Raw genomic sequence first — 115,101 nt, 5'->3', positions numbered from 1 at the left:
TGCCGACCAATCAAGAACTCGGGGCCCGCGGTGAGGACCTTGCTGCACGCCATCTCGAGCACATCGGCCTGGAGGTGATCGAGCGGAATTGGCGGCATCGTTCGGGGGAGCTCGACATCATTGCGCGCGAGGGCGAGACGATGGTGTTCGTCGAAGTCAAAACGCGTTCGGGAATCGGTTACGGAACGCCGGCGGAAGCGGTGACGTACACCAAGCAGACTCGGATCAGAGGATTGGCGTTGCAGTGGCTTTCGCTTCGCGGAGGGCCGTGGGTCCACATCCGATTCGACGTGATCGCCATCGTGATCGGTCGCGGTGACGACCCTGTTCTCACTCACGTCAGGGCGGCGTTCTGATGCCCCTGGGACGAGCCCATTCGGTGGCGGTCAACGGCGTCGACGGAGTGTTGGTGGAGATCGAAGCCGATATCGGTCAGGGTCTTCCGGGGACCCATCTGGTGGGACTGCCCGATACCGCGCTGAACGAATCGCGTGATCGGGTCAAGGCCGCGGTGAAGAACTCGGGTGGTACCTGGCCGGACAGTCGAGTGATTCTCGCGTTGTCTCCGGCGACGTTGCCCAAGGGTGGCTCGGTGTACGACCTCGCGCTGGCATTGTCGGTCCTCGACGCCGCCAAGGCCATTCCGCGGGGAAGCCTGTCGGAGACGGTGTTTCTGGGGGAGTTGGCTCTGGACGGCAGGTTGCGAGCGGTCCGCGGGGTACTGCCCGGAGTGCTCGCGGTGAAGGCGGCGGGGTGGCAGCGGGTGGTGGTGCCGAGTCGGTGTCTGCCCGAAGCGGGTCTGGTGGACGGTATCGAGGTGTTGGGTGCCGATTGCCTGGCAGATGTCGTTGCGTGGCTTCGTGGTGAGCAGGCGCTGGAATCGCCCACCCCCACCGACTGGCATCAGGAGAGTTACCCGGATCTCAGTGACGTTGCCGGTCAGGCAGATGCCCGATGGGCGTTGGAGGTCGCTGCGGCCGGTGCGCATCACATCATGTTGACCGGGCCACCGGGCATCGGGAAAACAATGCTCGCGCAACGTCTTCCGGGAATACTCCCGCCGCTCACCGAGTCCGAGGCGCTGGAGGTGACCGCGATCCATTCGGTGGCGGGGCTGCTGACGAGCGCGCGACCGCTGATCACGTCACCGCCGTTCATCGCGCCACACCATTCGACGTCGGTGAGCGCGTTGGTCGGCGGAGGTACCGGTATGGCCAAGCCCGGCGCAGTCAGTCGCGCGCATCGCGGAGTTCTGTTCCTCGACGAATGCGCCGAGATGAGCATCCGGGTACTCGAAGCGTTGCGAACCCCACTCGAAGACGGTGAAATTCGGATTGCGCGTCGCGACGGGGTGGCCCGGTACCCGGCGAGGTTCCAACTCGTCCTGGCGGCCAATCCGTGTCCGTGCGCACCGGCGCGGCAGGCCGACTGCGTGTGCGCGCCCACTGCTCGCCGCAAGTACTTGGGAAAACTGTCCGGACCGCTCCTCGACCGGGTCGATCTCCGAATTCAGATGATGGGAGTCGCGACCGGGGCGCTGGTCGACGACATCGGAGAAGGAACGGCCGATATTCGCGCCCGCGTGACGGGAGCGAGGGATGCTGGCGCTCATCGTTGGTCGGAGTTCGGGTGGAGGACCAATGCGGAAGTGCCCGGACCCGCACTGCGTCAACGGTTTCGGCTCGCTCGGTCGACGCTGGCACCGATCGAGCGGGCATTGCGCAATGGATCGCTGACCGCGCGCGGCGCGGATCGTGCGATTCGGGTGGCGTGGACTCTGAACGATCTCGCCGGCGGCACCGTGCCCGGTGCAGACGAGGTCGGTGCCGCACTGGATTTTCGAGACAGGGGAGTGGCATGACCTATGACGCACGTCGGCTGGCGTGGGCGTATCTGTCCCGGGTGGCACAGGGTCCGCATCGCACGGTGACGGACCACGCCGCTGCCCACGGCCCCGAGGTCACCGCCGCAGCCGTACGCGCCGGACACTTGGGTGAGCGACTGGCAGCACGGGCTCATGTCGACACTGCAGCAGCAGATCTGGACCACATGGCCGCTCTCGGTGGACGGCTGATCACCCCTGACGACGACGAGTGGCCTGCGTGGCGTTTTCTCGGCTTCGATGGGTCCGGCCTCACCGCGGGTGTCGACACGTCGCCGCCGATCGCACTGTGGGCGTTGGGAAACCGGTCTGTCGGAGCAGACACCGAACGATCGGTGTCGATAGTCGGAACCCGAGCGTCGAGTCCGTACGGCGACCACGTCACTGCCGAGATCTCCGCCGATCTGGCGCTGGACGGCTGGACCGTCGTGTCGGGTGCTGCCTTCGGTATCGATGCGGCAGCGCATCGCGCGGCACTCGGAGTCGAGGGGACGACGATGGCGGTGCTCGCCTGCGGCGTCGACCGGGCATACCCGGCGGGCCACTCCCGCCTGTTGCGTCAGATCGCCTCGAGCGGTGTCGTTCTCAGTGAATACGCGCCCGGAACCACTCCGGCCAAGCACCGGTTCCTGGCGCGCAACCGACTGGTGGCGGCTCTCGGTTCGGCGGTGGTGGTCGTCGAGGCGGGATGGCGAAGCGGGGCGCGCAACACCGCGGCGTGGGCGGCGAAACTGGGGCGCCCCGTTCTTGCGGTGCCGGGGCCGGTCACTTCTCCGACGTCGAAGGGATGCCATCGCATGATTCGTGAGGGTGAGGCCGTTCTGGTGTCGAGCTCGCACGATGTGGTGGCCGAGGCCGGGGCGCTCGGCTCGCCGGAGGAACCCCGTCCCGATCTGTTCCGGGAAATCGATGCGCTGTCCGAGACCGCACTGTTGATCTACGACGCGCTGCCGGCCACGGGAGCGTTGTCCACCCGTGAACTGTCGGAGAGTTCCGGAGTTCCGTTGTCGAAGGTCCGCGCCGCGCTACCGGTGATGGAGATGGACGGCTTCGTGAGCAACGACGAGACCGGGTGGGCCCGGGTGGTGCGCGGCTGAGGTGACGGCCCTACCGCAGCCCGGTGAAGGTAGGGTGTTAGGTAATGCTTAGTCGGTGCAGTGAGCATCGGCGTCGTTCGCTCGAAGAGGGGTCTGTAGTGCCGCGTAAGAAAACCACGTTGACCGTAGTGCGCACGGAAGCGCTGACCCCGCACATGCACCGGGTGTATCTGGGTGGTCCAGGCTTCGAGGAGTTCGACGCCATCGATAAGACCGATGCGTACGTCAAGCTGTTCTTCGGAACCGAGGACGATCCGATCATGCGGACCTACACCGTTCGATCCGTCGACACCGACGCGCGGGAAATCGCCATCGACTTCGTGGTGCACGGCGACGAGGGCGTCGCCGGACCGTGGGCCACACGCGCGAAGCCGGGCGACGAGATGTCGTTCTTCGGGCCGTCGGGGGCGTACGCGCCTCGCCCCGATGCCGATTGGCACCTGTTCGCAGGCGACGAATCGGCTATCCCGGCCATCTCGGCTGCGGTCGAGGCCCTCCCCGAAGACGCCATCGCCAAGGTGTTCATCGAGGTCGGCGACCGTCACGACGAGATCTATATGGAGACTCTCGCAGTCGTCGACGTCACCTGGGTGCACCGGGGCGCGTCGTCGAACGAGATCGGCGACGACCGGGCCGGAGACAACGCACCGCTGATCGAGGCCGTCAAGAACACCGAATGGCTACCCGGGCAGGCGCAGGTGTTCGTCCACGGTGAGGCGCAGGCCGTCATGCACAACCTCCGTCCGTACATCCGCAAGGAACGTGGGGTCGGGGCCGAGTGGGCGTCGATCTCGGGTTACTGGCGTCGGGGGCGGACCGAGGAAACTTTCCGAGCCTGGAAGCGTGAGCTGGCACAGGCGGAGGCGGGAGTCGACGCCTGATCGCGCACCGACGTCCACCCGACGGCGTGTCCGGTTGTCGCGCGAGACGTCAGCGCCCAAGCTGAGCCGATGACCGATTCGCTGCCGCCGCCCCTGGAGGTGCACGTCGAGGAGTTCGCCGAACACCTGCGCCTCGGCCGGGAACGGTCGGAGCACACCATCCGGGCCTACGTTGCCGACGCGCGTTCGTTATTGGCGCACCTGGCCGCGTCCTCACCGGGCGCAACGATCGCCGATCTGGATCTGCGTGTCGTGCGCTCGTGGTTGGCGGGGTACTCGGCGGCCGGCGCGGCCCGGACATCGATGGCCAGGCGCACCTCGTCGGTGCGAACGTTCGGGGCGTGGCTCGAACGGGTCGGGGCTGTGAAGGTCGGCCCCGCGCAGCGTCTCGCGTCCCCGTCGGGTCACCGCACCCTGCCCGGAGTGCTGCGTCACGATCAAGCGACGCGAGCGCTGGACGCTGCCGAGTCGGGTGCCGCCGAACTCGATCCCATAGCGCTGCGCGATCGACTCGTCGTCGAACTGTTGTATGCGACCGGGGTCCGCGTGGGGGAGCTGTGCGGTCTCGATGTCGACGACGTGGACACCGATCGACGAGTCGTTCGGGTGGTGGGCAAGGGCAACAAGGAACGGTCGGCACCGTACGGTCTGCCGGCCGCGCAGGCACTCGACGCCTGGCTCACCGACGGCAGGCCTGCCCTGGCCGTCGATCGATCCGGACCGGCCCTGTTGCTCGGGCGTCGGGGTGGACGACTCGACCAGCGACAGGCCAGGTCGGCGGTGCATGCTGTGCTGGAGACGGTCCCCGGCGGACCCAGCCTGGGACCGCACGGCCTCCGCCATACGGCAGCCACGCATCTGCTGGAAGGAGGTGCCGATCTCCGGGTGGTGCAAGAACTGCTCGGACATGCATCTCTTGCCACGACGCAGATCTACACTCACGTATCCGTCGAACGGTTGCGGGCGGTGCACGATCAGGCGCATCCCAGAGCATGAGCGTCGAGCTGGGCGGCGCATCGTTTGGTAGCGTCTGCCCAGGATCGACTACACCGAATACGGGGGACCGTGGACCGCGACCGACCGCAAGGTAAATCGGAGCCGTGGTCGACGCATGGCCACAGTGCGCCGGTGAACGGGGCACGACCCGGCAGTGCAGTCGACGGCAGTGCAGTCGCCGGCCGGGGTGACGATGCCGCCGGATCCGTACCGTCGGAACCGATGTCCACTCCACGCTCCACGCCCCGGCAGCCCCCGCCGTGGCAGACGCCCGATTCTGCGCAGCGTCCACCCGTGCCCCCGCGGTACAACCCGCCCGTGCCGCTTCGACCGGGCCCGCCGGCCGCCTATCCCGACGCACAGATGCCGCCCGTTCCGCCCGTCGGGGACGATCGGTCGCAGGCCCAGCCGGCCCAGCAGGCACCCTGGTCCCCGCAGCCGTGGGCAGGTGCCCCGAATCCGTATCGTCCGAGCAGTCAGGACCTGGGTGCCGAATCGCTGCTCAAACGACCCAAGCGCACCTCGTCGTCGGGGTGGCGTCGCGGTGTGCACCGGTTGACCGGTGGCGTCATCAACCCCGGCGAGTCGACGGCCGAGGAGCGCTACCGCAACCAGGTCGATCGCATACGCCAGCCGGTGCTGGGGGACTACCGCATCGCGTTCCTGTCGCTCAAGGGCGGGGTCGGCAAGACGACGACCACCCTGGGTCTGGGGTCGACGTTCGCGTCGCTGCGCGGAGATTGCGTCATCGCCGTCGACGCGAACCCGGATTTCGGGACACTCGGAGAGCGGGTACCGCGTCAGACCGCGTCGACTGTTCGCGACTTGTTGGCCGCAGCCCCGAACATTCGCCGGTATTCCGACATTCGCGCTCATACCTCGCAGGCACCGAGCCGACTGGAAGTGTTGGCCGGTGAGCGGGATCCCTCGGCGTCGGAGATGTTCGGCGAAGAGGACTATCGCGCGGTCATCGACATGCTGCAGGTCTATTACAACCTGATCCTCACCGACTGCGGAACCGGCATCATGCACTCGGCGATGAACGGGGTGCTGCAGCTGGCCAATGCGCTGGTTCTGGTCAGTTCGCCGGCCGTCGACGGGGCACGCAGTGCAGCTGCGACTCTGGACTGGCTGGAACTGCACGGATACGGCCATCTGGTCGAGCGCACGGTCGTGGTGATCAGTTCGGTCCGACCGGGTTCGTCCGCGGTCGACATGAACTTGTTGCAGCAACACTTCCTGGAGCGCTGCCGCGCGGTGCTGGTGGTTCCGTTCGACGAGCACCTCGCCGAGGGGGCCGTGGTCGATCTCGAGAAGCTGCGTCCCCAGACCAGGAGCGCTTTCGTCGAGCTTGCCGCCATGGTCGCGGACGACTTTCCTGCCGCGTCCGGTCGTCACTCCGGCCCTGCGCACTGACCGTCACCGAACCGGCTCCTGCACGGGTTTCAATCTGATCGGACGGGCACGCACCAGGGCCGTCGGATCGAGGTATTCGCGGCCCCGCTTGATGCCCCAGTGCAGGCATGTCGCCGTGCAGCCGTCGTGTCCCGACGTCAGCGAACCCAGGATGTCGCCGCGTCGTACTCGTGCTCCGGCCCGGACCGCCGCCGTCACGGGTTCGTACGTCGATCGAAGTCCGCCCGGATGGTCCACCGACACCACCGGCTTACCGGCCACGAGGCCTGCGAACACGACCGTGCCGTCGGCGACGGCCAGAACCGAGGTGCCGTCCGCCGCGGCGAGGTCGACCCCGCGATGGCCGGGGAGCCAATCGTGTTCCGGGCGGTCGAACGGTGTCACGACGCGAGGGTGCGGCCGTATCGGCCACGCGAACGAGTCCGATTCGGCTGCCGCGGCCGGCGTGGTCAGCACGATCGCGGCAAGAACGCAGGCGATGCACCCGGTACGAAGAGTGTTCACTCGTCGACGATGGCCTGTGAATGTGCTGGAAAACGAGGCCCGGCACGAATTGTGGACAACCGAAAGATTCGTCCACAGGCACCGGAATCTCTTGACAGTCGGGCCTGGTTATGACGGGGGCCGCCGCAGGTCTACACTCCTTGTTGCGGCCTGTGCGTGCACGGGTCGACTTCGCGCGTCCGCGTCATCGTATCGACTGCCTCGGCAGAGTTCACGATACGAGAACCGGTTGTCGGCGGTCCTGATCCCCCTGTGGTTCAGGTCCGACAACTTCGGCGGTCGCCAGGGCAGAGGTCACCGACACTCTGCGTCAACCGAACCATGAAAGAGAGTTATTCAGCCATGGCTGTAGTAACAATGAAGCAGCTGCTCGACAGCGGCACACACTTCGGACACCAGACCCGTCGCTGGAACCCGAAGATGAAGCGATTCATCTTCACCGACCGCAACGGCATCTACATCATCGACTTGCAGCAGACTCTGACCTTCATCGACAAGGCCTACGAGTTCGTCAAGGAGACGGTCGCCCACGGCGGCACCGTTCTGTTCGTCGGCACCAAGAAGCAGGCACAGGAGTCCATCGCCGCTGAGGCAACTCGCGTGGGCATGCCCTACGTGAACCAGCGCTGGCTCGGTGGCATGCTCACCAACTTCCAGACCGTGCACAAGCGCCTGGTCCGCCTCAAGGAGCTCGAGGCAATGGAGCAGACCGGTGGCTTCGAGGGACGCACCAAGAAGGAAATCCTCATGCTCACGCGTGAGATGACCAAGCTCGATCGCACCCTCGGCGGCATCCGCGACATGGCCAAGGTTCCGTCGGCCATCTGGATCGTCGACACCAACAAGGAGCACATCGCCGTCGGCGAAGCGCGCAAGCTGAAGATCCCGGTCATCGCGATCCTGGACACCAACTGCGATCCCGACGTGGTCGACTACCCGATCCCGGGTAACGACGACGCGATCCGTTCCGCTGCGCTGCTGACCAAGGTCGTCGCATCCGCAGTGGCCGAAGGTGTGCAGGCCCGTGCAGGCCAGAACACCGCAACCGACGCCAAGCCCGAGGTCGGCGCAGGCGAGCCGCTCGCAGAGTGGGAGCTCGAGCAGCTCGCACAGGCGTCCCCGGCCGCTGACGCTCCGGCAGCAGAGGTTCCCGCAGCCGATGCGCCGGCCGCCGCCGCCCCGGCAGCAGAAGAAGCACCGGCAGCAGAAGAAGCGCCGGCCGCTCAGGCTTGATCGAATTCGGTCCCGGTTCACCCTCAGGGGTGGGCCGGGGCCGCTTCGGTATGTCAGGGTTGTGATCGGTCCGGCTCCACAGCGAGCCCGTCGATCACGCTTCGAGAACAGCACTTTCGTCAACGCCCGTATTCAGACTTTTGAGGAGGCTCGCCCACGATGGCGAACTACACTGCCGCCGACGTCAAGCGGCTCCGCGAGCTCACCGGCTCCGGAATGATGGACTGCAAGAACGCACTCGCCGAGAACGACGGCGACTACGACAAGGCCGTCGAGTACCTGCGTATCAAGGGTGCCAAGGACGTCGGCAAGCGCGCCGAGCGCAACACCGCCGAAGGCCTCGTCGTCGCCGAGGGTGGAGTGCTCGTGGAGATCAACTCCGAGACCGACTTCGTGGCCAAGAACGACGAGTTCCAGACGTTCGCCGCGTCCGTCGCGGCGACGGCTGCAGCAGGCGAGCCTGCTGATGTCGACGCTCTCAAGGCACTCGACCTGAACGGCAAGACCGTCGAGACGGCTCTGAACGAGTTGTCGGCCAAGATCGGCGAGAAGCTCGAAATTCGCCGCGTCGTGTCCTACGACGGCAACACCGCGACCTACCTGCACAAGCGCAGCGCGGACCTGCCGCCTGCCGTCGGCGTGCTGGTCGAGTACACCGGTGACGGCGACGCCGCCGGCGATGCTGCGCGCGCTGCCGCGATGCAGATCGCAGCGCTCAAGGCCAAGTACGTCACCCGTGACGAGGTTCCCGAGGATCTGGTCGCCGCCGAGCGTCGGATCGCAGAAGAAACCGCGCGCGAAGAGGGCAAGCCGGAGCAGGCTCTGCCGAAGATCGTCGAAGGTCGCGTCAACGGATTCTTCAAGGACGTCGTTCTCACCGAGCAGAAGTCGGTTCAGGACGGCAACAAGACCGTCAAGGCCATCCTCGACGAGGCCGGCGTGACCATCACCCGTTTCTCCCGATTCGAGGTCGGCGCCAGCTAGTCTGCGCTGGATCCGATCGAGGCGATGCCGTTCATTCGATTTCATCGAGTGGACGGCATCGTTCGTGCGCGAGGCAGGTCGGAGCCGTGTCCACCGATCGGGTGCCGATAGGGCAGGATGATCGGTGAGTAAACCGTAGTGTTCGACGAGTACCGAGGAGAGCTATGACCGATCCGGCCCCTGACCGTCCCGGGTTCCGACGCGTGATGCTCAAACTGGGTGGGGAGATGTTCGGTGGTGGCCAGGTGGGGCTCGATCCGGATGTCGTGAACAACGTTGCCGAGCAGATCGCCGAGGTGGTGGCCACCGGAGTTCAGGTTGCCGTGGTGATCGGTGGCGGAAACTTCTTCCGCGGTGCCGAATTGCAGCAGCGGGGGATGGACCGATCTCGCTCGGACTACATGGGCATGCTCGGCACGGTCATGAATTGTCTTGCGTTGCAGGATTTTCTGGAAAAGCAGGGTGTTGCCACCAGAGTCCAGACCGCTATCACGATGGGCCAGGTGGCCGAGCCGTACCTCCCGCTGCGCGCGCGACGGCATCTCGAGAAGGGGCGTGTCGTCATCTTCGGCGCAGGTATGGGCATGCCGTACTTCTCGACGGACACCACGGCGGCGCAGCGGGCGCTCGAGATCGGTGCCGAGGTGCTGTTGATGGCCAAGGCCGTCGACGGTGTCTACTCGGCCGATCCACGGCTCGATCCCGACGCGACGATGTTCGACACGATCACCCACCGAGAAGCCCTCGAGCGAGGCCTCAAAGTTGCCGACGCGACTGCCTTCAGCCTCTGCATGGACAATCAGATGCCGATGTTGGTGTTCAATTTGCTGATTCAGGGAAACATTGCTCGCGCCGTGTCGGGCGAGAACATCGGCACGCTGGTCACGTCGTGAATGCCGCCGACGCGACCGCGAACGAACCGAGAACGAAGACGATGGAGGACAGATCGTGATTGACGAAGCTCTCTTCGACGCCGAAGAGAAGATGGAAAAGGCCGTATCGGTTGCCCGTGACGATCTGTCCTCGATCCGCACCGGGCGGGCCAACCCGGGAATGTTCTCGCGCATCGTCATCGAGTACTACGGTGCCCCGACGCCGATCACCCAGCTGGCCAGCATCAGCGTGCCGGAGGCGCGATTGGTGGTGATCAAGCCGTACGAGTCGAATCAGCTCGGGCCGATCGAAACCGCTATCCGCAATTCCGATCTCGGCGTCAACCCCACCAACGACGGCAACCTGATTCGTATCGGCGTGCCGCAGCTGACCGAGGAACGACGCCGTGAGTTCGTCAAGCAGGCCAAGGGCAAGGGCGAGGACGCCAAGGTGTCCATTCGCAACGTGCGCCGCAAGACGATGGAAGAGCTCAAGCGCATCCAGAAGGACGGCGAGGCGGGCGAGGACGACGTCGTACGTGCCGAGAACGAGCTCGACAAGACCACCGCGAAGTACACCGCCTCGGTCGACGAACTGGTCAAGCGCAAAGAGGGTGAATTGATGGAGGTCTGACCTCCTTCGATAGTTGCGCAACACGGTGGAACGACGATGAATATCGAGGAGTTGACGACAGTGGTGGGACCGGATCGGCAGGAGGGCAGCGGCACGCCCGCTGGCTCGTCCGGGGTCGCCGCCACGAAGTCCGCCGGCAAGGCGGGTCGAAATCTGCCTGCCGCGATCGGCGTCGGCGGCAGTTTGGGTATCGGGTTGATCCTCGTGCTCGTGTTCGTGCCGCTGGTATGGATCGGTGTCGTGGCCGTGGCGTTGGCCGTCGCGACGTACGAGGTGTCCAAGCGGCTCCGCGAGGGCGGTGTTCTCGTTCCGCGCATCCCGCTGATCCTCGGTGGTCAGGCCATGATCTGGCTGGGCTGGCCGTTCGGTGCCGTCGGAGTGCTCAGTGCGGCTGTGGGCACCGTCGTGGTCTGCATGGTGTGGCTGTTGCTGAGACAAGGCTTCGGTACTGCTCCCAAGAACTATCTCGAAGAACTCTCCGTCACCGTTCTGGTGGCGTGTTGGCTACCGCTGTTGGCCTCGTTCGCCGTTCTGATGGTCCTGCAGGACAACGGTGCCGGTCGCATCCTGGTCTTCGTCATCGGCGTCGTGTGCTCGGATGTCGGTGGTTACATCGCCGGTGTGCTGTTCGGCAAACACCCGATGGCGCCGGCCATCAGCCCGAAGAAGTCCTGGGAAGGGCTGGTCGGATCGCTCATCTTCTGCGTCATCGGTTGCCTGCTGACGGTGACCCTGATTCTCGAGGCCAACTCGATGATCGGTGTGCTGCTGGGAGTCGTGCTTGTCGTGACGGGAACTCTGGGCGACCTCATCGAATCGCAGGTCAAGCGCGACCTTCGAATCAAGGACATGGGCTCGTTGTTGCCCGGCCATGGCGGCATCATGGACAGACTCGACTCGTTGCTGCCCTCTGCATTCGTTGCGTGGCTCGTCTTCACCGTGTTGCTCTGACCGACTCCGCCGGACGATGAGCGGTGATCGCGGCGGGGTGATTCCCAGTCCCAACATCTGGCACTGGCCGCATCTGTACGAGGCGGAGAACAGGGCTCAAGACGTCGACGGCGCTGTGTTCGCGACCATTCGATCGACCGTCGATTGGACGGCCGAGAACGTCGTGGACGTGGGCTGCGGCAGCGGTTTCCATCTTCCGATGTTCGCTGCGGACGCCCGGTACGTCATCGGTGTGGAACCGCACGCCCCATTGGTGGCCGCAGCCCGCACGCGCGTCGAGTCACTTGCGAACGTCGACGTGCGTGCGGGTAGAGCGGACGCGCTGCCCGTCGACACAGGTTCGGTCGATCTCGTCCACGCGCGAACCGCGTATTTCTTCGGCCCCGGCTGCGGCCCGGGTATCAGCGAAGCGATGCGAGTTCTGCGGCCCGGAGGGGCGTTGGTGGTCGTGGACCTCGACGCGACGGCGTCTCCGTACGGGGACTGGATGCGTGCGGATCTCCCGCACTACGATCCGGCGGCCGTCGAGGCGTTCTTCGATGCCCAGGGATTCGAGATGCGACGCGTCGACACGAGGTGGGCGTTTCCCGACCGCCGGGTTTTGCGGGATGTGCTGGGAATCGAGTTCTCACCGCGGGTAGCGCGCGCTGCGGCACGGCAGGTCGACGGCCTCACCCTGAATGTGCGCTATCGCATCCACGTTCGATACAAGCCGACCGGCGTCGAGTCGATCTGAGCCTGGCTCGGCAGCGAGCGATCAGGACGCGGCAGAGATTCCGAAGATTCGAGCCAGTTCGTTGATCTTGAGAGCCTTTGCCAGACGCGGCAGATCGCTGCCGTCCTTGACGTGAGCACCGTCGGCACCGAGAGCGTCGATGACATCGTGAGCCCAGGACACGTCGGTCGGGGAGGGGGCCAGTTCGCGGTTGACGATGGCCACCTGATCGGTGTGCATACAGAGTTTGCCTGCCATGCCCATCGAGAGCGTCAGGGCTGCATCGCGTCCGAGGATGCTGTCGTTCGCGGTCAGTGTCGGACCGTCGATGGGTCCGGGCAGTCGTGCGACGCGCGAGGAGACGACCAGTCGCGAGCGCGGGTAGGCCATGGCGAGCGGGTCGTCGCTCATGCCCGTGTCGCGTCGGAAGTCGCCGCTGCCGAAGGCGAGACGGAATGTCGAGTCCGCGCGCGCGATTTCGGTGGCGGCCTCGAGTCCTGCTGCTGATTCGACCAGCGCGAGGATCGGGGTGCCGTCGGCGAGGCGGGCGGCTGTCGCCTCGACCTGACCGCCGCTCTCGGTCTTCGCGAGCATGACCCCCACCAGGCCGGGCAGCCCGGACAACGCGGCGAGATCGTCGGCCCAGTACGGGGTCGTCGCGTCGTTGACGCGCACCCAGGCCGAGTTGCCCTCGCTGAGCCAGCGCACGACGGTCTCGCGAGCGGCAGGCTTCTTCGCTGGAGCGACTGCGTCCTCGATGTCGAGGATGACGGCGTCGACACCGGACGCGACAGCAGCGTCGAAGGTATCGGGCTTGGTGGCCGGAACCAACAGCCACGATCGTGCGCGGTCGGGTGCAACGCCGGATGCCACCGGTGTCTCCATGAAAGTAGTCACGTCATGCTCCTCGAGTGAAGTCGGGCACCGCCAACCTTATCGATTCAGAGCATCGGTGCCAGCTTCTGTACATAGTGTTCACGAACCGTGACGCTGGTTCTTCTTCGCTGCGCGCCGGACCTGCAGGATTCGGGCGCCGCCGGCCATGGCCATCACCAGCGCACCCGCGATCGCGGCCAGCAGCATGCTGATTCCGAGGGGTAGGTCGAGCTGCCAGGCGAAGATCTGCACGGTGACCGAGTCGAGGTTCTGCACGATGAACACCAGGAGGATTACGAGGACGACGGCCCCGACCACCAATCCGGTCCAGAGAGCGGCCGTGCGAGTGTGGGCTACGTCTTTGGGCGTGTGCTGCGGTTCCGGAACGTACTCCGGGTCCGGTGCGGAATGGCCGTCCGAATCCGGGGTCGTGATCGGGGCGAGTTCGCCCGACGGGGCCACCGATTCGTCGAACCCCGGCTTGGTCGACGCCGATGTGTCGAACGGTGCCTCGTTGTTGTCGTCTGCTCTGGTGGCCATGTCGATGATCCTTTCGCACGCGTGGTCCGAATGCACGCGCAATCGGTCCCGGCGTCGATACCCGTCAGGGCACCGTCGAAAACCGTCGCGAATAGGACTGTGAGCAGAACGGGTGGACAATGGTGGGTATGGAGTTGAGCCAGCAGGAACGACGCGGGGGTCGAGCATGAGTAATTCCGCAGCCGCAACGGACAGCACGACCGAGCAGAAGAGACCGAATCTTCCGCTGGTCTTCACAGCTCCGCGTCGGGGAATGCCGTCGCGTCACCTCGCCGACCTGGACAAAGAGGGCCTGCGTGAGGCAGTGAAGGCACTCGGTCTACCGGCATTCCGGGCCGACCAACTTGCGCGGCACTACTACGCGCGGCTCGAGGCCGACACCACCAAGATGACCGATCTTCCGGCCGAGGCTCGGGAGAAGGTCGGTGCCGATCTCTTTCCCACCTTGCTGACGCCGATCAAGCACTTGGCGTGTGATGACGGTGACACTCGAAAGACGCTGTGGAAGGCCAACGACGGGACTCTGCTCGAGAGTGTTCTGATGCGGTATCCGGATCGCGCGACGCTGTGCATCTCGAGTCAGGCCGGTTGCGGAATGGCATGTCCGTTCTGCGCAACCGGTCAGGCCGGCCTGACGCGGAACCTGTCGACGGCCGAGATCGTCGATCAGGTCCGTTCGGCGGCCGCGGACATGCGCGACGGCGTCGTCCCCGGCGGTGAGGGTCGTCTGTCGAACGTCGTGTTCATGGGTATGGGTGAGCCGCTGGCCAACTACAAGCGCGTCGTCGCGGCAGTGCGCAAGATCGTCTCACCAGCCCCCGACGGGCTGGGACTGTCACAGCGTTCGGTCACCGTGTCGACGGTCGGCCTTGCTCCGGCCATTCGAAAGCTGGCCGACGAGGGTCTGTCGGTGACCTTGGCCGTGTCTCTGCACACGCCGGACGATGAGCTCCGAGACACGTTGGTCCCGGTCAACAATCGTTGGTCGGTGGCGGAGGTTCTCTCCGCAGCCCGGTACTACGCCGATCAGACCGGCCGACGCGTCTCGATCGAGTACGCGATGATCCGGGACGTCAACGATCAGCCGTGGCGAGCGGACATGCTGGGCAAGAAGCTCCACAAGGCGCTCGGATCCCGGGTACACGTCAACCTGATTCCCCTCAACCCGACTCCGGGTAGCGAGTGGGATGCCAGCCCGAAGCCGGTGGAGCGGGAATTCGTTCGCCGGGTCATCGCGCAGGGCGTCTCGTGCACCGTCCGCGATACCCGAGGGCAGGAGATCGCGGCGGCGTGCGGTCAGCTCGCCGCCGAGAACTGAACCGCTAGCGGGGCTTGCGGCGGACGATGACGTCGCGCACGACGAGTCCGACCAGCGCCACGGCGAAGCCGACCAACCACAGGTCCTCGACCTTGCCGGTGTGATTTCCGATGATCATGAACAGCAGGAACGCGGCAACGACGATGGCTGCGACGCGCATCGCCTTGTTCGACTCGCCGCTCCAACCCCATGCGGCGGACGGCACCTCGGGCACCTCGTTGCGGGTATCGACGACCGGGTCGTACGAAGCGGATTCCAGTTCGGTATTTGCCACCGGTCGATCCTCTCGGGTGATGCGTTCACGTGGGTCCCGGCACGAACGGTGCCAGACGCGTTGTCGGAACAATATTGGCATACGACCGCCCGTCGTAGTGATCAGGGTTGCATCGCTCACCCAGCGCGTGTGTGGGCTCGAATGAGAGACTGCGGCGGTGACCTCCGAGCGCCTTCCCCATCGTCCGAGTCGGTCCCCGCTGAGCTATCCCCGCGACATGGTCGGTTACGGCCGCACGCCGCCGCTCGCCCAGTGGCCGGATGAGGCGAACATCGCCGTCCAGTTCGTCCTCAATTACGAGGAGGGTGCCGAGAACAACGTGCTCGACGGCGACACGAAGTCCGAGACGTTTCTGTCGGAAATGATCGGCGCACAGGCGTTTCCGAATCGACACATGAGCATGGAATCGCTGTACGAGTACGGATCCAGAGCCGGAGTGTGGCGCGTGCTGCGCGCATTCGAGAAGCGTGGGTTACCGCTGACCGTGTTCGCGGTCGCCAAGGCAATGGAGCGGAACCCGGAAGTGGTTGCGGCACTGCTGGAGTTGGACCACGAGATCGCATGTCACGGCTTGCGGTGGTTGTCGTATCAGCAGATCGACGCGAACGTCGAGCGCGAGCACATGGCGGAGGCCGTGACCATCCTGCGCGAGCTGACGGGGTCTGCGCCACTGGGGTGGTACACCGGGCGCGACTCTCCGAACACCCGATCGCTCGTGGTGGAGCACGGCGGATTCGTATACGACTCCGACTCCTATGCAGACGATCTGCCGTACTGGGAGAAGGTGCCCCGAGACGGCGGGGTCGTCGATCACCTGGTGGTGCCGTACACCCTGGACACCAACGACATGCGTTTCGCATCGCCGGGAGGATTCTCGACGGGCGACGAGTTCTACGCGCATCTACGTGACGCCTTCGACGTTCTCTACGCCGAGGGCGCGAGTGGGAGTCCCAAGATGCTCTCGGTCGGACTTCACTGCCGGCTGGTGGGCAGGCCGGCCCGCATGGCTGCCCTGGAACGTTTCCTCGATCACGTGCAGTCGCACGACAAGGTCTGGGTCGCGAAGAGAATCGACATCGCCGAACACTGGCGAGCTGTGCACCCGCCCGAGGCCTGAGTCAGTCGGCCTGTCGGCACGCCGATGCCAGCGCGCTCAGATAGCGGTCGGTGAACGCTGCCTGGACACGCCTGCCCACCGGGCCGCCGAGCTTGGTGTACCAGCGACCGGGACGCGAGAACGCCGATATGTGGGCGGTGACGGCACCGTCGGCGGGGGAGTAGTCGACGTAGAAGAGTTCCTCGCCGGACTCGGGATGCCCGTCGAGTGTGCCGTAGGCGAAACCCTGACGGTTCGCCTCGTCGATGACATAGACCACACGACACGGAATGCGCACCGGTCCGAGTGTGAGAACGACCACCGAGTCGGGCACAGCGGTCTCGGCCTCGGAACGGACCTTCAGTCCTGCCCCTCGGTGCATGTCCCATCGCATCAACGCATCGGCCGCCGCCACGAAGTCGTCCAGCCCCGATCCCACGACCCTCGACATCGTGACGTGGTGGTATCCGGTGGGCAGTGGGCCGGCGGTGGCCCCCGCATCGTCGTAATTGAACGGTGCCGAGCGGTACTTCGAGAAGTCCATGCACCCCAGCGTGCCAGCCTGCGTCGGCACATAGGGGTTTCTCAGCCTCGGTAGGCAACAATGGACCGGTGCCAGACCATCGTGAGCGAACGACCAACTCGGATCGCCCCGAGCCGATACGTGTGCTGTTGCTGGGAAGTACCGGGTCGATCGGAACCCAAGCGCTCGACGTCATCGCCGCCAACCCGGACCGCTTCGTCGTGGTCGGGCTGGCTGCGGGCGGTGGAAACATCGAACTACTCCGTCGCCAGATCGCGGAGACCGGTGTCCGACGGGTAGCCGTCGCCCAGCCCGAGGCCGCCGCCGAGCTCGATTTCCCCGGAGTGCTGAGTGGTCCGCGAGCAGTGACCGAGCTGGTCGAGTCGACCCCGGCGGACGTCGTGCTCAATGCCCTCGTGGGTTCTCTCGGCCTCGAACCGACCCTGGCCGCGCTGAACAGTGGTGCGCGCCTGGCGTTGGCCAACAAGGAATCCCTGGTTGCCGGAGGCGAGCTGGTTCTCGCCGCCGCAGCGCCCGGTCAGATCGTGCCGGTCGACTCGGAGCACTCCGCGCTCGCCCAGTGCCTGCGCAGTGGTACGCGCGGCGAGGTGGATCGACTGGTTCTCACTGCATCGGGTGGTCCGTTTCGAGGGTGGAGCGAAAGCGAATTGAAGTCGGTCACGCCGGAGCAGGCCGCCGCGCATCCCACCTGGTCGATGGGGCCCATGAACACGTTGAACTCGGCGACACTGGTCAACAAAGGTCTGGAACTGATCGAGGCGCACCTGCTGTTCGGTGTGCCCTACGAGAAAATCGACGTCACCGTGCACCGGCAGTCCATCGTGCACTCGATGGTGACGTTCGTCGACGGTTCGACCATCGCTCAGGCCAGTCCACCGGACATGAAGTTGCCGATCGGGCTGGCCCTCGGCTGGCCCGATCGAGTGCCCGACGTCGCTCGTGCACTCGACTTCACGACCGCATTCTCCTGGGACTTCGAGCCACTCGACGACCGAGTGTTTCCGGCGGTGCAGCTGGCGCGTGAGGCCGGGATCATGGGTGGGTGCATGACTGCGGTGTACAACGCGTCCAACGAAATCGCAGCAGAAGCGTTCCTGGACGGCAGGATCGAATTTCCGCAGATCGTCGAGACGGTGCGCGCGGTACTGGGCGACGGCGGGCAGGACTGGTCGACGGCTCCCAGGGACGTCGACGACGTACTCGCGGCGGACTCCTGGGCCCGGGCCCACGCCCGTGAACTACTGAAACCGAAAGGCCTCTGACACATGGTGTTCGCTCTGGGTGTCGTGCTGTTCGCCGTCGGAATCGGGGTGTCGATCGCGCTGCACGAAGCGGGACACATGTGGACCGCGAAAGCGCTCGGCATGAAGGTTCGCCGCTACTACATCGGGTTCGGCCCGAAGATCTTCTCCTTCCGTCGCGGAGAGACCGAGTACGGACTCAAAGCCATTCCGGCAGGCGGGTTCTGCGACATCGCCGGTATGACCGCCATCGACGAGCTCGCGCCCGACGAGGTCGAGCGCGCAATGTACCGCCAGAAGACGTGGAAGCGCATCGTCGTCATGGTCGGCGGCATCGCCATGAACTTCGTGCTGGGAATCGTGCTGGTCTACGTGTTGGTGCTCGGCTGGGGCACGCCGGATCGGGTGACGCCGACAACGACGGTCCAGGGCATCGGTTGTGTCAGCACGTCCCAGACCGAGGACGGTGAACTTGCGCCGTGTTCGGGAGACGGTCCGGCTGCTGAAGCCGGACTGCGCACGGGCGACATCATCACTGCGGTGAACGGTCAGCCGACAGAGACCTGGTCCGACGTCGTTCTCGCCATTCGGGACTCGACCGGGTCGGCCGATCTGACAGTCGATCGCGACGGTGCTTCGCAGACTCTGAGCGTTCCGATCCTTCAGGTTCAGCGCTACGTCGTCGATCCTGAGACCAAAGCGAAGAACTCGACAACCGTGGGAGCGATCGGCGTCACCGGCGGTCCACCGCCGAACATTCGATACAACCCGATCGAAGCAGTGCCCGAGACCTTTGTTTTCACCGGGGACATCTTCGTGCAGACCGGGAAAGCGTTGGTGCAGTTGCCGAGCAAGGTGGAGGCACTGTGGGATTCGATCTTCGGCGGTGAACGAGGGCTCGACACGCCGATGAGTGTCGTCGGAGCCAGTGTCATCGGTGGCCAGGCCGTGGAAAACGACAACTGGCAGACGTTCGTCGGGCTGCTGGCGTCGCTCAACTTCTTCCTCGGTGTGTTCAACATCGTGCCGCTGTTGCCGCTCGATGGTGGCCATATCGCCGTGACCATCTACGAGCGCATCCGCAACATTTTCCGCAATCGTCGCGGCCTGCCCGACGGTGCGCCGGTGGACTACATGAAACTGATGCCCGTCACCTACGTGGTCATCATCGTTTTCATCGGGTTCTCCTTGTTGACGCTCACGGCGGACATCGTCAACCCGATTCAATTGTTCTAAGTAGACTCGACAGTCGTAGCTAGGAAAGAAGGCCACTGTGTCCGTGTCAGTCGGATTGGGAATGCCCGCACCGCCGGTGCCCGTACTCGCGCCACGTCGAAAGACCAGGCAGCTCCAGGTCGGGTCGGTGGGTGTCGGAAGCGAAAGCCCCATCTCGGTGCAATCGATGTGCACCACCAAGACCCACGACATCAACGCCACCCTGCAGCAGATTGCAGAGCTGACGGCGTCGGGTTGCGACATCGTTCGTGTTGCGTGCCCCACACAGGACGACGCCGACGCGCTGTCGATCATCGCCAAGAAGAGCCAGATTCCGGTGATCGCCGACATCCACTTCCAACCGAAGTACATCTTCGCGGCCATCGACGCCGGATGTGCAGCGGTGCGCGTCAACCCGGGCAACATCAAGGAGTTCGACGGCCGTGTCAAGGAGGTCGCCAAGGCGGCCGGTGACGCGAACATTCCGATCCGCATCGGTGTGAACGCCGGCTCTCTCGACCCGCGGCTGATGAAGAAGTACGGCAAGGCGACACCCGAGGCGCTCGTCGAATCCGCGCTGTGGGAAGCAGGCCTGTTCGAGGAGCACGGTTTCGGCAACATCAAGATCTCCGTCAAGCACAACGACCCCGTCATCATGGTCGCTGCGTACGAGCAGTTGGCGGCACAGTGCGACTACCCACTGCACCTCGGTGTCACCGAAGCGGGACCGGCTTTCCAGGGGACCATCAAGTCCGCTGTGGCCTTCGGGGCCCTGCTGTCCAAGGGCATCGGCGACACCATCCGAGTTTCCCTGTCGGCACCGCCGGCGGAGGAGATTAAGGTGGGAAACCAGATCCTGCAATCGTTCAATCTGCGCCCCCGCAAACTCGAGATCGTGTCCTGCCCCTCGTGTGGGCGCGCACAGGTCGACGTCTACACCCTCGCCGACGAGGTGACTGCGGGACTCGAAGGCATGGAGATCCCGCTACGCGTCGCGGTCATGGGCTGCGTCGTGAACGGGCCGGGCGAGGCCCGCGACGCCGACCTCGGTGTCGCGTCGGGCAACGGCAAGGGCCAGATCTTCGTCAAGGGCAAGGTCATCAAAACGGTCCCCGAAGCGCAGATCGTGGAGACGTTGATCGAGGAAGCGATGCGCATCGCCGAGGAGTTCGAGAAGGACGAGATCGCCAGCGGTGGCGCGCCGGTGGTCACCGTCAGCTGAGCGGGTACACCTGTTCGGCGTCCGGTTTGCCGCTCTGCCACCGGGGGAACACATTGTCTGGAATGATTCGCTTCAGAATCGGTGCGTACGCGGTAGGTGGGTCAGGAGGTCGGTAGGTGCTCAAGCTCCTCGGCGCGAAGCCTCTCGGTAATCGGGACGTCGCGCACGTGCTCCGGGTGCTCGACGCCGACCCCGTTGCAACCTGCATGGTTGCCGCGCGCGTGCAGGAATCGGGCCTCGATCCGAGGTCGTTCCACGGCGAGATGTGGAGCAGAGGCGGTCCGGACGAGTCGCTGTGCTTCTACGGTGCGAATCTGGTTCCGTTGCTCGGTTCCAGCGACGATCTTCGTTCCTTCGCGGACCGCGCGTGCCGTGGGCCGCGTCTGTGCTCGTCGTTGGTCGGCAGAGCGGAGTTGACGCTTCCGTTGTGGGAAATGCTCGAGACGGATTGGGGTCCGGCGCGAGAAGTGCGCGGTGAGCAACCGTTGTTGGCCACGTCGGTACCGTCGTCCATCTCGCCTGATCCTCTCGTTCGGCTCGTTCGACCCGACGAGCTGGACGTGTATCTGACCGCGGCCGTTGCCATGTTCATCGAAGAGGTCGGCGTCGACCCGCGACTGAACGACGGCGGTAGGGGATACCGGCGTCGGATCGCCAGTCTCATTGCAGCGCAACGTGCCTGGGCCAGATTCGAGGACGGCCGCGTGGTGTTCAAGGCCGAGATCGGCTCGCAGTCCGGGACGGTCGGGCAAATCCAGGGGGTATGGGTGCACCCGGACCGACGCGGGCACGGCCTGGGTGCATCCGGAACGGCGACCGTGGTGAACTCGGTCGTCCGCCAGGGGCGTACTGCGAGCCTGTACGTCAACAGCTTCAACTACGTCGCGCGCCGGGCCTACGCGAAAATCGGTCTGACGCAAGTGGCGACGTTCACCACGGTGCTGCTGGACTGAGAACGGTCGCTCGATCGGCCTGTCCCGAAACGCGATTCGTTGCCGTGGTCGACGCACCGGCCGTATTACGATGGGGCGCAATGAGATCACGTGATGCGACCTGGATGCGCGGACGGCTGGGCGTGGTGACCGTGATCGGTGCCGTCGTCGGTGCCTGCCTCACTGGGTGTACACCCAAGCCCGACGGTCCGGAGCCCGCAGCTCAGGCATTCCTCGCGGCCTTCGAGGCCAACGACATCCCCACGGCCGCCGCCGATACCGACAAGCCGGACGCCGCAGCCACTGCGCTGCGCGAGGCGTGGACCAATCTGCAAGCAGAGGCCCTCGACGCCGAGACGACGTCGGTTCGAGTCGACGGCGACACCGCCACGGTCGGCTACACCTACCGTTGGCAGCTGCCCAAGGATCGGGTGTGGACGTACGACGGCCAACTGAACATGGGTCGGAGTGCGGGAGAGTGGGTGGTGCGGTGGACCGCCTCGGACATCCACCCGAAGCTCGGTGACACGCAGACCATGGCCTTGCGCTCGACGGCTGCACCACGCGCTCGGGTCAACGAGCGCTCCGGCACCGACGTCCTGGTGCCCGGGGTCGTACATCGAATCAAGTTCGACGCGTCGGCCGCGAACAACGTCGTGGCCTCGGCGACGGCGTTGTCGACACTGCTGACACCGTTCGACGCGTCGATCACGGCCCAGTCGATCGTGGAGTCGGCGACTTCCGTCGACGGCGACTACCCGGTGGCGCTGCTGCGAGACAGCGACTTCGAACCCATCTCGGCGGCGCTGACCGAGATCCCCGGTGTCACGGCGTCCGACGAATCGGATCTCGTGTCCACCGACCCCACCTTCGCGCCGGACCTGGTGGGCCAGGTGAAGAAGGCCGTCATCGACGACGTCGACGGCAAGGCCGGCTGGAGCGTGGTGACCAGCAACCGCAACGGCGTCGACATCGACGTCCTCACCGACACCCCGCCCGAGCCGGCACCGTCCTTCTCGATCAGCCTCGATCGGAATATTCAGGTCGCGGCCCAACGAGCAGTGAACGCCAGGGCCGAGCAGGCCATGACGGTGGTCATTCAGCCGTCCACCGGGGCCATCCTCGCTGTGGCGCAGAATCCGGCCGCCGATCGGGACGGACCGGTCGCGTCGGCCGGTCTCTACCCACCGGGTTCGACGTTCAAGATCATCACCGCCGGGGCGGCGATCTCCAGCGGACTCGCGACCCCGGGGAGCACCGTTCCGTGCCCCGGTCGTATCGAGATCGGCGAACGAAGCGTCCCCAACTACAACGAGTTCGCTCTCGGTGACGTGACCATGAGCACCGCGTTCACCCGATCGTGCAACACCTCCTTCGCGAAGCTGGCGAGCGAGATGTCGCCCGACGCGTTGACCGTGGCCGCGTCCCAGTTCGGCGTCGGTCCGGACTACGACGTCGTGGGGTTGCCGACCGACTCCGGTTCGGTTCCGCCCGCGGACGAACTCGTCCAGCGCACCGAGGACGGATTCGGCCAGGGCAAGGTGGTCGTCTCGACCTTCGGGATGGCACTGGCCGCCGCGACGGTTGCCCACGGCTCCACACCGGTTCCCAATCTTCTGGTCGGACGGGAAACCGCCATCACCGGCGATCATCCACCGATAGAACCTGCCATGGTCGACGGGTTACGCGGCATGATGCGCTCGGTGGTCACCAGCGGCACCGCAGAACGGATCGCCGACCAGGGCGAGGTGTACGGCAAGACCGGAGAAGCAGAGGTCGAGGGCGGATCGCACTCGTGGTTCGTCGGTTACCGAGGCGACATCGCCTTCGCGACCTTGGTGGTACGCGGCGGCAGCTCGGACAATGCGGTCGCCGTCACCCGAGAGATGTTCGAGCAGCTTCCGCCGGGGTACTGAGCGCTGCGCCGGTGGGCCGGGTTCAGCCCGACAGCAGCCCGAGTCGACGACACGCAAGAACCGCTTCGTATCGAGTGTGCGAGTCGGTTTTTCGCATCACGCTGCGGAGATAGGACTTGACCGTCTCGGCACCGATCGACAGCCGTGCCGCGACTTCGACGTTGGTGCAACCGAGCGCGACCTGCGAGATGACGTCGATCTCGCGTGGCGTCAATGCCTGCGAGTCGCCGGAGTCGCTGTCCTGGTTCGCCGTCCGACCGAGCGTTGCTGCCAGTCGCGCGGTGACCGCGTCCAGTCTGTGTTTGACCGCCGCGTCTCCGATCGACCGAGAGAGCTCGGCGAGCTCGTCGTGCACACCGCGCAACTCGACCGTCCGCGAGAGGTGCCCGTCCGACGTGGCCCGCGCACTCTCCATGAGGCGCACCCTGCGGTCGACCTCGTCGCGGATGGCGATCTCCTGACCGAGGCGCCGGGCTGCGGCGGTCATGATGTCGCCGACTCGATCACCGAGGGGGCCGCGTTCTCGCACCGCCGCGTACATCACCATGCGGGCTGCTCCGGCGACGACAACCGGCACCGCCAGGATCGACTTGAGGCCCTCGCCGAGGACCGGCCGGTCGAAGTGGTGGGTGATCGACATCGACGCGCCGTAATCACTGACGGCCGCGGGCCGACGTTGGTCCATGACCCGGCCACCGAGACCGGACCTCGGCGGGATGGCGAGCCCGTCCAGCCCACGCGTGCGGGTGCCGTGAAATTCGCTCAGGTGCAGCGTTTCCGAGGACACTTCCCCGCCGAACACGACGGGCACGGCGGACGTCGCGGCGACCTGGCGTAGTTCGGCGCGAAGGGCATCGCCGTCCCGGGGGCGCAACAGACTGGAATGGACCACGACGCTTCCTTCCTCGGTTCGGGTACGTCGACGGCGAACGTGACCCAGATCATATCCCGTCGCGCGGTTGCGGATTCGGTGGCCTCGACCAGCAGCGCTGGTTCTTCTGGACACGGATGCGGCGACTACTCTGGACGGCATGTCTGTCACCGCCGAGAGCAAGCCCCGTCAGCCACTCGTGCCAGGCGTCGTCTCGCCCGTCCTCTCCGTGCCGAAGTCGATCGAGCGACCCGAATACGCGTGGAAGTCGACCGTGAACGAAGGCAGCGAGCCGTGGGTGCAGACCCCCGAGGTCATCGACAAGATGCGCGTGGCGTCGAAGATCGCGGCTCGCGCTCTGCAGGAAGCGGGCCGGGCCGTGGCACCGGGAGTGACCACCGATGAGCTCGACCGTATTGCACACGAGTACATGGTCGACCACGGTGCTTACCCGTCCACGTTGGGCTACAAGGGTTTTCCGAAATCGTGCTGCACCTCGCTGAACGAGGTCATCTGCCACGGCATCCCCGATTCGACGGTGATCGAGGACGGGGACATCGTCAACATCGACGTCACCGCGTACATCGACGGTGTGCACGGCGACACCAACGCGACGTTCCTGGCGGGTGACGTGTCCGAGGAGGCGCGCCTGCTCGTCGAGCGGACCCACGAAGCGACGATGCGTGCCATCAAGGCGGTCAAGCCGGGGCGCGCCCTGAACGTGGTCGGGCGAGTGATCGAGTCCTATGCGCACCGGTTCGGCTACGGCGTGGTGGAGGACTTCACCGGCCACGGCATCGGCACGACGTTCCACAACGGCCTCGTCGTGCTGCACTACGACCAGCCGTCCGTGGAGACCATCATCGAGCCGGGCATGACGTTCACCATCGAACCGATGATCAACCTGGGCACGATCAACGCCGAGATGTGGGACGACGGTTGGACGGTGGTCACGCACGACAAGAAGTGGACCGCACAGTTCGAGCACACGCTCGTGGTGACCGAGACGGGTTGCGAGATCCTGACACTGCCGTGAGCGGAGCCTGCGGAGTGAATAGAAATCTGATGCTGCCGTGAAAGGCGCTCTGTTGGTTGCCGGCACTACCTCCGATGCAGGCAAGAGTGTATTGGTCGCCGGCCTGTGCCGGATGCTGGCGCGGCGGGGTGTTCGGGTGGCCCCGTTCAAGGCGCAGAACATGTCGAACAACTCGGTCGTCACGTTGGACGGCGGCGAGATCGGCCGGGCTCAGGCGATGCAGGCGGCTGCCTGTGGCCTCGAGCCCAGCGTGCGGTTCAATCCGGTGTTGCTCAAGCCCGGCAGTGATCGGACGTCGCAGTTGGTGGTGCGCGGGCGTGCGGTGGCCCAGGTGAGTGCGAGCAACTACATCGAACATCGGCAGGCGCTCCGGCATGTGGTCGCCGACGAGTTGTTCTCGCTACGTGCCGAATTCGACGTGGTGATCTGCGAGGGTGCCGGTTCACCGGCCGAGATCAATCTACGCGCCACCGATCTGGCCAACATGGGATTGGCGAGGGCGGCGTCGCTGCCGGTGATCGTGGTGGGCGACATCGACCGCGGGGGAGTGCTGGCACACCTGTTCGGGACGGTGGCGGTGTTGTCACCCGAGGATCAGGCTCTCGTGGCAGGGTTCGTGATCAACAAGTTTCGTGGTGATCCGGCTCTGTTGGCACCGGGGCTCGACCAGTTGCGGGCGTTGACGGGACGGCCGACGTACGGAGTCGTTCCGTTCGCCGACGGGTTGTGGATGGACGCGGAGGATTCGCTCGGCACCGTTCCCGATGCGCCCGTGGGCAGGCCCCGTCCTCCGCTCGGCTCGCAGTGGCTGCGGGTGGCGGCGGTGCGATTGCCGAGGATCTCCAACACGACCGATGTCGAGGCGCTGGCGTGCGAGCCCGGAGTGTCGGTGCACTGGGTCACCGAGCCTTCTCGGCTCGAGGATGCGGATTTGGTGGTCGTCCCCGGCAGTAAGTCCACGGTGTCGGATCTGGAATGGTTGCGGCGCACCGGTGTTGCTCGTGCCCTTTCCGAGCGCGCCGCTGCGGGGAGGCCGGTTCTCGGCATCTGCGGCGGTTACCAGATGTTGGGCCGAACCATCTCTGATTCCGTGGAGTCAGGCGTCGGAACGGTCGAGGGACTGGGATTGCTCGATCTCGACATCGAATTCGCGGCCGAGAAGGTACTCGTGCAGGTGAGTGGTCGTTCCGTCACATTCGGCTCGGATCCCGTGCGGGGGTACGAAATTCACCATGGACGAGTGGTCCGGAACGACGACGATGCGCTGCTGACGACCGCGGGGGGCGTCGGCGAGGGCAGTGTGCGTGGCGGTGTCGTGGGAACTCACTGGCACGGACTCCTCGAATCCGATGATTTCCGTCGATCCTTTCTCGCCTGGGTGGCAGAGAAGGCGGGTCGCGCGGGATTCGAGGTTGCGTCCGACACGTCGGTTGCGGCCCTACGGGAACAGCAGTTGGATCTGCTGGCCGATCTGGTGGACAGCAACATCGATATCGACGCCGTTCTCGATCTGATAGAGAACGGCGTCGACGGCTCGACGAAAAAGATCGTTACGCAGATGCTTTGAGCAAGCCCATCCAACTGACGGTCGAGAAGATCCCGGTGATCACGAGCGGAACGACCACCAGCAGAAGCACGCGTGGGGTGTCGGTGAAGAAAGTCCCGACGTCGGGCCACCAGTTCTGCCACGTGATCACGATCGCGCCGCCTCCGAAGACGACGAGGCCGGCGAGTCCGAGCGTGAACAGACCGTTCGTGCGGAAGCGCCGGTAGACGACTCCGACGAACGCCCCGATGGACCCGATCAGCAGTAGCCCGATCACCAGAGTCAGCCACTGCAGGAGCGGGTTGTCGGTGGCGTAGCGGGCCAGACCGAACATGCGGATCTTCAGCCCGAAGCCGCCGGTCGCGGCTTCGACGACCGACAACAGGTAGACGATCGTGCCGAGGGCGACCGATTGTGCTACCCCCACCAGTGCTGTCGCAGTGAGGAATTCGCGACGTGTGATGCTCAGGCTCAGGGCGTACGGGAAGCACTGGGTGATAGCCGTGACGTAGAAGGCAATAGCGAACCCATAGACCGAGAACACGCCGCCGCTGAAGCTGAAATCCGAATCGCTTTCCGGAACGAACGAGAAGATGCCGTAGGTGATCACGAACACTGCGACGAGAATTCCCAGGGGCCACGCGAATGTGGTTGCCCAGGAGGTGTTGTGGACCCGAGCTACGTTCAATATGCGCTTCATGACAAGGCCTCCTCGGCGGTGGTCGACTCGTGGATAGAGCCGGAATGGGCAGTGGTTCGATCGATGATCAACTGCTGCAACGGAATCGGTTCGATGCTGAGACCGGACGCCACGCCGAGGGATTGCTGGTGATCGTTCAGTCGCCCGTCGATCGTCGCTCGGGCTGTCGAGCCGAGAGCAGTTCTGTGCAAGATTCGATGCTCTGCAGCGAACCGGTCGACAGCCTCGGTCGGACCGGTGATCTCGAATGCTCTCTCGCGCAGATCGTCCGACTCGGCGTCGAGCAGTATTCTTCCCTTGTCGATGAGAATCACGTGCTCGATCAGATTGCTGACCTCGTCTATGAGGTGTGTCGACAGAACGACCGTTCGGGGGTTCTCCGCGTAGTCGGCCAGCAGCCGGTCGTAGAACATGTGTCGTGAGACTGCGTCCAGCCCCAGGTAGGGCTCGTCGAAGAAGGTGAGTGGCGCTCGGGACGCGAGACCGATGACGATTCCGAGTGCCGACGTCATTCCGCGAGAGAGCTTCTTGATCTTGCGACCCAACGGGAGGTCGAAATCGCGCAGCAATTCGGCGGCGAAGTCGTTGTCCCAGTGCGGAAGAATGTGGGAGGCCTGCGCAATGGCGTTCTTGACCTTCAAATCGTCGGGATACTTCTGGCTTTCCTTGACGAAGCACACGTGACTCAGAGCGCGTGGGTTCTCCCACGGGCGTTCGCCGAATACCGAGATCTCACCATCACTTTCGCGCATCTGGGCGGTCATCATCTGCATGACGGTGGTCTTGCCTGCTCCGTTGCGGCCGAGGAAGCCGTAGATCTTGTTGCGTTCGATCTCGAAGCTCACGTCGTCGACGGCGGTGAACGAGCCGAACTTCTTGGTCAGGTGTGTGGCCGACGCAACGACGCGGCGGAGTTCGTCGGGCGTACCGATATCGTGGATGCTCATCGCGCTGCCTCCCAGTTGTCGAGCATGGTCTTGAGTTCGTCCACGGTCATTCCGAGCTTGCGTGCCTCGGTGACCAGCGGGTCGATGTACTGACGGGCGAACAGATCGCGTCGACGGAACCGGAGTGCGTCCCGTGCGCCTGTGGTGACGAACATTCCGATCCCTCGTTTCTTGTAGACGACGCCGTCGGCGACGAGCTTCGCGAGCCCTTTGCCCGCTGTGGCCGGATTGATGCGGTGGAACGCGGCGAGCTCGTTGGTGGAGGGAACCTGTTCTTCCTCGGCCAGGGAGCCGTCGATGATCGAGTTCTCGACGAGCTCGGCGATCTGCAGGAAGATCGGCCTGCCCTCGTCCATCAGAGCCACCGCCGCGGCGGCGGGGTTCGGTACCTCACTGGTTCATTACTCATGTAACTAACCATAGAACCGGTGCGTGGTTCTGGCAAGAGGCAGTACCGTCGTGCCCATGGAGTTCACGCATGTGAGTGCTGCGGGCGGGTCTGTGTCGGTACGAGTAGCGGGACCGGACAGTCGGCACGCCGTGCTCCTGTTGCCGGACATCGGCGATTCGGTCGATGTCTACGACTCGGTGAGCGAGCGCTTGCACAACTCGGATCTGAAAACCGTTGCGGTGGAAGACATCGACGGAGTGGGGGACGACGCTGTTCTCGCCCTACTGGACGAGCTGAAGCTGTCGTGGGTCCACCTCGTCGGGAGCGGGGCCGGTGCAGAAACGGCCTGGAGGCTCGCGGCCAAGACCTTCGGGAGGTTTGCCAGCCTCATCGCCGTGGATCGTTGCCATCCGGCAATCGCCGACGATCGGGGAGTCGTGCGCGACGCCGAATGCCCGGCAGTCGAGTTGCCGACGACGCTTGTCATCGGCAACTCCGCGATGCGTCCGGCCGCCGACAACAGCGGCCGCTTCGTCTACTCGGACTTCCGGGTCGTAGCGCTCGACGGTGTCGAACATGTCGCGGCCGACGCCCCGGCTGCGCTGGCCACGGAGATAGTGCTCCGCACCAGCCCCTGGTGACCGAAAACTACAGTTCGAGGCCCAGGAGCGCGTTCTCGACCACCTCGGGCAGTCCCGGATGAATCCAGTACTGACCGCGGGCCATGTCCTGGGCGGATAACCCGAAGCTCATCGCCTGGATGAGCGGCTGGATGAGCGTGGGGGCCTGAGCTCCGATGATGTGGGCCCCGAGTATCTTGCCGGTGCCCTTCTCGGCGATGATCTTGCACAGCCCCTCGCTGTCCTCCATCGCCCAGCCGAAGGCGACGTCGCCGTAGTTCTGAACCTTCACCGTGATGTCGAGCCCTGCGTCTCGGGCCTGTTCCTCGGTCATCCCCACCTCCGCGATCTGCGGGTCGGTGAACACGGCAGCGGGAACGAATCGGTGATCGTAGGTACGCAACGCCGACGTGTCGCCGTGCCAGGCGTCCTGCAACAGGTTGTACTGGACCACGCGCGCTTCCTGATTCGCCACATGCTTGAGCTGATACGGCGAGGAGACGTCGCCCAGTGCGAACACGCCCTCGGCGGTGGTGCGGCCGAACTCGTCGACCGTGATGCGGCCCTCGTCGTCCAGCTCGATCCCAGCAGCACCGAGATTCAGTCGGTCGCCGTTGGGCTGCCGGCCGACGGCCACGAGAAACGCGTCTCCGAGGACCTTGGTGCCGTCCGCAAGTTCGACGCCGTGCAGTCCGCCCTCGGAAATCCCGCGCGTGTCACCGGAATCGAGGTGAACGTCCCACTTGGCCCGGGCGAGCTCGGTGAATCGTTTCGCGATATCGGCATCCAACGCGCGCAGCAGTGAATCCTTACGGGCGACGATCGATACCTTCGATCCGAGTGCGGAGAACACGTGCGCGAATTCGGCTGCGATGTAACCGGATCCGAGGATCACGAGGTGTTCGGGCAGTGCCGGTAGGCGCATGACGTCGTTGTTGGTGTGGTAGGTGACACCGGAATCTTCGATCGATTGCGGCACGGTGGGACGTGAGCCGGCCGCGATGACGATCTGGTCCGCCGTGATGGTCGTACCGGTTCCGGTGTCGATGGTGCGCGGGGCGACGAAGCGTGCGTGACCCTCGAACAGCGTGACGTTGGGGCTGCCCTCGGCGCGGTATCGCTTGCCGCCCTCGGAGATGGGGTCGATACGTCCGAAGACCCGCTCGACGATGTCCGGCCAGCGGACCGTGTCGACGTGCGCATCGATGCCGTACTTGGAGGAATCTCGCACCGTACGAGCCACCTCGGCCGCGTACACGTACATCTTGGTGGGGATGCAGCCGACGTTGAGGCACGTACCGCCGAACGTCGCATTCTCCTCGATCAGGGCGACCTTCTTGTCGTCGAACCTCTGATCGACGATCGAGTTTCCCGAGCCCGAGCCGATGATGACGACGTCGAAATGTTCTGTCATGAAATGTGTCCGATCTCGGTGTGGTCCTTGCCCGACGCGTGGTCGGTCTTCTCTCCCCGGTGCAACCACTCGAGCCATTCGTCCATTTCCTCGAAGGCCCGTGAGCGAGGGCCCTCGGTGGACAGGAAGACGTCGTGGCGTGCGCCCTCGATGGGGACGATCGAGGTTCGATCACCCAGGCAGCCGGCCCAACGGGCGATTTGCCGGACATCGAGAACGGCATCGGCCGCGTCGACGGCCGAGCTGTAGCGGCGGGAGAAATGCGTCACCTTCGAGCGAAGGATCAACGACGGAATTCCGATATCGAGGCCGCGGTGCAGCTCGGCATGCCCGTGCCGGACCGCACGGATCCAGCCGAAGGTGATGGGGAAGCCGGCGAGGGGTTTCCAGTCCAGGTCGTAATCCCACTCGCCCTGCTCCGATGCCGCGAGGGAAAGGCCGTAGGTATCCAAGCCGCCCCCGGGAACCGGGGTCTTGGCCCGAAATCTGCCGATCACGTCGATCGCCGCGGTACCGACGCTACGTATCGCCGGCGGGCCCTGCAGGTCGAACCAGGGGCTGTTGAGGACGACGCCTGCCAGGCCCAACCCGGACGAGCCGCCCTCCTGACGGTTGAGACGGTTGAGCCACAGCGGCAACACGAGGCCACCGGTGGAGTGCGCCATCAGCAGCACCGGCGCGTCCGCGCGCTCGGCGCGGACCAGGCTCAGCGCCTCGTTCAGCTCGGCGTCGTACATCGCCAGATCGGTCACGAAGTGTGCGGTCTGGCCCTCACGGCGCGATCGTCCGCACTTGCGCAGGTCGAGCGCGTAGAACGCGTATCCCTTCTCGGCGAAATGCTCGGCGATGTGTCGCTGGAAGAAGTAGTCGGTGAATCCGTGGACGTAGATCACCGCGCGGTCGAAGTTGGCGACACCCGGCGGTTGATACCGCACCAGAGTGGCCTCGACCTGGCCCTCGCCGTCCGGATCGTCTCCGAGTGGGATGGTCGTCTGTTCGTAGCCGTCGCCGAGGACATCGGGAACCCAGGTAGTCACAGATCACAACTGTAGTGGGCGCCGCCGACAGCGTCCGAGGAGCACAATCGAGAGCAGGTTGACGTGGTGTCCGATGGGGTAGGCCCAGCTAGTAACCTGACCGCATCGGGTGAGTAACCCTCTACAGAAGAGTTCTCGGACCGATACCGCCACCGGCCGAGACCTTTACAGACAAGGAAGTCGATTCTCCAGTGTCCACAGATGAGCAGGGTAAGCGGATCAAGACCGACGTCGTTCTGGTCGGTGCCGGAATCATGAGCGCCACCCTCGGTGCGCTGCTCCGTCAGCTCGAGCCGAACTGGTCGATCGACGTCTACGAACGTCTCGACGCCGCAGCGGCCGAGAGCAGCGACGCGTGGAACAACGCGGGCACCGGGCATTCGGCGCTCTGCGAGCTCAATTACACGCCGCAGAACAAGGACGGCAGCGTCGATATCGCCAAGGCGCTCAACGTCAACGAGCAGTTCCAGGTCTCGCGGCAGTTCTGGGCCCACGGCATCGAGACCGGCGTCCTCTCCGACGCCAAGAACTTCATCAATCCGATCCCGCACGTGAGCTTCGTGCACGGCGAGGACAACGTGAAGTACCTGCGGGCGCGCTACGAGGCGCTCGTCGGCAACCCCTTGTTCGCCGGCATGGAGTACATCGATTCCAAGGACGAGTTCACCGCGCGACTGCCGCTGATGGCTCGTGGCCGTGACTTCTCCGATCCGGTTGCGCTCAACTGGAGTCAGGAAGGCACCGACGTCGACTTCGGTGCGCTCACCAAGCAGCTGCTGAACTACCTGTCCGCTGCGGGTGGCACCGTGCACTTCGGGCACGATGTGCGCAACATCACCAAGCAGTCCGACGGCACGTGGGACGTCAAGGTGGCGAACCAGCGCACCGGTGCCAAGAAGACCGTCAACGCCAAGTTCGTGTTCGTCGGGGCGGGCGGCGGCGCGCTGCACCTGCTGCAGAAGTCGGGCATCGCCGAGATCAAGGGCTTCGGCGGGTTCCCCGTCAGCGGCGAATGGCTGCGGTGCACCAACCCCGAGCTGATCGAGCAACACTCGGCCAAGGTGTACGGAAAGGCCTCGGTGGGAGCACCGCCGATGTCGGTTCCGCACCTCGACACGCGCGTCATCAACGGCCAGCAGGGATTGTTGTTCGGACCGTACGCGGGATGGTCACCGAAGTTCCTCAAGCAGGGCAAGATCACCGATCTGCCCGGCTCGGTCAAGCCGGGCAACCTGATGTCGATGCTCGGCGTCGGCGTGACCGAGCTCGGGCTCGTGAAGTACCTGGTGAGCGAGTTGGCTCAGTCGCAGGCCGATCGGGTCGAGACTCTGCGGGAGTTCGCGCCGACCGTCGTCGCCAAGGACTGGGAGCTGGTCACGGCCGGTCAGCGTGTGCAGGTGATCCGGAAGAAGGGACGCGGCGGCGTTCTCGAATTCGGTACCGCTGTGGTCAACGCTGCTGACGGCAGCATCGCGGGCCTGCTCGGTGCCTCTCCCGGCGCATCGACAGCCGTACCGGCCATGCTGGACGTGCTGCAGCGGTGCTTCGGAGACAAGTACGACGCGTGGCAGCCCAAGCTCAAGGAAATGGTCCCGTCCCTGGGGGTCAAACTGGCTCAGAACAGCTCGCTGTTCGACGAGGTCTGGGCCTGGACCTCGAAGACACTGGAGCTGGAAAGTTCGCGTGAGCTCGCACAGCCCACGGGTGTGTGATAGCAAAAGGTATGAATACGCAAGCAGCAGCTCTCAAACGATCGTGGGCACTAGACCTGTCCAACAGCACGTTGTACGACCTGTTGAAGCTGCGTGTCGAGGTGTTCGTGGTCGAGCAGGCCTGCGCCTATCCGGAGTTGGACGGACGTGACCTGCTGACCGAGACGCGGCACTTCTGGCTCGAACGAGACGGCGAAGTGGTGTGCACTCTGCGTCTGCTCGAGGAGCACGACGACGGCGAGAAGGCGTTCCGTATCGGCCGCTTGTGCACCCAGCGTTCGGCCAGGGGACAGGGACACACCACGCGAATTCTGCGGGCCGCCCTGGCCGAGGTCGGTTCGGCACCGTGCCGGATCAACGCGCAGAGCTACCTCGTCGACATGTACGCCAAGCACGGCTTCCTGCCCGACGGCGAGGAAGTGCTCGAGGACGGTATTCCGCATACTCCGATGCGTCGCGGTGGCGGCACCGCCTGGAGCGAGGCGTAACAGCCCGTTCGGATCCGAGGCTACGAATGCCACACACGTCCAGGCGTGTGTGGCATTCGTTCGTTCGGCGGTAGTGTTCCGTTCGAAGTCGAGTGCGGAGAAGTCCTGTGAGAATCAGGCGCGGTCCCGCCACTGTGATCAGGAGTGTTCTCCTGTCAGCCAGATCGCCGCCCGGCTTCGTGTAGTCCACCGAACGCTCGGCGCGGAACTCCGAGCACGAAGGGAATTGGTTGTGCAGCGAGAGAGCAGTGTCCCCGAACCGGGGTATCCGTTCAGTGCGATCGTCGGTCAGGATCAGCTGCGGTTGTCGTTGATCCTGTGCGCGGTGCACCCCGGTATCGGCGGTGTGCTGGTGCGCGGCGAGAAGGGGACCGCGAAATCGACGGTGGTTCGCGCGCTCGCAACTCTGCTGCCGGCCGTCGAGGACGAGGACGGTGCCCGCCCGGCCAAGCTGGTCGAGCTTCCGGTGGGAGCGACCGAGGACCGCGTGGTGGGGTCCATCGATCTCGAGAAGGTACTGCGCGACGGGGAACGAGCATTCCAACCCGGCCTGCTCGCAGCAGCACACCGCGGCGTGCTCTACGTCGACGAAGTGAACCTGTTGCACGACCATCTTGTGGACGTCCTGCTCGACGCGGCGGCGATGGGTCGCGTACATGTCGAACGAGACGGCGTATCGCATTCTCACCCAGCACAATTCGTCCTCGTGGGCACGATGAATCCCGAGGAGGGAGAGCTCCGGCCACAGTTGCTCGACCGATTCGGTCTGGCGGTCGAGGTCACCGCGTCGCGTGATGTGGACGTGCGCATGAACGTCGTGCGCAGGCGTATGAACTACGAGCGTGATCCCCACGCGTTCGCGGCCGCGTACGTCGACGAGGACGCCGCCGTTGCAGCGCAGATCGTGGCCGCACGCACGATCCTCGACGATGTGGTGTTGAGCGACAAGGAACTTCGGCGCATCGCCGCGCTGTGCGCATCGTTCGACGTCGACGGTATGCGCGCAGACCTGGTGGTCGCGCGTACGGCCTCGGCCCACGCTGCGTGGCGAGGTGCGAGCGAGGTGGCCGAGGAGGACGTGCGCGTCGCGGCCGAATTGGCGCTACCGCACAGGCGTCGACGCGACCCCTTCGACGAGCCGGGTATAGACGACAAGCAGCTCGACGACGCCATGCGCGACGCCGCCGAACAGGCCGAGCAGCAACCCGATCCCGAGCCGGAACCGGATCCCGACGGTGACGGCGGAGCACCGAAGCCCGACGCGGCGGAAAATTCCGACGCGCCGTCGAGTACGGAATCCGACGCGCCGCAGGAACCGGCCGACAGCCAGGACAAGGCCCCGACCGGTGCGGGCAGCGATCGGCAGGCGGGAACGCCGGGCGCGCAGTTCAAGGCGCGGCTCATCGAACTCCCGGGGGTCGGTGAAGGTGCTCCGGGTAGGCGCTCGCGGTCGAGGTCCTCGTACGGACGGTCGGTTCGTCCCACCGTCGAACCGGGCCGGGGTCTGCATCTGATCGGTACGTTGTTCGCGGCAGCCGAGCAGCAGGTGGTGCGTGGGCGCACGTCCGGGCGGCTGCGACTGGCACCCGAGGACCTGCGCGGAGCCGTCAAGGAGGGACGCGAGGGCAACCTCATCGTCTTCGTCGTCGACGCGTCGGGATCCATGGCTGCGCGAGATCGACTGTCGGCGGTGACGGGTGCGGTGCTCTCGCTGCTCCGTGACGCCTATCAACGGCGCGACAAGGTCGCGGTCATCACCGTGCGCGGCACCGAGGCCGAGACAGTACTGCCGCCGACGTCCTCGGTCGATGTCGCTGTGACGCGGTTGCGAAAGATGAAGACCGGGGGCAAGTCTCCGTTGGCGCAGGGATTCCTGACCGCGCGGGAGTTGGTGCTGCGCGAGAAGGTTCGAGACCCGCTGCGGCGCGCGTTGGTGGTCGCTCTGACGGATGGGCGTGCCACGGGCGGCACCGATCCCGTCGGTCGGGCGCGAATCGCCGCCGGCCGCATCGCTGCGGACAAGATCGCGTCGGTCGTCGTCGACTGCGAGTCGGGCATGGTGCGCCTGGGATTGGCCGCGGACTTCGCCGGCTGTCTCGGAGGCGGATACGTGGCGCTCGCGGACCTGTCGGCCGAGCAGGTCACCGCCGTCGTTCGCGCAGCGGCGTAGGGGGACACGCGATGCCACAGGGAGTACCTGCTCCGGGAACCGTTCCGGAGGACGGCCTCACGACGCGTCAGCGCCGCAATCTGCCGGTGCTCGCCGTCCACACCGGTCCCGGTAAAGGGAAATCGACCGCTGCGTTCGGAATGGCGTTGCGGGCCTGGAACCAGGGTTTCGACGTCGGCGTGTTCCAGTTCGTCAAGAGTGCGAAGTGGAAGGTGGGCGAGGAAGCGGCATTTCGTGCTCTGGGCGACGCGCACGAGAGCAGCGGAATCGGCGGCGCTGTCGAATGGCACAAGATGGGCGAGGGGTGGTCGTGGACTCGCAAGAAGGGCAGCGAGGTCGACCACGCCGACGCCGCGGCCGAAGGCTGGCGTGAGATCGCACGGCGCATCGAGCAGCAATCCCATCGCTTCTACGTGTTGGACGAATTCACCTATCCACTCAAGTGGGGCTGGGTCGACGTCGCGGAGGTGGTCGAGGTGCTGACACATCGGCCGGGCAACCAACATGTCGTCATCACCGGCCGCGACGCTCCGCCGGAGTTGATCGCGGCCGCCGACCTCGTCACCGAGATGACCAAGGTGAAGCACCCGATGGATGCGGGTCGAAAAGGGCAGCGGGGCATCGAATGGTGAACCGGTCGTGTCCGGCCGTGGTGATCGCGGCACCCGCGTCGGGCAGCGGAAAGACGACGGTCGCCACCGGACTGATGGGTGCCCTGCGCGGTGCCGGCCGTCGGGTCGCTCCGTTCAAGGTCGGCCCGGACTACATCGATCCCGGTTACCACTCGCTCGCCGCGGGCCTGCCCGGTCGAAATCTCGACGCGGTCATGGTCGGTGCCGACCGCATCGGCCCACTGTTTCTACACGGCAGCAGCGGCTGCGACATCGCAGTGGTCGAAGGCGTCATGGGCCTGTTCGACGGCAAGATCGACATGACCGGTCCGGGGGAGGCGTCCGCCGAAGGCTCGACCGCGCGAGTGGCGGCCATGCTCGGCGCGCCGGTGGTGCTCGTGGTGGACGCACGCGGGCACAGTCAATCCCTCGCCGCCGTGCTGCACGGATTTTCCACCTACGACTCGAGTGTGCGGATCGGCGGTGTGATCCTCAACCGCGTCGGCAGTGATCGGCACGAACAGGTGCTCCGTCAGGCCTGCGAACGAGTGGGTGTTCCGGTTCTGGGCTCCCTGCCGAGGATGAGTGAATTGGTCGTTCCGTCACGGCATCTGGGGCTTATCACCGCGGTGGAGCACGGCGGTGCCGCTACCGATGCGGTCGACGCGATGAGTGCATTGGTCGCACAGTTCGTGGACATCGAGGCGGTCGAGGCGCTGGCGCGTTCGTCGGTGCCCGTCCCGGCCTGGAACCCTGCGCTCGAGGTCAGACCGTCCGGTGGCGCACCGGTGATCGCTGTCGCCGGCGGCCCGGCGTTCACCTTCGGCTACACCGAGCACGTCGAACTGCTCCGGGCCGCCGGCGCAGATGTTGCGGTCTTCGATCCGCTGCGCGACGGATTACCCTCGGGCACAGCAGGAGTGGTACTTCCCGGCGGGTTCCCGGAAGAACATGCCGCCGCCCTCGCGGCGAACGAAGTGCTACTCGCCGATATCAGGACAGCGGCAGCCCGCGGATTGCCCATACATGCCGAATGCGCCGGGTTGCTCTATCTCGCACGGAGATTGGACGGCCACGCCATGGCCGGAGTAGTCGACGTCGACGCGGAATTCGGGAACACGCTCACCCTCGGGTACCGCGATGCCGTCGCCCTCGAATCGTCGACGCTGTTCGACGCGGGTAGTCGCGTCACCGGCCACGAATTCCACCGAACGAAACTGGTGGACGTCCGAGAGAGCGCACCGGCGGCGTGGGGTTGGCACAAGCACGGGGTCGACGGCAGAACCGCCGCACGCGAGGGTTTCGTGCAGGGTGGTGTCCACGCGTCGTATCTGCACACACACGCGGCGGGGAACCCCGAGTCCATCACGCGATTCGTTTCTGCCGCACACGATTACGCGTGCGTGTGAAGCATGGCGTCGTCATCGGAATCGGTGCCCGAGCCGGGGTCGGACCCGACGAGGTACTGCAGGCGATCACCGAGGTGATGCACGAGAACTGGTCGGTGGTGAGCATCGCATCGATCGACCGAAAAGCAGAACTGGTGGCAGCGATCGCGTCGAGAATGGGTGTTCGAGGAGCGACGTTCTCGGCGTCGGACCTGTCTGCAGTCGTCACCGAATCCGGGTCGGACCGGGTGCGAGACGCAGTCGGTACTGCCAGCGTCGCGGAAGCGTCGGCTCTGTTGGCCGGCTCGGCGCGGCGGCTGCTGGTTCCGAAGGCAGTCGGGGCCACCGTGGTCGTCGCGGTGGCCGCGACGGACGAAGAACCGGCGGATCTGCCGCACTGACTGGCGAAAGCGAGCCGACGAGGGCACTGTGGGTCGAATGAGTTCCGACAGTCTGGTTCTACTCGGCCCGATCGTTCGTTATGTCGGCACCGAGACCGCGACCCTGTGGTTCGAGATGGCGCACCCGTGCACCGTCACCGTCGTCACCGATGTCGGCGTCCGAGCATCGGAACGAACGTGGGGAGTGCGCGGTCACCACTTCGCGCTCGTTCCACTCGAGGGCCTGCCCGCCAACGCGCCGGTGAGCTACGAGGTGTTCGTCGACGAGCACAGGGTGTGGCCGGAGGACGGCAAGCGAGCCAGCATCCACACCGTGGACGCAGCGGGGCCGGTCACGCTTGCGTTCGGGTCTTGTCGGCGCGGCGACGATTACAGCGCGAAGTCTCTGAAGACGATCGGTGCCGATGCACTCGCCGGGCTCGGATCTGCCCTCATCGAGCAGGATCCGGGCCAGTGGCCCCAGGCCCTGTTGCTTCTGGGTGACCAGGTGTACGCCGACGACCCGTCGCCCGAGATAGTCGAACGACTGCAGGCGCGACGGGAGTCGGGAGAGGGACCGACCAGTGCCATCGGCACCGACGCGGAGAACGAGATCTGCGACTTCGAGGAGTACTCGTGGCTCTATCGGGAATCGTGGGGACTCGAGCCGGTGCGGACGCTGTTGGCGAGCATCCCGTCGTGCATGATTCTCGACGATCACGATCTGCGCGACGACTGGAATTCGTCGGCCTCCTGGCGTCGTGACATCGAGACCCGGCCGTGGTGGAACGACCGCGTGATCGGGGCGTACTCGTCGTACTGGGTGTATCAACATCTGGGCAATCTCTCGCCGAAAGAACTGGCGGGGGACGAGATGTACGCCGCCGTTCGCTCCGCCGAGACCGACGCGGATCGCGAGAAACTGTTGGCCGACTTCGCGTTACGTGTCGATCGAGCCCCCGAGACCGGCCGGTGGAGCTTCTATCGAGATTTCGGCGACACCCGTCTGATCATGATCGACTCACGCTGCTCACGAAATCTCGACCCCGAGAACCGCGAAATGGTCGACGAGAAGGAATGGGCGTGGGTCCGCGAGCGCGCACTCGAGACGACGCCCCGGCATCTGCTGTTCGGATCGTCACTGCCGTACCTGATGCTGCCGGCACTGCATCATCTCGAACAGTGGAACGAGGCTGTGGCACAGGGGAGTTGGGGGCCGAGGTCGGCCAAGGTGGCCGAAAAGATGCGAATCGGACTCGACCTCGAGCACTGGGCCGCATTCACCAACTCGTTCAACGACATGGCTGCCCTGACGCGTGAGCTCTCGCGCGGTGACGACAAGCCCGCGTCGATCATGTGGCTCTCGGGAGACGTGCACTGCTCGTACGTCGCCAACGCCGACTTCGGTGTCGGCGGGCGCGACGTGCCTGCGACGTATCAGCTGACGATGTCTCCGTTCCGCAATCCGCTGAATCTGCCGATCCGCGCGGTCAACAAACTGGCCGTCAAACGCCCGGCGGCGAGGATCCTGTCGAAGCTCGCGCGGGCCGCCCACGTGGGCCCGTCGGGTGTCGAGTGGCAAGCCGAGGCGGGCCCGTGGTTCGACAACGGGGTCATGCTGCTGACCCTGCACGGCGACTCGGCGCGACTGCAGGTCCACCATGCCCACGTCGACGACGCCGGGAAGCAGGTCCTGACACGAACGTCCAGCCTGGCGCTCGCCTAGAGCAGGCATCCCCGCCATGCTCGGGTGAAAACGATTGGCCATCGAGGGGCTGATGGGGTTGGCTGGTTCGTTGTGGCCCATCTCGAACTCAACGACATCGTGTACTTCCTGCCCGACGGACGGCAGCTGCTCAACGGCGTCGGCTTCCGGGTGGGCGACGGTGCCAAGACCGCACTGATCGGGCCCAACGGAACCGGTAAGACGACGTTGACGCGCATCGTGGCGGGCGACGAGGCTCCCGACGAGGGCGCGGTGTCGAGCTCCGGTTCGCTCGGGGTGATGCGGCAGTTCGTCGGGCAACTGCGAGACGACTCGACGGTGCGTGACCTGTTGCTGTCGGTCGCGTCCCCAGCCGTACGGTCCGCAGCTGCTGCGCTCGACGCCGCCGAGAACACGATGATCGAGGTCGACGACGAGAAGACCCAGATGAAGTACGCGCAGGCCCTGTCCGATTGGGGCGACGTGGGCGGCTACGACCTGGAACCGTTCTGGGACAAGGTGACCACGGCTGCGCTCGGTATGCCGTTCGATCGCGCGAAGTGGCGCGCGGCTTCGACGCTCAGTGGCGGTGAGCAGAAGCGGCTCGTGCTCGAGTCGTTGTTCGCCGGCACCGACGATCTGCTGCTGCTCGACGAGCCGGACAACTACCTCGACGTGCCCGGCAAACGTTGGCTCGAAGCGACCATTCGCGACTCCGACAAATCCGTCCTGTTCATCAGCCACGACCGGGAGCTCATCGCCAACGCTGCCAACCGGATCGTGACCCTGGAGCCGGGAGTGAGCGGGGCCACCGCGTGGGTGCACGGCGGTGGGTTCGCGACGTATCACGCAGCGCGGGAAGACCGGAACGCGCGACTCGACGAACTGCGCAGGCGGTGGGACGAGGAATTGGTCAAACTGCGCGCGCTGGTGTTGCGTCTGCGCGAGAAGGCGAAGTTCAACGACGGCGTCGCCGCCCGCTACCACGCATCGCAGACGCGACTGGCCAAATTCGAGGAGGCCGGACCGCCCGAGGCCGTGCCGCTCAAGCAGCACGTCACCGTCCGATTGCGCGGTGGTCGAACGGCCAAGCGCGCGCTCGTGTGCACGGCCCTGGAACTGACCGGCCTGATGAAACCGTTCGACACCGAGATCTGGTACGGCGATCGCGTGGCGGTATTGGGTTCCAACGGCTCGGGCAAATCGCACTTCCTGCGTCTGCTCGCCAACGGCGGCACCGATCCCGAGAAGGAGCACGAGCCGGTCCAGGAACTCGCACTCGCGCCCGTTCCGCACACCGGGACAGCGGTACTCGGGGCCCGGGTACGGCCCGGTCTGTTCGCGCAGACGCACACGCGTCCGGATCTTGCCGGCAACACGCTGCTCGAGATCCTTCACATGGGCAACGAGCACCGGGACGGCATGGGCCGTGAGGCTGCCGGCCGAGCGTTGGACCGATACGGTCTGGCCCGCGCGGCCGAACAGTCCTACGACAACCTGTCGGGCGGGCAGCAGGCACGTGTGCAAATTCTTCTGCTCGAGCTCTCCGGCGCCACGCTGCTGCTGCTCGACGAGCCGACCGACAACCTCGACCTGATGTCGGCCGATGCGCTCGAAGACGCCATCGCGGCATTCGAGGGCACCGTGATCGCGGTGACACACGACCGGTGGTTCGCCCGCAGTTTCGATCGATTCCTGGTGTTCGGTGCCACCGGGCAGGTTTACGAAGCAGCCGAGCCCGTATGGGACGAGAAGCGAGTCCAGCGCGCGCGGTAGCGTTTCCTCTCGTGAACGCGACTGACTCTCCCTATCTGGTCGGCCTGAATCTCGAAGGGCGGCGCGTCGTCGTGGTCGGTGGCGGCACCGTCGCACAGCGTCGACTACCGCTGTTGATCTCGTCCGGAGCAGTGGTCCACGTGGTCACCCGCGAGGCCACTCCGGCCGTGGAGGCAATGGCGACAGCAGGGCAGGTGACGCTCGAACTGCGCGATTACCGCCACGGCGATCTGGCCGACGCCTGGTACGCCATCGCCTGCACCGACGAGGCCGAGACCAATATCGCCATTGTCGCGGAAGCGACCGCGTCCAAGATTTTCTGTGTCCGTGCCGACATCGCCAAGGACGGCACAGCCGTCACTCCGGCGTCGGCCGAATGGGACGGCCTCACGCTGGGAGTGCTGGCAGGCGGCGAACATCGCAGATCGGCCGCCGTGCGCAATGCCGTCGTCGAAGCGCTGCAGTCCGGAGTCGTGGCCGACTCGGCGCACGCGCCGTTGACCGGTGTCGCGCTCGTGGGCGGCGGTCCGGGCGACCCGGATCTGATCACCGTCCGGGGCCGCAGACTGCTGGCATACGCGGACGTCGTGGTGGCCGATCGGCTGGCTCCACCCGAGTTGCTCGCCGAACTCGGACCACACGTCGAGGTCATCGACGCCTCGAAGATTCCGTACGGCCGGGCGATGGCGCAGGAAGCCATCAACCAGGCGCTGATCGACGGTGCCAAGGCCGGCAAGTTCGTGGTTCGGCTCAAGGGCGGTGACCCGTACGTCTTCGGTCGCGGTTACGAGGAACTCGAAGCGCTGGCCGCCGAGGGCATTCCGGTTACGGTGGTACCGGGCATCACCAGCGCGATCTCGGTTCCGTCCTCGGCCGGAATCCCGGTGACGCATCGCGCCGTCACCCACGAATTCGTCGTCGTGAGCGGTCACGTGGCCCCCGATCACCCCGATTCTCTGGTCGACTGGGACGCGTTGGCCAAGCTCAAGGGCACAATCGTGTTGCTGATGGCCGTCGAGCGCATCGGGCTGTTCGCCGATGTACTCGTGGCGGGCGGCCGCCCGTCGGACACCCCGGTCATCGTCGTTCAGGAGGGCACCATGCGCACCCAACGTGAAGTTCGGGCCACGCTGAGCACCGTCGCCGACGCGGTCCGCGAGGCCGAAATCAGGCCGCCGGCGATCGTCGTCATCGGCACTGTGGCCGGGTTCTCTGTACACGCCGGTAACGTGAACGCTCGTGCCTGAGTCATCGATGTCCAACACCTCCGCCACCGAGATCAAGTACCCGGTGACGACTCGAGCGTTCGGGATGGCAATCATCGTCCTGAGCGGGCTGCAACTGATGGTGGTTCTCGACGGCACCGTCGCCAACCTGGCCTTGGCTCCGCTACAGGCCGATCTGGGTCTGTCCGACGCCGGGCGCAACTGGGTGTTGACCTCCTACGCGCTGGCATTCGGTGGGCTGATGTTGCTCGGCGGCAGGCTCGGCGACGCCTTCGGGCGAAAGAAGATGTTCCTCGCCGGCGTCGTCCTGTTCACGATTGCCTCGTTGTTGTGCGGACTGGCAGTCAACGAAGCCACGCTCGTTGCGGCGAGGGCACTGCAAGGGGTCGGTGCCGCGGTGGCGTCGCCCACGGCCTTCGCGCTGGTGGCCACGACGTTCGCTCCGGGCCCGGTGCGTAATCAGGCCATCGCCATCTACGCCGCCATGACCGGTGTCGGGTCCATTGCCGGGCTCATCATCGGCGGCGCTCTGACCGAGGTGTCGTGGCGTTGGATCTTCCTGATCAACGTACCGATCGGCATCGTCATCGTCGTGCTCGCCGTCGTGTCGCTGCAGGAGACCGTCGGGGCGAAGCTCGCCCTGGACGTGCCGGGTGCGATCCTGGCGACCCTGGGCTGCACGGGTGTGGTCCTCGCGCTGAGCGAGGGTACCGAGCTGGGCTGGTCTAGCCCGATCGTCATCGTGTCGTTGATCGCCGGACTGCTGTTCCTCGGATTGTTCCTGTTGGTCGAGCGACGGGCCGAGAACCCGCTGCTGCCGTTCTCGTTGTTCGTCAGTCGCGATCGAGTGGCGACTTTCGTCGCAATCTTCTTCGCCGGCGGGGTCATGTTCTGTCTCGCTGCATATGTGGCGTTGTTCGTGCAGGACATTCTGGGCTACAGCCCGCTGCATGCCGGCCTGGCTTTCGTGCCGTTCGCCTTCGGTCTCGGTGCCGCGGCGTTCCTCGCGTCGCAACTGGTGACTCGGATCGCTCCGCGCTGGCTCATTCTCTGTGGTGCGGTCATCATGGTCGGCTGGCTGCTGGTGTCCGTGACGACGATGGACGCGGATTCGGCGTACTTCCCAGGGTTGTTCTTCCCGGTGATCGGGATCGGCTTCGGCGTCGGTCTGACGGTCGTTCCGCTGCCTCTGTGCGCCATCGCGGGCGTGAGCCCCACCGAAATCGGTCCGCTGACGGCAATCTCGCTGGTCGCCCAGACCCTCGGCGGTCCTCTGGCGCTGGCCGTCATCGGGGCACTGGTCACGTCGCGAACACTGTCCCTCGGCGGCATATCCGGGCCGGCGACTCTGATGAACGACAGTCAGCTCGACGCACTGAGCTCCGGGTACATGTTCGCGCTGTTCTGTTGCGCGGTCTGCGCCGTGATCGCCGGGATCGCCGCACTGTTCATCCGATTCACCCCGCAGCAGGTGGCCCAGGCGCAGGCCGCGCAGGAGGACGCCCAGAAGGGCTGACGAGCGGGGCCGATCAGACTCCCAGTACGGCCTTCGCGATGAGGAAGTAGACGATCAGGCCGGTCGCATCGCAGAAGGTCGAGATGAAGGGCGTCGAGAACACCGCGGGGTCGACGCCGATCTTCTTGGCGATCAGCGGCATCGCACCGCCGACCGTCGCGGCGAGCGTGCATATCGACAGCAGCGTCGTGCCGATGACCAGGCCCAGGTGCCAGTCGTAGACGAGTCCGGCGATGACGAACCCCAACGTCCCGAGCATCGCTCCCATCGTCGCGCCGACGCGGACCTCGCGAAACAGCACAGCGGCGATGTCGCGCGGGCGGACGTCACCCAGGGCGAGCGCGCGGGTCACCGTGGTCGCGGCCTGCGAACCGGTGTTTCCGCCAGTGCCGGTGAGCAGGGGAATGAACAGCGCGAGGGTCACCACCGCGGCCAGTGCGTGCTCGAAGATCTCGAGCACCTGCACGGTGAGGATGGCCGACAACGCCAACACGAGCAGCCAGACCACGCGCGAACGAACGATGGACAGGACCGGCGTCGACAGGTACGGCCGACGCAGCGGTTCCGCACCGCCCGCCCTGGCTGCGTCCTCGTCCTCGGCCTCCTCGAGAATGCGAGAGGACTGCTCGAGGGTGAGGATGCCGATCAGGCGCTGTTCGGAGTCGACCACCACCACCGCCGGACTGCGATGCTCGAAACACAGACGTGCCGCGACCTCCGCCGACGAGTCCGCCCGCACCACCGGGTGCGACGAATGGAGCTCTCCCACCGGCGTGGTCGAATCCGCCGTCGCGAGATCGGCGAGCGTCACCACACCGAGCAACGTACGACGGTCGTCGGTGATGGGCAGCAGGTACACCGATTCTGCGTCGGGACCGGTCCTTCGTACCGCGTCGAGAGCCTCGGCTGCCGTCGTGTCGTTGCGTAGGCGCACGTACTCCGGACTCATTCGACGGCCGACCGACCCGCGGTCGTAGCCCAGCATCGGTGCAGTGAGCGCCCGTTGTGCGGGCGATAGGCCGAGCATCATGCGATGCGCGATGTTGGAGGGCAGCTCGTCGAGCAGTTCCACTCGGTCGTCGGGGTCGAGGTTCTCGAACAGGGCGATGACGTCGTCGCTACGCAAACTTTCGAACAGCTCGCTGCGAATGGTCGCGTCGAAACGCTCGAACACGACCACGGCCTCGTCCTTGGGCAACAGTCGAAACAGAACCGCCCGCTGCGCCGAGTCGACCCGTTCGAGCATTCTGACCGCGTTCGTCGTGGACAGACCTGCCATCAGGGTCGACAACGCGGCCACGTCGCGCTCGGCCAGTAGTTCCGATGTCCTGGTCACGATGTCGTCGAGAGTCTCGGGCACCGGTCCATTTTGCCTTGCGAGCGGTCATCGACCGACAGCGGTCGCTACTCCGGAACCACGTCCCAGTGCTCGACGATGGCGTCGTCGAACCGGAAGATATCTCCCGCGACGAAGGGGTCGGATTCTGCTGCGCCCGGCGCTTTCGCGAACGTCCACACCAGATCGCCGTCGGCCAGCGAGACGACCGATTCCGAGGCAGGGAATTGCGCGCCGCCGGCGAAGAACTGTTGCAGTGCCGCGGTGCCGTTACCCGCAATCGGATTGTGTTGCAGGTAGGACGGGGCGAAGTCGGTCCCGAGCACGGACGCGTCGTGTTCGCGGAAGAGCGCGTCGTAGGTAGCCGTCACCGACATGCGTCGGCGCTCTTCCTCGTCCTCGGTCGGCTCGGTGGGCGCGGTCGGGTAGCGGTAGAGGTCACTGAACATGGTGTTGCCGCTCATCGACGTGGTCGGCACGGATTGCGTCATGGCCCAGTGCTCGGTGACCTTGCCGCCGTCGAAGGCGAAGAGGTCGATGTTCGCTTCACCGGTGGTCTCGGATGCCGGATCAGCGGTGGCCTGCCAGTGCACTGCCACCCATCTGCCATCGGCCGCGACATGCTTGACGACGGCTCGTGCACCGGGAATCCGTGTCCGGGTGGCCTCGAATCGGGCGACGATCGCGTCGGGCCCCACCGCTGGTCCAGGTCGATCGACGGCGTTCTCCGCCACGACCGACGCGGCGGAGGCGGGTTCTTCGGCCGTGAATGCAGATTCGAAGAGCGTCAGCGCTGCTTCTTCGTTGCGTGATTCGGTGACGCTGTCGGAGCGGTCGTCGGGCGACTGCGCGGCGACGGAGACGTCGTTCGGCTCCGGCGTGGAGGGCGACGTACCGCACGCCGTGATGGCGGACAGTGCGACCAGAACGGGCACGGTGAGTCGAGCAGCTGCGCGTGTTCGGTTCATGTCTGCTCAACTGACTTGAAGCTACAACAGTTCCCGAATCGGACGACGAACCTCGTGGACTGTTTCAGCGGGACAGATCGGCTCGGTCGGCCGCGGCTCGTCCCGAGTCCCATCCTTCGGCATCGAGGCGCGGGCCGCGCATCGGCTTGGCGGTGGGAAAGAGGCGGTCGAACTCCGCTTCCACGGCAACGGTCTGTGCCGCGAGAATCGGCAGCAGGTCGCCCGATTCCTGTCTCGCCTCGTCGAGGGCATGCGCGTCGGCATCGGTGAGACGATCTCCGATGCGGATGGCGTATGCGTAGAGGAACGCCTTGCCGAATGCGGCCGAGCCGGCCTTCTTTCGCTTCTTGGCTTCCGGGGAGTGGCCGAGAGCTCGGGTTGCCTGCACCAGCAGTGAGGTGAAGACGAGCTCGGCCTGTTCCACGTCCACCGGCGCGCCCACCAGCGTCGCAACGGCGTACTCCGCGTCCCAGATCGTCTTGACCCGGTTGGCAGTACCGGCGACGTGCAAGAGCTGGGCTTTGGCGGGTGCGTGCGGACCGTCGATGTGCACCCGTCGACCGCGAACGTCGAGATGACCCTCGGCCAACAGCAGCGTGTCGATCGAGTATCGCGTCATCAACTCCTGCGCCTTGGCGGTCAGCGTCTCGGCCTCCTCCGCGAAATCGGTGGCATCGGCCTTGGCCAGCAGACCGCGAATCTTGGCCAGCATCTTGCTGTTCGGTGAATCCGAGCCGGTGGTCGTCGGCACCGACGAGCGTGTGCGGGGCCATTGCGAGGGCTTGGCACCCAGTTGCGGCCAACGGGGGAGGGTTTGCCACTGGCCGAGCAGAGTGAGCACGTCGAGCCACTGATCGCTGGCGGCGATGTAGTCGGACTTGCCGGACGCCACGAGGTACGCCGTGAGGAAGTCGGGAGTGGCGTCGACTCGGGCTGCGACCGTCGGGAACTGTTCGCAGATCGCCGACATCTGATCGACCCAATCGTGCGGGGCGCGGGAGTCCGCTTCGATGAGATCGGCATGGTGCAGCAGTGCCGCGGCAGCGAGATTCGCCACGGCCACCGTGTGCTGACGCCGGACCACATGCATCAGATCCAGTGGTTGCCAACCGTTCTCGTACAGCGTGCCGATCATGTTGGTCAGTGCCAGCGTGCCGAGTTCGTTCGCTTGCATCGAGACCAGACGGTCGGCGATGTCGTCGGCGATGCGTTGACTCTTGTTCTTGCCGACCGACGCCTCGGCTCCCTGTCTGAGCAGTTCCGGAACGGCGCTCATTCGGTGAGCACGATCAGTTCGGTGTCCGACGCCACTTCGACTCGAAGACCCGCCTTCGACGCCACGCGCGCAACAGCTTTCACATCTTTGGGCTCGGCCGTGGTCAGGGTCAGCGCGCGGGCGAGCAATCCCTTGTGATGCTTGTTGAAGTGGCTCACCACCGATCGGCTGCCGTCGGGCTTCTCGGTGAGCACCGTTGCCGTGATCGCACCGGGGATGGGCCCGAGCTGTTGATAGGTGCCGGACCGGAGGTCGACGACGATGCCCTCGTCCTCGGCGAGGATCGCGTCGGACAGTTCCGGCTTCCAATGTGATCGCAGTGTGCCGAAGTCGGGAATCGCCGATCCGCCCGAGAGCCGGTAGGCCGGAATCGGGTCGGACGCGCGGACGGCCCCGAACAGTGCCGACCCGATCCACAACCTGGCATCGGCACGGGCACGTCCGGCACGGGTGAAGGTAGACGCCCCCAGAGCGTCGTAGAGCACTCCGGTGTACCGGCGCAGGGCCGGAGTGGTGGGCGAGGTGAACAAACGAGCGTTGCGTTCGATCTCGTCCACCTGGGTCGGACCGAGACCGAGAGCGGTGATGGACGCGTCCAGGTCATCGGAGAGCCGAACCAGGGCGTCGGCAAGCGTTCGTCGGAGTGGAAGCAGGGACGGCAACGACAACCGGTCCAGATCGAGAGGTGCCCCGGAACCGCCGTCGGACTTCGTCTCGGAGGGAGGCAGCAGAATCAGCACGGGGGTCAAGGCTACTCACTTCGCGGCCGCCTACCCGCAGGCGCTGCACCACCGACTAGTCTGACAACCCGTGATCACCCGTCTTTCGCAGCTGTTCCTTCGTACCCTTCGCGACGACCCGGCCGACGCCGAGGTCGACAGCCACAAGCTGTTGGTTCGCGCCGGCTACGTTCGTCGTATCGCGCCGGGCGTCTATTCGTGGCTGCCGCTGGGTCTCCGGGTGCTGCGACAGGTCGAACGCGTCGTCCGCGAGGAAATGAACGCCATCGGGGCGCAGGAAATTTCGCTGCCCGCCCTGCTGCCGCGTGAGCCGTACGAGACGACGAACCGGTGGACCGAATACGGGGACGCACTGTTCCGGTTGCAGGACCGCAAGGGCAACGACATGCTGCTCGGTCCGACCCACGAAGAGTTGTTCGCGCTGACGGTCAAGGCCGAATACAACTCCTACAAGGACCTGCCGGTCACGCTGTACCAAATTCAGACCAAGTATCGCGACGAGGAGCGTCCTCGCGCCGGCATTCTGCGCGGACGCGAGTTCGTCATGAAGGATTCCTACTCCTTCGACATGGACGAGGACGGACTGAAGAGGTCCTACGCCGCACACCGCGACGCCTACCAGCGCATCTTCGCCAGGCTCGGGGTCAGCTACGTCATCGTCGCCGCGACGTCCGGCGCGATGGGCGGAAGTGCGTCCGAGGAATTCCTGGCCGAGAGCGACATCGGCGAAGACACCTACGTTCGGTGCATCGAATCGGGATACGCGGCCAACGTCGAGGCCGTCACGACCCCGGCACCCGACCCCATCGCCATCGAGGGGCAGCCTGCCGCGGTCGACTACGAGACGGGCAACACTCCCACCATCGCGACGCTGGTCGAGTGGGCGAACGGCGCGGATCTGGGTCGAACCGTCACCGGTGCCGACACGCTCAAGAACATCCTGCTCAAGGTGCGGTCCGCCGGTGGCGAGTGGGAGCTGCTGGCCATCGGCCTGCCCGGTGACCGTGAGGTGGACGAGAAGCGCCTCGAAGCATCGCTCGAGCCTGCCGAATTCGCCTTGCTGACCGACGCGGACTTTGCTGCTCATCCGTTTCTGATCAAGGGCTACATCGGGCCACGTGCGCTGCAGGCCAACGGAGTTCGCTACCTCGTCGACCCCCGGGTGGTGGCCGGTACATCGTGGATCACCGGTGCCGATGTGCAGGGCAAGCACGTGGTAAACCTCGTGGCCGGCCGCGACTTCGTTCCCGACGGCACCATCGAGGCCGCCGAGGTGCGTGACGGGGACATGTCACCCGACGGACAGGGGCCGCTGGTCAGTGCTCGCGGAATCGAGATCGGGCACATCTTCCAGTTGGGTTACAAGTACACCGATGCATTCTCGGTCGACGTACTCGGCGAGACCGGCAAGCCCGTGCGACTCGTACAGGGTTCCTACGGCGTCGGTGTCTCCCGTCTGGTGGCCGTCATCGCCGAGCAGATGCACGACGACAAGGGCCTTCGGTGGCCGTCGGAGGTAGCACCTGCCGACGTACATCTGGTGATCGCGAACAAGGACGAGGCCGCGCGAGCCGGTGCGGAATCCATTGCGACGCAACTCGACTCGCAGGGCATCGAGGTGCTCTTCGACGACCGCAAGGCCTCGCCCGGTGTGAAGTTCAAAGACTCCGAACTGATCGGTGTTCCGCTCGTCGTCGTTCTCGGCCGCGGTTGGGCCGATGGCAAGGTCGAAATCCGGGACCGATTCTCGGGTGAGAGCCGTGAACTCGACATCGATTCCGCGGTCGACGAGATCGTCGCCGCGGTGCGCACCACCGCGTAACAGTCCGTCCCCGATCTCTCCACGCTCGATCTCCCCACGCGCCGGTCTACTCGCTGGTAGCTTCGGTTCACACGACTAGGAGAGGTCACACCGTGGCTCAGTTTGCGCTGTTCGATCCGACAACTTTCGATCCCGCCGAGCTGGACGAGGAATCCCGTCGTCAGCTCCGCGCACTGATCGATTGGTTCGAGGATCGCGGTAAGGCCAGGCTGCTCGCCGACGATCTCGAGGGAGTCTGGCCCGCCGACTTCCTCGAGTTCGTTGCAGCCCAGAAACTGTTCGCCACGTTCTCGACGCCGGGCGAGTATGCGAACGGGTTGCCCAACGCACGTTGGGACGCTGCCCGCAACGCTGCTCTGAGCGAAATTCTCGGGTTCTACGGCCTGGCCTACTGGTACACCTGGCAGGTCACCGTGCTCGGCCTCGGCCCGATCTGGATGAGCGACAACGACGACGCCAAGCGCAGGGCGGCGCGAGAACTCGACCGCGGCGGCGTCATGGCATTCGGATTGTCCGAGCGCGCGCACGGTGCCGACGTCTACTCCACCGACATGCTGTTGACGCCCTCCGTCGACGGAGCCGACACCGTCGAATTCACGGCATCGGGGGAGAAGTACTACATCGGTAACGGCAACGTGGCGGGCATGGTGTCGGTATTCGGTAGACGCACCGACATCGACGGGCCGGAGTCGTACGTCTTCTTCGTCGCCGACAGCTCGCATCCCGCCTATCGGTTGCGTGAGAGCGTCGTTCACGGCCAGATGTACGTCAGTACCTTCTCGCTCGAGAAGTATCCCGTTCGCCGCGAGGACATTCTGCATACCGGACCCGACGCGTTCTCGGCTGCACTGAACACCGTCAACGTCGGCAAGTTCAACCTCTGCACCGGCTCGATCGGCATTTGCGAGCACGCGTTCTACGAGGCGATCACACACGCCAACAATCGGATTCTGTACGGCAATCGTGTCACCCAATTCCCCCATGTGCGCAGTGCGTTCGTCGATGCCTACTCGCGGCTGACCGCCATGAAGCTGTTCAGCGCGCGTGCGCTGGACTACTTCCGCGCTGCGGGTCCCGGCGACCGCCGCTACCTGTTGTTCAACCCCATGACCAAGGCCAAGGTGACATCCGAGGGCGAGACGGTGGTTCGCTTGCTACACGACGTCATCGCCGCCAAGGGGTACGAGAAGGACACCTACTTCCGTGAAGCCGCGCAACTGATCGGAACACTGCCGAAACTCGAGGGAACGGTGCATGTCAACGTCGCCCTGATGCTCAAGTTCATGCCGGCATACATGTTCTCGCCCACCGATCAGGCGGAGGTGACCAGGTTCACCGACGCCGTCGACGACGGGTTCTTCTTCGCCCAGGGCCCCGCTCGCGGCGCGAGTTCGGTTCGGTTCCACGATTGGAACCCGGTGTATCGCAAGCATTCCGGTGTTCCCAACGTGGGTCGTTTCTACGAGCAGGCACAGGCGTTCGCGTCGTTCCTTGCCGAGTGCGCCCCCGACGAGTCCCAGCAACAGGACCTCGACTTCCTGCTCGTGGTGGGACATCTGTTCTCCCTCGTCGTCTACGGCCACCTGATCCTCGAACAGGCCGACGAGATCTCCACCGACATGCTGGACCAGATCTTCGACTTCCAGATCAGGGACTTCTCCGGCTACGCCGTCGCCCTGTACGGAAAGCCGTCGTCGACCGATGCGCAGCAGAAATGGGCGCTGGACGCCGTACGCAAGCCGGTGGTGGACGCAACAAGATTCGAGACGGTCTGGAACGACGTCGTCACGTACGACGGTCGGTACGAGATGCGTCCCTAGGCTTCACAGCTGTCCGGAATCGGCTGGGACGAGCTTGGTTCCGAACGCGCACATCGTCATCTCGTGCAGCCCATCGCTGTCCTCCGGATGCTCCGGTGCCTGCATCGACAACAAGACGTTGAGCAGCATTCCGTGCGCGATGAACTGCCGAGCCTGATCTTCCGAACACCCGGTTCCGCTGCGGATCTGGTTGTAGATCGCGCCCATTCCTTCTCGTGCCTGGCGGCCGATCTCGGGTACCGACCCTGCACCGAACCCGTGCATCATGACCATCAAAAGGTCGCGGTCGGCCACCAGTTCGGCGTAGGCACTGCCCAGGTCGGCCCAGGTCTCGTCGTCCGACGGGTCCAGAGGCCCCGAAGTCAGCACAGCGTCGAATGCCGTCATGATGCCGTCGATGGAGCGTTGGAAGACCAGGCGAAACAATTCGACTTTGGTTCCGAACATGCGGACCACGTACGGCTGCGAGACGCCCGCTTCCTTGGCCACCGCATCGGTGCTCGTCCCGGCAAAGCCCCCGCGTGCGAACGCTCGTGTCGCGGCGTCGAGGACGAGTTCTCGACGGTCGGCCGCGTCCATTCGGGTTGCTCGGGGCTTGGGCGTGGGAGTGTCGGACATGTTGACAGGTTATCAGTCGATAACTTACGGTCGCATCATAAGTAATCATTCGATGCTTACAAACTCGAGACGGGACGTTCGCCATGACCGCAACAGCCTCTCCGCCTGCAGTGCACCCCGCCGCTCGGTCGATTCCCGTGTGGCTGGGAATCGTCGCCGCATCCCTGCCCATGTTCATGGCGACCCTCGACAATCTGGTGATGACCAGCGCGTTGCCGGTGGTCCAGCAGGACCTGAATGCGTCGGTCGGACAGCTGCAGTGGTTCCTCAACGCCTACACACTGAGCTTCGCGACATTCATGCTCACCGCAGCGACCTTGGGTGATCGCTGGGGCAGGCGCGCGGTGTTCCTCGGCGGGATAGCGCTGTTCACCGCGGCCTCCGTGGCCAGCGCGCTCGCCACGAGTCCGGCAATGCTCATCGCCGCGCGGGCGATACAGGGCCTCGGTGCCGCGGCGATCATGCCGCTGTCACTGACTCTGCTCGCAGCTGTCGTTCCGATTGCCAAGCGCGCCATGGCAATCGGAATCTGGGGCGGTGTCTCGGGCCTCGGTGTCGCACTCGGGCCTGTCGTCGGTGGTGCGGTCGTCGACGGTATTTCCTGGCAGGCGATCTTCTGGATCAACGTCCCGGTGGCGCTCGTCGCGGTACCGCTGGCGTACATCGCCCTGACCGAGTCGACCGGACGCAGGCAACCTCTCGATCTACTGGGTGTGGTGCTCGCGGGCGGCGGGGTGTTCTTGCTCGTGTGGGCGGTGGTCCACGGCAACGACGACGGATGGGCATCGACCACCGTGCTCGCGAGCTTCGTCGGCTCTGCGGTGCTTCTCCTCGCGTTCGTCTCCCGAGCATGGCGAACCCCGTTCTCGGTACTGCCGTTGACGCTCTTCCGATCACGCAGTTTCACGCTGGCGAACATCATCGGAATCACGTTCTCGCTCGGCATGTTCGGGGCCGTGTTCCTGCTTGCTCAGTACCTGCAGATAGTGATGCACTACAGCCCGTTCGAGGCGGGCCTTCGCACATTGCCCTGGACCGCCGCGCCTATGGTGGTCGCACCCATTGCGGGTCTCGTGGCCGATCGAGTCGGCCTGCGCGGCTTGTTGGTGTCCGGACTGGCGTTGCAGTCGCTGTCACTGGTGTGGATGGCACTGATCCTCGGACCCGACACCGCCTACCTGTCGATGGTGCCCGCGCTGTTGATGGCCGGAGTCGGCATGGGGTTGACCTTCGCGCCCTCGGCGACCGCAGTGTTGCGAGACATGGACGACGACGATCACGCCACGGCGAGCAGTGCGAACTCCACTGTGCGGGAGGTGGGAATTGCGCTCGGAATCGCCGTCCTGACGGCGGTGTTCATCGGAAACGGAGGATCACTCACCCCCGCTGGATACACCGACGCGTTGGCACCCGCTCTACTCGTAGGCGCAGGGGCGGTGGCGATCGGATTGGTTGCGGCACTGTTCATGCCGGGTCGTTCCGCCGGTCCGGCGGACGACGTGGTCACGGCTGACCGGGAAAAGCCGTCGACGACGGTGTGACGCCGAGGATCTGCTGCCATGTGGCCAGTCTGATCGCGGCCTCGGTCAGTGCCTGGACGCCCATCTCGCGAGTGCCGCCGGATCGACTGCGCTCGACGGCCGAGCGCCACGCCACGCTCGTGTCGATCTCTGCCTGAACAGCGAGCTGCACAGCCGAGATCGCATCGGTCACCGGAAACGGAGACGCGTATGCCGGATCGGGCAGGGGCGCTGTGACGCTGGCCGCGCGGAGTGCGTCGATGGTCGAGTCTCGACGCGCTCGGTGTGCCGCGGTGCACGCGGCCACCATGTCTGCTCGGGTCGGGTTGGAGAACGCCGCGACGATCCCGTACGCGAAGACGGCTGCGTACTCGGCGACGAGTGCATCGACGAGCCCCTGTTGTTCGGGTCCGAGATCGCTCATGCGAGTACCACCTGAGCGAACACCGTGCACGAGGCACTGATCGACCCGAGAAGGCCGGCGCGATAACCGCTTTCGTCGCGGGCGGCGGTCGCCGCACTGCGTGCCGAGGCGGTCAGCGCATCGCGCACCGCGCCGAGATCGGGTGGCGGCGCGGACTGGGCCGCGCTCGTGGTCGTCGTGGCAGTCGCCGACGAGGTGTCGGTGGTCGCTCCGGTAGCCCGGGCGATCTCGGTCTCGAGTGCATCCGCATGTTCGGTCCGCTGGGCCGCGACCACGCCGAGAGCTCCTGCGTAATCGGGAGCGACCGTTGCCGCCGAAGACGCAGCCGCGGCGTCGGAGCGAGCGGAGCGCAACTGTGCCGTCAGAGAATCGAGTGCGGGACCGGAGATTTCCTCCGCGCCGCAAGCCGTGACGGTCGACGCCGTGGCCGCTGTGAGTACGGCGGCACCGGCGAGCCGGAACAACCCACGTCTGTTCAACGAGAGAGGGGCGGTCGGCGTGGGCACCCCGATATCGTGCCAGACCCTCGACCGTGTCGGACCCTCGAGGCGACACGCGCCGTGCCCGTGTGTCGCCTCGGCCGTGCGTGGTCGCGAGCACCACCTGCGGGGCGGTAGTCTGTTGGTTCACCAAACGCGGTCCGGCGCACCTGTGCCGCATTGCCGACAACTACACACGAGGAGTTCGCGACATGCCTGTTCCGTCCCAGGAAAGGGTTGTCGAACTGCTCGGCGACCTGGTTCGAGATCGGGGCTACGACCTCGAGGACGTGAACGTGGTCGCTGCCGGTAAGCACAGTGCCGTGCGCATCATGGTCGACCGTGAAGACGGCGTCGACCTCGACGCGCTGCCGGAGTTGAGCCGGGTGATCTCCGATGTGTTCGACGGCGTGACCGATTTCGGCGAAGCGCCGTACACCCTCGAGGTCACCACTCCCGGAATCGATCGCCCGTTGACACAACCACGGCATTGGCGTCGCGCGCGTGGTCGCAAGGTGCGGATCGAACTCGCCGACGGCAAGGTCGAGGGCCGCGTCGGACTTCTCGACGGTGACTCGGTTGCCCTCGTGATCAAGGACAAGGGAGTTCTCTCGACACGATCGATCGCGCTGGCCGATGTTGTGAAAGCTGTTGTGCAGGTAGAATTTTCGCGGCCGACCGCAGAAGAGATGGATCTTGCGGGCGGCGTGGTGGGCGGTAGGCCGTCACCCGCGAACACCGACGAAATCGTGAATGTGGAAGCACCGGAAGAAGGGTCGGACAAGTGAATATCGATATTGCAGCTCTGCGCGCCATCGAGGCGGACAAGGGCGTTCCGATCGAGATGGTGATCTCGACGATCCAGACCGCGCTGTTGACCGCCTACCGGCACACCGAGGGGCACCAGTCCAACGCGCGAATCGACGTCGATCGCAAGACCGGTTCCGTCCGGGTGATGGCCAAGGAGTTCGACGCCGAGGGCAATCTGATCTCCGAGTGGGACGACACGCCGGAAGGCTTCGGCCGGATCGCTGCCACCACCGCTCGTCAGGTGATTCTGCAGCGTTTGCGCGATGCGGAGCACGAGCGCTCCTTCGGGGAGTACTCGACCCACGAGGGTGAAATCGTCAACGGCGTCATTCAGCGCGATACGCGCGCCAACGCCAAGGGCACCGTCATCGTCCGGATCGGCAGCGAGGCGAACGGGGCCGACGGCCTGCTTCCGCCCGCCGAGCAGGTTCCGGGGGAGACGTACGAGCACGGTGAGCGCATCAAGTGCTACGTCGTCGGAGTCGCGCGGGGCAACCGCGGCCCGCAGATCACGCTCTCGCGCACACACCCCAATCTGGTGCGCAAGTTGTTCGCGCTCGAGGTGCCCGAGATCGCCGACGGTTCGGTCGACATCGTGGCGGTAGCGCGTGAATCGGGGCACCGCTCGAAGATCGCGGTCGCGTCGACGGTCTCGGGCCTGAACGCCAAGGGTGCATGTATCGGGCCGATGGGGCAGCGCGTGCGGAATGTGATGAGCGAACTGGCCGGCGAGAAGATCGACATCATCGACTTCGACGAGGACCCGGCGACGTTCGTCGGGAATGCACTGTCGCCGTCGAAGGTTGTGTCTGTGACAGTGGTGGACGCAGCCGCTCGCGCGGCGCGCGTGGTGGTCCCGGAGTACCAGTTGTCGCTGGCGATCGGCAAGGAAGGGCAGAACGCTCGACTTGCCGCTCGATTGACCGGTTGGCGTATCGACATCCGCAGTGACGCGGCGGCACCCGAGACGACCAGCGCCTAGGGCCGGAATGCGGAGATCGAGGCAATACAGCGGTAGAGTGGTCGATGGTTCGGTAACGACCTCTCCGCTCGGAGACGTGAACGCGAGAATCCGGTTGTGACAAGCCGGCCGATTCGTACATGTGTCGGGTGCAGGGAGCGAGTGCCGGCCGCCGATCTGTTGAGGATCGTGGTTCGAGAAGCTGGTTCGTACGAATTCGCTCTCGTCCCCGACATCCGGCATTCGATGTCCGGTCGTGGTGCTTGGTTGCACTACAACCGAGAATGCCTGCACAATGCGGAACGTCGCCGAGTCTTCGGCCGAGCGTTTCGGATATCGGGAAATGTGGAATCGTCCGCAGTATCGGACGTGCTCGACGAGCACGAACGGCTGCACGGCGAGAACACGACAAGAGCAACACCCGTCGACAAGAACAGGCAACAGCACTGATGAGCACACCGTGAAGCACCAACGATGAACGTCCATCGGAGATAACCCGAGGTCGTGCGGGCACCAAGCCTCGCTCGGCCTCTCAGTGAGGAGAGCAGTGGCAGGCAAGGCCCGCGTGCACGAGTTGGCAAAAGAACTCGGTGTCACCAGTAAGGAACTACTCGCACGGCTCAAAGAGCAAGGCGAGTTCGTCAAGTCCGCATCATCCACAGTCGAAGCCCCCGTGGCTCGTCGACTTCGTGAATCCTTCCCGTCCGCAAACGCGGACGCGCCGGCGTCCGGTGCAGCAGCACCCAACGGTCGCGCAGCAGCAGATCGTGCGTCGGATTCCGCCGCGAAGCCCGGCGCAGCAAAGCCGAGTGGACCTCGTCCCGGACCCAAGCCGGCATCCCGCCCGGCCGAGCCCGAGGCCCCCGCTGCACCGGCACCCGCAGCGCAAGCTCCGGCAGCGCAGTCGCCCGCAGCGGTTGCTCCCGCTGCCCCGTCGGCACCGGCCGCTGCGCCCACGCCGGCACCGGCTGCGCCCACCCCTCGTCCGGCAGCACCCGCTGCTCCGGTCGAGCAGGCACCTGCCGCGTCGGCCGAGGCAACCGCGTCGGCTCCGGCCGCCCCCAAGCCCGCTGGTCCTGGCCCCAAGCCCGGCCCGAAGGCTCCGCGCGTCGGAAACAATCCGTACTCGTCGGCTCCGGTCGAACGACCGGCCCCGCGACCCGCTCCCGGTGCCGGTGCTCCGCGCCCCGGCGGCGGACGACCGGCTCCCGGACAGGGCGGACCCCGCCCGGCCGCACCGGCAGGCGGCGCTCGTCCGGCTCCCGGACAGGGCGGCCCCCGTCCCGCACCGGGTCAGGCCGGACCTCGGCCCAGCCCGGGCTCCATGCCTCCTCGCCCCAATCCGGGTGCGATGCCGACTCGTTCGGCACGTCCCGGCCCCGCAGCAGGACGTCCCGGTCGCCCCGGCGGCGCACCGGGTGGACGTCCGGGCGGCGGCGGTGGCGGTGGTTACCGCGGCGGTGGCGCTCCCGGCGCTCCCGGTGGTGCACCGGCAGGTGGCGCTCCCGCAGGTGGCTTCCGTGGCCGTCCCGGCGGCGGTGGCCGTCCCGGTCAGCGTGGCGCAGCAGCAGGTGCGTTCGGTCGGCCCGGCGGAGCAGTCCGCCGCGGTCGCAAGTCGAAGCGGGCGAAACGCGCCGAGTACGAGAGCATGCAGGCTCCCGCAGTCGGCGGCGTCAGGCTGCCCCGCGGCAACGGCGAGACCATTCGTCTCGCCCGCGGAGCATCGCTGTCGGACTTCGCAGACAAGATCGACGCCAACCCCGCTGCACTCGTGCAGGCACTGTTCAACCTCGGTGAGATGGTCACCGCGACGCAGTCGGTCAACGACGAGACGCTGGAGCTTCTCGGCGGCGAGATGAACTACGTCGTGCAGGTCGTCAGTCCCGAGGACGAGGATCGCGAACTGCTCGATTCGTTCGACCTCACCTACGGCGAAGATGCCGGCGGCGAGGAAGACCTCGAGCAGCGTCCCCCGGTGGTCACCGTCATGGGCCACGTCGATCACGGTAAGACTCGACTGCTCGACTCGATTCGTAACACCACGGTGCGCGAAGGCGAGGCCGGCGGCATCACGCAGCACATCGGTGCGTACCAGGTGTTGACCGAGCTCGAAGGCAACGAGCGTCTCGTGACCTTCATCGACACCCCCGGTCACGAGGCCTTCACGGCCATGCGTGCTCGTGGTGCCAAGGCCACCGACCTTGCGATCCTCGTGGTCGCGGCCGACGACGGTGTCATGCCGCAGACGGTCGAAGCCATCAACCACGCCCAGGCGGCCGACGTGCCGATCGTGGTCGCGGTCAACAAGATCGACAAGGAAGGCGCGAACCCGGACAAGATCCGGCAGCAGCTGACCGAATACGGTCTGGTCGCCGAGGAATACGGCGGCGAGACGATGTTCGTCGACATCTCCGCCAAGCAGGGCACCAACATCGATGCCCTCCTCGAAGCGGTGCTGCTGACGGCCGATGCGTCACTCGATCTGCGTGCCAACCCGGACATGGATGCCCAGGGTGTCGCCATCGAGGCACACCTCGACCGCGGTCGCGGTCCGGTGGCCACCGTGCTCATCGCCCGCGGAACGCTGCGCGTCGGTGACTCGATCGTCGCCGGCGATGCCTACGGCCGCGTGCGTCGCATGGTCGACGAGCACGGCGAGGACGTCACCGAAGCGATGCCGTCCCGGCCCGTTCAGGTCATCGGCTTCACGTCGGTGCCCGGTGCAGGCGACAACCTTCTGGTCGTCGACGAGGACCGGATCGCCCGTCAGATCGCCGATCGCCGTAATGCCCGTAAGCGCAATGCTCTGGCGGCCAAGAGTCGCAAGCGCATCAGCCTCGACGATCTCGATGCAGCTCTGAAGGAGACTTCGCAGCTCAACCTGATCCTCAAGGGTGACAACTCGGGAACCGTCGAGGCGCTCGAAGAGGCCTTGCTCGGTATCCAGATCGACGACGAAGTCGAGTTGCGCGTCATCGACCGCGGTGTCGGTGGCGTCACGGAAACCAACGTCAACCTGGCGTCGGCATCCAACGCGATCATCATCGGCTTCAACGTGCGGGCCGAGGGCAAGGCAACCGAACTCGCCAACCGCGAGGGCGTCGACATTCGGTACTACTCGGTGATCTACCAGGCCATCGACGAGATCGAGAAGGCCCTCAAGGGCATGCTCAAGCCGATCTACGAAGAGGTCGCTCTGGGCCAGGCCGAGATCCGCGCGCTGTTCCGTTCCTCGAAGGTCGGAAACATCGCCGGTTGCCTCGTCACCTCCGGTACGATCCGTCGCAACGCCAAGGCGCGCCTGCTCCGTGACAATGCGGTCGTGGCCGAGACCGTGACGATCTCCTCGCTTCGCCGGGAGAAGGACGACGCAGTCGAGGTTCGTGAGGGATACGAGTGTGGTTTGACGGTGACGTACTCCGACATCAAGGTGGGCGATGTCATCGAGGCGTACGAGCTCCGTGAAAAGCCGCGCGACTAGAACAGGTCCGGAGCTGAACAGCTCCGTTCCCGGTCGCGTCGGCTCGGTGGTGAAGCCAGGGGAGTGACACTGCACTCCGGGGACGAGCCGGTGGTGGTACGACATATGTACCGCCACCGGCTTTGTCGTCGGAGCTGATCGAAGGGGCGTCGTCAGCGTGTATCTGGGTGCTTTGGAGTTGGACGTGTTGTTGGGGGACGTGCGTTCGCTCGCCGAGAAACGGTCGATGGTGGAACCGGTTCTCGGCGATCTGCAGAGGCTGGGAGTGTCTGCCGCCGAAACCGGTGAGCGAGAACGTATTCGGCGTTCGATGTTGGGCGTGGCAGCGGCGGGCACGAACGTCGACCTGTTGCACGACAAGCTCGACGAGTGCGAGCGGCACGTCGCCGAGCGTCAGGATCTGGAACTGTTGGCAGTACGCCGAAGAATTTTCGGCCCCGAGGATTAGATCGGGGAGTTCGTCGAACGTGTTCGGCGAATGTTGGAGCGTAATCGCCGAGACGTCGCACTGCAGTGACGTCCGGCCATGAAAGAGGAGTGTGATTGTCGTGGTGGATCAGGCCAGGGCTCGTAAGTTGTCCAAGCGAATCGCCGCTATCGTTGCGACGGCGATCGACCACGAGATCAAAGATCCACGGTTGGCGTTCGTGACCATCACCGACACGAAGGTGACGGCCGACCTGCACGACGCCACGGTGTACTACACCGTGATGGGCGAGGATCTCGATACCCCGCCCGATCTGCAGGGAGCTGCGGCGGGTCTGGAGAAGGCCAAGGGCGTTCTCCGCTCGAAGGTCGGAGCCGGTACCGGTGTGCGGTTCACTCCGACGCTGACGTTCGTGACGGATACCGTCCCCGACACCGCCCGGCACATGGAAGAGCTGCTCGAACGCGCTCGCGCAGCCGACGAGGAGCTGGCTCGCGCCCGGGCGAACGCGAAGCCTGCCGGAGACCCGGACCCGTACAAGGCTCCCCGCGAGGAGTCCCCCGCGGATCGCGACGATGCAGAAGCCGTCGAGCCAGCCGAAGCCGACTGAGATGTCCGATGGCTCTGGTTCGGAGTTCGAGCTGGACGAGGATCTGGCGCGTGCGATCGAGATGCTCGAGCGCGCTTCCTCGGTGACCGTGCTCTGCCATGTCCAGCCGGATGCCGACACGATCGGCAGCGGATTGGCAATCGGTTCGGTACTCGAACGTCGCGGCGCGCAGGTGCAGGTGGCGTTCGCCGCGCCCGCGTTTCTGCCGCAATCGATGGAAGAGCTACCGAACCGGCATCTGCTGGTGGAGCCGGAGAAGGTGGCCGAATCGGTCGATCTGGTGGTCACCGTGGACGCCGGAAGCCGAGGTCGACTCGGTTCGCTCGGCGAGCGACTCGACTCCGCATCGGAGTCCCTGGTCATCGACCATCACCGGAGTAATACGCGGTTCGGAACACTGAACGTCGTCCACGCGTCCGCCGAGTCCACCACGGCCGTGATCGTCCGCCTGCTGGATCGGTGGGGTGTCGACATCGATGCGGACCTGGCGCATCTGCTGTTCGCGGGTCTGGTCACCGATACCGGGTCGTTCCGGTGGGTGCGGCCGGGTTCGCATCTGCTCGCGGAGAGGTTGCTCGCGACCGGCATCGACGGTGCACGTATCGCCCGTCGCCTCCTCGATACGCACCCCTTCGACTGGCTGCCGATGCTCGGGGCGGTACTGGGTTCGGCCGAGTTGCTGCCCGACGCGGCGGGCGGACGGGGGCTCGTGTACGCCGTCATCCGGAGCGAGGATTCGGCCGGTCTGAGGTCGGAGGAGATCGAGAGTGTCATCGACATCGTGCGGACCACCTCCGAGGCGGAGGTGGCCGCGGTGTTGAAGCAGCAGGATTTCGGGTCGGTCTGGGTGGTGTCGCTCAGATCCAAGACGCAGGTGGACGTATCTGCAGTGGCGACCGGGCTCGGCGGCGGTGGGCATCACAACGCCGCGGGCTACACCGCGACCGGTGAGCTCCCCGACGTGATCGATGCGCTCCGTGAGGCCTTGTCGGCGTCGTGAGTTCCACCCCTGTCACGGCTCGCAGAATTCTCGGGCTGTCGCTTCCATCGCTCGGAGTTCTGGCCGCCGAACCCCTCTACCTCCTCTTCGACGCGGCGGTCGTCGGCCGGCTCGGCGCGTTGGCTCTGGCCGGCCTGGCGATCGGGGGGCTCGTCCTCGCTCAGGTCAGCACGCAGCTGACCTTCCTGTCCTACGGAACCACTGCGCGTGCGGCGCGCATGCACGGTGCCGGTCGTGAGCGCGACGCCGTCGGGGAAGGGGTGCAGGCGACGTGGCTGGCGGTGGCGATCGGTCTCGCGATCGTCCTCGTGGTCCAGTTGTTCGCCGCCCCCGTCGTGTCGCTACTGGCCGGTGGCGGTGACATTGCCGCGGAGGCACTGCTGTGGCTGCGCGTGGCGCTGGTGGGGGTGCCGTTCATTCTGATATCGCTGGCCGGGAACGGCTGGATGCGCGGCGTGCAGAACACGACGACACCATTGCGGTTCGTCGTGCTCGGTTTCGGCGTGTCGGCGGTGCTGTGTCCACTCCTCGTCCACGGCCTGCTCGGATTTCCCCGGCTCGAATTGGTGGGCTCGGCCGTTGCGAACGTCATCGGCCAAGGCGTCGCAGGCGCTCTGTTCGTCGGTGCCCTCGGGCGGTCGGGTGTGCCGTTGCGCCCGCGCTGGTCGGTCATGCGGGCGCAGCTGGTACTCGGCCGCGATCTGATCGTGCGCAGTCTCGCGTTCCAGGCGTGCTTCCTGTCTGCCGCAGCGGTCGCGTCGCGATTCGGTGCCGCGTCGGTGGCGGCAAATCAGGTGGTGCTGCATCTGTGGAACCTGGTGTCGTTGATGCTCGACTCGTTGGCGATCGCTGCGCAGACACTCGTGGGAGCGGCCCTGGGTGCGGGCAGGACCGAGGATGCGCGTGCGCTCGCACGCCGGTTGACGGCATGGTCGACGGTCTTCGCGGTGATCCTGGCCGCGGTGTTCGCCGCCGGGCAGCCGGTCGTCCCGGGATTGTTCACCACCGACGTCTCGGTGATCGATCAGATGCAGGCGATCTGGTGGATCTTCGTGGCGATCATTCCGGTGGCCGGTGTGGTGTTCGCGTTGGACGGGGTGCTGTTGGGCAGCGGCGATGCCGCGTTCTTGCGTAACGCCACGATGGCGTGTGCGGTCGTCGGGTTCCTGCCGTTCATCTGGTCGGCCCTGGTGTTCGACTGGGGTGTCGTGGGCATCTGGCTGGGTCTGGGTGTCTTCGTCTGCCTGCGCATGGTCGCGGTCGCCGGTCGAGTGCTGTCGGGTAAATGGCTCGTGACCGGTAGCGATCGGCAACTGCGAGACTGATCGCGTTCGCATGCATCACCGCCGTGACACCAGGGCCGGATGCAGCACCACCTCGCGGCTCTTGACGACGAAGAACACCCGTCGGCCGGGTTCGAGGCCCAGCTCCGATACCGCGGCGGCGGTGATGTCTGCCGCGATACCCGGTGTGCCGTCGGGGTGCGGACGAGCTCGGACGCGGATGCCCGAGCCCTGCACTTCCATCTCCTCGATGACTACTTCGAAGACGTTGCGCGGGCTGGCGTGCGGCGCGGTGAGGTGTACCGAAACCGCAGCGGGGGAGAAAACTGCGACCACCGGCGTCCCCGAACCGTGTTGCCCCGAGCCGTGCACGACGGTGTCCCACGGCGTGCGCAGCGCGGTGGTGTCGCCGACGGTGAGTGCGTGGCCCGAGATCAGATTGACCCCGGCCATGCGAGCACCGAACTCGCTTCGCGGGGCGGTGAGAACGTCGGCGACCGAACCGCGTTCGACGACGCGTCCACCGTCGACGACGGCAACGGTATCGGCGAGTGCGACGACGTCGAGCAGATCGTGGGTGACTATCAGTGCCGTACGACCGTTCTCTCGGAGTACGGTGCGCAGCAGTCTTCGGATGGCCGGGGCCGTGTCGACGTCGAGCGCGGCGAGCGGTTCGTCGAGCAGGAGGAGTCGGGGATCGGCGGCGAGTGCGCGGGCGATGGCAACCCGCTGAGCTTGGCCCCCGGACAGCTGTGCCGGGCGGCGCTCGGCCAGGTGAGAGGCTCCGACTGCGTCGAGCCACCGATCGGCCACTGCCCTGGCCGTCCTCCGGTCGGCGCCGGAACTACGTGGTGCGAATGCGACGTTCGTCCGTGCGGCCATGTGAGGAAACAGCAGTGTCTCCTGTGCCAGAGTCGCGATGCCGCGGGCGTGCACCGGAACGGCCGTCCCTGCGGTCGTGTCGGTCAGAACGTCCTCGCCCAGGCGGATGATGCCGTCGTCGGGTGGCACCAGGCCCGCGACGAGCTGCAGCAGTGTGGATTTACCTGCGCCGTTCGGTCCCAGGATCGCCGTTGTTTCACCCTCGGCGACATCCAGCTCGAGATCGACGCCCCGGTCCGCGACGGTGGCGCGCAGGTGTAGCGAACTCATGGTGTTCCCGTCGTTCGAGTACCGCGAGCGGCCAGGACCACCACTGCCGCGACGACGACGAGGACGAGCGACAGGGCTATCGCCGCGTCGGGGTCGGACTCGCGTTGCAGATAGATTTCGAGGGGCAGGGTTCTGGTCACTCCCTCGAGAGAACCGGCGAACGTCAGCGTCGCGCCGAACTCTCCCAGTGCGCGCGCGAACGCGAGAACGATTCCGGACGTCAACCCGGGCAGGATCAAGGGGAGGGTGACGCGGCGCAGGACCGTCGTAGGGGGAGCGCCCAAGGTTGCGGCCACCACGTCGTATCGGTCACCGGCAGTGCGCAGCGCGCCCTCGACGCTGACCACCAGGAAGGGCAACGACACGAAGGCCTGGGCGAGCACCACGGCCGTCGAGGTGAACGCGATCCGGATTCCGAAGGCATCGAGATGTTCGCCCAGTAGCCCCTGGCGACCGAACGTGTAGAGCAAGGCGATACCGCCGACCACCGGGGGGAGCACCAGTGGGAGGACGACGAGGGAACGCAGCGTCGACAGACCGCGAAACGAACTGCGGGCGAGGACCGTTGCCATCGGCACACCCAGGAGCACACACAACATCGTGCTCGCCGAGGCCGTCTTCAGACTCAACAGCAGTGCGGCTACTGCGGACTCGGACGTGATGAGCCCGAAGAAGTTCGTCCAGTCGATTCGGGTGAACATCGCGGCCAACGGCGCGACGACGAGAAGCGCTCCGGCAGCGGCAGGGACGAATATCCATCCGGGTACACCGACGGTCGGACCTGTGCCCGCGGCGTGCCCGGTCACGGTGCCGCGAAACCGGCCTGCGTCAGCACTTCACGGCCGACCGGTCCGGCGACGAAGTCGGTGAAGGCGCGGGCCGTGTCCACGTTGTCGGATCCGCTCAATGCTGCGATCGGATAGGTGTTGACCGCCCCGCTCGATTCCGGGAAAGGCACGGCGGTGACGGCGTCTGCGGCCCCCGTTGCATCGGTGACGTACACCAGTCCGGCGTCGGCCTGACCGGAGGTGACCTTGCCCAGAACGTCGGTGACGGACGACTCCTCGCTGACTGCCGGGATGTCGGTTCCGGTGGCGTTCTCGACGGCTGCCGTGGCCGCGCCGCACGGCACCTGAGGCGCGCAGATCACCGTCAGCACATCGGGTTTCGCCAGATCGGCGAACGACCGGACGGCCTTGGGGTTACCCGGGGCAGTGACGATGGTGAGGGTGTTGGAGGCGAAATCGACCGGGTCGCCGGCGACGAGGCCGGCATCGACGGTCGTGCTCATGTTCTTGGTATCGGCAGAGGCGAACACGTCGGCAGGTGCACCGTTGACCAGTTGCGCGGCCAGATCGGAGGAGCCCGCAAAGCTGAAATCGACGGTAGTGCCGGGATGTTCCTGCTCGAAGCGGGTGCCGAGGGCGGTGAACGTCGAGCGCAGTGATGCCGCCGCGAACACGGTCAGCGTGCTCGAACCCCCATCCTGCGGAGCGTCCTCGGCAGCGGGGTCGGCCGCGCACCCTGCAAGCATCAGGGCGACCGCGACCAGAGCACCGTGAACCGCTCGAATGTTCTTCACTGACATCGTCCTTCGGTTCTAGGGAGTTTCGACAATGACGGTCGTGGCCTTGACGACCGCGACGGTGATGGAGCCCGGTTCGAGCCCCAATTCCTGGACCGATCGGGTGCTCATCAGGGACACGATGGTGAACGGCCCACACTGCATGCGGACCTCGCTCATGACCGCGTCGGAGACCACGTCGGTGACCAGCCCCACGAGTCGGTTCCGGGCAGAGCTACCGCCCGACGCCACCTCGGGCGGGGGAGCGGCGTGCTCGCGGGCGTACTGCGCGAGAGCGCGCGCGTCGACGACCTTGCGACCCGTCTCGTCGTCGTGGGAGGGCAGGGTCCCGCTGTCCATCCACCGGCGGACGGTGTCGTCGCTGACTCCGAGCAGTGCGGCGGCGTCGCGTACCCGTATCGGCGGTGCCGTCATCGCACGATGCCGTTTCCTGCAAGTATCCGCAAAAGCGTCATGGATTGCACCATATACCCGAATCTGCGGTCGTTGCTGCGTGGACCCTCCTTTCGGAGCCGTCCGACGAACCGCAGCGGTTCACCCCGCGTGCACCGCTGCGGAATCTCCGGGGAGTATTGGAGGTTGGTACGTTCTCGGGCGGTTGTGGCGATTCGACGTCGGCGGCCGAGTGCATCGGAAGGGATCATCAGTGGCAGCCAAGTTATGGGCAGTGAGCGACATTCATGTCGGACATCGAGGCAATCGACCTGTCACCGAGGACATTCATCCCGAGTCACCCGAGGATTGGCTGATCGTCGCCGGAGACGTCTCGGAGAAGACCGACGACATCAAATGGGCGCTCGAGCTGCTGCGCAGCCGCTTCGCGAAAGTGATCTGGGTTCCGGGCAATCACGAGTTGTGGACGACGGTGAAGGACCCCGTTCAGATCCACGGAGCGGCTCGGTACGAGTACCTGGTCAATCTGTGCCGCGAGATCGACGTCGTCACTCCCGAGGATCCCTACCTGCTCTGGGAAGGCAAAGGTGGACCCGCGACGATAGTGCCGATGTTCCTGCTCTACGACTACACGTTCCTCCCGCAGGGTGCGCGGGACAAGGAGCACGGGCTGGCGATCGCGCGCGAGAAGAACGTCGTCGCCACCGACGAGTTCCTGCTGTCCTCTCAGCCGTATGCGACGCGCGATGCCTGGTGCCATGCCCGCATCGACGCCACCCGCGAGCGCCTCGACGCGCTGGACACCACGGTTCCCACCGTGCTCATCAACCACTTTCCGATGGTGCGTCAGCCGACCGAGGTGTTGTTCTACCCGGAGTTCGCCCTGTGGTGCGGGTCGACGCTGACGGCGGACTGGCACACCAGGTACAACGCGATCTGCTCGGTGTACGGTCACCTGCACATCCCGCGGACCACCTACTACGACGGCGTCCGCTTCGAGGAGGTCTCGGTGGGTTACCCGCGCGAATGGCAGCGCCGTGGACTGCCGAACAACGTTCTGCGCCAAATTCTTCCGGTTCCCGAGTATCCGCCGGGCACATTGAACAAATGGGGCGGGCACTTCACCGTGACGCCCGAGATGGAGGCAGAGGTCGAGAAGATGAGGGCAGGCCAGTGATCGAATCGATTCTCCCCAACGGGGTCGTCTCGGCCGAATTGTTCACCGATCCACCGGGTTTGATGCCGCACCCACTCGAAGCGCCGCTGGTCGCCAAGGCGGTGGACAAGCGCAAGCGTGAGTTCACCTCGGCTCGACACTGCGCGCGTGTGGCGATGCAGAAGCTCGGTGTGGAGCCCGCGCCGATCATGCGCGGCACCTCCGGCGCACCGCAGTGGCCGAAGGGAGTGGTGGGGTCGTTGACGCATTGCGACGGCTACCGCGGTGCCGTTCTGGGCTACGCCATGCAGGTTCGCTCGGTGGGAATCGATGCCGAGCCACACGGACCTCTTCCCGACGGTGTGCTCGACGCGGTCAGCCTCGAAGCCGAGCGCGAGTGGCTCTCGACCGCGGGCCGAGAAGACGTCCACTGGGATCGAGTGTTGTTCTGCGCCAAAGAAGCGACGTACAAGGCCTGGGAGCCGCTGACCGGTCGCTGGCTGGGGTTCGAGGACGCGCACATCACGTTCGAGCGCACCGGCACCGGTGACGACATCTCGGGAACGTTTCGATCCGAACTGCTGGTCCCGGGCGACACCGTATCCGGACCTCCGTTGACGGCTTTCGACGGTCGATGGATGGTGTCCGACGGTTTGGTGATGACGGCGATCTCGGTGATGTGACGACCGGCTCGTCGCGCCTGGCACAATGCACTCTCGTGAGTGCTCGCGGAAAGATCTCGTCCGGTCTCGTAGGTGCCGGTGTGTTGGTGGTCGACAAGGGGCCGGGCGTCACCAGCCACGATGTCGTCGCGTCGTGCCGAAAGTTGTTGCAGACCAGAAAGGTCGGTCATGCGGGGACGTTGGACCCCATGGCGACCGGGGTGCTGGTTCTGGGCGTCGAGCGGGCGACCAAGATGCTCGGATTGCTGACGCTGACGACCAAGTCGTACACCGCCACTGTGCGACTGGGGCGCAGTACGACGACCGATGACGCCGAGGGTGAGGTGCTCGCCGACGTCCCGGCCACGAATGTTTCGGATTCGGACATCGCGGCCGGGGTTGCCGCACTCACCGGTGACATCGAGCAGGTTCCGGCCAGTGTCAGTGCCATCAAGGTCGACGGTCAGCGGGCACACAAGCTCTCGCGCGCCGGTGAGGAGTTCACCCTCGCCGCTCGCAAGGTCACTGTCACTCGCTTCGACGTGACGGCTCGCCGCGACGTCGTCGATTCCGATGGCCGGTTCGTCGACCTCGATGTCGAGGTGGACTGCACGTCGGGGACGTACGTGCGCGCGCTCGCACGGGATCTCGGCGCAGCACTGGGCGTCGGCGGCCACCTGACGGTTCTGCGCAGAACCAGGGTCGGGCCGTTCACGCTCGACCACGCCGTGACACTCGAGGAATTGGCCGAGAATCCCGCTGTGGGCCTCGATATAGACGAGGCCGCGCGCACCGCATTTCCGCACCGACAGATCGATGCCGCCGAAGCGGAGTCGCTCAGCCAGGGACGCTGGCTCGATCCCGTCGGAATCGAGGGGGTCTACGCGGCTGTCGATCCCACCGGGCACACCATCGCGTTGCTGCAGGAAAAGGGCAAGCGGGCGAGCTCGGTGATGGTGGTGCGGCCGGCAACACTGCGCGGGTATTGATTTCCCGTTCGAGTCGGCCCTGCGACCGAGGGGACTGTACCGCTCAGGTGGCCGGAACCATCCAGATCGCTTCGGCGGCGCGGTGACCGAGATCGATGGACTCCGTGCTGCCGCGTCGGGCGAGTTCGATCGCCACCGTGCCGGCGTAGTCGCGTCGTTCGACCACGGTGATCGGTAGATCGAGCTCGATGCCGACCGAATCGAAGTACCGGAGCATTGCGGGGTCCGAATCGGAGATACGAGCCACTCGTCCCGACTGACCGTCGAGGTACTCGCTCAGTCTGGTTGCGGACGGCGTGTCGATGGATCCGTTGGCCGACGGAATCGGGTCCCCGTGTGGATCTCGTTCGGGGTGGCCGAGTTTGGCGTCTATACGATCCATCATCAGATCGGATACCGCATGTTCGAGGATCTCTGCCTCGTCGTGGACCTCGTCCCAGCCGTACCCGAGTTCGCGAACGAGGTAGGTCTCGATGAGGCGATGTCGACGGACCATGCCGATGGCCGCCAGTCGGCCCTTCTCGGTGAGTGAGATGGCACCGTACCGGGCGTGGTCCACCATGCCCTGATCGGCGAGTTTGCGAATCGCCTCGGACACCGTGGATGCGGACACGCCGATTCGTTCGGAGAGCATTTTGGTGCTGACGGAGTCTTCACTCCATTCGCTGGCCGTCCAGATGACCTTGAGGTAGTCCTGCGCAACTGCGGACAGCTGGACGCCCTCGTCGGCCGGAGCTGGATCGTCTTTTCGTTGCGCCACGTCGCCGAGCTTAGGCAATCCAATGGAAAAAGACATCTCACCCGGCCGGAGCTACCGTGACCTGTCCTCGGCGGCGCAGAGCGCGCGTGACGATACCCTGCGTCGGGCTGAACAGGTACGCCAGCACGAACACCAGGCCTTGGGCCAGCACCACGCTGCCACCCGAGGAGACGTCGAGATAGAAACTGGCGTAGATACCGACCAGGGCGCAGCCCACCGAGATGGCGGGGGCAATCATCAGCATGCGGCCGAAGCTGTGGGTGAGTAGGTATGCGGTTGCGCCGGGTGTGATCAGCATGGCGACGACCAGGATGACGCCGACGGCCTGTAGCGCCACGACGGTCGTCAGCGCGAGCAGCGTCAACATCGCGGCCGAGATCACGCTCGGATTGATGCCGACCGCGCGAGCCTGCGTGCGGTCGAACGCGAACAGAGTGAAATCGCGACGCTTGATCACCATCACGGCCAACGCCAGCCCGCCGAGCACGAACACCTGGATCATGTCCGACTGCGACACCCCGAGCAGGTTTCCGAACAAGATGTGGTTGAGGTCGATCTGGCTCGGAAACTTGGAGATCAGGACGACGCCGAGGGCGAACAACGTGGTGAACACGACGCCGATCGCGGCGTCCTCCTTGACGATGGTGGTGTTGCGAACCACCCCGATGGCACCGACCGCGATGAGTGCGAACAGCAGGGCGCCGATGGCGAACGGCGCACCCAGCAGGTAGGACAGGGCGACGCCGGGCAGTACCGCGTGCGATACGGCGTCTCCCATCAGTGACCAGCCGATGAGTACGAGCCAGCAGCTCAACACTGCGCAGACGATCGAGGCGGTGACGGTCACCAACAACGCACGCTGCATGAAGGTGTATTCGAGAGGATTGACGACGAAGTCGATCAGGTACACGGTTCAGCTCGCTTCCGAAGTAGGAGAGCTCGCGCCCAGTTCGTCGATCTTCGACGGGTCCATGCCGAAGGCCAGTGCCAGGTTCTCCGGGCGCAACACCTCGGCTGGACTGCCGTGCATCAGGACCCGCTGCTGCAGCAGGATTGCCTCGTCGCACAGTTCCGGAAGGGCGTGCAGATCGTGGGTGGACACCAGGACGGACGCACCCTGAGCGGCCAGTTCTCGGAGGAGTCGCGTGATCGTCGCCTCGGTCTTCTTGTCCACTCCTGCAAACGGCTCGTCGAGGAGCAGCAAGGACGCTTCCTGAGCGATGGCGCGGGCCACGAATGCCCGTTTGCGTTGTCCGCCGGAGAGTTGCCCGATCTGTCGATCGGCGAGCTCGGTGAGATCGACTCGTCTCAGGGCCGCGTCCACCGCAGCTCTGTCTGCCGCACGAGGGGTTCGGAGAAAGTTCTGTTTGCCGTAACGACCCATCATCACCACGTCCCGGACGCTGATGGGGAAGGTCCAATCGACCGATTCGGCCTGGGGCACGTAGCTGACCGTCCCGGCTTTGCGGGCCCGGGCGGGGTCGCCGCCGAAGACCGTGATCGAACCGGCATCGGTCTTGACGACGCCCATGATGGCCTTGAACAGCGTCGACTTACCCGATCCGTTCATTCCGACCAGGCCGCAGACGCGTCCGGGTGCGAGGGTCAGGCTCGCGCCGACCAGCGCCACGACGTCTCGGTACCGAACGTCGACGGCGTCGACGGTCAGCGCGGCACCGTCCCGGTTCGCACCCGAGATGTGCCGGGTCATCGCGTGCCCACCAACGCGTCGGCGATCAGCCGCGCGTCGTAACGCAGCAGATCGAGGTAGGTGGGCACGGGTCCGTCGGCGGCGCTGAGGGAGTCGACGTACAGCTTTCCGCCGAAGCGGGCACCCGTGTCGTCGGCGACCTGGAGCTGAGCCTTGTCCGAGACGGTCGACTCGCAGAAGACGGCAGGCACGTCGTTGTCACGTACGAAATCGATGGTGCGGACCACTTGTTTGGGTGTCCCTTCCTGTTCGGCATTGACCGGCCACAGATACGCCTCCTGCAGGTCGAAGTCGCGGGCCAGATAGCCGAACGCGCCCTCACACGTCACCAGAGCACGTTGCTGCGCCGGAAGTTGGGCCAGATCGGATTCCAGTTCGTCGCCGACCGACCGCAGCTCGGTGATGTACGCGGCGGCGTTGGCGCGGTATTCCTCGGCATGGACAGCGTCGAGCGCCACGAACGCGTCGGCGATGTTGGTGATGTAGGTCTCCGCCGCGACCGGCGACATCCAGGCGTGTGGATTGGCCTTGCCCGCATATGCGTCATCGCGGATGTAGACGGGTTCCACGTGTGCGCTGACGACCGCGTGCGGTGCGGGCACCCGCTCGACGAACTTCTCGAACCACGCCTCGAGTCCCAGACCGTTGTCCAGGATCAGATCGGCGCTTTCGGCAGTGCGTAGGTCGCCGGGTGTGGGCTCGTACCCGTGAATCTCGGCTCCGGCCTTGGTGATCGACTCCACACGGAGATGGTCGCCTGCAACGTTCGCGGCCATGTCGGCCAGCACCGTGAACGTCGTCAGCACCAACGGTCTGCCGTCGTCCATCGACGTCGGCTCGTCGTCGCCGACCGCGCGAGCGCATCCGCTCGACGTCGCTACCAGCAGTCCCGCCACGGCCCAGCTCGCAACGATTCGACCCACGCGAGATCCGCGGGATCGAAGAAATAAGTTAGGCACCCCGAAATATTTACCGTGGGGACACCCTTTTGTCCATACCTGCCGCACGCGACACGCCTGTCCGAGGATGACCGAGCGGCCGCCGGGCCGTAGGCTTCGCGGTGTGCAGAGATGGCGAGGTCTCGACGATGTACCTGCCGACTGGGGCCGATGTGTGCTCACGATCGGTGTGTTCGACGGCGTTCACCGCGGACATGCGCAGTTGATCGGTAGAGCAGTGGCCGCAGCTCGGGAACGCGGCGTACCCAGCGTGCTCATGACCTTCGATCCCCACCCGATGGAAGTGGTCCGTCCTGGTAGTCACCCCGCGCAGTTGACGACGTTGACCCGGCGTGCCGAACTGGCCGAGGAACTGGGCATCGACGTGTTCTGTGTCATGCCGTTCACGCCCGAACTGATGAAACTCACCCCCGAGCGATACGTGCACGAGATCCTCATCGAACGCCTGCACGTTGCAGAAGTGGTCGTCGGCGAGAACTTCACCTACGGGAAGAAGGCGCTCGGGACGGTCCCCATGCTGCGCAAGATCGGCGAACGGTCCGGCTTCGCGGTCGACGGAGTCAACCTGTTGGCCGAGCATGCCGTCACGTTCTCGTCCACCTACATCAGGTCGTGCGTGGACGCCGGGGACGTCGCGGCAGCAGCTGCAGCGCTCGGCCGCCCGCATCGCGTCGAGGGTGTCGTCGTGCACGGCGACGGACGCGGCCGTCAAATGGGCTATCCCACAGCCAATGTCGCTCCGCCGATGTACTCGGCCATACCGGCGGACGGGGTCTACGCCGCCTGGTTCACCGTGCTCGGTCCGGGTCCGATCATGGGGACGGTCACTCCGGGGGAGCGGCACCCGGCGGCGGTGTCGGTGGGCACGAATCCCACGTTCTCGGGACGCACCAGGACCGTCGAGGCGTTCGTGCTCGACGGCGAGGGAGACCTCTACGGGCAGCACGTGGCCGTCGACTTCGTCGAGCGACTGCGCGGAATGGAGAAGTTCGATTCCATGGAAGCTCTCGTGGAGGAGATGGGCCGGGACGCCGACCGGGCCCGCTCGATCCTGGCCGCCAGCGCAGCCTGATAGGCTGACTCCTCGGTGTTCGCTGCGGTCCGCGGCGGCTGCACCGGCTTCGATACCGCCCGGATGATCATGCATCGTCCACGGCGGGGCCCGTTGCTTCCTTTCACGCGGACGTCATTGATCAGGAGTAGTACCAGTGGCATTGACCACCGAACAGAAGAAGGCCGTTCTCGGCGAGTACGGCTTGCACCCCACCGACACGGGTTCGCCCGAGGCGCAGGTTGCAATGCTCACCAAGCGCATCGTCGACTTGACCGAGCACCTCAAGATGCACAAGCACGATCACCACTCCCGCCGCGGCCTGTTGCTGCTGGTCGGACGTCGTCGTCGTCTGCTCAAGTACATCGCGAAGGTAGACGTCACTCGCTACCGTTCGCTCATCGAGCGTCTGGGTCTGCGTCGATAATTTCGATCGACGCGAGGATGTTGCCGATGCATGGTTCGACGCGCCGGTGTACACCCGACTCGCAGCAATAGTGCAGTAGCCAACGAGGCAGTGCTTAGACTGTTCCTCGTTGGCTTTCTGTGTTTGTACCGCAACATCAGGATAGTCAGCACGACCAGCGGATACACGGTATCCGCACACCGCCGTGTATGCCTGTCACGCCGTGGTGTCGGTCTTCGGTAGTGGCTTTTCGGATACGAGATCCGGAGGGCTTCGATCGATGGCCGCCTCCGCGCAGCCGCGTCCCGAGACGAACTCTCGGAGATGGACGGCACAGGTATGCCGCCACAGCCAGGAGGGCTGGTGGTGTGTCCACGCGGGCACGGCAAAGACGAGAGGACGAGAACAGAACACATGTCGGACACCACAACATTGGACGCCGAAGAAGGCGTCTACGAAGCAACAGCGATCATCGACAACGGCTCTTTCGGTAAGCGGAGCATCCGCTTCGAGACGGGTCGCCTCGCACAGCAGGCCGCAGGCGCAGTCGCCGCGTACCTCGACGAGGACACCATGCTGCTGTCGGCAACGACGGCAGGCAAGCACCCCCGTGAGGGATTCGATTTCTTCCCGCTGACGGTCGACGTCGAAGAGCGCATGTACGCCGCGGGCCGTATCCCCGGATCGTTCTTCCGCCGCGAGGGCCGTCCGTCCACCGACGCCATCCTCACCTGCCGCCTGATCGACCGGCCGCTGCGTCCGACGTTCGTCGACGGACTGCGCAACGAGATCCAGGTCGTCATCACGGTCATGAGCCTCAACCCGGCCGATCTGTACGACGTCGTCGCGATCAACGCCGCGTCGGCATCGACCCAGATCGCCGGCCTGCCGTTCTCCGGTCCGATCGGCGGCGTTCGCGTCGCGCTGATCGACAAGCAGTGGGTTGCGTTCCCGACTAACGAGCAGCTCGAGAAGGCCGTGTTCAACATGGTCGTCGCCGGCCGCATCGTCTCCGGCTCCGGTGCCGACGCCGACGTCGCGATCATGATGGTCGAGGCCGAGGCCACCGAGAACGTCATCGAGCTCATCGAGGGCGGCGCTACCGCACCCAACGAGGCAGTTGTCGCCGAGGGCCTCGAGGCCTCGAAGCCCTTCATCGCAGCCCTGTGCACCGCACAGCAGGAGCTCGCGTCCAAGGCCGCCAAGCCGACCGGCGACTACCCGGTCTTCCCGGCGTACCAGAGCGACGTCTTCGAAGCCGTCGAGAACGCCGCGAAGATCCCGCTCAACGAGGCACTGACCATTGCCGGCAAGGCCGAGCGCGAGAACAAGCTCGACGAGGTCAAGGCTCAGGTCCTCACCTCGGTCGGAGACAGCTTCGCCGGCCGCGAGAAGGAGATCGGTGCCGCGTTCCGCGCACTGACCAAGAAGTCGGTTCGCCAGCGCATCCTCACCGATCACTTCCGCATCGACGGCCGCGGCATCACCGACATCCGGTCGTTGTCCGCCGAGGTCGCGATCATCCCGCGTACCCACGGATCGGCTCTGTTCGAGCGCGGCGAGACCCAGATCCTGGGCGTCACCACCCTCGACATGGTCAAGATGGCGCAGCAGGTCGACTCGCTCGGGCCCGAGACGTCCAAGCGCTACATGCACCATTACAACTTCCCGCCGTACTCCACCGGTGAGACCGGCCGCGTCGGTTCGCCGAAGCGTCGCGAGATCGGTCACGGCGCACTCGCCGAGCGCGCTCTGCTGCCGGTTCTGCCCAGCCAGGCAGAGTTCCCGTACGCCATCCGCCAGGTCTCCGAGGCATTGAGCTCCAACGGCTCGACCTCGATGGGCTCGGTCTGCGCATCGACTCTGTCGCTGCTCAATGCCGGTGTGCCGCTGCGTGCCCCGGTTGCGGGTATCGCAATGGGCCTCGTGTCCGACGAGGTCGACGGCGAGACTCGTTACGTCGCCCTCACCGACATCCTCGGTGCCGAAGACGCGTTCGGCGACATGGACTTCAAGGTCGCCGGAACCAAGGACTTCGTCACGGCGCTGCAGCTCGACACCAAGCTCGACGGCATCCCCTCCAAGGTGCTCGCCGGCGCGCTGTCGCAGGCCAAGGATGCTCGCACCACGATCCTCGAGGTCATGGCCGAGGCCATCGACACCCCGGACGAGATGAGCCCGTACGCACCTCGCGTCACCGCGATCAAGGTGCCCGTCGACAAGATCGGCGAGGTCATCGGGCCCAAGGGCAAGATGATCAACTCCATCACCGAGCAGACCGGTGCCAACATCTCGATCGAAGATGACGGCACTGTCTACGTCGGTGCAGCGGACGGCCCGTCCGCACAGGCCGCGATCGACATGATCAACGCCATCGCCAACCCGCAGCTGCCGAAGGTCGGCGAGCGATTCCTCGGAACCGTCGTCAAGACAACGGCTTTCGGTGCATTCGTTTCGCTGCTCCCGGGCCGCGACGGACTGGTGCACATCTCTAAGCTCGGTAATGGCAAGCGCATCAACAAGGTCGAGGACGTCGTGAGCGTCGGATCCAAGTTGCGCGTCGAGATCGCCGACATCGACAACCGCGGCAAGATCAGCCTCGTTCCCGTCGAAGACGACAACGCAGCTGCTCCCGCCGACGCTCCCGAGGCACCCGCCGAGGTCAGCGCTGAGTAAGAAGCAACCGAGCCGAACGGTACGTCCCCTCGGGACGTACCGTTCGGCCGTTCCAGAGAGCACCGGCATGGATACGGGCGTGCAGCGTACGACTTTGCCCGGCGGGCTTCGAGTCGTCACCGAGTTCGTTCCCGGCGTTCGCTCGGCTTCGGTCGGCGTGTGGGTCGGAGTGGGCTCACGCGACGAGCAGCCGAGTGTTGCCGGAGCCGCGCACTTTCTCGAACATCTGCTGTTCAAATCGACGCCGACGCGCAGCGCGCTCGAGATCGCCCAGGTGATGGACGGTGTCGGGGGAGAGCTCAACGCGTTCACGTCCAAGGAGAGCACGTGCTTCTATGCGCACGTGCTCGACGAGGACGTGGCGCTCGCCATCGATCTGGTCAGCGATGTGGTGCTTCGCGGTCGGTGCCGATCATCGGATGTGGACGTCGAGCGTCAGGTGGTTCTCGAAGAGATCTCCATGCGCGACGACGATCCCGAGGATCTACTCGGAGATGCCTTCCTGGAAGCCATGTTCGGCGATCATCCGATCGGACGCCCGATCATCGGTTCCGTCGAATCCATCGAATCGATGACCCGTGCGCAACTGCACTCCTTCCACGTTCGCCGCTACACGCCGCAGCGCATGGTCGTTGCCGTCGCGGGCAACGTCGATCACAAGCAGACCGTCTCGCTCGTGCGCCGTGCATTCTCCGGCCATCTGGTGAAGGGTGAACGTCCGGCCGAAAGGCGTGGTGGCACAGCGCGATTGCGCAATGCGCCCACGTTGAGCCTGACCACCCGTGACAGCGAACAGGCGCATCTGTGCCTGGGCGTACGGGCGTTCGGACGTCACGAAGGACACCGCTGGGCATTGTCGGTACTGAATTCTGCTGTCGGCGGTGGGCTCAGTTCTCGCCTGTTCCAGGAGATCAGGGAAGAGCGCGGACTGGCTTACTCGGTGTACTCCTCGGTGGATACGTTTGCCGACAGCGGGGCGTTCTCGGTGTACGCGGGATGCCAGCCGGAGAACCTGGGCGAGGTCACCACGGTGATTCGCGAGGTGCTCGCCAAGGTTGCGGCCGAGGGCATCACCGATGCCGAGTGCGCTCGCGCCAAGGGGGCGTTGCGCGGTGGATTGGTGCTGGGACTGGAAGATTCGGGTTCTCGGATGAACCGTATCGGTCGCAGCGAACTGAACTACGGCAATCACCGAGACATCACCGACACCCTGGCGCGTATCGACAGTGTCGGCAACGACGAGGTGCGTGAGGTCGCGGCGGTGTTGCTCGATCGGCCCTTCGGTGCCGCCGTGGTGGGGCCGTACAAGTCGGTCCGGCAATTGCCCGCGTCGGTCAAGTCTCTGATTCGCTGACGTTCCTGATCGCGTCGCGCACTGCGCGGCGGATCAGGGATGTCACCATCGGCGTGCCGCCTATGGGGTCGAGCGCCCGCGTGGAGTGCAGCGCCGCGATCCCGTGCGCGGAGGTCCACAGTCGCAGGGCTACGAACTGTGGATTCTCCGGAACAACCGCACCGACCGTCTCGATCAACGTATCGAACAGCGGGCGTGAGGTGTCGCCGAGCTTCTCGCCGGAACCCTCCAGCAGGTCGTGCCGAAACATCAGCGCGAACATCGCCGGTCGCTCCACCGCGAACTGCACGTAGGCCTCGGCAATTGCGTCGAGAGCAGTCAGGGGTGAATTCGACTGCCGAGCCGCCGATGTCGCTCGTTCACCGAGATCGACGAGCCCGACCCTGGCCACGGCTGCGGCCAGAGCGTTCAGCGTCGGGAAGTATCGCCGCGGGGCACCGTGCGACACTCCCGCCTCTCGGGTCACCGCTCTGATCGTCAGCCCGTCCTGCCCGTCACGGTCGAGCAATCGCACGCCTGCGTCCACCAATCGGGTCCTGAGGTTGTCCGCCACGTAGACATTGTCTACTCTCGGCGTCGACGTTGTCCAGCCGAAGGGGTCGAACCATGTGGTACCTGTTGTTCAAATACGTGCTCATCGGACCGATTCTCCGAGTTCTCGGCCGTCCGTCGGTGGTCGGCCTGGACAATCTTCCGACCTCCGGTCCGGTCATCATCGCCGGAAATCACCTGACCGTCGTCGATTCCTTCTTTCTCGTTCTTCTGGTTCGACGTCGGGTCACGTTCATCGCGAAAAGCGAGTACTTCACCGGTAGAGGTGTCAAGGGGGCCGCGCTCCGGTGGTTCTATTCCGCGACGGGCCAAGTCCCGGTCGATCGACGCGGCTCCGCCGCCTCGGAGCCGGCGCTCGAAGCCGCGAAAAGTGTTCTGCGACAGGGGGACATCTGGGCTGTCTATCCGGAAGGCACTCGGTCACCCGACGGCAGACTGTACAAGGGTAAAACCGGTATGGCGCGGGTCGCGATCGAGACCGGTGCTCCCGTCGTGCCGGTGGTCGTCCACGGAACGCTCGGGTTCAATCCGGTGGGTTCGCGGATGTGGAGACCGGCAAAGGTGCGACTGGTCGTCGGCGAACCGATGGACTTCTCCAGATATGCCGGGGGACAATCCAATCGGGTCATCATCCGTGCTGTCACGGATCAGGTCATGGCATCGTTGGCGGACCTGTCGGGTCAGGAGTACGTCGATCTGTACGCCGCCGATGTCAAGGCGGCGTCATGAGCACCGTGGGCCGATGTCGAGATGAGGTGTGCTCAGAGCTTCTTCTTGTTCCGCAACAACTTCCAGGGCACCAAGGCTGATTCGAGCTGGACCGACAGGCTCATCTTCGACTCGCCTTCGCTACGCTCCTCGAACGTGATCGGTACCTCGGCGAGAGTGAGCCCGTGTTTGACGGTGCGGTAGTTCATCTCGACCTGGAACGCGTACCCGTTGCTCTCCACCGACGCAACGTCGATCGTGCGGAGCGTGCGGGCATGCCATGCCTTGAAGCCGGCGGTGGCGTCCTTGACTCCGAGACGAAGAATCGTGTTCACGTAGAAGTTGGCCCACGCCGACAGCGCCTTGCGGTGCCACGGCCAGTCCGCCGCGACCGAACCGCCGGGGACGTAGCGCGAACCCAGCACGACCGCGGCGTCGGTGCTCTGCAGCTTGTCGATCATCGCCGGAATCACCTCGGTGGGGTGCGACAGATCGGCGTCCATCTGGATCACGATGTCGGCTCCCTCGTCGAGGGCCCGTGTCATGCCGGCCACGTATGCGCGGCCCAGACCGTTCTTCTCGGTGCGGTGCAGAACGGAGACCTCGAGGGGACCGTCGATGGCGAGTTTGTCGGCGATGTCACCGGTTCCGTCGGGGGAATTGTCGTCGACCACGAGAACACCGAGCCCCTCGACCTTCAGCCCGGCCAGCAGTTCGACCAGCTTGGGGAGGTTCTCGCGTTCGTTGTACGTCGGTACAACGACGGTGGTCTTCGGGGCGACTCGTTCCGTACTCACCACCGTATGATCCGTGATTCCGTGTTCCGATCAAAATTTCGGACACGATCGGCCGCGTCGGTGCGGGTTTCGGAGGCCCGATGGGGCTATCGGCCTCGGTGCTCGACGAAGGTATCGCCGCGCAGTATCGGCACGCAGGAACTCGAACCGACTTCGGCGGCGATGTCGACGTCCTCGGGGTGGCCCATCGCTATGAGCTCCCGCCCCGAGCCGCATCGCCGCAGCTCGGTAGCTATATCCGCCGCGGCAGCGTGCCACGCGGTCGCAGCGACCACCGCCTCGGGGGATGGATCGAACAGGCCGGACTCCACGAGCGGTGCCAGCACGGCTCCGGCACCCCACAAGTCCTCCACTGCGGGCCGCAACGACGAATCGGGCCATCTCTCGCCGGCGGCTATGACGGCAATCACGCTGTGGGGGTGCTCGTCGACGACCCACTGCGCGATCGCGGCGGCGTTGCGGAGCGATGCGCCCACGCACGCGTCGACCCGGGCGGCGAGTGCGTGGGCGATCGTGGAACCGTTCGGCGACGGCAACACGAGTCGACTCGGTGGCGGTGCGGCGGCGCGCACGGTGGCAGGACACAAGCTGACGTCTCCCGGCGTGGCAACCGAACGGCCGACTGCGAGAACGGCGTCGTGTTGCTCGGCCAGGTGGGTGGCACGGTCGTCGCGCCATCGGCTGGGTACGACGTCGATTCCGGCGTCCACCGCCACCGTCAGAGTGGTCGTGAACGACAGGACGTCCACGACGACGGCGATGTCGGCACCGGCGACCACAGCGTCGATCGCGGACAGGCCCCACTCGAAGCGCAATGCGCAGTCGTTCTGAGTGTGGGCGGAGTCGACCGGCATTGCGGAACCGTAACCAACATTGTGTCCGGTGCTACGTTCGGCCCGGACAGCGGAACCAGGGGAGGCGCGGATGCAGCTGGAGATCGACACGAAAGTGATCGTGTTCGCGTCGGGTGTGTTGCTGATGTGGGCGTTGGCGCTCGGAGTGCTCAAGTACCACCAGATGTCCACGTCGAGCGACGGAACCGCGCACCGATACGTCGACATCGCGCATCGGGCAGCGTTGATGTACTCCTTCGCTGCGCTCGTTCTTGCGGCTCTCGCGCACTACAGCGCCTGGCCGACGGTGGTCGACCTGACCGCAGCGGTGGTGGTGCTGGTGTTCTTCGTCGCCGCGATCGCCGGCTACACCGTGCACGGGATCCGGCGAGACACCGAGAATCAGTTCGTCCATCCCGTTCCGGGGACGCACCTGTTCATGCTCGCTCTGATCGTCGGCGAGATCGGCGGGACCGCGGTACTGCTGGCCGGATTTTTTGCCGAACAATTCTTGGGACGGTCCTAGTGTCGCTCGGTCCCGAGGACCGTTGTGACGCAAGCATTTCCGATTTGTCCGGATAACCGACAATTGCGAAAACAAACACCACCTTTCCTCCGGCGCGGAAACAGTGGATGGCTTAGCGTCGGGAAATGGGAATGTTTCGCACGAAGTCCGTCGACGAGATCGAGAGCGACGTCGACGACGAGGGGTCCGGCAGTCTGCGCAAGCAGCTCGGGTTACGCGACTTGGTCGGTTTCGGGGTCGGCATCGTCATCGGAACCGGCATATTCACGCTCACCGGTGTACAGGCCAAAGAAAATGCCGGCCCGGCGGTCGTGATCTCCTTCGTCATCGCCGGTGTCGTGAGTTTGCTTGCCGCACTGTGTTATCGGAACTTGCATCGGCCGTGCCGACGGCGGGCAGTGCGTACACGTACGCGTACGCCACCCTGGGGGAGCTGTTCGCGTGGATCATCGGATGGGATTTGATCCTCGAATTCGCTTTGGGGGCTGCCGTTGTCGCTCGAAGCTGGTCCGGCTACCTCGCGGATCTCTTTTCTCTGCCACCCAGCTTGTTCACGGAGGAAGCGCCGGTGAACGTGGGGGCTGTTGCCATCGTCGCGGTGCTGGGCGTCATTGCCGCTGTGGGAGTCAAGGAGTCGGCGCGAGTGACCAACGTGCTGGTCCTGATCAAGGTCGCCATTTCGGTGTTCATCGTGATCGCCGGCCTGTTCTTCGTCCAGAAGTCGAACCTGGTTCCCTTCGTGCCCGAGTCCGTGCCCGCCGAGGCCGGTGGCTCGACGCTCGATCAGCCCCTGATGCAGGCCGTGGCCGGAATCGCACCCTCGGCGTTCGGATTTGCCGGCGTCGTCACCGCTGCAGCGGTCGTGTTCTTTGCCTACACAGGATTCGAGGCCGTTGCCAATCTCAGTGAGGAGGCCGAGCGGCCCGCCCATGATCTGCCTCGTGCACTGATCGGCACGCTCGTGGCATGCACGTTGCTGTACATGATGGTCGCGTTCGTCGTCACCGGCATGGTGAAATACACCGAGCTCGACGACAGCGCACCCATTGCCAAGGCGTTCGATTCTGTGGGTGCAGGCTGGGCGGGTGTTCTGGTCTCGATAGCGGCCGTCGCGGGTCTGACGTCGGTCATTCTGGTCGAGTTGGTGACCATCAGCCGAATCGGCTTCGCGATGGGCAGGGACGGTTTGCTGCCCAAGTCGGTTGCGAAGGTGTCTCCCCGTTTCGGGACTCCGACCCGGTTGACCGTCGGCGTCGTGGTGTTCGTGGCGCTGCTGGGGGCCTTGGTACCGCTGAAGGAACTGGCCGAGATGGTCAGCATCGGAGCCCTGTTCGCGTTTCTGCTGGTCTCGGCGGCAGTGCCGATCCTGCGTCGGACCAAGCCGGATCTCGAGCGGCCCTTTCGGGTTCCGCTGTCTCCCGTCGTGCCGATTCTGTCCGGGCTCTCGTGCGTCTACCTGATGGCCAACCTGGTGGTGGAGACGTGGATACGGTTTCTGGTCTGGTTGGCCCTCGGTCTGTTGATCTACTTCGCCTACGGGCGCCGCAATGCGAGGTTGGCGACGGAGGTGGTCGACCGATAGACCTACCGTCGGTCGAGGTAGAGCTCCGCCGTCTCCGTTGCCACGGCCGCGACCGCCGAGGCGAGGCCGGGCTCGAGATCCAGAGCCGTCGCGAGTGGCTCGCCGCGAAGATTCGACGATCTAAGCAACTCCCAGGCCCGCTCGACCAGTCGCACCGAGGTCGGGTGGTCCAATTCCGGTCGGTTGGACCGCAGCGCAGTGGCCGCCCAGTCCGCGTCGAACGTCCCGTTGGGAGGTCCGAACACGCGTTCACCGGACGAATAGCTCGTGGGCTCCATGCTCGACGACGCTAGCAGGATTTGCGGCAGGTGGGACCGTGACCGAACTGCGGCCGATCGACACTATCGAACCGATCGGTTTCATCTGTACGGTGAGTCGATGAGCGAGGGGTATCGCAGGCCTGTGGCGGCCGGGTCGGTCTTAGCGCCACTGCTCGCTGCTGTGCTGCTCGTCGGTTGCTCCGCCGGTGAGGCACCTCGCCCGACGCCCGATGCGTCGTCGTCACCGAACTTCGAGACCGCCACCGGCTCGCTCGTGGTCGGTGACCCGTTCACCGCGCCGACCGCCCCCACCGAAACGGTGCCGCCGGTCGTGCCGGGACTGTCGCTGGAGGGAATTCGTCACCCGTCGGGCTCACCCGTGGCGGTTACGGACGTGGTGTTGCGAGCCTCCTCCGTCGAGTATCGACTGCGCGGCAACGGGCCGGTGTCCTATACGGTGCGCTACGTCGACGAGGCCGTCCGATACGGAACCAGTGAGCCGGTCGCGCTTCCCGGGCGAGCCGTACTCCAGGTCGACATCGCCGGTACCTCGACCGAGCCGGATGTCACCGTCGTTCCGTATGCCGGGCCGGATCGGATTCGCAACGAGCCGGACTCCGCCGTGGTGGCGGTCGACTTCCTGGCCGATGCCGATGGAATCTCACAGTCCTTCGTCGCCGTGGCGTCAGACCGTCCGGACTTCGCGGTGCACAGCACCGAGGAACCGGCCGCCGTGATCGTCACCATCTCCTGAGCTGCCGCCACCCGACGTCGACGACGCGAAAGTACCTCTGCGACGTGCGTTCGGGCCCGGTCCACCGGGGGCCGCGCTACCATCGCGGTGTGTCCGACGCCACAGCGAGAGCAAGTTCGGCAGGTCAGGTGCATGTGCTCGTGTACAGCAGTAACGCGGCCACGCGCGCTCAGGTGATGTCTGCGGTGGGCACCCGGCCCGATCCGGCGCTCGGCGTCGTCGACTTCGTCGAGGTTGCCACCGCGGCCGTGGTCATCGAGCACCTGGACGCGGGTGGAATCGATGTGGCGATCCTCGACGGTGAGTCCTCGCCCGTCGGCGGACTGGGTTTGGCCAAGCAACTCAAGGACGAGATCGACGACTGCCCGCCGGTGCTGGTGCTCATCGGACGCCCCGACGACCGGTGGTTGGCCGACTGGTCGCGCGCCGAGGCCGCAGTTCCCCATCCAGTGGATCCGATTCGACTCGGGCGCGCGGTGGTCGATCTGCTGAGGCAGCACTCGGGTCGCGTCGGTGCCAGGGTCTCTCGATCGCGGTAGATCAGACCGTTTTCTCCGATGCGGGCACCGTCAGCACGAACCGGTGGATCGAGCCGGCGACAACAGCTCCGAGCACGGGGAACACCACGAACACCCACAGTTGTGACAGGGCAGGGCCGCCGGCGACGAGGGCGGGGCCGAGGGACCGAGCAGGGTTGACCGAGGTCGAGTCGATTCCGATGCCCAGCAGGTGAACCACGGTCAGGGTGAGGCCGATCGGGATGCCGGCCGCCACGACGGGGTGAACGGTGGGGGCCGTGGTGGCGAGTACGACGAGTACGAGCAGGCCGGTCGCGATCGTCTCGAACACCGCGACCGACGCCAAGCCGTACGCTCCGGGCGAGGAGCTGCCGAATCCGTTGGTGCCCAGACCGTCCGACGACATGTCGTACCCGGGACGGCCCGATGCGACCAACAGTACGACCAGCGCGCCGATCGCTGCACCTGCGGCCTGGGCGGCGATGTAGAACGCAGCCTTGATCGGGGTGATGGCGCGAGCTATCAGGGCTCCGATCGTCACGGCCGGGTTGATGTGGCAGCCCGAGATCGGGCCGATCGCGTAGACGAGGGCAAGCAGTGTGAGTCCGAACGCCAGGGCGATGCCCGGGGTTCCGACGGTGTCGCCCGCGATGACGGCGGTGCCGACGCCGAATATCACGAGCAGGGCAGTTCCCAGTCCCTCGGCGGCGAGCGCCGAGACGGAAATCGACTTCATCGTCTCTCCTCAGTGGTGGCGGCAGCCCGGGTCGGGTGGCCGGAAATGTTCGGTGATTGGTCGTCCCTCGCGGTGTGGACCGCATGTGAGGCAAGAGTGATGTGGATCACATCAATGATTGGGTCCGAGGGTGGGTGGCCCATGCGCGTCAACGGTTTACGAAACTGGACTGCTCGAAATCCCGCGAGATCTGCACCGAACCCATACTGTGTGGTTCAGGTCACATTGGTACGGCCGTCGCATTTACTTTCGCGGCGGCGCGGTCGTCGATCGAGGGAGCGGATGCCCGAATGAACGCCTACGTTCCGATTCTCGTCCTGGGTGCCGTCGCAGTCGCGTTCGCGGTCTTCTCGGTGATGGTCGGCACGATGGTGGGACCCGCCCGATACAACCGAGCGAAGTTCGACGCGTACGAATGTGGAATCGAACCCACGATGCATGCGCCTACGGGACAACGATTTCCGGTGAAGTTCTATCTCACCGCGATGCTGTTCATCATCTTCGACATCGAGATCGTCTTCCTCTATCCCTGGGCCGTCCACCTCGACGTTCTCGGTGCGTTCGGGCTCGTCGCGATGGCGTTGTTCGTCGTGAACGTGTCGGTGGCCTACGTGTACGAGTGGCGGCGAGGCGGGCTCGGTTGGGACTGACCACACGATCTCGGATACGACGACGGAACGATGCACTGTTCTCATTCTGCGGAAGCGAAAGAGCGTGATCGATGGGACTCGAAGAGAAGCTACCCAGCGGATTCCTGCTGACCACCGTCGAGGGGTTGGCCGGGTACGCACGTAAGGGCTCGCTGTGGCCCGCCACCTTCGGGCTCGCATGTTGTGCCATCGAAATGATGGCCACCACGTCCGGCCGTTTCGATCTCGCGCGATTCGGAATGGAAGCGTTTCGCGCGTCCCCCCGGCAGGCGGATCTGATGATCGTGGCCGGCCGCGTCAGCCAGAAGATGGCTCCGGTGTTGAGGCAGGTCTACGACCAGATGGCAGAACCGAAATGGGTTCTCGCCATGGGTGTCTGTGCATCCTCGGGCGGAATGTTCAACAACTACGCGGTGGTCCAGGGAGTGGACCACATCGTGCCCGTCGACATCTATCTGCCCGGGTGCCCGCCTCGGCCCGAGATGCTGCTCAACGCAATCCTGGAGTTGCACAAAAAGATTCAGCAGATGCCGTTGGGTGTGAACCGGGAACAGGTGCGAGCGGCCGCCGAGGCGGCTGCACTCTCGTCCACCCCGACGATCGATCTGAAGGGTTTGCTCCGATGACGGCGCAGCCGCCGGGTGGGATGTCTCAGCCGCCAGGAAAAATGTCTCAGCGGCCACGCGGGATGTTCGGGGTTCGCGGTAGTGGCGACACGTCGGGCTACGGCCGATTGGTGCCGCCGGCGGCAGCGGAGGACACCGCGACGCGGCCCTACGGCGGCTACTTCGATGCCCTCGTCGATCGGTTGGCCACCGTCCTTCTTGCTGTGAACCCCGTCGCTACGTTCGACGCCGCCGTCGAACGGGTGGTGATTCATCGCGGCGAATTGACGCTGCATCTGGTGCGGGAGTACGTGCCTGCCGTCGCCCAGGCGCTACGGGACGACGAAGAATTGCGATTCGAATTGTGTACCGGCGCATCGGGTGTGCACTATCCGGACCTGATCGGCCGGGAGTTGCACGTTGTGTACCATCTGGTCTCCATCACGCACGGCCGTCGGCTCCGACTCGAAGTTGCCGTCCCCGACGACGATCCACACAGTCCGTCGCTGTGCGGGGTGTATCCCACCAACGACTGGCACGAGCGCGAGGTCTACGACTTCTTCGGCATCGTCTTCGACGGTCATCCTGCATTGACGCGGATTGAGATGCCCGACGACTGGGTCGGTCATCCACAACGCAAGGACTATCCGCTGGGCGGAATTCCCATCGAGTACAAGGGCGCTCGCGTCGCGCCTCCCAACGAGCGCAGGTCGTACAACTGATGAGTGCAACGGACGAAGCCATCTACGCGGTCTCCGGACAGGACTGGGACGACGTCGTCGAGTTGGCCCGCGGATCGAGTACCGAGCGGATCGTGGTCAACATGGGCCCGCAGCACCCGTCAACACACGGCGTGCTGCGGTTGATTCTCGAAATCGAGGGCGAGACCGTCACCGAGGCTCGTTGCGGGATCGGGTATCTGCACACGGGAATCGAGAAGAATCTCGAGTACCGAAACTGGACCCAGGGCGTCACGTTCGTCACCCGCATGGACTACCTGTCGCCGTTCTTCAACGAAACCGCATACTGCCTCGGCGTGGAGAAGCTACTGGGTATAACCGACGACATTCCCGAGCGCGCCACGGTGATCCGGGTGATGCTGATGGAGCTGAATCGCATCTCGTCGCATCTCGTCGCATTGGCCACGGGCGGAATGGAATTGGGAGCGGTCACCGCGATGCTGTTCGGGTTCCGTGAGCGCGAGCTGATACTCGACGTCTTCGAGGCCATCACCGGCCTGCGCATGAACCACGCCTACATCCGGCCGGGCGGACTGTCGCAGGACCTACCCGAGGACGCGGTCGGCAGGGTACGTGAGCTCCTTCGCGTGCTGCCGGGACGCCTGCGCGACCTCGAACTCATGCTCAACGACAACCCGATCTGGAAAGCCAGAACCGAGCACGTAGGTTATCTGGATCTCACCGGATGTATGGCGCTGGGCGTCACCGGTCCGGTGCTGCGTTCGACCGGACTGCCCTACGACCTGCGACGGTCCGATCCGTACTGCGGGTACGAGAACTACGAGTTCGACGTGGTGACCGACACCGGATGCGACTGCTACGGGCGATATCTGATTCGCGTCGAAGAAATGAAGGAATCGCTCAAGATAGTCGAACAGGCCCTCGACCGCCTGCGTCCCGGCCCGGTCGTCATCGACGACAAGAAGATCGCGTGGCCGGCCGAGCTGGTCTCGGGACCCGATGGCCTGGGCAACTCTCAGGAGCATGTGCGGACCATCATGGACACCTCGATGGAATCGCTGATTCACCACTTCAAACTGGTGACCGAGGGAATGCGGGTCCCGGCCGGCCAGGTGTTGTCCTCGGTGGAGTCGCCGCGAGGGGAGCTCGGGGTACACATCGTCAGCGACGGTGGAACCAGGCCGTACCGAGTGCATTTCAGAGATCCGTCCTTCACCAACCTGCAAGCGGTGGCGGCAATGTGCGAGGGCGGAATGATCTCCGACGTCATCGCCGCGGTCGCCAGTATCGACCCGGTGATGGGTGGGGTGGATCGATGACCGCGCAGCCCCAGTCGGAACCGGTTCTGATCCAACTCGGAGCCCGGCCGGACGAACCGGTGCAACTGGCCACGCCGGGTGCACGAACGTCGTATCCCCCCGAGGTGCTCGCCCGGCTGCACGCCGACGCCGATATCGTCGTCGCGCGCTATCCGCAGGCCAGATCGGCCCTGCTGCCGCTGCTCCATCTCGTGCAAGCCGAGGACGGCTGCCTCACGCCCGCTGGAATCGAATTCTGCTCGAAGGTACTCGAACTCACCGGGGCGGAGGTGACTGCAGTCGCGACCTTCTACTCGATGTATCGACGCGAACCCACCGGGACGTACCGCGTCGGCGTGTGCACCAACACGCTGTGTGCTGTCATGGGCGGCGACGCCATCATGGACGCGCTGCGTGATCACCTGGACGTCGAGCACGGAGGTACCACCGCCGACGGCACGATCACCCTCGAACACATCGAGTGCAATGCCGCATGCGATTACGCCCCGGTGATGATGGTCAATTGGGAGTTCTTCGACAACAGCACCCCGTCGTCTGCGCGGGATCTGGTCGATGCACTTCGATCCGGCACCCAGGTCACACCGACGCGTGGAGCACCGCTGTGCACGTTCCGCGAGACCGAGCGGATTCTCGCCGGATTTTCCGACGGTCGGCCCGAGGCACTCGAAGCGACCGGTAGTGCAGGCGATGCCACCCTGGCCGGACTGCGATACGCGCGCGAACACGCGATGTCGGCACCCGAGGCCGGGGCACGACCGAACGACGATCACCCGGACGTCGGAGCCGCGGCCGCACCGGAGACGGTGCGAGACAAGCCCGCACCGGCACCCTCGGCGACCGTGCCACCACAACCGAACACCACCGAGACCGATCCGCCGACGAAGGGAGCGTGACATGGCCCTGACGCCGGTGTTGAGCGAGTTCTGGGACGAAAAGGATTCCTGGACGCTCGACGTCTACCGCAGCCACGACGGATACCGCGGGCTCGAGAAGGCCCTCGCGATGGACCCCGACGACCTCATCGCCTTCGTCAAGGAATCCGGATTACGCGGTCGCGGCGGCGCAGGATTTCCGACCGGAACGAAGTGGAGCTTCATCCCGCAGAACGACGGTAAAGAGCATTATCTGGTGGTCAATGCCGACGAGTCCGAGCCGGGTACCTGCAAGGACATGCCCCTGCTGATGGCGAGCCCGCACACGCTGGTCGAAGGAATAGTGATCGCCGCGTACGCAATTCGCGCATCCCATGCATTCGTGTACGTCCGCGGCGAGGTAGTGCCGGTGCTACGCAGGCTGCAGGCTGCGGTCGCCGAGGCCTACGCGGCGGGCTATCTGGGAAAGGGTGTTCTCGGAACGAAATTCGACTTGGAGTTGGTGATCCACGCCGGAGCCGGCGCGTACATCTGCGGCGAGGAAACAGCCCTCCTCGACTCGTTGGAAGGTCGGCGCGGACAACCTCGGCTGCGGCCACCGTTCCCCGCAGTGGCGGGCCTCTACGCACGCCCGACTGTGGTGAACAACGTCGAATCGATCGCCAGCGTTCCAGTGATCCTGCGCAAGGGAATCGAGTGGTTCCGATCGATGGGTAGCGAGAAGTCACCCGGCTTCACGCTGTACTCCATCTCGGGCCACGTCTGCCGTCCAGGCCAGTACGAGGCACCGTTGGGGATCACGCTGCGGGAGTTGCTCGGCTACGCGGGCGGGATCAGACCGGGACACGAACTGAAGTTCTGGACGCCGGGAGGATCCTCGACGCCGATGTTCACCGGCGAGCATCTCGATGTCCCACTCGACTACGAGGGCGTCGGTGCCGCCGGATCGATGCTGGGCACCAAGGCCTTGCAAATATTCGACGAGACGACCTGCGTGGTGCGAGCGGTGCTGCGCTGGACCGAGTTCTACGCACACGAATCCTGCGGCAAATGCACACCGTGCCGGGAAGGCACGTACTGGCTAGTACAAATCCTGCGCCGCCTCGACGGTGGAACCGGCACCGAGGCCGACCTCACAACCTTGCTCGACATCGCCGACGGCATCGCCGGAAAGTCCTTCTGCGCGTTGGGGGACGGTGCCGCCAGCCCGATCGTGTCTTCGCTGAAGTACTTCCGTGACGAATACATCCGTCACGTCACCGAGCAGGGATGCCCATTCGATCCACACCGATCGACCCTGATGGCAGAGGAGCTGACGTCATGACTGCAGCAGCACATGGTCGCTCCGCAGGCTCCACTCCTGCATCCCCGGGTCGTTCCGCAGGCTCCACTCCTGCCAATCCCGATCAGTCGGTCACCCGAGTAGAGATGGTGACACTGACCATCGACGACCACGAGATCAGTGTTCCCAAGGGCACGTTGGTGATCCGCGCGGCCGAGTTGATGGGCGTACAGATTCCGCGATTCTGCGATCATCCGCTGCTCGATCCGGTGGGTGCCTGCCGCCAATGTCTGGTCGATGTCGAGGGGCAACGCAAGCCGTTGGCGTCCTGTACGACGACCGTGGCCGAGGGCATGGTGGTGCGCACTCAGGTGACGTCGGAGGTCGCGGGCAAAGCGCAACGTGGCGTCATGGAATTGCTGCTGATCAATCATCCTCTCGATTGCCCGGTGTGCGACAAGGGCGGTGAGTGTCCACTGCAGAATCAGGCGATGGCCGCGGGTCGCACCGAGTCCAGGTTCACCGAGACCAAACGTACGTATCCCAAACCGATTCCGTTGTCGGCCGAGGTTCTGCTCGATCGCGAACGCTGTGTCCTGTGCGCTCGATGTACTCGCTTCGCGGCGCAGGTTGCCGGTGATCCATCCATCGAGCTGCTCGAACGCGGTGCCGTGCAACAGGTCGGCATCTTCGGCACCGAGCCGTTCGACTCCTACTTCTCGGGAAACACCGTCCAGATCTGCCCCGTGGGTGCACTGACGAACACCGAGTATCGGTTCCGAGCGCGCCCGTACGATCTGACGTCCTCGCCGAGCGTGTGCGAACACTGCGCAGGAGGCTGTGCGCAACGCACGGATCATCGTCGTGGCAAGGTCCTCCGCCGGTTGGCTGGTGACGATCCCCAGGTCAACGAAGAGTGGAACTGCGACAAGGGCCGGTGGGCATTCAAGTACGCCAGCGAGCCGGACCGCATCGGCGCACCGATGGTCAGAGACGAATCGGGGGCTCTGGTCGAGACGTCCTGGTCGGCTGCATTGGCGGCGGCGGCAACGGGACTGGCTGCGTCGATCGGGAACGCTGCGGTACTCGTGGGCGGAAGATCGACTGTCGAAGACTCCTACGCATACGCCAAGTTCGCGCGAACAGTGCTGCACACCAACGACATCGACTTCCGCAACCGTGCTCACAGCGCCGAGGAAGCGGAGTTCCTGGCCGGTCGTATAGCGGCGACGGGGCTGGGCGTGACCTACTCGGATCTCGAAAACGCTCCTGTGGTGTTGATGGTGGGGTTCGAGCCGGAAGAAGAGTCACCGCTGATGTTCCTCAGGTTGCGCAAGGCGCGCCGGACGCGCGGCGTGGTCGTGGCGTCGATCGCACCCTGGGCCAGCCGCGGTCTGCGCAAGCTCGACGGGGTGCTCCTGCAGTCGATTCCCGGCGAGGAACCACAGTGGCTCGACGCACTGCACGTCGGTGACCGGGGTACCGAATCGATCGCCCAGCTCCTCCGGAGCCCGGGAGCGATCGTGCTCGTGGGCGAGCGGCTCGGTTCCGTTCCCGGTGCATTGTCCGCAGCGTCGAAGTTGGCCGACGACACCGGAGCGAACCTGGCATGGATTCCGCGACGGGCAGGAGAGCGCGGTGCCCTCGACGCAGGCGCGTTGCCGAACCTGCTGCCGGGCGGGCGGCCCGTCGCCGACGCCGCCGCCCGCGCCGAGGTGGCAGCCGTGTGGGGAGTGACAGAACTGCCTACGGACGCGGGCCGAGATACCGCGGCGATACTGGCGGATACCGGGCCTGACCGCGCCCTGATCACCGCAGGGATCGACCCGGACGATCTGCCCGATCCGCAGGGTGCGCTCGACGCGGTGGACCGATCGGGATTCGTGGTCAGCCTGGAACTACGCCACAGCGCCGTCACCGAGCGGGCCGACGTGGTGTTTCCGGTGGCACCGGTGGTCGACAAGCCCGGAACCTTCGTCGACTGGGAGGGCAGGCCTCGCACGTTCGACACCGCACTCGGTGCCGGCGCAGTATTACCCGACCAACGCGTTCTCGACGCCATTGCCGCGCAGATGGGAGTCGAACTGTCGCTACCCGACGCGGCGGCGGCGCGCGGCGAGCTGGCACGGCTGGGAGCCTGGAGCGGATCACGGATTCCTGTGGCCCGAGTGGCACCACGGCGAGATATGCCGACGCTCTCCATCGGCCAGGCAATTCTGGCCACCTGGCGAATGCTCATCGATTCGGGACGGATGCAGGACGGCGAGGACAATCTCGCGCAGACCGGCCGGGCACCCGTGATCAGGCTGTCCGAGACGACGGCGTCGAGCATCGAAGCGTCGTCCGGCGACCTGGTCAGGGTCGAGACGGGCCGGGGCTCGATCACGTTGCCACTGAAAGTCACCGATCTACCCGACAACGTGGTGTGGGTGCCGATGAACTCACCGGGGTCTTCGGTGTACGGCTCACTCGGCGCGGAGTCGGGTGCGGTGGTGAGGATTCGCAGGGATCAGCCCGCGGAGCGACCCGAGGGTGCAAGAGTGGAGCCTGCGGAACGACCCGGGGGTGCGGGAGTGGAGCCTGCGGAGCGACCCGAGGGTGCAGGAGTGGAGCCTGCGGAACGACCCGGGGGTGCGGGAGTGGAGCCTGCGGAACGACCCGGGGGTGGTGCATCGTGATTGTCGCAGCGCCGACCGATCTGTCGATGTTCGGCACCGACCCGTGGTGGCTGGTGGTCGGCAAGGCCCTGGCGGTCTTCGTTTTTCTTGTGCTCACACCGCTCGTGGCCATCTATGCCGAGCGCAAGATCATGGCGTGGATGCAGATGCGCGTCGGGCCCAATCGGGTGGGTCCGTGGGGACTGTTGCAGTCTCTGATGGACGGGATCAAGCTCGCTCTGAAAGAGGGAATCACTCCGACCGGCGTCGACAAGCCGATTTACATTCTGGCTCCGATCATTTCGGTGGTCCCTGCCTTCATGGCCTTCGCGGTGATTCCGTTCGGTCCCGAGGTGTCGGTGTTCGGCACTACGACTCCGCTTCAGATGACCGACCTGCCGGTGGGGGTTCTGTACATCCTCGCGGTCACCTCGGTGGGTGTGTACGGGATCGTCCTGGCCGGTTGGGCGTCGAGTTCGACGTATCCGTTGCTGGGTGCACTACGTTCGACGGCTCAGGTCATTTCCTACGAGGTTGCGATGGGGCTTTCGTTCGCTGCGGTGTTTCTGTACGCGGGCACCATGTCGACGTCCGGAATCGTTGGTGCGCAACAGAACACCTGGTACGTGTTCCTGTTGTTGCCGTCGTTTCTGGTGTACGTGACGGCGATGGTGGGTGAAACCAACCGCGCGCCGTTCGACTTGCCCGAGGCCGAGGGGGAGTTGGTGGGCGGGTTCCACACCGAATATTCCTCCTTGCGTTTCGCGATGTTCATGCTTGCCGAGTACATCAACATGGTCACGGTGTCGGCGCTCGCGACCACGTTGTTCCTGGGTGGCTGGCGGGCTCCGATTCCGTTGAGTCTGTGGAGCGGTGCCAATTCCGGGTGGTGGCCGGTGCTGTGGTTCGTCGCCAAGGTGTGGGTGTTCCTGTTCGTCTTCATCTGGTTGCGGTCGACGTTGCCGCGGTTGCGTTACGACCAGTTCATGAACTTCGGCTGGAAGATCCTCATTCCCGTCGCTCTGATCTGGGTAATGGTGATCGCGACGGTGCGGGTACTGGGGGCCGGGCGATACGACGTACCTCTGGTCACGTTCGTGGTGTCGACGATCTTTGCAGTCGCCGTCCTGGGTTCGCTGCTGCTCCTACTGCGCCGCCGCGCGCGCACACGAAACCTGCCGCCTGCTGCACCCGTCGCACCGTTCGACGCTGCGGCGGGCGGGTTTCCCGTACCTCCCATTCCGAAGCAGGGCACGAACATCGCGAGCCGGCACGCCGGCGCACGGTCCACCGTGGCCGCGTCCCAGAAGGAGAACGCCGATGCCTGAATTCCTCGGTCCTATAGCAGGTTTCGGTGTCACCTTCGCCACCATGTTCAAAAAGCCCGAAACCGAGCTGTATCCGGAGGAGAAGAAGCCGACCGAGGTGCGTTATCACGGCCGCCATCAGCTCAACAGGTACGCCGACGGGCTCGAGAAGTGCATCGGTTGCGAACTCTGTGCGTGGGCCTGCCCGGCCGACGCGATCTATGTCGAAGGTGCCGACAACACCGAGACCGAGCGATTCTCGCCGGGCGAGCGATACGGCGGGGTCTACCAGATCAACTATCTTCGGTGCATCGGCTGCGGACTGTGTGTGGAGGCCTGTCCCACACGGGCTCTGACGATGACCAACGAATACGAACTGGCCGGTGACAACAGAGCCGACCTGATCTACGAGAAGGATTCGCTGCTGGCACCGCTGGAGCCGGACATGGTGCCGCCGCCGCACGCGATGGCACCGGGGTGTTCGGCAGAGGACTACTACCGCGGTGCCGTCACCGGTGCCGAGAGCGAGGCCGACACCGATCGAGGGCCGGTTCGATGACTGCCACCGTTCAGCTCGCGCTCGAGGCAACCTCCACCGGCGAGGCCGTGCAGTTCTGGACCCTCGGTGTCGTTGCGGTCATCGGTGCACTGGGTGTGGTGATGAGCACGAAGGCCGTCTACTCGGCACTGTTCCTCGCGGCCACCATGGTCGTTCTCGCTACCTTCTACATGGCCCAAGGGGCCCTGTTTCTCGGTGTCGTGCAGATCGTCGTCTACACCGGCGCGGTCATGATGCTGTTTCTGTTCGTCCTGATGCTCGTCGGGGTCGACACCTCGGAGTCGTTGACCGAGACACTGCGCGGGCACCGTATCGCGGCCGTCGTCATCGGAATCGGCTTCGGGCTGTTGATCATCGGGGTGCTGCTGCGCGACTCGGCCCGCGCCGGGCGACTCGATTTCGCCGGACTCGACGCGGCCAACTCCACCGGAAACGTAGAAGGCCTGGCCGAACTGATCTTCGTCGAGTACGTCTGGGCGTTCGAGCTGACCGGCGCGCTGTTGATCACGGCCACCATCGGGGCGATGATTCTGGCGCACCGGGAGGCTCTGGGACCGGTGAAGGGTCAGCGTGAGATGTCGCAGGACCGGTTCCGTGACGGCTCCAGGGTGACGCCGCTGCCGAGCCCCGGTGTGTTCGCTCGTCACAACGGCGTCGATCGACGGGCTCTGCTCCCGGACGGAAGCGAGTCGGACTCGTCCGTCAACGCACTGTTCGCCGATCGAGGCATCGAGTACAAGGTGGACGGGGGTGACGTGCGATGAATCCAGAGAACTACCTCTACCTGTCGGTTCTGCTGTTCACGATCGGCGCGGCGGGAGTCATCGTCAGGCGCAACGCCATCATCGTGTTCATGTGCATCGAATTGATGCTCAACGCAGTCAATCTCGCGTTCGTCACGTTCTCTCGCATGCACGGCAATCTCGACGGCCAGTTGTTCGCGTTCTTCACCATGGTGGTCGCTGCAGCCGAGGTGGTGGTGGGCCTGGCGATCATCATGGCCATCTTCCGTTCTCGTCGCTCGATCTCGATGGACGAGAACAATCTGATGAAGAACTGACGGGGGAGCAGAAGCGATGTCGATCCTGTGGCTTCTCCCGGCTCTGCCGGCGTTCGGTGCGGCCGTCCTTCTGCTCGGTGGCCGGCGCTGCAACTCGTGGGGCCACCTTCTCGCGACGGCCGCCGCGGTGTCCTCGTTCGTCGTTGCGGCGCTGGTGTTCTCGTCGATGCTCGGACGGGACGAGTCGGACAGAACACTCACTCACACGCTGTTCCGCTGGGTGCCCGTCGACGAATTGCAGGTCGATTTCGGCATCCGTGCCGATCAACTCTCGATCTGTTTCGTCCTGTTGATCACCGGGGTCGGATCACTCATTCACGTGTACTCGATCGGGTACATGAGCCATGACCCGGAGCGGCGACGCTTCTTCGCGTACCTCAATCTGTTTCTCGCAGCCATGCTGCTGCTGGTGCTGGCAGACAATTTCCTCGGCCTCTATCTGGGGTGGGAGGGTGTCGGTCTGGCGTCGTACTTGCTCATCGGATTCTGGCAACACAAGCCATCGGCAGCGACGGCTGCTCGAAAAGCGTTCGTGGTCAACCGCGTCGGCGATATCGGCTTGGCCATCGCCCTGATGATCATGTTCGTGAACTTCGGGTCTGTGCAGTACGACGTGGTGTTCGCGGGAATCGGGAACGCGGGTGATTCGGTGGCGACCGCCATGGCACTGATGTTGCTGCTGGCGGCCTGCGGAAAGTCGGCCCAGGTGCCGCTGCAGTCGTGGCTCGGCGACGCGATGGAGGGCCCGACGCCGGTCTCCGCACTCATCCACGCGGCGACGATGGTCACCGCCGGGGTGTATCTCATCGTCCGATCCGGACCGGTGTTCGAGGCCTCGCCGGTGGCGCGGGCGGCGACCGTCACGGTCGGCGCGGTGACGTTGCTGTTCGGTGCCGTCATCGGTTGTGCGAAAGACGACATCAAGAAGGCGCTCGCCGCCTCGACGATGAGTCAGATCGGGTACATGGTGCTCGCGGCCGGACTCGGCCCGTCCGGTTATGCCTTCGCCATCGTGCTGCTGCTGTCGCACGGATTCTTCAAGGCAGGCCTGTTCCTGGGGGCCGGCTCGGTGATGCACGCGATGAACGACGAGACCGACATGCGACGGTTCGGCGGGCTCCGTGCCGCGATGCCGATCACGTTCGTCACGTTCGGTCTCGGCTACCTCGCCATCATCGGAGTTCCGCCGTTCTCCGGTTTCTTCGCCAAGGATCCGATCATCGAGATTGCGTTCGCGGCCGGGGGAGCGGCAGGTGTGGTGCTGGGCTGCGTCACGTTGCTCGGTGCGGGCTTGACGGCCTTCTACATGACTCGGGTGATGCTGATGACGTTCTTCGGCCCGAAACGCTGGGCGGCGCACGCACATCCGCACGAAGCGTCGGCGACGATGACAGCCCCCATGATTCTGTTGGCCGTCGGCTCGGTGGCATCGGGTGCCTTCCTTGCGGTGGGTGGACGCCTCGAGACGTGGCTGGAACCGGTGGTGGGATCGGCGCACGAAGAACACGCGATACCTGCCTGGGTCGTGACGGTCGCAGTTCTGGCGGTGGTACTCGTGGGTGCAGGCGTCGCGTACCAGAAGTACATCGCTCGTGACGTTCCCCCGACTCCACCCGAGGACGTATCGGTGCTGACCAGAGCCGCACGCGCTGACCTGTACGGCGACGCCTTCAACGAGGCAGCATTCATGCGGCCCGGTCAAAAGCTCACGAACACAATGGTATTCGCCGACAAGGCGGGTATCGACGCGGTCGTGGACGGGGTGGGGAGATCGATCGGCGGAGTGTCCACTCGATCGAGGCGGCTGCAGACCGGATTCGTACGGTCCTATGCGTTGGCGATGTTCGCGGGGGCAGTTCTCGTCGTGCTGATGGTGGTGGTCCTGTGACGTTCCCCTGGCTGACCGTCCTGTGGGTTCTGCCGATTCTCGGCGCGATTGTCGTCGCCCTGGTCCCGGCCGATCGACCGACGATCGCACGCAGCGTCGCCGTGGGCTTCGCCGCCGGCACACTCGCGGTGTCGGTGGTACTCGCCGTGGCATTCGACTCCGGTGGCGATCGCTACCAGTTCCTCGAAGACCATTCGTGGATAGCGGCATTCGGTGCGCGCTACACGCTCGGCCTCGACGGAATAGGCCTCGTGCTGGTGTTGCTCACCACCGTTCTGACCCCATTGCTCCTCGTCGCGGGCTGGCACGACGGCAGCCGTGTGGCGAACTACGGATCGCGCCGGGTCTCGCACACCTACATGGCGTTGATCCTGGTGGTCGAGTCCATGGTGCTCGTCTCGTTCCTCGCGTTGGACGTATTGCTGTTCTACATCTTCTTCGAGGCGATGTTGATTCCGATGTACTTCCTCATCGGTGGTTTCGGTGGTACCGAGCGCACGCGTGCCGCGGTGAAGTTCCTGCTGTACAACCTGTTCGGTGGCCTGGTGATGCTGGCTGCCGTCATCGGGTTGTACGTCGTCACGGCCAGGCCCGACGGCCCGTTCGACGGCGGGACGTTCGATTTACGCGCGATCGCGGATGCGGCGTCATCGGGGGGACTCGGTGTGGATCCGATGGTTCTGAACGCGCTGTTCCTCGGCTTCATGTTCGCGTTCGCGATCAAGGCACCGCTGTGGCCGTTTCACACGTGGCTACCCGACGCTGCAGTGCAGTCCACCCCGGCGACTGCAGTGCTGATGATGTCGGTGGTGGACAAGGTCGGCACCTTCGCCATGCTGCGCTTCTGCCTCGAGCTGTTTCCCGGTTCGTCGCAGACGTTCGCCCCGTGGATCATCACGCTCGCGGTGATCGGAATCGTGTACGGCGCGATACTGGCGATCGGTCAGACCGACATGATGAGACTCATTGCCTACACCTCGATTTCGCACTTCGGGTTCATCATCCTCGGCATCTTCGCGATGACCGGTCAGAGTCAGGCCGGTGCCACGCTATACATGGTCAACCATGGAATCTCCACCGCCGCATTGTTCTTGATCGCAGGCTTTCTCGTGTCCCGTCGTGGTTCACGCGCGATCGCCGACTACGGCGGCGTCCAGAAGGTCGCGCCGGTGCTCGCCGGAACGTTTCTGGTCTCTGGTCTGGCCACGCTCTCGCTACCCGGTCTTGCCCCGTTCATCAGCGAATTCTTGGTGCTGATCGGCACATTCGGTCGCTACGGCGTCGCCGCAATCGTGGCCACCGGTGCGCTCGTGCTGTCGGCGATCTACATTCTCTGGCTCTACCAACGGGTGATGACGGGGCCCGTCCGAGAGGGCAGCGACAAGATCTCCGATCTCGTTCCCCGTGAGGCGTTGGTGGTGGTCCCGTTGCTCGCGCTGCTGATCGTGTTCGGGGTGTACCCGAAACCGGCACTCGACATCATCACTCCGGCAGTGCAATCCACGATCGTCGACAGTGCAGGAGGTCAACGATGACCACTCCCGAAGTGCAGTACGGTCTGCTGTCGCCCATGTTGATCGTCTTCGGTGTCGCGGTTCTCGGGGTTCTCGTCGAGGCGTTCGTACCGCTACGTGCTCGTCGCGCAACCCACGTGGGTCTCGCTCTGGCAGGGCTGGTCGGCGCCCTCGCGGCAGTGCTCGGCCTGGCCGGCACCGAGGCAGCCGCGATGAACGGGGCCGTCGCGATCGACGGACCGACTCTGTTCCTGCAGGGAACCATTGTGCTCGTGGCAATTCCGGCCATCGCACTGTTGGCGGAGCGCACCGTCGCCGTCACCGGGGCTGGGGCCGAGCGCCGCATCGACTCGTTCACTCCGCAGGCCTCGACCACGCCGGGCAGCGTGGCAGAGAAGCAGGCCATCGATGCAGGCGTCGCCCAGACCGAGGTCTTTCCACTGGCGATGTTCGCGATCGGCGGCATGCTGCTCTTTCCGGCGTCCACGGATCTGCTGACGATGTTCGTGGCGTTGGAAGTGCTGTCGCTGCCGCTGTATCTGCTGTGCGGTCTGGCGAGACGACGACGACTGCTCTCTCAGGAAGCAGCCCTCAAATACTTTCTGCTGGGCGCGTTCTCGTCTGCGTTCTTCCTGTTCGGAGTCGCGTTCCTCTACGGCTACGCCGGGACGGTCCGATTGGACGGCATCGCCGACGCCATCACGGCAGACGGTCAGGGCAGATCACTCGCACTGATCGGAACCGCCTTGCTTGCGGTGGGTCTGCTGTTCAAAGTCGGCGCCGTGCCTTTCCATTCGTGGATTCCCGACGTCTACCAGGGTGCCCCCACTCCGGTGACGGCGCTGATGGCCACCGTGACCAAGGTGGCGGCCTTCGGTGCGATTCTGCGAATCTTCGGAATGGCGCTGCCCGGTCTCGAGTCGAGTTGGCGTCCGATGTTGTGGGTGATCGCCATCGCGACGATGGTGCTCGGTTCGGTTGTCGCGGTGACGCAGACCGACGTCAAACGGATGCTGGCCTACTCGTCCGTGGCGCACACCGGGTTCATCCTCACCGGAGTGACTGCGCTGGGTAGTTCGGGTGATGTACGTGATTCGGGGGTGTCGGCCACGATGTTCTACCTGCTTGCCTATGCCTTCAGCACGCTGGGTGGATTCGCCGTCATCGGTCTGGCCCGAGACGAACGCGGTGAGGTGAGCGACCTGGAGCGATGGGCGGGTATCGGTCGCCGCTCGCCGCTCGTCGCCGCTGTGTTCGGCTTGTTCCTGCTTTCGTTCGCCGGGATCCCGCTCACCAGTGGGTTCATCGGTAAGTTCGCGGTGTTCAGCGCAGCCTCGGGTGCGGGGGGAGCCGCACTGGTCGCGGTCGGAGTGGTGTGCAGTGCGATTGCAGCATTCTTCTACGTGCGCGTGATCGTGCTGATGTTCTTCACCGAACCCAGCGAACGGACCGCCACGGTGGTGCGTCCTACCGCGCCGGTGGCCTGTGCGATCGGGGTGTCGGTGATCGTCACCGTGGCACTGGGAGTCTTTCCTCAGCCCGTTCTCGATATCGCCGCGCGGGCCGGGAACTTCCTCTAGCTCGTACAGGCCTACTTAGCGGACTTCATTCGCTGCTTCCACGTGTGCGAGCCGGTGCCCACGGGGATTCCACCGATGGCTCCCGCGAGGCCGAATGTCGGCATGTTGACGTAGATCGCTTCACTGTCCTGGGCTGTCGCGGTATAGGTTTCGTGCCATACGCCGACATGGCCGGTCGCAGCGACCGATCGGTTGAAGGCACGCCATGCGGGGGCATGTGGTGCGTCGGGATCGGAGGCGAATCGCGTCAGGTCTTCCGCGTTGCGCCAGTAACTGACGAGCATGGTGGTGCGGCCCAACCACGAGTGGTAGCCGAGCAGTCCGGAGGTGGGATCCTGCTCGAGGTGGCTGAGCATCCGCGGCATCGCGCGCGCGGCGGGAAGCCAGGAGCGAACGGCAAGGGGATTGTTGATGCGCATTCCGATGAGGAAGACCGTGACGGTGTCGCGGTCGGATTCGACCGTGGTGCGGCCGTCGATGATGGATTGCATGACGTGTTCCCGTCTGTTCGTTTCGGGGCCGAGCGCATGGCGTGACACTGTTATAAAACACTGTTGTGATAGATTTCGCAAGTGGCGAGACCCAGAATTCACGATGCCGAACTGCGCACCCGGCTACTCGAAGCCGCAGCGGAAACCGTTGCGCGCCATGGCGTCGACTCGTTGTCGTTGCGTAAACTCGCGGCCGCGCAGGGCACCTCGACCACGGCCATCTACTCGCTGTTCGGCGGTCGAGCGGAGCTGCTGGTGGCTCTGTTCGGCGCGTCGTTCTCGAGTTTCGGTGACGCGCAACGCAGCGTTCCTGTCACCGGGGAATCCGAGGTCGACCTGCGCGAACTGGCATTTGCGTACCGCCGCTGGGCCATGGCCAACCCACACCTCTACGCAGTGATGTTCGGCGGAGTGCTCGGTTCGGTCGACGTATCCGATCAGGCACACCTCGCGGCCGCCGCGATGGATCCGCTTCGGGCGGCGGTGGCGAGCGCCGTCGAGGCAGGCGCGATGAGCGGCGCGTCGGTGGACGTGATCAGCCACTCGTTCTGGGCGATCGTGCACGGTCTGGTGTCGCTCGAGTTGTCGATACCCGGGATGGCCGACGACGAGGATCGTCGGGTGATGTTCGACGCCGGGGCGGCGTCTGTGCTGCGCGGGTGGATGCGTCAGTAGGTGCGCGGTATCCCGATGATCTTGGTGGCGTCGACGGTCATGCCCAACCGTGCTCTCGGAGCGAGCGCGGGCAGGGCCGGAAGATCGTCGGGGGTGGATGTGGCGGCACCGATCACGTCGGCGCCAGCGATCTCGAAGTCGGAGATCGCTCGCCGAAGATGGCTGGGAGTTGTTGCGAGCACCAGATTCACAGCACCGATCTCAGTAGCCAGTGGGGTGGCGCGCTGCGCATTCTGCACCGTCGAATTCGCAGTGGACTCGGCGTGAATGCGGTCGGCCGCAATCTCGTTGTCGATCAGCCACTTCTTCATCGCTTCGGCTTCGGTGACGCCGCGCTGCGGATTTCCACCGGTGACGATGATGGGTGATTCGGGGGAACGCTCGGCGACCGCGGCAGCGGATTTCAAGCGCTGCACCAATTCCGGTGCCATACTGCCGTCGTCGTTCAGGCCCAGGCCGAGCACCACGATTGCCGTCCTCACGCCATCGGTCGCAGGCGCGAAGTCGATCGCCTCCGTCGCCGCCTCGTCGATGACTTCGATAGCCCGATCCACCGCATCGGCAAGCGGGGGAGACAGGGCGCGCAGGCGGGCCGAGTGCTGCGCTCGCGCGTCGGCATCATCGGTTGCGTTGGCGTAGAACGTCTGCAGTGCTGCGACATTGGCATCGTTCGGTGCGGCGGTGGCAACCGCGTCCAGTGCGGCGAAACCGGCCTCGTAGCGACCCTTGACCAGAGCATTCTGCGCATCGTTGTACTGCTGCGCGTCGGCCGAACGTACTGCGTCGGCAATCGTTGGGGTCGAGATCGGCGCAGCGGGCTCGGCCGTCGCCGAACTGGATCCCATGGCGAGCCCGAACACGGCGACACAGGAGACCACGGCAACGCGAATCGACGGTTGTTGTCGGCCGGATCGCATTGTCGGCTGCCCTCCTGAACGATGACGGGTTTTCGTCACCCTAGCTCAGTTCGGTGCCAGTGTGGCTGGTGTGATCCGAGTTGCTCGAGTTACAGGAATGTACTTCGGTGTCGGCTGAACTCGATCGTCACATCGTGACCGGAGCGCGTCCGCGGTCGGCTGGTTCGATGGTCACCTCGGCGTCGGGAAGGAAAACTCGCTCGGTCGTGGTGGTTCCGTCGACGCCATCGGTGACCGTCACCGCCACGTTCTCGGCAACCTGCCCAGCGCTTTCGATGAACCCGGTCGCGACACCCTTCTCGATGAGGAGATGATCACCCACCAACAGAAGAAGCTCATCCGCCGTCACCGTTCGCCTGCCGCCCACATCTTCGATTGTCATGAATCCCACCGTAGTGTGAATTGTCCGAATGGGTTGTTGCTGGGGCTTCGCACTCTGTTTCGGGCGGGTCGTTCGGCAGGAGCCACTTCGTGCTCGACAATCGCAGTATGAGCTTCACCGCGCCCACGCCCGATCCCGTCGACGGTCCGCTCGTCGGTGACGACAGACCCATTCTCGAAGGAATGCTGCGTTGGCATCGAGCCACGTTGTCGAACATCTGTGCCGGTGCCGATGCCGAACAGCTTGCGCAACGCCCCTTCTCGCACTCGACGCTCTCCCTCCTCGGACTCGTCCGGCACCTCGCGAAGGTCGAACGCATCTGGTTTCGAGAGCGATTGGCGTCGATGTCGTTCGACCCGATGTACGACGCTGCGTTGGGTAAGGATTCCGACTTCCTGGGCGCGACGGCATCGAGTGCAGAGTCGGACTTCGCGCGATTCGCTGCCGAGTGCGAGGCCTCGGACGTGGTCGCTGCCCAATACTCGTTCGAGGATCCGGTCGACTGTCGCGGCGGGCCGATGTCATTGAGGATGGTCTACGTGCACATGATCAGTGAATATGCGCGGTACAACGGGCACGCGGACATCATCCGCGAACAGATCGATGGAGTCACCGGCCGCTGAGGCATACCGTAGACACACCAACAGGCCCCCACACGGAAGAAGGTGTCGAGTGACCGACTCCGATGCAGGATTCGACCCGAGCTCACTGCGGCCGTCGTTGTTCATCGACGGGCAATGGCAGGGAGCCGGTGACGGAGGGACCCGCGACATCGTCGATCCGTCCAACGGCAGTGTGGTGGCCGTCGTCGACGAGGCGACACCCGACGATGCCCTGGCTGCCGTTGCCGCGGCTCGGGCTGCGTTCGACGATGGGCCGTGGCGCAGGGTGACGGTGGGTGAGCGCAGTGATCTGCTCAATCGCATCGCAGACTTGCTCCAACGGGACAAGGCGAAGTTGGCGCACATCGAGACCCTCGATACCGGAAAGACGTTCGGCGAGAGTGAAATCGATATCGACGACGTCACGTCGGTGTTCCGCTTCTATGCCGATCTCGCTGTGGTGCAGGCAGATCGACTGATCGACGTCGACCGTCCGGAAATTCTGAGCCGAGTGGTGCACGAGCCCATCGGTGTCTGCGTGATGATCGCACCCTGGAACTACCCGCTGTTGCAGATCTCGTGGAAAATCGCCCCCGCCTTGGCTGCTGGGTGCACCATGGTGCTCAAACCCAGCGAGGTGACGCCACTGAGTACCATCGCGTTCACCAAGCTCGTGGAAGAAGCGGGAGTGCCTGCCGGTGTGGTCAACCTGCTGCAGGGCAGCGGCGCGACGCTCGGAGATGCGCTCACCAGGAACCGCGACGTCGACTTCATCTCCTTCACCGGCGGACTCGCCACCGGCAGGCACATTCTCGCCGCGGCCGCGGAGAACGTCACGAAGGTGGCGGTGGAACTCGGGGGAAAGAATCCACACATCGTCTTCGCCGACGCGGTGGCCGACGAGCAGTCGTTCGCCGATTCGGTCGACAACGTACTGACCGGAGTGTTTCTGCATTCCGGTCAGGTGTGTTCGGCCGGTACCCGACTGATCATCGAGGAATCGGTGGCCGACCGGTTCGTGGCCGCCGTGGCAGAGCGTGCGCAGACCATCGTGATGGGGCCGGGTATGGACCCGGCCAGCGAGACCGGACCGCTGGTGTCGCAGGCGCAGCGCGAGAAGATCGAAAGCTTCGTGGCGACGGGTATCGAGGAGGGGGCCACCTTGGTCATAGGAGGTACCAAGCCGGACGATCCGTCCTTGAGCAAAGGTAGCTATTTCCTGCCCACCATCTTCGATCACTGCGATCGGTCGATGAATATCGTGCAAGACGAGACGTTCGGGCCCATACTCACTGTGGAGCGATTCGACACCGAGGCCGAGGCGCTTCTACTGGGTAACGATACGAATTACGGTCTCGCCGCGGGTGTTCGGACGTCCGACGCCGCGCGAGGCGAAAGAATGGTGCGTGGGCTTCGTCATGGAACGGTGTGGCTCAACGACTTCGGTGTCTACACGGCGGCCGCGGAATGGGGCGGCTTCAAGCAGTCCGGGAACGGCCGCGAACTCGGACCGTCCGGTATGTCCGAATATCAAGAAGCGAAGCATATTTGGCACAACACCTCTCCTACCGCGGCGGGGTGGTTCGGTACCCGATAGAGCACGATGGGAAAGGCCACAGGCATGGCAATACTGAACGACAATTCGAGCGGAATGGACGATTTCGGTTACAAGGAATCGCTCGATCGAAGTCTCGGCAAATTCGCCAGCTTCGCCGCAGGCGTCAGCTACATCTCGATTCTCACCGGTACCTTCCAACTGTTCTACTTCGGTTTAGGCACCGCCGGACCGGCATACCTGTGGTCGTGGCCTGCGGTCTTCGTCGGTCAGCTCTGCGTGGCACTGTGCTTCATGGAGTTGGCCGCGAAGTATCCGGTGGCGGGATCGGTGTACAACTGGGCGAAGCTGTTGGGCCGCAGGATCGTCGGTTGGTCGGCGGGCTGGTTGATGCTCACGGCATCGATCGTGACACTGGCCGCCGTTGCCCTCGCTCTGCAGCTGAATCTGCCACGCATCTGGAGCGGATTTCAGATCATCGGTGACGGCTCGGGAGCCACCGACTTCGCGGCCAATGCAGTGCTGCTCGGTGCGATTCTGATCGCCATCACCACCACGATCAACGCGCTGGGCGTTCGACTGATGGCGATGATCAACAGTGCGGGTGTGTTCATCGAACTCATCGCGGCCGTGCTCATCGCGATCTTGCTCGCGGCCAACATCACTCGAGGACCCGAGGTGTTCTTCTCCACCAACGGCTACGGTGCCGGTGAGAGCGGCGGCTACCTCGGTGCTTTCCTGGTGGCGTCGCTGGCGTCGGGATACGTCATGTACGGATTCGACACCGCGAGCTCGCTCGGGGAGGAAACCGTCGAACCTCGGCGCACCGCCCCCAAAGCGATCTTTCGCGCCATCCTCGCGTCGTTCGTCATCGGTGGAGCCATCCTGGTGTTCGCCGTCATGGCCGCGCCGGACCTGAACGATCCTTCCCTCGGCAGCCCCGACGGCAGCCTGCAATCCATCGTCGAATCGGTGATGTGGGGCCCGCTCGGCACCGTCTTCCTCATCTGCATCGTCATTGCGGTCTTCGTCTGCTCACTGGCAGTACACACCGCGGCGATCCGGCTCACGTTCGCCATGGCGCGAGACAACGCGTTGCCCTTCGGTGAGAGTCTGGCCAAGGTCAATCCCAAGACCCAGACCCCGGTGGTGCCCGCGGTGACCATCGGCGTGCTGGCCATCGTGATCCTCGTCGTCAACATCGGTCAGCCGCAGATCTTCACGGTCCTCACCTCGATCGCGATCATCATGATCTATCTCGCGTATCTGATGGTCACCGGACCACTGTTGGTCAAGCGCATCAAAGGCGAGTGGCCGCCGGAGGATCTCAAACCCGGCGGATACTTCACGATGGGCAAGTTCGGCCTGCCGGTCAACATTGCGGCGGTGGTGTGGGGTGCCGGGATGGCGCTCAACCTCGCCTGGCCGCGCGAGGCCGTGTACGGAACCCCCTGGTACAACACGTTCGGTGCGTTCGTCTACATCGGCGGCATCCTGGGCGTAGGCCTGCTGTGGTACGCACTCAAGGGGCGCAAGCACATCGGCACTCTGAAATCACATGCCTCCACGGGCAACTAGAAGGAGCGTGCAGTGACAGACACCCAGTTCGATTACGTCGTCGCAGGAGGTGGCACGGCGGGGTGCGTCCTGGCCGCGCGGCTGAGCGAAGATCCTTCTGTGAGCGTCTGCCTCGTCGAGGCAGGTCCCACCGACATCGGCGACAAAGCGATCCTGGAACTCGTCGAGTGGATGCATCTGCTCGACTCCGGCTACGACTGGGACTACCCCGTCGAGCCGCAGGAACGTGGCAACAGCTTCATGCGGCATGCGCGTGCGAAAGTGCTCGGCGGTTGCTCTTCGCACAACTCCTGCATCGCTTTTCATCCGCCGGCCGAAACTCTCGACGATTGGGCCGCGGCCGGCGCGACGGGCTGGGGCGCGTCGGACATCCTTCCTTTCGTTGCGCGCGTGGAGAACAACGACACCGGCCGCGGTCACGACGGACCCGTGCGGATACGCGACGTGCCGCCGCACGATCCCTGCGGTGCGGCAGTGCTCGAATCGGCCGCCGGAATAGGCCTTCCGACAGTCGCATTCAATCGCGGGACGCCGGTACTCAACGGCGCGGGTTGGTTTCAGATCAATGCGGGTGAGGACGGGTCGCGTATGTCGACGTCCCATGCCTACCTGCATCCGATCATCGGCTCGCGGCCGAACCTGGAGGTGCGCACCGACTGCTGGATCAGCGAGATCCTGATCGACGAGTCGCTGACTGCGACGGGTGTGCGGTACCAACGCCCCGACCTGACCGGTTACGACACCGTGTCCGCGCGACGCGAAGTGATCGTCACCGCCGGTGCCATCGACACTCCGAAGTTGTTGATGCTCTCCGGAATCGGACCGGCGGCACAGCTGCAGGAGATGGGAATCACCGTTCGGGTCGATTCACCGGGAGTGGGAGAGAACCTCGACGACCACGTCGAGGGGCTGGTGTTCTGGGAGGCGAGCAAGCCCATGGTCACCACGTCCTCGCAGTGGTGGGAGATCGGCGTGTTCGCGCAGACCGACTCGTCGCTGAACTACCCGGACATCATGATGCACTACGGCAGCGTGCCGTTCGACATGAACACTCTCCGATGGGGTTATCCGACCACCGACAACGGGTTCTGTTTGACGCCCAACGTCACCCAGGGTCGTTCTAGGGGAACTGTTCGGTTGCGCAGCAGGGACTTTCGCGATCGCGCAAAGGTGGATCCGCGCTATTTCACCGACCCCGACGGCCACGACGACGCGGTGATGCTCGCCGGTCTGAAGCTGGCGCGCGCTATCGCCGCAGACGGTCCACTCGCGGGTTGGATCGAACGCGAACTCGCACCCGGGCCCGATGCCGTCACCGACGATGATCTGCTCGACTATGTGCACAAGACCCACAACACGGTCTATCACCCGGCAGGTACGGCGCGGATGGGATCGGTGGACGACACCATGGCCGTGCTCGATCCCGAGTTGCGCGTCAAGGGCATCTCGAACCTGCGCGTGGTCGACGCGTCGGCGATGCCGAAGCTGCCGTATGTCAATCCCAACATCACGGTCATGACCATGGCGGAAAAGTGCGCCGACCTGATCCGTGGCGGATAGATCGGAGCTTGCCGACTTCCTCGGCGCGCACCCACCGTTCCAAGGCGCGTCACCTGCGGTACTGACCGACATCGCCGGAGCAGCCGTCGAACTCGACTATGCCAGTGGCGCATGGGTTGTGGGCCCGACATCGAAGCTCGATGTGGCCGACACCGTGTGGGTGGTGCGTACCGGTCGAGTGGTGATCGTGCACTCCGACGACACCTCGCCCGCCGCCCTACCGATCGACACCATCGGTCCGGGCGGGGTCTTCGGTTTCTCGGCGTTGCTTGTCGGCGGGACGGTCGAATTCTGTGCGCGCGCAACCGAGCCGAGTACCGTTCTTCGGTTGCCCGGAGAGCTGATTCGACCGCTGTTCGCAACGCCGACCGGGCTGGCGTTTCTGGCCGACGCCGTCACCTCGGCCAGCACGCATCGAGGTGGGGCGGCCGAGGGTAGTGCCGGCCGCGCTGTCGGCGAACTGCTCTCGGCCCCACCGGTGTTCGTCTCCGTCGGCACCTCCGTCCGAGACGCAGTTCGGCACATGACCGAACAGGGCAGCTCGTACGTCCTGGTTCCGCTGCGAGGTTCGCGCTACGGAATATTCACCGACCGTGACCTCAGGGTGCGGGTGGTCGCCGCGGGAATCGGCGTCGACACCCCGGTCGAGCACGTCATGACGTCGCCCACAGAGACGGTCACCGCGGACCGGTTGGCCGGCACCGTCCTGATGGACATGCTCGAGCTGGGACTGCGGCACATGCCCGTCGTGTCCAGCCGAGGCGAGGTTCTCGGCGTCGTCGAGGACTCCGATCTGCATGCCGCGTCCACGCGTCGCAGCTTCGTGGTTCGTCGCGCGGTGACCTCGGCAACGACATCGGCCGAACTCGCCGACGCAGGAAGGCTCGTTCCGGGATTGGTGGCGGACCTGTTCCGGGGTGGGACCGACGCCCTGGCCGTCAGCGCGATTCTGTCCGTCGTGGTCGACAGCCTCGTTCGCCGAGCCGTGGAGATCGAATGGGCGGCGCGGCCCGAAGTGCCGCGACACAACTTCGCCTGGATCACCCTGGGCAGCGTCGCCCGACGGGAGGCGATGCCCTCCTCGGACGTCGACAGCGCTCTGACTTGGTCGGATACCACCGCCGACCCCTACGTGCGTGGACGATCGAACTCGGTGCCGAGAACTCGCGACGAAGTGCTGATGGGCCTGGCCGCTCGGGTACACGCGAGCCTCGACGGTGCCGGGTTGCCGTCCGACACCAACGGTGCGGTTGCGAGCTCGCCGAGATTCGCACGCTCGGCCGGGCAATGGGAAAGTGCCGCGGCCCACTGGCTCAGCAACCCTTTCGGCGATCGTGGCAAAGCAGGAACCTCTGGTCGTTCCGCAGGCTCCACTCCGGCTGGGGACTCCGGCCTCATCATGTCCTCGCTGATGATCGACGGCAGGGTGGTGTGGGGCCCGCGGGAGTTGAACACCGTTCCCGAGGCCTATCGCCGACTGCTGGTGGACAACCCCGATGCTCTGCGACTGCAACTCAGAGATGCCCTCGCCGGACGGGCCAGGCTGCGTTCGCTGCGAGACGTGCTGGCGCGGCGCGGCGGTACGTTCGACCTCAAGGCCCATGCACTGACTCCCATCGTCAATCTCGCTCGGTGGGGTGGACTGTCGGTGGGAATGGCCTCGGCCTCGACACCGGCGCGTCTGGCGGCCGCGTCGGGCAACGGGATGCTCTCCGAACGGGACGTCACCACGTTGACCGAGGTGTTCGCGTTGCTTCAACGGCTGCGGCTGTCACACCAGATCGATCAGATGACGGCAGGCCATCGGCCCGGTGATGTGCTGATCATGGCCGATCTCTCACCGCTCGAGCGCAGTCTGCTCACCGACGGCATCCGAGAGATCGCCGCGGTGCAACGCCGAGTCGGGTACCTCGCCGCCAATGTCGGCGTGCATCGCTGACCGGGAAGCACCAGACTGTGTGCCGTGACCACCAATCCCGTGAGCGTTCCCACCCCGTCCACCGTCGAACACAACCGTTTGGCGGAGTCACCAGGGGTCAGCGGGCCATGGCGTCAGTGGGGCCCGTATCTGGCGGGACGGCAGTGGGGCACGGTGCGCGAGGACTACTCCGAGGACGGAAACGCGTGGGCGTCGTTTCCGTTCGATCAGGCGCACAAGCGTGCCTACCGCTGGGGTGAGGACGGAATCGGTGGAATCTGCGATCGATTCGGTTTCCTGAATTTCGCGTTCGCCCTGTGGAATCGCAAGGATCCGATTCTGAAGGAACGACTCTTCGGGTTGGCCAACGAGGAGGGAAATCACGGCGAGGACGTCAAGGAGTATTTCTGGGCGATCGACGGCACTCCGACGCACAGTTGGATGCAGTGGCTCTACCGCTACCCGCATGCGGAGTATCCGTACGCGCACCTGCGCGAGGAGAGTGCCCGACGCGGCCGAGACGACCGCGAATACGAACTGGCCGATACCGGGATCCTGGACGAGAACCGGTTCTTCGACGTTCAGGTCACGTATGCGAAAGCGTCGCCCGACGACATCTGCATCACGATCTCCATCACCAATCACGGACCCGAGGCGGCATCGGTCGATCTGCTGCCGCAACTGTGGCTGCGCAACACCTGGTCGTGGGGGCGCGACGATCGCGGCGGATCGCTCACCCAGCTGACCCGACCGGAACTGCTGGCCGGCGGCCTCGAGGGCGTTGCCGCCGATCACGGCTTTCTCGGTCGGTACTACCTCAGCGCCGAAGGTACGCCGGCGGTCCTGTTCTGCGACAACGAAACCAACGCCGAGGCCCTGTGGGGGCAGGAGAACATCTCCCCATATCCCAAGGACGGCATCGGCCGACATGTCGTCGACGGCGAACAGGGTGCGGTGAACCCCGAGCAGACCGGAACGAAGGCTGCATTCTGGTATAGATTCGACGACATCGCCTCGGGTGCAACCGAATCGGTGCGACTGCGCTTGTCGCCCCATCGGCCGGACGAGCAGACGTTCGGTGCGGGATTCGACGCGGTCACCGGTGACCGTCGTGCGGAGGCGGACGAGTTCTACGGCGCAGTGATCGGTGCGGACCTCACCGATGCCGATCGACACGTGGCGCGGCGGGCATATGCGGGGCTGTTGTGGACCAAGCAGCTCTACCGCTACGACGTCGAGCAGTGGATCGAGGGCGACAAGGTGGGAGCCCCGGCGCCGCACTCGCGTCAGGACCCCAAGGGCCGTAACGCCCATTGGCGTCACCTCGCACTGGCCGATGTGATTTCGATGCCCGACGAGTGGGAATATCCGTGGTTCGCCGCCTGGGACTTGGCCTTTCACGCTATTCCTCTCGCACATGTGGACCCGGACTTCGCTAAGGAGCAGTTGGTCCTGATGTGCAGGGAATGGGCCATGCATCCCAACGGCCAACTGCCGGCCTACGAGTGGGAGTTCGGCGACGTCAACCCCCCGGTCCACGCCTGGGCGGCCTGGCACGTCTATCGGATCGACGGGTACCGGGATCGCGAGTTCCTGGTCCGGGTGTTCACGAAGTTGCTGCTCAACTTCGCGTGGTGGGTCAATCGCAAGGATTCGGAGGGGTCGAACATCTTCGAGGGCGGGTTCCTCGGTATGGACAACATCGGATTGTTCAATCGCTCCGCTCCGCTGCCGCCCGGTTTCCGTCTGGAACAGTCCGACGCCACGAGTTGGATGGCGTTCTACTGCCAGCAGATGTTCAAGATCGCACTCGAGCTCGCGCGCCACGACAGCGCCTGGGACGACGTCGCGACCAAGTTCTTCTCGCACTTCCTCTCGATCGCGAAGGCGGTCAACTCGTTCGGTTCGCAGCACATTTCGCTGTGGCACGAGGAAGACGGATTCTTCTACGACGTCCTCGTCCAACCAGAGGGCGACGCGGTACCGATGCGAGTGCGATCCATGGTCGGTCTGCTTCCCATTCTCGGGGCCACGGAAATTCCGCCCTGGGTCGAGGCGGAGTGCCCGGACCTCGCGGCGCGGCTGCGGTGGGTTCAGCACCGTCGGCCGGAAATGGTCTCACCGCTGCTGGCGCGTCGGGAAGGCAATGAGGTGCGCCTTCTGCTCACCCTCGTGCAGCCCGAACGTCTCAAGCGGATCCTCTCTCGCATGTTCGACTCGGAAGAGTTCTTGTCGGAGTTCGGTATTCGTTCCTTGTCGGCTTCGTACCGCGAGCCGGTCACGTTCGACGTCGACGGTCGAAGCCTGTCCATCGAGTACGAGCCGGGGGAGTCACGGACCGGAATGTTCGGGGGCAACTCCAATTGGCGAGGGCCGGTGTGGTTCCCGGTGAACGTGCTGTTGGCGGACAAGCTGCGCGCCTACGGGCGCTACTACGGCGACTCGTTCACCATCGAAATTCCCACCGGCTCGGGAAACCATCGCACTCTCACCGATGCCGCAGACTTGATCGACAACGGCTTGGCAGGACTGTTCCGTCCTGTCGACGGCAAGCGGCCTGCCGACGGTCGGCGGATCGAATCGAGTTCCGATCCACTGTGGAGTGAGCACCCGACCTTCAACGAGTACTTCGACGGAGACACCGGCGAGGGACTCGGAGCAACACACCAAACCGGCTGGACGGCGTTGGTTGCGCACCTGCTCAGGCCACGTCTGCCGCTGTGATGGCCTGCGGCCCATGTGAGTGGAACTTCGTAGTGGGCTACGGACGGGTTCACGTGGTCGTCGCAACGAGCAGTCGTTTGTTGTACTCCTCGAGTGGAGTATCCCATCCCAGGGTTTTTCTGGGGCGGTTGTTCAGT

General features: G+C 65.0%; 110 protein-coding genes and 1 riboswitch (1 of these 111 only partly in view). Of the genes, 76 read left to right on the top strand and 34 right to left on the bottom strand.

The genetic code is table 11. The features are described 5' to 3' along the window. The 6 genes from J2X62_RS20385 to J2X62_RS20360 form a co-directional block, all read left to right on the top strand. Positions 1-356, top strand: partial view of a YraN family protein gene (locus J2X62_RS20385; RefSeq protein WP_027496696.1) — the 3' portion only. Its footprint begins 1 nt before the window's first position; only the last 356 of its 357 coding nucleotides appear in the window; the start codon is cut by the window's left edge — 2 of its three bases fall inside, at positions 1-2; it ends in the stop codon at positions 354-356. Further along, positions 356-1,861 carry a YifB family Mg chelatase-like AAA ATPase gene (locus J2X62_RS20380; RefSeq protein WP_310182956.1) on the top strand — a complete coding sequence of 502 codons (1,506 nt, stop codon included), beginning with the start codon at positions 356-358 and terminating at the stop codon, positions 1,859-1,861. Before J2X62_RS20385 ends, J2X62_RS20380 begins: the two co-directional genes overlap by 1 nt. After that, entirely contained in the window at positions 1,858-2,979 is a 1,122-nt protein-coding gene (dprA, locus tag J2X62_RS20375) for a DNA-processing protein DprA (RefSeq protein ID WP_027496698.1), read from the top strand. The genes J2X62_RS20380 and dprA overlap by 4 nt, the downstream gene beginning before the upstream one ends. Positions 2,980-3,077: 98 nt before the next feature. Beyond that, a complete protein-coding gene (locus tag J2X62_RS20370) occupies positions 3,078-3,860 on the top strand; it encodes a siderophore-interacting protein (protein WP_310182950.1) in 783 nt (260 codons plus the stop codon). A 69-nt stretch (positions 3,861-3,929) separates the two neighbouring features. Further along, entirely contained in the window at positions 3,930-4,856 is a 927-nt protein-coding gene (locus J2X62_RS20365) for a tyrosine recombinase XerC (protein WP_310182948.1), read from the top strand. 363 nt (positions 4,857-5,219) lie between these two features. Next, on the top strand, positions 5,220-6,272 hold the full coding sequence (locus J2X62_RS20360) for a MinD/ParA family protein (RefSeq protein WP_371832754.1): 1,053 nt from the start codon (positions 5,220-5,222) through the stop codon (positions 6,270-6,272). A 3-nt stretch (positions 6,273-6,275) separates the two neighbouring features. Here J2X62_RS20360 and J2X62_RS20355 read toward each other — a convergent pair whose 3' ends face one another. Then, positions 6,276-6,776 carry a M23 family metallopeptidase gene (locus J2X62_RS20355; protein WP_081371335.1) on the bottom strand — a complete coding sequence of 167 codons (501 nt, stop codon included), beginning with the start codon at positions 6,774-6,776 and terminating at the stop codon, positions 6,276-6,278. A gap of 342 nt (positions 6,777-7,118) precedes the next feature. On the opposite strand from J2X62_RS20355, the gene rpsB reads away from it, so the two are divergent. The 6 genes from rpsB to J2X62_RS20325 all read left to right on the top strand — a co-directional run bounded on the left by rpsB (position 7,119) and on the right by J2X62_RS20325 (position 12,186). After that, positions 7,119-8,009 (top strand): 30S ribosomal protein S2, encoded by an 891-nt coding sequence (rpsB, locus tag J2X62_RS20350; protein WP_310182942.1) that lies wholly within the window; start codon positions 7,119-7,121, stop codon positions 8,007-8,009. Between the two features lie 159 nt (positions 8,010-8,168). Next, a complete protein-coding gene (tsf, locus tag J2X62_RS20345; protein ID WP_027496703.1) occupies positions 8,169-8,993 on the top strand; it encodes a translation elongation factor Ts in 825 nt (274 codons plus the stop codon). A gap of 164 nt (positions 8,994-9,157) precedes the next feature. After that, entirely contained in the window at positions 9,158-9,886 is a 729-nt protein-coding gene (gene pyrH / locus J2X62_RS20340) for a UMP kinase (RefSeq protein ID WP_027496704.1), read from the top strand. Positions 9,887-9,941: 55 nt separating this feature from the next. Continuing rightward, positions 9,942-10,499 (top strand): ribosome recycling factor, encoded by a 558-nt coding sequence (gene frr, locus J2X62_RS20335; protein ID WP_027496705.1) that lies wholly within the window; start codon positions 9,942-9,944, stop codon positions 10,497-10,499. Between the two features lie 36 nt (positions 10,500-10,535). Beyond that, the gene (locus tag J2X62_RS20330) at positions 10,536-11,450 is read left to right on the top strand and encodes a phosphatidate cytidylyltransferase (protein ID WP_027496706.1); all 915 of its coding nucleotides are present in this window, start codon (positions 10,536-10,538) and stop codon (positions 11,448-11,450) included. 16 nt (positions 11,451-11,466) lie between these two features. Further along, positions 11,467-12,186 carry a class I SAM-dependent methyltransferase gene (locus J2X62_RS20325; protein ID WP_176456708.1) on the top strand — a complete coding sequence of 240 codons (720 nt, stop codon included), beginning with the start codon at positions 11,467-11,469 and terminating at the stop codon, positions 12,184-12,186. Positions 12,187-12,207: 21 nt separating this feature from the next. Here J2X62_RS20325 and J2X62_RS20320 read toward each other — a convergent pair whose 3' ends face one another. Next, complete coding sequence (locus tag J2X62_RS20320) at positions 12,208-13,050, bottom strand: CoA ester lyase (RefSeq protein ID WP_032366409.1); 843 nt, start codon at positions 13,048-13,050, stop codon at positions 12,208-12,210. 90 nt (positions 13,051-13,140) lie between these two features. Further along, the gene (locus J2X62_RS20315) at positions 13,141-13,581 is read right to left on the bottom strand and encodes a lipopolysaccharide assembly LapA domain-containing protein (protein ID WP_080732081.1); all 441 of its coding nucleotides are present in this window, start codon (positions 13,579-13,581) and stop codon (positions 13,141-13,143) included. Between the two features lie 166 nt (positions 13,582-13,747). Here J2X62_RS20315 and rlmN point away from each other — a divergent pair, with 166 nt between their 5' ends. Then, positions 13,748-14,899, top strand: coding sequence for a 23S rRNA (adenine(2503)-C(2))-methyltransferase RlmN (gene rlmN / locus J2X62_RS20310; RefSeq protein WP_310182927.1), 1,152 nt, complete (start codon positions 13,748-13,750; stop codon positions 14,897-14,899). A gap of 4 nt (positions 14,900-14,903) precedes the next feature. Here the strand turns inward: rlmN and J2X62_RS20305 are convergent, their stop codons facing one another. After that, on the bottom strand, positions 14,904-15,173 hold the full coding sequence (locus J2X62_RS20305) for a DUF2631 domain-containing protein (RefSeq protein ID WP_027496710.1): 270 nt from the start codon (positions 15,171-15,173) through the stop codon (positions 14,904-14,906). Between the two features lie 217 nt (positions 15,174-15,390). Between J2X62_RS20305 and puuE the strand changes: the two genes are divergently transcribed. Continuing rightward, positions 15,391-16,290 carry an allantoinase PuuE gene (gene puuE, locus J2X62_RS20300; RefSeq protein WP_032366410.1) on the top strand — a complete coding sequence of 300 codons (900 nt, stop codon included), beginning with the start codon at positions 15,391-15,393 and terminating at the stop codon, positions 16,288-16,290. 1 nt (position 16,291) lies between these two features. Here puuE and J2X62_RS20295 read toward each other — a convergent pair whose 3' ends face one another. After that, positions 16,292-16,813, bottom strand: a complete 522-nt coding sequence (locus J2X62_RS20295) for a DUF1990 family protein (protein ID WP_032366411.1) — start codon at positions 16,811-16,813, stop codon at positions 16,292-16,294. A gap of 122 nt (positions 16,814-16,935) precedes the next feature. Here J2X62_RS20295 and dxr point away from each other — a divergent pair, with 122 nt between their 5' ends. The 5 genes from dxr (at position 16,936) to J2X62_RS20270 (ending at position 23,339) form a co-directional block, all read left to right on the top strand. Next, complete coding sequence (gene dxr / locus J2X62_RS20290) at positions 16,936-18,075, top strand: 1-deoxy-D-xylulose-5-phosphate reductoisomerase (RefSeq protein WP_032370958.1); 1,140 nt, start codon at positions 16,936-16,938, stop codon at positions 18,073-18,075. Positions 18,076-18,078: 3 nt separating this feature from the next. Further along, entirely contained in the window at positions 18,079-19,290 is a 1,212-nt protein-coding gene (locus tag J2X62_RS20285; RefSeq protein ID WP_032370793.1) for an RIP metalloprotease, read from the top strand. Positions 19,291-19,351: 61 nt separating this feature from the next. Further along, positions 19,352-20,491: a flavodoxin-dependent (E)-4-hydroxy-3-methylbut-2-enyl-diphosphate synthase gene (gene ispG, locus J2X62_RS20280; RefSeq protein WP_032370959.1), complete on the top strand. Its 1,140-nt coding sequence runs from the start codon at positions 19,352-19,354 to the stop codon at positions 20,489-20,491. Between the two features lie 116 nt (positions 20,492-20,607). Continuing rightward, a complete protein-coding gene (locus J2X62_RS20275; RefSeq protein ID WP_032366413.1) occupies positions 20,608-21,444 on the top strand; it encodes a GNAT family N-acetyltransferase in 837 nt (278 codons plus the stop codon). A 104-nt stretch (positions 21,445-21,548) separates the two neighbouring features. Further along, positions 21,549-23,339 carry a penicillin-binding transpeptidase domain-containing protein gene (locus J2X62_RS20270; protein ID WP_094643009.1) on the top strand — a complete coding sequence of 597 codons (1,791 nt, stop codon included), beginning with the start codon at positions 21,549-21,551 and terminating at the stop codon, positions 23,337-23,339. A 22-nt stretch (positions 23,340-23,361) separates the two neighbouring features. On the opposite strand, the gene J2X62_RS20265 is transcribed toward J2X62_RS20270, so the two are convergent. After that, positions 23,362-24,231: a LuxR C-terminal-related transcriptional regulator gene (locus tag J2X62_RS20265; RefSeq protein WP_310182923.1), complete on the bottom strand. Its 870-nt coding sequence runs from the start codon at positions 24,229-24,231 to the stop codon at positions 23,362-23,364. A gap of 139 nt (positions 24,232-24,370) precedes the next feature. Here J2X62_RS20265 and map point away from each other — a divergent pair, with 139 nt between their 5' ends. Further along, positions 24,371-25,246, top strand: a complete 876-nt coding sequence (gene map, locus J2X62_RS20260) for a type I methionyl aminopeptidase (protein WP_052057254.1) — start codon at positions 24,371-24,373, stop codon at positions 25,244-25,246. A gap of 37 nt (positions 25,247-25,283) precedes the next feature. Continuing rightward, positions 25,284-26,813, top strand: coding sequence for a cobyric acid synthase (locus tag J2X62_RS20255; RefSeq protein WP_222062213.1), 1,530 nt, complete (start codon positions 25,284-25,286; stop codon positions 26,811-26,813). On the opposite strand, the gene J2X62_RS20250 is transcribed toward J2X62_RS20255, so the two are convergent. From J2X62_RS20250 to J2X62_RS20240, 3 genes are read right to left on the bottom strand one after another with little or no spacing between them, the layout of a single operon-like run. Continuing rightward, a complete protein-coding gene (locus J2X62_RS20250; protein ID WP_310182921.1) occupies positions 26,797-27,492 on the bottom strand; it encodes an ABC transporter permease in 696 nt (231 codons plus the stop codon). The genes J2X62_RS20255 and J2X62_RS20250 overlap by 17 nt on opposite strands. After that, a complete protein-coding gene (locus J2X62_RS20245; protein WP_032390104.1) occupies positions 27,489-28,439 on the bottom strand; it encodes an ABC transporter ATP-binding protein in 951 nt (316 codons plus the stop codon). Before J2X62_RS20245 ends, J2X62_RS20250 begins: the two co-directional genes overlap by 4 nt. Then, positions 28,436-28,798 (bottom strand): GntR family transcriptional regulator, encoded by a 363-nt coding sequence (locus J2X62_RS20240; protein WP_027496722.1) that lies wholly within the window; start codon positions 28,796-28,798, stop codon positions 28,436-28,438. Before J2X62_RS20240 ends, J2X62_RS20245 begins: the two co-directional genes overlap by 4 nt. Positions 28,799-28,904: 106 nt before the next feature. Here J2X62_RS20240 and J2X62_RS20235 point away from each other — a divergent pair, with 106 nt between their 5' ends. Continuing rightward, on the top strand, positions 28,905-29,471 hold the full coding sequence (locus tag J2X62_RS20235) for an alpha/beta fold hydrolase (RefSeq protein WP_032387234.1): 567 nt from the start codon (positions 28,905-28,907) through the stop codon (positions 29,469-29,471). A gap of 7 nt (positions 29,472-29,478) precedes the next feature. Here the strand turns inward: J2X62_RS20235 and mtr are convergent, their stop codons facing one another. Together mtr and J2X62_RS20225 are read right to left on the bottom strand one after the other, a co-directional pair. Continuing rightward, complete coding sequence (gene mtr, locus J2X62_RS20230; protein WP_032387235.1) at positions 29,479-30,864, bottom strand: mycothione reductase; 1,386 nt, start codon at positions 30,862-30,864, stop codon at positions 29,479-29,481. Then, positions 30,861-31,901, bottom strand: coding sequence for an alpha/beta hydrolase (locus J2X62_RS20225; RefSeq protein ID WP_027496725.1), 1,041 nt, complete (start codon positions 31,899-31,901; stop codon positions 30,861-30,863). The genes mtr and J2X62_RS20225 overlap by 4 nt, the downstream gene beginning before the upstream one ends. A gap of 191 nt (positions 31,902-32,092) precedes the next feature. Between J2X62_RS20225 and mqo the strand changes: the two genes are divergently transcribed. From mqo to J2X62_RS20175, 10 genes are all read left to right on the top strand, one after another. Further along, positions 32,093-33,613 carry a malate dehydrogenase (quinone) gene (gene mqo, locus J2X62_RS20220; protein ID WP_032366421.1) on the top strand — a complete coding sequence of 507 codons (1,521 nt, stop codon included), beginning with the start codon at positions 32,093-32,095 and terminating at the stop codon, positions 33,611-33,613. A gap of 11 nt (positions 33,614-33,624) precedes the next feature. Beyond that, complete coding sequence (locus J2X62_RS20215; RefSeq protein WP_027496727.1) at positions 33,625-34,101, top strand: GNAT family N-acetyltransferase; 477 nt, start codon at positions 33,625-33,627, stop codon at positions 34,099-34,101. Positions 34,102-34,152: 51 nt separating this feature from the next. Continuing rightward, positions 34,153-34,288, top strand: a riboswitch (cobalamin riboswitch). Positions 34,289-34,333: 45 nt separating this feature from the next. Continuing rightward, positions 34,334-36,271, top strand: coding sequence for a magnesium chelatase subunit D family protein (locus tag J2X62_RS20210; protein ID WP_032387236.1), 1,938 nt, complete (start codon positions 34,334-34,336; stop codon positions 36,269-36,271). Positions 36,272-36,282: 11 nt separating this feature from the next. Beyond that, positions 36,283-36,903 carry a cob(I)yrinic acid a,c-diamide adenosyltransferase gene (gene cobO / locus J2X62_RS20205; RefSeq protein ID WP_032370801.1) on the top strand — a complete coding sequence of 207 codons (621 nt, stop codon included), beginning with the start codon at positions 36,283-36,285 and terminating at the stop codon, positions 36,901-36,903. Then, positions 36,897-38,291, top strand: a complete 1,395-nt coding sequence (locus tag J2X62_RS20200) for a cobyrinate a,c-diamide synthase (RefSeq protein ID WP_032366424.1) — start codon at positions 36,897-36,899, stop codon at positions 38,289-38,291. The genes cobO and J2X62_RS20200 overlap by 7 nt, the downstream gene beginning before the upstream one ends. Next, entirely contained in the window at positions 38,282-38,671 is a 390-nt protein-coding gene (locus J2X62_RS20195) for a cobalamin biosynthesis protein (RefSeq protein WP_196251023.1), read from the top strand. Before J2X62_RS20200 ends, J2X62_RS20195 begins: the two co-directional genes overlap by 10 nt. A 37-nt stretch (positions 38,672-38,708) precedes the next feature. Beyond that, positions 38,709-40,376, top strand: coding sequence for an alkaline phosphatase D family protein (locus J2X62_RS20190; protein ID WP_310182908.1), 1,668 nt, complete (start codon positions 38,709-38,711; stop codon positions 40,374-40,376). A gap of 72 nt (positions 40,377-40,448) precedes the next feature. Then, positions 40,449-42,131 carry an ATP-binding cassette domain-containing protein gene (locus tag J2X62_RS20185; RefSeq protein ID WP_032366426.1) on the top strand — a complete coding sequence of 561 codons (1,683 nt, stop codon included), beginning with the start codon at positions 40,449-40,451 and terminating at the stop codon, positions 42,129-42,131. A gap of 11 nt (positions 42,132-42,142) precedes the next feature. After that, a complete protein-coding gene (gene cobA / locus J2X62_RS20180; protein WP_027496733.1) occupies positions 42,143-43,378 on the top strand; it encodes a uroporphyrinogen-III C-methyltransferase in 1,236 nt (411 codons plus the stop codon). A 7-nt stretch (positions 43,379-43,385) separates the two neighbouring features. Beyond that, on the top strand, positions 43,386-44,873 hold the full coding sequence (locus J2X62_RS20175) for an MFS transporter (protein WP_032366427.1): 1,488 nt from the start codon (positions 43,386-43,388) through the stop codon (positions 44,871-44,873). Positions 44,874-44,886: 13 nt separating this feature from the next. Here the strand turns inward: J2X62_RS20175 and mgtE are convergent, their stop codons facing one another. From mgtE to yaaA, 4 genes are all read right to left on the bottom strand, one after another. After that, positions 44,887-46,233, bottom strand: coding sequence for a magnesium transporter (gene mgtE / locus J2X62_RS20170; RefSeq protein WP_051365126.1), 1,347 nt, complete (start codon positions 46,231-46,233; stop codon positions 44,887-44,889). A 44-nt stretch (positions 46,234-46,277) separates the two neighbouring features. After that, positions 46,278-47,177, bottom strand: coding sequence for a nuclear transport factor 2 family protein (locus tag J2X62_RS20165; RefSeq protein WP_310182901.1), 900 nt, complete (start codon positions 47,175-47,177; stop codon positions 46,278-46,280). A gap of 64 nt (positions 47,178-47,241) precedes the next feature. After that, positions 47,242-48,453, bottom strand: coding sequence for a DUF2786 domain-containing protein (locus J2X62_RS20160; protein WP_310182898.1), 1,212 nt, complete (start codon positions 48,451-48,453; stop codon positions 47,242-47,244). Beyond that, positions 48,450-49,193, bottom strand: coding sequence for a peroxide stress protein YaaA (gene yaaA / locus J2X62_RS20155; RefSeq protein WP_310182897.1), 744 nt, complete (start codon positions 49,191-49,193; stop codon positions 48,450-48,452). The genes J2X62_RS20160 and yaaA overlap by 4 nt, the downstream gene beginning before the upstream one ends. Before the next feature lie 70 nt (positions 49,194-49,263). Here yaaA and J2X62_RS20150 point away from each other — a divergent pair, with 70 nt between their 5' ends. Together J2X62_RS20150 and J2X62_RS20145 are read left to right on the top strand one after the other, a co-directional pair. Further along, positions 49,264-51,015, top strand: coding sequence for a proline--tRNA ligase (locus tag J2X62_RS20150; protein WP_310182895.1), 1,752 nt, complete (start codon positions 49,264-49,266; stop codon positions 51,013-51,015). 92 nt (positions 51,016-51,107) lie between these two features. Beyond that, complete coding sequence (locus tag J2X62_RS20145) at positions 51,108-52,835, top strand: acyl-CoA dehydrogenase family protein (protein ID WP_310182893.1); 1,728 nt, start codon at positions 51,108-51,110, stop codon at positions 52,833-52,835. 3 nt (positions 52,836-52,838) lie between these two features. Here J2X62_RS20145 and J2X62_RS20140 read toward each other — a convergent pair whose 3' ends face one another. Beyond that, on the bottom strand, positions 52,839-53,453 hold the full coding sequence (locus J2X62_RS20140) for a TetR/AcrR family transcriptional regulator (protein ID WP_283313769.1): 615 nt from the start codon (positions 53,451-53,453) through the stop codon (positions 52,839-52,841). A gap of 83 nt (positions 53,454-53,536) precedes the next feature. Between J2X62_RS20140 and J2X62_RS20135 the strand changes: the two genes are divergently transcribed. Then, positions 53,537-54,994 carry an MFS transporter gene (locus J2X62_RS20135; RefSeq protein WP_051365127.1) on the top strand — a complete coding sequence of 486 codons (1,458 nt, stop codon included), beginning with the start codon at positions 53,537-53,539 and terminating at the stop codon, positions 54,992-54,994. On the opposite strand, the gene J2X62_RS20130 is transcribed toward J2X62_RS20135, so the two are convergent. Next, positions 54,957-55,397 carry a ferritin-like domain-containing protein gene (locus tag J2X62_RS20130; RefSeq protein WP_027496742.1) on the bottom strand — a complete coding sequence of 147 codons (441 nt, stop codon included), beginning with the start codon at positions 55,395-55,397 and terminating at the stop codon, positions 54,957-54,959. The two genes, J2X62_RS20135 and J2X62_RS20130, sit on opposite strands and share 38 nt — an antisense overlap. Further along, a complete protein-coding gene (locus J2X62_RS20125) occupies positions 55,394-55,903 on the bottom strand; it encodes a hypothetical protein (protein WP_027496743.1) in 510 nt (169 codons plus the stop codon). The genes J2X62_RS20130 and J2X62_RS20125 overlap by 4 nt, the downstream gene beginning before the upstream one ends. Positions 55,904-56,088: 185 nt before the next feature. Between J2X62_RS20125 and rimP the strand changes: the two genes are divergently transcribed. The 8 genes from rimP to J2X62_RS20085 all read left to right on the top strand — a co-directional run bounded on the left by rimP (position 56,089) and on the right by J2X62_RS20085 (position 64,490). Next, complete coding sequence (gene rimP, locus J2X62_RS20120) at positions 56,089-56,664, top strand: ribosome maturation factor RimP (RefSeq protein WP_032370966.1); 576 nt, start codon at positions 56,089-56,091, stop codon at positions 56,662-56,664. Beyond that, positions 56,661-57,668: a transcription termination factor NusA gene (gene nusA, locus J2X62_RS20115; RefSeq protein WP_027496745.1), complete on the top strand. Its 1,008-nt coding sequence runs from the start codon at positions 56,661-56,663 to the stop codon at positions 57,666-57,668. Before rimP ends, nusA begins: the two co-directional genes overlap by 4 nt. Before the next feature lie 96 nt (positions 57,669-57,764). Then, positions 57,765-58,097, top strand: a complete 333-nt coding sequence (locus J2X62_RS20110) for a YlxR family protein (RefSeq protein ID WP_052053323.1) — start codon at positions 57,765-57,767, stop codon at positions 58,095-58,097. A gap of 97 nt (positions 58,098-58,194) precedes the next feature. Then, the gene (infB, locus tag J2X62_RS20105) at positions 58,195-61,128 is read left to right on the top strand and encodes a translation initiation factor IF-2 (RefSeq protein WP_222057820.1); all 2,934 of its coding nucleotides are present in this window, start codon (positions 58,195-58,197) and stop codon (positions 61,126-61,128) included. Between the two features lie 157 nt (positions 61,129-61,285). After that, positions 61,286-61,576 (top strand): DUF503 domain-containing protein, encoded by a 291-nt coding sequence (locus J2X62_RS20100; RefSeq protein WP_027496748.1) that lies wholly within the window; start codon positions 61,286-61,288, stop codon positions 61,574-61,576. A 100-nt stretch (positions 61,577-61,676) separates the two neighbouring features. Next, positions 61,677-62,165: a 30S ribosome-binding factor RbfA gene (gene rbfA / locus J2X62_RS20095; RefSeq protein WP_310183089.1), complete on the top strand. Its 489-nt coding sequence runs from the start codon at positions 61,677-61,679 to the stop codon at positions 62,163-62,165. A gap of 1 nt (position 62,166) precedes the next feature. Further along, a complete protein-coding gene (locus tag J2X62_RS20090; protein ID WP_032366435.1) occupies positions 62,167-63,165 on the top strand; it encodes a bifunctional oligoribonuclease/PAP phosphatase NrnA in 999 nt (332 codons plus the stop codon). Further along, positions 63,162-64,490 carry an MATE family efflux transporter gene (locus tag J2X62_RS20085; protein ID WP_032383385.1) on the top strand — a complete coding sequence of 443 codons (1,329 nt, stop codon included), beginning with the start codon at positions 63,162-63,164 and terminating at the stop codon, positions 64,488-64,490. Before J2X62_RS20090 ends, J2X62_RS20085 begins: the two co-directional genes overlap by 4 nt. Positions 64,491-64,505: 15 nt before the next feature. Here the strand turns inward: J2X62_RS20085 and J2X62_RS20080 are convergent, their stop codons facing one another. From J2X62_RS20080 to J2X62_RS20065, 4 genes are read right to left on the bottom strand one after another with little or no spacing between them, the layout of a single operon-like run. Then, entirely contained in the window at positions 64,506-65,600 is a 1,095-nt protein-coding gene (locus J2X62_RS20080) for a sulfate/molybdate ABC transporter ATP-binding protein (RefSeq protein ID WP_032387248.1), read from the bottom strand. After that, positions 65,597-66,406, bottom strand: a complete 810-nt coding sequence (locus J2X62_RS20075; protein WP_310182880.1) for an ABC transporter permease — start codon at positions 66,404-66,406, stop codon at positions 65,597-65,599. Before J2X62_RS20075 ends, J2X62_RS20080 begins: the two co-directional genes overlap by 4 nt. Next, on the bottom strand, positions 66,403-67,188 hold the full coding sequence (gene modA, locus J2X62_RS20070) for a molybdate ABC transporter substrate-binding protein (RefSeq protein ID WP_371832751.1): 786 nt from the start codon (positions 67,186-67,188) through the stop codon (positions 66,403-66,405). The genes J2X62_RS20075 and modA overlap by 4 nt, the downstream gene beginning before the upstream one ends. A gap of 12 nt (positions 67,189-67,200) precedes the next feature. Further along, positions 67,201-67,599, bottom strand: coding sequence for a molybdopterin-binding protein (locus J2X62_RS20065; RefSeq protein WP_048318336.1), 399 nt, complete (start codon positions 67,597-67,599; stop codon positions 67,201-67,203). A gap of 232 nt (positions 67,600-67,831) precedes the next feature. Between J2X62_RS20065 and J2X62_RS20060 the strand changes: the two genes are divergently transcribed. Genes J2X62_RS20060 through truB form a run of 3 tightly spaced genes read left to right on the top strand, consistent with a single transcriptional unit; the run spans position 67,832 to position 70,385 of the window. After that, the gene (locus tag J2X62_RS20060; protein ID WP_310182876.1) at positions 67,832-68,755 is read left to right on the top strand and encodes a metallophosphoesterase; all 924 of its coding nucleotides are present in this window, start codon (positions 67,832-67,834) and stop codon (positions 68,753-68,755) included. Beyond that, on the top strand, positions 68,752-69,417 hold the full coding sequence (gene npt, locus J2X62_RS20055) for a 4'-phosphopantetheinyl transferase Npt (protein WP_027496757.1): 666 nt from the start codon (positions 68,752-68,754) through the stop codon (positions 69,415-69,417). Before J2X62_RS20060 ends, npt begins: the two co-directional genes overlap by 4 nt. 35 nt (positions 69,418-69,452) lie before the next feature. Beyond that, the gene (gene truB, locus J2X62_RS20050; protein ID WP_027496758.1) at positions 69,453-70,385 is read left to right on the top strand and encodes a tRNA pseudouridine(55) synthase TruB; all 933 of its coding nucleotides are present in this window, start codon (positions 69,453-69,455) and stop codon (positions 70,383-70,385) included. A 43-nt stretch (positions 70,386-70,428) separates the two neighbouring features. On the opposite strand, the gene J2X62_RS20045 is transcribed toward truB, so the two are convergent. Genes J2X62_RS20045 through J2X62_RS20030 form a run of 4 tightly spaced genes read right to left on the bottom strand, consistent with a single transcriptional unit; the run spans position 70,429 to position 73,815 of the window. Further along, positions 70,429-71,181 carry a metal-dependent transcriptional regulator gene (locus tag J2X62_RS20045; protein ID WP_370878688.1) on the bottom strand — a complete coding sequence of 251 codons (753 nt, stop codon included), beginning with the start codon at positions 71,179-71,181 and terminating at the stop codon, positions 70,429-70,431. Between the two features lies 1 nt (position 71,182). Then, positions 71,183-72,010, bottom strand: coding sequence for a metal ABC transporter permease (locus J2X62_RS20040; protein WP_371832753.1), 828 nt, complete (start codon positions 72,008-72,010; stop codon positions 71,183-71,185). 48 nt (positions 72,011-72,058) lie between these two features. Continuing rightward, positions 72,059-72,856, bottom strand: a complete 798-nt coding sequence (locus tag J2X62_RS20035; protein WP_045841827.1) for a metal ABC transporter ATP-binding protein — start codon at positions 72,854-72,856, stop codon at positions 72,059-72,061. Then, complete coding sequence (locus J2X62_RS20030) at positions 72,853-73,815, bottom strand: metal ABC transporter substrate-binding protein (protein ID WP_371832750.1); 963 nt, start codon at positions 73,813-73,815, stop codon at positions 72,853-72,855. The genes J2X62_RS20035 and J2X62_RS20030 overlap by 4 nt, the downstream gene beginning before the upstream one ends. A gap of 103 nt (positions 73,816-73,918) precedes the next feature. Here J2X62_RS20030 and J2X62_RS20025 point away from each other — a divergent pair, with 103 nt between their 5' ends. The 4 genes from J2X62_RS20025 (at position 73,919) to J2X62_RS20010 (ending at position 79,302) form a co-directional block, all read left to right on the top strand. Beyond that, the gene (locus J2X62_RS20025; RefSeq protein WP_027496763.1) at positions 73,919-74,887 is read left to right on the top strand and encodes a bifunctional riboflavin kinase/FAD synthetase; all 969 of its coding nucleotides are present in this window, start codon (positions 73,919-73,921) and stop codon (positions 74,885-74,887) included. A 136-nt stretch (positions 74,888-75,023) separates the two neighbouring features. Next, positions 75,024-75,293 (top strand): 30S ribosomal protein S15, encoded by a 270-nt coding sequence (gene rpsO / locus J2X62_RS20020; RefSeq protein ID WP_027496764.1) that lies wholly within the window; start codon positions 75,024-75,026, stop codon positions 75,291-75,293. A 393-nt stretch (positions 75,294-75,686) separates the two neighbouring features. Continuing rightward, positions 75,687-77,948, top strand: coding sequence for a polyribonucleotide nucleotidyltransferase (locus J2X62_RS20015; RefSeq protein WP_027496765.1), 2,262 nt, complete (start codon positions 75,687-75,689; stop codon positions 77,946-77,948). Between the two features lie 67 nt (positions 77,949-78,015). Next, a complete protein-coding gene (locus J2X62_RS20010; protein ID WP_310182853.1) occupies positions 78,016-79,302 on the top strand; it encodes a pitrilysin family protein in 1,287 nt (428 codons plus the stop codon). Here the strand turns inward: J2X62_RS20010 and J2X62_RS20005 are convergent. Then, complete coding sequence (locus tag J2X62_RS20005) at positions 79,283-79,855, bottom strand: TetR/AcrR family transcriptional regulator (RefSeq protein ID WP_032366444.1); 573 nt, start codon at positions 79,853-79,855, stop codon at positions 79,283-79,285. The two genes, J2X62_RS20010 and J2X62_RS20005, sit on opposite strands and share 20 nt — an antisense overlap. A 53-nt stretch (positions 79,856-79,908) precedes the next feature. Between J2X62_RS20005 and J2X62_RS20000 the strand changes: the two genes are divergently transcribed. After that, positions 79,909-80,583: a 1-acyl-sn-glycerol-3-phosphate acyltransferase gene (locus J2X62_RS20000; protein WP_027496768.1), complete on the top strand. Its 675-nt coding sequence runs from the start codon at positions 79,909-79,911 to the stop codon at positions 80,581-80,583. Positions 80,584-80,615: 32 nt separating this feature from the next. Here J2X62_RS20000 and J2X62_RS19995 read toward each other — a convergent pair whose 3' ends face one another. Continuing rightward, the gene (locus J2X62_RS19995; RefSeq protein ID WP_027496769.1) at positions 80,616-81,359 is read right to left on the bottom strand and encodes a polyprenol monophosphomannose synthase; all 744 of its coding nucleotides are present in this window, start codon (positions 81,357-81,359) and stop codon (positions 80,616-80,618) included. 86 nt (positions 81,360-81,445) lie between these two features. Beyond that, positions 81,446-82,213 (bottom strand): 2-phosphosulfolactate phosphatase, encoded by a 768-nt coding sequence (locus tag J2X62_RS19990; protein WP_032366445.1) that lies wholly within the window; start codon positions 82,211-82,213, stop codon positions 81,446-81,448. A 70-nt stretch (positions 82,214-82,283) separates the two neighbouring features. On the opposite strand from J2X62_RS19990, the gene J2X62_RS19985 reads away from it, so the two are divergent. Further along, positions 82,284-82,718 (top strand): hypothetical protein, encoded by a 435-nt coding sequence (locus J2X62_RS19985; protein ID WP_032366446.1) that lies wholly within the window; start codon positions 82,284-82,286, stop codon positions 82,716-82,718. A 358-nt stretch (positions 82,719-83,076) separates the two neighbouring features. After that, a complete protein-coding gene (locus J2X62_RS19980) occupies positions 83,077-84,300 on the top strand; it encodes an amino acid permease (RefSeq protein ID WP_310182844.1) in 1,224 nt (407 codons plus the stop codon). 2 nt (positions 84,301-84,302) lie between these two features. Here the strand turns inward: J2X62_RS19980 and J2X62_RS19975 are convergent, their stop codons facing one another. Continuing rightward, positions 84,303-84,578 (bottom strand): hypothetical protein, encoded by a 276-nt coding sequence (locus tag J2X62_RS19975; RefSeq protein WP_027496773.1) that lies wholly within the window; start codon positions 84,576-84,578, stop codon positions 84,303-84,305. Positions 84,579-84,678: 100 nt separating this feature from the next. Between J2X62_RS19975 and J2X62_RS19970 the strand changes: the two genes are divergently transcribed. Both J2X62_RS19970 and J2X62_RS19965 read left to right on the top strand, forming a co-directional pair. Further along, on the top strand, positions 84,679-85,314 hold the full coding sequence (locus J2X62_RS19970; RefSeq protein ID WP_141214967.1) for a hypothetical protein: 636 nt from the start codon (positions 84,679-84,681) through the stop codon (positions 85,312-85,314). An 89-nt stretch (positions 85,315-85,403) separates the two neighbouring features. After that, positions 85,404-85,853, top strand: a complete 450-nt coding sequence (locus J2X62_RS19965; RefSeq protein ID WP_051365375.1) for a chemotaxis protein CheY — start codon at positions 85,404-85,406, stop codon at positions 85,851-85,853. A 1-nt stretch (position 85,854) separates the two neighbouring features. Here the strand turns inward: J2X62_RS19965 and J2X62_RS19960 are convergent, their stop codons facing one another. Continuing rightward, positions 85,855-86,568 carry an aquaporin gene (locus tag J2X62_RS19960; protein WP_310182834.1) on the bottom strand — a complete coding sequence of 238 codons (714 nt, stop codon included), beginning with the start codon at positions 86,566-86,568 and terminating at the stop codon, positions 85,855-85,857. 290 nt (positions 86,569-86,858) lie between these two features. Between J2X62_RS19960 and J2X62_RS19955 the strand changes: the two genes are divergently transcribed. The 14 genes from J2X62_RS19955 (at position 86,859) to nuoN (ending at position 102,562) form a co-directional block, all read left to right on the top strand. Continuing rightward, positions 86,859-87,218, top strand: coding sequence for an NADH-quinone oxidoreductase subunit A (locus J2X62_RS19955; RefSeq protein WP_027496775.1), 360 nt, complete (start codon positions 86,859-86,861; stop codon positions 87,216-87,218). A gap of 71 nt (positions 87,219-87,289) precedes the next feature. Beyond that, on the top strand, positions 87,290-87,844 hold the full coding sequence (locus J2X62_RS19950) for an NADH-quinone oxidoreductase subunit B family protein (RefSeq protein ID WP_027496776.1): 555 nt from the start codon (positions 87,290-87,292) through the stop codon (positions 87,842-87,844). Beyond that, entirely contained in the window at positions 87,841-88,545 is a 705-nt protein-coding gene (locus tag J2X62_RS19945) for an NADH-quinone oxidoreductase subunit C (protein WP_174557255.1), read from the top strand. Before J2X62_RS19950 ends, J2X62_RS19945 begins: the two co-directional genes overlap by 4 nt. Beyond that, complete coding sequence (gene nuoD / locus J2X62_RS19940; protein WP_310182828.1) at positions 88,545-89,843, top strand: NADH dehydrogenase (quinone) subunit D; 1,299 nt, start codon at positions 88,545-88,547, stop codon at positions 89,841-89,843. Before J2X62_RS19945 ends, nuoD begins: the two co-directional genes overlap by 1 nt. Further along, a complete protein-coding gene (nuoE, locus tag J2X62_RS19935; protein ID WP_310182827.1) occupies positions 89,840-90,736 on the top strand; it encodes an NADH-quinone oxidoreductase subunit NuoE in 897 nt (298 codons plus the stop codon). The genes nuoD and nuoE overlap by 4 nt, the downstream gene beginning before the upstream one ends. A gap of 1 nt (position 90,737) precedes the next feature. Continuing rightward, on the top strand, positions 90,738-92,039 hold the full coding sequence (nuoF, locus tag J2X62_RS19930) for an NADH-quinone oxidoreductase subunit NuoF (protein WP_032407073.1): 1,302 nt from the start codon (positions 90,738-90,740) through the stop codon (positions 92,037-92,039). Then, entirely contained in the window at positions 92,036-94,675 is a 2,640-nt protein-coding gene (locus tag J2X62_RS19925; protein WP_310182822.1) for an NADH-quinone oxidoreductase subunit G, read from the top strand. Before nuoF ends, J2X62_RS19925 begins: the two co-directional genes overlap by 4 nt. A gap of 26 nt (positions 94,676-94,701) precedes the next feature. After that, positions 94,702-95,982: an NADH-quinone oxidoreductase subunit NuoH gene (gene nuoH, locus J2X62_RS19920; protein ID WP_032391636.1), complete on the top strand. Its 1,281-nt coding sequence runs from the start codon at positions 94,702-94,704 to the stop codon at positions 95,980-95,982. Further along, complete coding sequence (gene nuoI / locus J2X62_RS19915) at positions 95,975-96,520, top strand: NADH-quinone oxidoreductase subunit NuoI (RefSeq protein ID WP_032372587.1); 546 nt, start codon at positions 95,975-95,977, stop codon at positions 96,518-96,520. The genes nuoH and nuoI overlap by 8 nt, the downstream gene beginning before the upstream one ends. Then, complete coding sequence (locus J2X62_RS19910; protein ID WP_032400594.1) at positions 96,517-97,284, top strand: NADH-quinone oxidoreductase subunit J; 768 nt, start codon at positions 96,517-96,519, stop codon at positions 97,282-97,284. The genes nuoI and J2X62_RS19910 overlap by 4 nt, the downstream gene beginning before the upstream one ends. Further along, the gene (gene nuoK / locus J2X62_RS19905; protein ID WP_032383367.1) at positions 97,281-97,580 is read left to right on the top strand and encodes an NADH-quinone oxidoreductase subunit NuoK; all 300 of its coding nucleotides are present in this window, start codon (positions 97,281-97,283) and stop codon (positions 97,578-97,580) included. The genes J2X62_RS19910 and nuoK overlap by 4 nt, the downstream gene beginning before the upstream one ends. Before the next feature lie 16 nt (positions 97,581-97,596). Continuing rightward, entirely contained in the window at positions 97,597-99,468 is a 1,872-nt protein-coding gene (gene nuoL, locus J2X62_RS19900; protein WP_310182817.1) for an NADH-quinone oxidoreductase subunit L, read from the top strand. Beyond that, positions 99,465-101,003, top strand: coding sequence for an NADH-quinone oxidoreductase subunit M (locus J2X62_RS19895; protein ID WP_310182814.1), 1,539 nt, complete (start codon positions 99,465-99,467; stop codon positions 101,001-101,003). Before nuoL ends, J2X62_RS19895 begins: the two co-directional genes overlap by 4 nt. After that, positions 101,000-102,562 (top strand): NADH-quinone oxidoreductase subunit NuoN, encoded by a 1,563-nt coding sequence (gene nuoN / locus J2X62_RS19890; protein ID WP_310182812.1) that lies wholly within the window; start codon positions 101,000-101,002, stop codon positions 102,560-102,562. Before J2X62_RS19895 ends, nuoN begins: the two co-directional genes overlap by 4 nt. A gap of 11 nt (positions 102,563-102,573) precedes the next feature. Here the strand turns inward: nuoN and J2X62_RS19885 are convergent, their stop codons facing one another. Beyond that, positions 102,574-103,053, bottom strand: a complete 480-nt coding sequence (locus tag J2X62_RS19885) for a DUF4188 domain-containing protein (RefSeq protein ID WP_032370831.1) — start codon at positions 103,051-103,053, stop codon at positions 102,574-102,576. Between the two features lie 81 nt (positions 103,054-103,134). Between J2X62_RS19885 and J2X62_RS19880 the strand changes: the two genes are divergently transcribed. Then, positions 103,135-103,728 carry a TetR/AcrR family transcriptional regulator gene (locus tag J2X62_RS19880; protein ID WP_310182809.1) on the top strand — a complete coding sequence of 198 codons (594 nt, stop codon included), beginning with the start codon at positions 103,135-103,137 and terminating at the stop codon, positions 103,726-103,728. Here J2X62_RS19880 and J2X62_RS19875 read toward each other — a convergent pair. Both J2X62_RS19875 and J2X62_RS19870 read right to left on the bottom strand, forming a co-directional pair. Next, positions 103,722-104,645 carry a YdcF family protein gene (locus J2X62_RS19875; protein ID WP_310182806.1) on the bottom strand — a complete coding sequence of 308 codons (924 nt, stop codon included), beginning with the start codon at positions 104,643-104,645 and terminating at the stop codon, positions 103,722-103,724. The two genes, J2X62_RS19880 and J2X62_RS19875, sit on opposite strands and share 7 nt — an antisense overlap. A gap of 127 nt (positions 104,646-104,772) precedes the next feature. Next, a complete protein-coding gene (locus tag J2X62_RS19870; RefSeq protein WP_032400632.1) occupies positions 104,773-105,027 on the bottom strand; it encodes a hypothetical protein in 255 nt (84 codons plus the stop codon). A gap of 107 nt (positions 105,028-105,134) precedes the next feature. Between J2X62_RS19870 and J2X62_RS19865 the strand changes: the two genes are divergently transcribed. The 6 genes from J2X62_RS19865 to J2X62_RS19840 are packed head-to-tail and all read left to right on the top strand — an operon-like array spanning position 105,135 to position 114,964. Then, positions 105,135-105,650 carry a DinB family protein gene (locus J2X62_RS19865; RefSeq protein ID WP_310182802.1) on the top strand — a complete coding sequence of 172 codons (516 nt, stop codon included), beginning with the start codon at positions 105,135-105,137 and terminating at the stop codon, positions 105,648-105,650. A 49-nt stretch (positions 105,651-105,699) separates the two neighbouring features. Beyond that, positions 105,700-107,226: an aldehyde dehydrogenase family protein gene (locus tag J2X62_RS19860; RefSeq protein ID WP_045841814.1), complete on the top strand. Its 1,527-nt coding sequence runs from the start codon at positions 105,700-105,702 to the stop codon at positions 107,224-107,226. Positions 107,227-107,250: 24 nt separating this feature from the next. Next, the gene (locus J2X62_RS19855; RefSeq protein ID WP_310182797.1) at positions 107,251-108,762 is read left to right on the top strand and encodes an amino acid permease; all 1,512 of its coding nucleotides are present in this window, start codon (positions 107,251-107,253) and stop codon (positions 108,760-108,762) included. A gap of 12 nt (positions 108,763-108,774) precedes the next feature. Further along, positions 108,775-110,322 carry a GMC family oxidoreductase gene (locus J2X62_RS19850; protein WP_045841812.1) on the top strand — a complete coding sequence of 516 codons (1,548 nt, stop codon included), beginning with the start codon at positions 108,775-108,777 and terminating at the stop codon, positions 110,320-110,322. After that, positions 110,312-112,261, top strand: a complete 1,950-nt coding sequence (locus J2X62_RS19845; RefSeq protein WP_045841811.1) for a putative nucleotidyltransferase substrate binding domain-containing protein — start codon at positions 110,312-110,314, stop codon at positions 112,259-112,261. Before J2X62_RS19850 ends, J2X62_RS19845 begins: the two co-directional genes overlap by 11 nt. 24 nt (positions 112,262-112,285) lie before the next feature. Then, positions 112,286-114,964, top strand: a complete 2,679-nt coding sequence (locus tag J2X62_RS19840) for an MGH1-like glycoside hydrolase domain-containing protein (protein WP_310182793.1) — start codon at positions 112,286-112,288, stop codon at positions 114,962-114,964. The last annotated feature ends 137 nt before the right edge of the window (positions 114,965-115,101 follow it).

The sequence above is a fragment of the Rhodococcus sp. 3258 genome (assembly GCF_031456475.1).
GTDB classification, from domain to species: Bacteria; Actinomycetota; Actinomycetes; order Mycobacteriales; family Mycobacteriaceae; genus Rhodococcoides; species Rhodococcoides fascians.
The sequence above is the reverse complement of the archived record's forward strand: the minus strand, read 5'-3'. Positions and strand labels throughout refer to the sequence as shown.

What these genes read in the sequence shown, in the direction of transcription:
- J2X62_RS20380 (WP_310182956.1), top strand. Translation starts at nt 356, where the DNA reads ATGCCCCTGGGACGAGCCCATTCGGTGGCGGTCAACGGCGTCGACGGA.
- dprA (WP_027496698.1), top strand. Translation starts at nt 1,858, where the DNA reads ATGACCTATGACGCACGTCGGCTGGCGTGGGCGTATCTGTCCCGGGTG.
- J2X62_RS20365 (WP_310182948.1), top strand. Translation starts at nt 3,930, where the DNA reads ATGACCGATTCGCTGCCGCCGCCCCTGGAGGTGCACGTCGAGGAGTTC.
- J2X62_RS20360 (WP_371832754.1), top strand. Translation starts at nt 5,220, where the DNA reads ATGCCGCCCGTTCCGCCCGTCGGGGACGATCGGTCGCAGGCCCAGCCG.
- rpsB (WP_310182942.1), top strand. Translation starts at nt 7,119, where the DNA reads ATGGCTGTAGTAACAATGAAGCAGCTGCTCGACAGCGGCACACACTTC.
- tsf (WP_027496703.1), top strand. Translation starts at nt 8,169, where the DNA reads ATGGCGAACTACACTGCCGCCGACGTCAAGCGGCTCCGCGAGCTCACC.
- pyrH (WP_027496704.1), top strand. Translation starts at nt 9,158, where the DNA reads ATGACCGATCCGGCCCCTGACCGTCCCGGGTTCCGACGCGTGATGCTC.
- J2X62_RS20330 (WP_027496706.1), top strand. Translation starts at nt 10,536, where the DNA reads ATGAATATCGAGGAGTTGACGACAGTGGTGGGACCGGATCGGCAGGAG.
- J2X62_RS20325 (WP_176456708.1), top strand. Translation starts at nt 11,467, where the DNA reads ATGAGCGGTGATCGCGGCGGGGTGATTCCCAGTCCCAACATCTGGCAC.
- J2X62_RS20320 (WP_032366409.1), bottom strand. Translation starts at nt 13,050, where the DNA reads ATGGAGACACCGGTGGCATCCGGCGTTGCACCCGACCGCGCACGATCG.
- J2X62_RS20315 (WP_080732081.1), bottom strand. Translation starts at nt 13,581, where the DNA reads ATGGCCACCAGAGCAGACGACAACAACGAGGCACCGTTCGACACATCG.
- rlmN (WP_310182927.1), top strand. Translation starts at nt 13,748, where the DNA reads ATGAGTAATTCCGCAGCCGCAACGGACAGCACGACCGAGCAGAAGAGA.
- puuE (WP_032366410.1), top strand. Translation starts at nt 15,391, where the DNA reads ATGGTCGGTTACGGCCGCACGCCGCCGCTCGCCCAGTGGCCGGATGAG.
- J2X62_RS20295 (WP_032366411.1), bottom strand. Translation starts at nt 16,813, where the DNA reads ATGGACTTCTCGAAGTACCGCTCGGCACCGTTCAATTACGACGATGCG.
- J2X62_RS20285 (WP_032370793.1), top strand. Translation starts at nt 18,079, where the DNA reads ATGGTGTTCGCTCTGGGTGTCGTGCTGTTCGCCGTCGGAATCGGGGTG.
- ispG (WP_032370959.1), top strand. Translation starts at nt 19,352, where the DNA reads ATGCCCGCACCGCCGGTGCCCGTACTCGCGCCACGTCGAAAGACCAGG.
- J2X62_RS20270 (WP_094643009.1), top strand. Translation starts at nt 21,549, where the DNA reads ATGCGCGGACGGCTGGGCGTGGTGACCGTGATCGGTGCCGTCGTCGGT.
- map (WP_052057254.1), top strand. Translation starts at nt 24,371, where the DNA reads ATGTCTGTCACCGCCGAGAGCAAGCCCCGTCAGCCACTCGTGCCAGGC.
- J2X62_RS20250 (WP_310182921.1), bottom strand. Translation starts at nt 27,492, where the DNA reads ATGAAGCGCATATTGAACGTAGCTCGGGTCCACAACACCTCCTGGGCA.
- J2X62_RS20245 (WP_032390104.1), bottom strand. Translation starts at nt 28,439, where the DNA reads ATGAGCATCCACGATATCGGTACGCCCGACGAACTCCGCCGCGTCGTT.
- J2X62_RS20235 (WP_032387234.1), top strand. Translation starts at nt 28,905, where the DNA reads ATGGAGTTCACGCATGTGAGTGCTGCGGGCGGGTCTGTGTCGGTACGA.
- mtr (WP_032387235.1), bottom strand. Translation starts at nt 30,864, where the DNA reads ATGACAGAACATTTCGACGTCGTCATCATCGGCTCGGGCTCGGGAAAC.
- J2X62_RS20215 (WP_027496727.1), top strand. Translation starts at nt 33,625, where the DNA reads ATGAATACGCAAGCAGCAGCTCTCAAACGATCGTGGGCACTAGACCTG.
- cobO (WP_032370801.1), top strand. Translation starts at nt 36,283, where the DNA reads ATGCCACAGGGAGTACCTGCTCCGGGAACCGTTCCGGAGGACGGCCTC.
- J2X62_RS20200 (WP_032366424.1), top strand. Translation starts at nt 36,897, where the DNA reads ATGGTGAACCGGTCGTGTCCGGCCGTGGTGATCGCGGCACCCGCGTCG.
- J2X62_RS20190 (WP_310182908.1), top strand. Translation starts at nt 38,709, where the DNA reads ATGAGTTCCGACAGTCTGGTTCTACTCGGCCCGATCGTTCGTTATGTC.
- J2X62_RS20175 (WP_032366427.1), top strand. Translation starts at nt 43,386, where the DNA reads ATGTCCAACACCTCCGCCACCGAGATCAAGTACCCGGTGACGACTCGA.
- J2X62_RS20165 (WP_310182901.1), bottom strand. Translation starts at nt 47,177, where the DNA reads ATGAACCGAACACGCGCAGCTGCTCGACTCACCGTGCCCGTTCTGGTC.
- J2X62_RS20160 (WP_310182898.1), bottom strand. Translation starts at nt 48,453, where the DNA reads ATGAGCGCCGTTCCGGAACTGCTCAGACAGGGAGCCGAGGCGTCGGTC.
- J2X62_RS20140 (WP_283313769.1), bottom strand. Translation starts at nt 53,453, where the DNA reads ATGTCCGACACTCCCACGCCCAAGCCCCGAGCAACCCGAATGGACGCG.
- J2X62_RS20135 (WP_051365127.1), top strand. Translation starts at nt 53,537, where the DNA reads ATGACCGCAACAGCCTCTCCGCCTGCAGTGCACCCCGCCGCTCGGTCG.
- J2X62_RS20130 (WP_027496742.1), bottom strand. Translation starts at nt 55,397, where the DNA reads ATGAGCGATCTCGGACCCGAACAACAGGGGCTCGTCGATGCACTCGTC.
- rimP (WP_032370966.1), top strand. Translation starts at nt 56,089, where the DNA reads ATGCCTGTTCCGTCCCAGGAAAGGGTTGTCGAACTGCTCGGCGACCTG.
- J2X62_RS20090 (WP_032366435.1), top strand. Translation starts at nt 62,167, where the DNA reads ATGTCCGATGGCTCTGGTTCGGAGTTCGAGCTGGACGAGGATCTGGCG.
- J2X62_RS20080 (WP_032387248.1), bottom strand. Translation starts at nt 65,600, where the DNA reads ATGAGTTCGCTACACCTGCGCGCCACCGTCGCGGACCGGGGCGTCGAT.
- modA (WP_371832751.1), bottom strand. Translation starts at nt 67,188, where the DNA reads ATGTCAGTGAAGAACATTCGAGCGGTTCACGGTGCTCTGGTCGCGGTC.
- J2X62_RS20065 (WP_048318336.1), bottom strand. Translation starts at nt 67,599, where the DNA reads ATGACGGCACCGCCGATACGGGTACGCGACGCCGCCGCACTGCTCGGA.
- J2X62_RS20045 (WP_370878688.1), bottom strand. Translation starts at nt 71,181, where the DNA reads ATGTCTTTTTCCATTGGATTGCCTAAGCTCGGCGACGTGGCGCAACGA.
- J2X62_RS20040 (WP_371832753.1), bottom strand. Translation starts at nt 72,010, where the DNA reads ATGCAGCGTGCGTTGTTGGTGACCGTCACCGCCTCGATCGTCTGCGCA.
- J2X62_RS20035 (WP_045841827.1), bottom strand. Translation starts at nt 72,856, where the DNA reads ATGACCCGGCACATCTCGGGTGCGAACCGGGACGGTGCCGCGCTGACC.
- J2X62_RS20015 (WP_027496765.1), top strand. Translation starts at nt 75,687, where the DNA reads ATGTCGGACACCACAACATTGGACGCCGAAGAAGGCGTCTACGAAGCA.
- J2X62_RS20010 (WP_310182853.1), top strand. Translation starts at nt 78,016, where the DNA reads ATGGATACGGGCGTGCAGCGTACGACTTTGCCCGGCGGGCTTCGAGTC.
- J2X62_RS20000 (WP_027496768.1), top strand. Translation starts at nt 79,909, where the DNA reads ATGTGGTACCTGTTGTTCAAATACGTGCTCATCGGACCGATTCTCCGA.
- J2X62_RS19990 (WP_032366445.1), bottom strand. Translation starts at nt 82,213, where the DNA reads ATGCCGGTCGACTCCGCCCACACTCAGAACGACTGCGCATTGCGCTTC.
- J2X62_RS19985 (WP_032366446.1), top strand. Translation starts at nt 82,284, where the DNA reads ATGCAGCTGGAGATCGACACGAAAGTGATCGTGTTCGCGTCGGGTGTG.
- J2X62_RS19975 (WP_027496773.1), bottom strand. Translation starts at nt 84,578, where the DNA reads ATGGAGCCCACGAGCTATTCGTCCGGTGAACGCGTGTTCGGACCTCCC.
- J2X62_RS19970 (WP_141214967.1), top strand. Translation starts at nt 84,679, where the DNA reads ATGAGCGAGGGGTATCGCAGGCCTGTGGCGGCCGGGTCGGTCTTAGCG.
- J2X62_RS19960 (WP_310182834.1), bottom strand. Translation starts at nt 86,568, where the DNA reads ATGAAGTCGATTTCCGTCTCGGCGCTCGCCGCCGAGGGACTGGGAACT.
- J2X62_RS19955 (WP_027496775.1), top strand. Translation starts at nt 86,859, where the DNA reads ATGAACGCCTACGTTCCGATTCTCGTCCTGGGTGCCGTCGCAGTCGCG.
- J2X62_RS19950 (WP_027496776.1), top strand. Translation starts at nt 87,290, where the DNA reads ATGGGACTCGAAGAGAAGCTACCCAGCGGATTCCTGCTGACCACCGTC.
- J2X62_RS19945 (WP_174557255.1), top strand. Translation starts at nt 87,841, where the DNA reads ATGACGGCGCAGCCGCCGGGTGGGATGTCTCAGCCGCCAGGAAAAATG.
- nuoD (WP_310182828.1), top strand. Translation starts at nt 88,545, where the DNA reads ATGAGTGCAACGGACGAAGCCATCTACGCGGTCTCCGGACAGGACTGG.
- nuoE (WP_310182827.1), top strand. Translation starts at nt 89,840, where the DNA reads ATGACCGCGCAGCCCCAGTCGGAACCGGTTCTGATCCAACTCGGAGCC.
- nuoF (WP_032407073.1), top strand. Translation starts at nt 90,738, where the DNA reads ATGGCCCTGACGCCGGTGTTGAGCGAGTTCTGGGACGAAAAGGATTCC.
- J2X62_RS19925 (WP_310182822.1), top strand. Translation starts at nt 92,036, where the DNA reads ATGACTGCAGCAGCACATGGTCGCTCCGCAGGCTCCACTCCTGCATCC.
- nuoH (WP_032391636.1), top strand. Translation starts at nt 94,702, where the DNA reads ATGTTCGGCACCGACCCGTGGTGGCTGGTGGTCGGCAAGGCCCTGGCG.
- nuoI (WP_032372587.1), top strand. Translation starts at nt 95,975, where the DNA reads ATGCCTGAATTCCTCGGTCCTATAGCAGGTTTCGGTGTCACCTTCGCC.
- J2X62_RS19910 (WP_032400594.1), top strand. Translation starts at nt 96,517, where the DNA reads ATGACTGCCACCGTTCAGCTCGCGCTCGAGGCAACCTCCACCGGCGAG.
- nuoK (WP_032383367.1), top strand. Translation starts at nt 97,281, where the DNA reads ATGAATCCAGAGAACTACCTCTACCTGTCGGTTCTGCTGTTCACGATC.
- nuoL (WP_310182817.1), top strand. Translation starts at nt 97,597, where the DNA reads ATGTCGATCCTGTGGCTTCTCCCGGCTCTGCCGGCGTTCGGTGCGGCC.
- nuoN (WP_310182812.1), top strand. Translation starts at nt 101,000, where the DNA reads ATGACCACTCCCGAAGTGCAGTACGGTCTGCTGTCGCCCATGTTGATC.
- J2X62_RS19885 (WP_032370831.1), bottom strand. Translation starts at nt 103,053, where the DNA reads ATGCAATCCATCATCGACGGCCGCACCACGGTCGAATCCGACCGCGAC.
- J2X62_RS19875 (WP_310182806.1), bottom strand. Translation starts at nt 104,645, where the DNA reads ATGCGATCCGGCCGACAACAACCGTCGATTCGCGTTGCCGTGGTCTCC.
- J2X62_RS19870 (WP_032400632.1), bottom strand. Translation starts at nt 105,027, where the DNA reads ATGACAATCGAAGATGTGGGCGGCAGGCGAACGGTGACGGCGGATGAG.
- J2X62_RS19865 (WP_310182802.1), top strand. Translation starts at nt 105,135, where the DNA reads ATGAGCTTCACCGCGCCCACGCCCGATCCCGTCGACGGTCCGCTCGTC.
- J2X62_RS19855 (WP_310182797.1), top strand. Translation starts at nt 107,251, where the DNA reads ATGGCAATACTGAACGACAATTCGAGCGGAATGGACGATTTCGGTTAC.